This is a genomic window from Chenggangzhangella methanolivorans (genome assembly GCF_042648545.1).
Classification (GTDB): Bacteria; Pseudomonadota; Alphaproteobacteria; order Rhizobiales; family Methylopilaceae; genus Methylopila; species Methylopila methanolivorans.
This window is the reverse complement of the sequence record NZ_JBHRXS010000006.1, coordinates 1155665-1264638: the sequence shown is the minus strand read 5'-3', so window position 1 is coordinate 1264638 and position 108974 is coordinate 1155665. Positions and strand designations below refer to the sequence as shown.

The 108974-nt window shown below is 68.7% G+C and carries 108 protein-coding genes, 1 tRNA gene and 1 riboswitch (1 of these 110 cut by a window edge); of the genes, 66 read left to right on the top strand and 43 right to left on the bottom strand.

Annotated features, from left to right (window positions below; all coding sequences use genetic code 11):
• Positions 1 to 106: 106 nt before the first annotated feature.
• The 4 genes from urtD to urtA form a co-directional block, all read right to left on the bottom strand.
• Positions 107 to 865 carry an urea ABC transporter ATP-binding protein UrtD gene (gene urtD, locus ACFOWB_RS17515; RefSeq protein WP_261403418.1) on the bottom strand — a complete coding sequence of 253 codons (759 nt, stop codon included), beginning with the start codon at positions 863 to 865 and terminating at the stop codon, positions 107 to 109.
• A 4-nt stretch (positions 866 to 869) separates the two neighbouring features.
• Complete coding sequence (gene urtC / locus ACFOWB_RS17510) at positions 870 to 1961, bottom strand: urea ABC transporter permease subunit UrtC (protein WP_378148822.1); 1092 nt, start codon at positions 1959 to 1961, stop codon at positions 870 to 872.
• Positions 1962 to 2229: 268 nt separating this feature from the next.
• Positions 2230 to 3849, bottom strand: coding sequence for an urea ABC transporter permease subunit UrtB (gene urtB, locus ACFOWB_RS17505; protein ID WP_261403417.1), 1620 nt, complete (start codon positions 3847 to 3849; stop codon positions 2230 to 2232).
• Positions 3850 to 4173: 324 nt separating this feature from the next.
• The gene (urtA, locus tag ACFOWB_RS17500) at positions 4174 to 5460 is read right to left on the bottom strand and encodes an urea ABC transporter substrate-binding protein (protein ID WP_261403416.1); all 1287 of its coding nucleotides are present in this window, start codon (positions 5458 to 5460) and stop codon (positions 4174 to 4176) included.
• A 287-nt stretch (positions 5461 to 5747) separates the two neighbouring features.
• Positions 5748 to 5852, top strand: a riboswitch (guanidine-I (ykkC/yxkD leader).
• Positions 5853 to 5951: 99 nt separating this feature from the next.
• Here urtA and ACFOWB_RS17495 point away from each other — a divergent pair.
• From ACFOWB_RS17495 to ACFOWB_RS17470, 6 genes are all read left to right on the top strand, one after another.
• Positions 5952 to 7016: a putative urea ABC transporter substrate-binding protein gene (locus ACFOWB_RS17495; RefSeq protein WP_261403415.1), complete on the top strand. Its 1065-nt coding sequence runs from the start codon at positions 5952 to 5954 to the stop codon at positions 7014 to 7016.
• Between the two features lie 210 nt (positions 7017 to 7226).
• Positions 7227 to 8048, top strand: a complete 822-nt coding sequence (locus ACFOWB_RS17490) for an ABC transporter permease (protein ID WP_261403414.1) — start codon at positions 7227 to 7229, stop codon at positions 8046 to 8048.
• On the top strand, positions 8045 to 8821 hold the full coding sequence (locus ACFOWB_RS17485; protein ID WP_261403413.1) for an ABC transporter ATP-binding protein: 777 nt from the start codon (positions 8045 to 8047) through the stop codon (positions 8819 to 8821). Before ACFOWB_RS17490 ends, ACFOWB_RS17485 begins: the two co-directional genes overlap by 4 nt.
• A gap of 262 nt (positions 8822 to 9083) precedes the next feature.
• Positions 9084 to 10289, top strand: a complete 1206-nt coding sequence (locus ACFOWB_RS17480) for an agmatinase family protein (RefSeq protein WP_261403412.1) — start codon at positions 9084 to 9086, stop codon at positions 10287 to 10289.
• Between the two features lie 182 nt (positions 10290 to 10471).
• Positions 10472 to 10993 (top strand): hypothetical protein, encoded by a 522-nt coding sequence (locus tag ACFOWB_RS17475; RefSeq protein ID WP_261403411.1) that lies wholly within the window; start codon positions 10472 to 10474, stop codon positions 10991 to 10993.
• Between the two features lie 12 nt (positions 10994 to 11005).
• The gene (locus ACFOWB_RS17470) at positions 11006 to 11605 is read left to right on the top strand and encodes a HupE/UreJ family protein (RefSeq protein WP_261403410.1); all 600 of its coding nucleotides are present in this window, start codon (positions 11006 to 11008) and stop codon (positions 11603 to 11605) included.
• 34 nt (positions 11606 to 11639) lie between these two features.
• On the opposite strand, the gene ACFOWB_RS17465 is transcribed toward ACFOWB_RS17470, so the two are convergent.
• Entirely contained in the window at positions 11640 to 12083 is a 444-nt protein-coding gene (locus ACFOWB_RS17465) for a DUF3617 domain-containing protein (RefSeq protein ID WP_261403409.1), read from the bottom strand.
• Positions 12084 to 12250: 167 nt separating this feature from the next.
• Here ACFOWB_RS17465 and ada point away from each other — a divergent pair, with 167 nt between their 5' ends.
• Positions 12251 to 13354, top strand: coding sequence for a bifunctional DNA-binding transcriptional regulator/O6-methylguanine-DNA methyltransferase Ada (gene ada, locus ACFOWB_RS17460; RefSeq protein ID WP_378148555.1), 1104 nt, complete (start codon positions 12251 to 12253; stop codon positions 13352 to 13354).
• A 58-nt stretch (positions 13355 to 13412) separates the two neighbouring features.
• On the opposite strand, the gene ACFOWB_RS17455 is transcribed toward ada, so the two are convergent.
• On the bottom strand, positions 13413 to 14576 hold the full coding sequence (locus ACFOWB_RS17455; RefSeq protein WP_261403408.1) for a mandelate racemase/muconate lactonizing enzyme family protein: 1164 nt from the start codon (positions 14574 to 14576) through the stop codon (positions 13413 to 13415).
• A 247-nt stretch (positions 14577 to 14823) separates the two neighbouring features.
• Between ACFOWB_RS17455 and ACFOWB_RS17450 the strand changes: the two genes are divergently transcribed.
• From ACFOWB_RS17450 to ACFOWB_RS17430, 5 genes are all read left to right on the top strand, one after another.
• On the top strand, positions 14824 to 15702 hold the full coding sequence (locus tag ACFOWB_RS17450; protein ID WP_378148551.1) for a LysR family transcriptional regulator: 879 nt from the start codon (positions 14824 to 14826) through the stop codon (positions 15700 to 15702).
• A gap of 328 nt (positions 15703 to 16030) precedes the next feature.
• A complete protein-coding gene (locus ACFOWB_RS17445; protein WP_261403406.1) occupies positions 16031 to 17104 on the top strand; it encodes a tartrate dehydrogenase in 1074 nt (357 codons plus the stop codon).
• 194 nt (positions 17105 to 17298) lie between these two features.
• Positions 17299 to 18267, top strand: coding sequence for a tripartite tricarboxylate transporter substrate-binding protein (locus ACFOWB_RS17440; protein WP_261403405.1), 969 nt, complete (start codon positions 17299 to 17301; stop codon positions 18265 to 18267).
• A 195-nt stretch (positions 18268 to 18462) separates the two neighbouring features.
• Positions 18463 to 19542 carry a tartrate dehydrogenase gene (locus ACFOWB_RS17435; protein WP_378148548.1) on the top strand — a complete coding sequence of 360 codons (1080 nt, stop codon included), beginning with the start codon at positions 18463 to 18465 and terminating at the stop codon, positions 19540 to 19542.
• Positions 19539 to 20471: an alpha/beta fold hydrolase gene (locus tag ACFOWB_RS17430; RefSeq protein WP_378148546.1), complete on the top strand. Its 933-nt coding sequence runs from the start codon at positions 19539 to 19541 to the stop codon at positions 20469 to 20471. Before ACFOWB_RS17435 ends, ACFOWB_RS17430 begins: the two co-directional genes overlap by 4 nt.
• 47 nt (positions 20472 to 20518) lie before the next feature.
• On the opposite strand, the gene ACFOWB_RS17425 is transcribed toward ACFOWB_RS17430, so the two are convergent.
• Positions 20519 to 22096: a GMC family oxidoreductase gene (locus ACFOWB_RS17425; RefSeq protein ID WP_378148544.1), complete on the bottom strand. Its 1578-nt coding sequence runs from the start codon at positions 22094 to 22096 to the stop codon at positions 20519 to 20521.
• 110 nt (positions 22097 to 22206) lie between these two features.
• Between ACFOWB_RS17425 and ACFOWB_RS17420 the strand changes: the two genes are divergently transcribed.
• The 9 genes from ACFOWB_RS17420 (at position 22207) to ACFOWB_RS17380 (ending at position 32459) form a co-directional block, all read left to right on the top strand.
• On the top strand, positions 22207 to 22716 hold the full coding sequence (locus tag ACFOWB_RS17420) for a MarR family winged helix-turn-helix transcriptional regulator (RefSeq protein ID WP_261403404.1): 510 nt from the start codon (positions 22207 to 22209) through the stop codon (positions 22714 to 22716).
• A gap of 291 nt (positions 22717 to 23007) precedes the next feature.
• Positions 23008 to 24111 carry an ABC transporter ATP-binding protein gene (locus ACFOWB_RS17415; protein ID WP_378148542.1) on the top strand — a complete coding sequence of 368 codons (1104 nt, stop codon included), beginning with the start codon at positions 23008 to 23010 and terminating at the stop codon, positions 24109 to 24111.
• A complete protein-coding gene (locus tag ACFOWB_RS17410) occupies positions 24108 to 25208 on the top strand; it encodes an ABC transporter ATP-binding protein (RefSeq protein ID WP_378148539.1) in 1101 nt (366 codons plus the stop codon). The genes ACFOWB_RS17415 and ACFOWB_RS17410 overlap by 4 nt, the downstream gene beginning before the upstream one ends.
• 67 nt (positions 25209 to 25275) lie before the next feature.
• On the top strand, positions 25276 to 26676 hold the full coding sequence (locus ACFOWB_RS17405; protein WP_378148537.1) for an extracellular solute-binding protein: 1401 nt from the start codon (positions 25276 to 25278) through the stop codon (positions 26674 to 26676).
• 252 nt (positions 26677 to 26928) lie between these two features.
• Positions 26929 to 27852 (top strand): carbohydrate ABC transporter permease, encoded by a 924-nt coding sequence (locus ACFOWB_RS17400; RefSeq protein WP_378148535.1) that lies wholly within the window; start codon positions 26929 to 26931, stop codon positions 27850 to 27852.
• A gap of 1 nt (position 27853) precedes the next feature.
• The gene (locus ACFOWB_RS17395; RefSeq protein WP_378148533.1) at positions 27854 to 28669 is read left to right on the top strand and encodes a carbohydrate ABC transporter permease; all 816 of its coding nucleotides are present in this window, start codon (positions 27854 to 27856) and stop codon (positions 28667 to 28669) included.
• 267 nt (positions 28670 to 28936) lie between these two features.
• Positions 28937 to 29671 carry an alpha/beta fold hydrolase gene (locus tag ACFOWB_RS17390; protein WP_378148531.1) on the top strand — a complete coding sequence of 245 codons (735 nt, stop codon included), beginning with the start codon at positions 28937 to 28939 and terminating at the stop codon, positions 29669 to 29671.
• A 36-nt stretch (positions 29672 to 29707) separates the two neighbouring features.
• A complete protein-coding gene (locus ACFOWB_RS17385) occupies positions 29708 to 30871 on the top strand; it encodes an LLM class flavin-dependent oxidoreductase (protein ID WP_378148529.1) in 1164 nt (387 codons plus the stop codon).
• Between the two features lie 112 nt (positions 30872 to 30983).
• The gene (locus tag ACFOWB_RS17380) at positions 30984 to 32459 is read left to right on the top strand and encodes an aldehyde dehydrogenase family protein (protein WP_378148527.1); all 1476 of its coding nucleotides are present in this window, start codon (positions 30984 to 30986) and stop codon (positions 32457 to 32459) included.
• Positions 32460 to 32533: 74 nt separating this feature from the next.
• Here the strand turns inward: ACFOWB_RS17380 and ACFOWB_RS17375 are convergent, their stop codons facing one another.
• The 5 genes from ACFOWB_RS17375 to ACFOWB_RS17355 form a co-directional block, all read right to left on the bottom strand.
• Positions 32534 to 33340, bottom strand: a complete 807-nt coding sequence (locus tag ACFOWB_RS17375; protein WP_378148525.1) for an alpha/beta fold hydrolase — start codon at positions 33338 to 33340, stop codon at positions 32534 to 32536.
• 203 nt (positions 33341 to 33543) lie between these two features.
• Positions 33544 to 35856 (bottom strand): xanthine dehydrogenase family protein molybdopterin-binding subunit, encoded by a 2313-nt coding sequence (locus ACFOWB_RS17370; protein WP_378148523.1) that lies wholly within the window; start codon positions 35854 to 35856, stop codon positions 33544 to 33546.
• Complete coding sequence (locus ACFOWB_RS17365; RefSeq protein ID WP_378148521.1) at positions 35853 to 36839, bottom strand: FAD binding domain-containing protein; 987 nt, start codon at positions 36837 to 36839, stop codon at positions 35853 to 35855. The genes ACFOWB_RS17370 and ACFOWB_RS17365 overlap by 4 nt, the downstream gene beginning before the upstream one ends.
• Positions 36836 to 37339 carry a (2Fe-2S)-binding protein gene (locus ACFOWB_RS17360; protein ID WP_261403389.1) on the bottom strand — a complete coding sequence of 168 codons (504 nt, stop codon included), beginning with the start codon at positions 37337 to 37339 and terminating at the stop codon, positions 36836 to 36838. Before ACFOWB_RS17360 ends, ACFOWB_RS17365 begins: the two co-directional genes overlap by 4 nt.
• 72 nt (positions 37340 to 37411) lie before the next feature.
• The gene (locus ACFOWB_RS17355) at positions 37412 to 37843 is read right to left on the bottom strand and encodes a MarR family winged helix-turn-helix transcriptional regulator (RefSeq protein ID WP_261403388.1); all 432 of its coding nucleotides are present in this window, start codon (positions 37841 to 37843) and stop codon (positions 37412 to 37414) included.
• A gap of 359 nt (positions 37844 to 38202) precedes the next feature.
• Between ACFOWB_RS17355 and ACFOWB_RS17350 the strand changes: the two genes are divergently transcribed.
• A complete protein-coding gene (locus ACFOWB_RS17350) occupies positions 38203 to 38448 on the top strand; it encodes a DUF6894 family protein (protein WP_378148519.1) in 246 nt (81 codons plus the stop codon).
• Between the two features lie 399 nt (positions 38449 to 38847).
• Here ACFOWB_RS17350 and ACFOWB_RS17345 read toward each other — a convergent pair whose 3' ends face one another.
• From ACFOWB_RS17345 to ACFOWB_RS17330, 4 genes are all read right to left on the bottom strand, one after another.
• The gene (locus tag ACFOWB_RS17345) at positions 38848 to 38985 is read right to left on the bottom strand and encodes a hypothetical protein (RefSeq protein ID WP_261403386.1); all 138 of its coding nucleotides are present in this window, start codon (positions 38983 to 38985) and stop codon (positions 38848 to 38850) included.
• 154 nt (positions 38986 to 39139) lie between these two features.
• A complete protein-coding gene (locus ACFOWB_RS17340; protein WP_261403385.1) occupies positions 39140 to 39475 on the bottom strand; it encodes a hypothetical protein in 336 nt (111 codons plus the stop codon).
• Positions 39476 to 39621: 146 nt separating this feature from the next.
• Positions 39622 to 39713, bottom strand: a tRNA-Ser gene (locus tag ACFOWB_RS17335).
• A 104-nt stretch (positions 39714 to 39817) separates the two neighbouring features.
• Complete coding sequence (locus ACFOWB_RS17330) at positions 39818 to 40087, bottom strand: SEL1-like repeat protein (protein ID WP_378148516.1); 270 nt, start codon at positions 40085 to 40087, stop codon at positions 39818 to 39820.
• A 366-nt stretch (positions 40088 to 40453) separates the two neighbouring features.
• Between ACFOWB_RS17330 and ACFOWB_RS17325 the strand changes: the two genes are divergently transcribed.
• Positions 40454 to 40870, top strand: a complete 417-nt coding sequence (locus tag ACFOWB_RS17325) for a DUF2147 domain-containing protein (protein ID WP_378148514.1) — start codon at positions 40454 to 40456, stop codon at positions 40868 to 40870.
• Positions 40871 to 41067: 197 nt separating this feature from the next.
• A complete protein-coding gene (locus ACFOWB_RS17320) occupies positions 41068 to 41382 on the top strand; it encodes a hypothetical protein (RefSeq protein ID WP_378148512.1) in 315 nt (104 codons plus the stop codon).
• 86 nt (positions 41383 to 41468) lie between these two features.
• Here the strand turns inward: ACFOWB_RS17320 and ACFOWB_RS17315 are convergent, their stop codons facing one another.
• The 5 genes from ACFOWB_RS17315 to ACFOWB_RS17295 all read right to left on the bottom strand — a co-directional run bounded on the left by ACFOWB_RS17315 (position 41469) and on the right by ACFOWB_RS17295 (position 44585).
• Complete coding sequence (locus tag ACFOWB_RS17315) at positions 41469 to 41963, bottom strand: phage holin family protein (RefSeq protein ID WP_261403381.1); 495 nt, start codon at positions 41961 to 41963, stop codon at positions 41469 to 41471.
• On the bottom strand, positions 41963 to 42250 hold the full coding sequence (locus tag ACFOWB_RS17310) for a DUF883 family protein (RefSeq protein ID WP_261403380.1): 288 nt from the start codon (positions 42248 to 42250) through the stop codon (positions 41963 to 41965). Before ACFOWB_RS17310 ends, ACFOWB_RS17315 begins: the two co-directional genes overlap by 1 nt.
• A 117-nt stretch (positions 42251 to 42367) precedes the next feature.
• On the bottom strand, positions 42368 to 43081 hold the full coding sequence (locus tag ACFOWB_RS17305; RefSeq protein ID WP_261403379.1) for a glutathione S-transferase N-terminal domain-containing protein: 714 nt from the start codon (positions 43079 to 43081) through the stop codon (positions 42368 to 42370).
• A gap of 236 nt (positions 43082 to 43317) precedes the next feature.
• Entirely contained in the window at positions 43318 to 44034 is a 717-nt protein-coding gene (locus ACFOWB_RS17300) for an anti-sigma factor (protein WP_261403378.1), read from the bottom strand.
• Positions 44031 to 44585 carry a sigma-70 family RNA polymerase sigma factor gene (locus ACFOWB_RS17295; RefSeq protein WP_261403377.1) on the bottom strand — a complete coding sequence of 185 codons (555 nt, stop codon included), beginning with the start codon at positions 44583 to 44585 and terminating at the stop codon, positions 44031 to 44033. The genes ACFOWB_RS17300 and ACFOWB_RS17295 overlap by 4 nt, the downstream gene beginning before the upstream one ends.
• A gap of 208 nt (positions 44586 to 44793) precedes the next feature.
• Here ACFOWB_RS17295 and ACFOWB_RS17290 point away from each other — a divergent pair, with 208 nt between their 5' ends.
• The 8 genes from ACFOWB_RS17290 to ACFOWB_RS17255 all read left to right on the top strand — a co-directional run bounded on the left by ACFOWB_RS17290 (position 44794) and on the right by ACFOWB_RS17255 (position 53937).
• Positions 44794 to 45579, top strand: coding sequence for a DUF4394 domain-containing protein (locus tag ACFOWB_RS17290; protein ID WP_261403376.1), 786 nt, complete (start codon positions 44794 to 44796; stop codon positions 45577 to 45579).
• Between the two features lie 174 nt (positions 45580 to 45753).
• A complete protein-coding gene (locus tag ACFOWB_RS17285) occupies positions 45754 to 46671 on the top strand; it encodes a LysR family transcriptional regulator (protein WP_261403375.1) in 918 nt (305 codons plus the stop codon).
• A 113-nt stretch (positions 46672 to 46784) separates the two neighbouring features.
• Complete coding sequence (locus tag ACFOWB_RS17280) at positions 46785 to 47291, top strand: formate dehydrogenase subunit gamma (protein WP_261403374.1); 507 nt, start codon at positions 46785 to 46787, stop codon at positions 47289 to 47291.
• Positions 47288 to 48847, top strand: a complete 1560-nt coding sequence (locus ACFOWB_RS17275) for a formate dehydrogenase beta subunit (protein ID WP_378148508.1) — start codon at positions 47288 to 47290, stop codon at positions 48845 to 48847. The genes ACFOWB_RS17280 and ACFOWB_RS17275 overlap by 4 nt, the downstream gene beginning before the upstream one ends.
• Before the next feature lie 11 nt (positions 48848 to 48858).
• Complete coding sequence (gene fdhF / locus ACFOWB_RS17270) at positions 48859 to 51699, top strand: formate dehydrogenase subunit alpha (protein WP_378148506.1); 2841 nt, start codon at positions 48859 to 48861, stop codon at positions 51697 to 51699.
• 216 nt (positions 51700 to 51915) lie between these two features.
• Positions 51916 to 52755 carry a formate dehydrogenase accessory sulfurtransferase FdhD gene (gene fdhD, locus ACFOWB_RS17265; protein ID WP_378148504.1) on the top strand — a complete coding sequence of 280 codons (840 nt, stop codon included), beginning with the start codon at positions 51916 to 51918 and terminating at the stop codon, positions 52753 to 52755.
• A gap of 3 nt (positions 52756 to 52758) precedes the next feature.
• Positions 52759 to 53124 (top strand): formate dehydrogenase subunit delta, encoded by a 366-nt coding sequence (locus ACFOWB_RS17260; RefSeq protein WP_315855111.1) that lies wholly within the window; start codon positions 52759 to 52761, stop codon positions 53122 to 53124.
• Positions 53125 to 53205: 81 nt separating this feature from the next.
• Positions 53206 to 53937: a phosphatase PAP2 family protein gene (locus ACFOWB_RS17255; RefSeq protein WP_261403373.1), complete on the top strand. Its 732-nt coding sequence runs from the start codon at positions 53206 to 53208 to the stop codon at positions 53935 to 53937.
• 33 nt (positions 53938 to 53970) lie between these two features.
• Here ACFOWB_RS17255 and ACFOWB_RS17250 read toward each other — a convergent pair whose 3' ends face one another.
• Complete coding sequence (locus ACFOWB_RS17250; protein WP_261403372.1) at positions 53971 to 54432, bottom strand: acyl-CoA thioesterase; 462 nt, start codon at positions 54430 to 54432, stop codon at positions 53971 to 53973.
• 132 nt (positions 54433 to 54564) lie between these two features.
• Here ACFOWB_RS17250 and ACFOWB_RS17245 point away from each other — a divergent pair, with 132 nt between their 5' ends.
• The 3 genes from ACFOWB_RS17245 to ACFOWB_RS17235 all read left to right on the top strand — a co-directional run bounded on the left by ACFOWB_RS17245 (position 54565) and on the right by ACFOWB_RS17235 (position 57045).
• Complete coding sequence (locus tag ACFOWB_RS17245; protein ID WP_261403371.1) at positions 54565 to 55509, top strand: DMT family transporter; 945 nt, start codon at positions 54565 to 54567, stop codon at positions 55507 to 55509.
• Positions 55510 to 55540: 31 nt separating this feature from the next.
• Positions 55541 to 56353, top strand: coding sequence for a bifunctional hydroxymethylpyrimidine kinase/phosphomethylpyrimidine kinase (gene thiD, locus ACFOWB_RS17240; protein WP_261403370.1), 813 nt, complete (start codon positions 55541 to 55543; stop codon positions 56351 to 56353).
• 83 nt (positions 56354 to 56436) lie between these two features.
• Positions 56437 to 57045 (top strand): helix-turn-helix domain-containing protein, encoded by a 609-nt coding sequence (locus ACFOWB_RS17235; protein WP_261403369.1) that lies wholly within the window; start codon positions 56437 to 56439, stop codon positions 57043 to 57045.
• A gap of 25 nt (positions 57046 to 57070) precedes the next feature.
• Here ACFOWB_RS17235 and ACFOWB_RS17230 read toward each other — a convergent pair whose 3' ends face one another.
• A complete protein-coding gene (locus tag ACFOWB_RS17230; protein ID WP_378148499.1) occupies positions 57071 to 58150 on the bottom strand; it encodes an ATP-binding cassette domain-containing protein in 1080 nt (359 codons plus the stop codon).
• A gap of 436 nt (positions 58151 to 58586) precedes the next feature.
• On the opposite strand from ACFOWB_RS17230, the gene ACFOWB_RS17225 reads away from it, so the two are divergent.
• The 7 genes from ACFOWB_RS17225 (at position 58587) to ACFOWB_RS17195 (ending at position 67841) form a co-directional block, all read left to right on the top strand.
• Positions 58587 to 59738 carry an aminotransferase gene (locus tag ACFOWB_RS17225; protein WP_261403367.1) on the top strand — a complete coding sequence of 384 codons (1152 nt, stop codon included), beginning with the start codon at positions 58587 to 58589 and terminating at the stop codon, positions 59736 to 59738.
• Between the two features lie 72 nt (positions 59739 to 59810).
• Positions 59811 to 61532 (top strand): adenine deaminase, encoded by a 1722-nt coding sequence (gene ade / locus ACFOWB_RS17220; RefSeq protein ID WP_261403366.1) that lies wholly within the window; start codon positions 59811 to 59813, stop codon positions 61530 to 61532.
• Between the two features lie 123 nt (positions 61533 to 61655).
• Entirely contained in the window at positions 61656 to 63092 is a 1437-nt protein-coding gene (locus ACFOWB_RS17215) for a glycosyltransferase family 4 protein (RefSeq protein ID WP_378148496.1), read from the top strand.
• A 1-nt stretch (position 63093) separates the two neighbouring features.
• Entirely contained in the window at positions 63094 to 64182 is a 1089-nt protein-coding gene (locus ACFOWB_RS17210) for a hypothetical protein (RefSeq protein WP_378148494.1), read from the top strand.
• Entirely contained in the window at positions 64179 to 65495 is a 1317-nt protein-coding gene (locus ACFOWB_RS17205) for a DUF6716 putative glycosyltransferase (protein WP_378148492.1), read from the top strand. The genes ACFOWB_RS17210 and ACFOWB_RS17205 overlap by 4 nt, the downstream gene beginning before the upstream one ends.
• A gap of 185 nt (positions 65496 to 65680) precedes the next feature.
• The gene (locus tag ACFOWB_RS17200; protein ID WP_261403359.1) at positions 65681 to 66556 is read left to right on the top strand and encodes an N-acetylneuraminate synthase family protein; all 876 of its coding nucleotides are present in this window, start codon (positions 65681 to 65683) and stop codon (positions 66554 to 66556) included.
• Positions 66557 to 66680: 124 nt separating this feature from the next.
• The gene (locus ACFOWB_RS17195) at positions 66681 to 67841 is read left to right on the top strand and encodes a cytidylyltransferase domain-containing protein (protein WP_378148489.1); all 1161 of its coding nucleotides are present in this window, start codon (positions 66681 to 66683) and stop codon (positions 67839 to 67841) included.
• A 21-nt stretch (positions 67842 to 67862) separates the two neighbouring features.
• On the opposite strand, the gene ACFOWB_RS17190 is transcribed toward ACFOWB_RS17195, so the two are convergent.
• A complete protein-coding gene (locus ACFOWB_RS17190; protein ID WP_378148487.1) occupies positions 67863 to 69620 on the bottom strand; it encodes a DUF6716 putative glycosyltransferase in 1758 nt (585 codons plus the stop codon).
• A gap of 397 nt (positions 69621 to 70017) precedes the next feature.
• Here ACFOWB_RS17190 and dusA point away from each other — a divergent pair, with 397 nt between their 5' ends.
• Both dusA and ACFOWB_RS17180 read left to right on the top strand, forming a co-directional pair.
• Positions 70018 to 71043 (top strand): tRNA dihydrouridine(20/20a) synthase DusA, encoded by a 1026-nt coding sequence (gene dusA / locus ACFOWB_RS17185; protein ID WP_378148485.1) that lies wholly within the window; start codon positions 70018 to 70020, stop codon positions 71041 to 71043.
• 217 nt (positions 71044 to 71260) lie between these two features.
• The gene (locus tag ACFOWB_RS17180; RefSeq protein WP_261403355.1) at positions 71261 to 72100 is read left to right on the top strand and encodes a sulfite exporter TauE/SafE family protein; all 840 of its coding nucleotides are present in this window, start codon (positions 71261 to 71263) and stop codon (positions 72098 to 72100) included.
• 9 nt (positions 72101 to 72109) lie between these two features.
• Here ACFOWB_RS17180 and ACFOWB_RS17175 read toward each other — a convergent pair whose 3' ends face one another.
• Genes ACFOWB_RS17175 through ACFOWB_RS17165 form a run of 3 tightly spaced genes read right to left on the bottom strand, consistent with a single transcriptional unit; the run spans position 72110 to position 73463 of the window.
• The gene (locus tag ACFOWB_RS17175) at positions 72110 to 72406 is read right to left on the bottom strand and encodes a hypothetical protein (protein ID WP_261403354.1); all 297 of its coding nucleotides are present in this window, start codon (positions 72404 to 72406) and stop codon (positions 72110 to 72112) included.
• Positions 72403 to 72612: a DUF1289 domain-containing protein gene (locus ACFOWB_RS17170; protein ID WP_261403353.1), complete on the bottom strand. Its 210-nt coding sequence runs from the start codon at positions 72610 to 72612 to the stop codon at positions 72403 to 72405. Before ACFOWB_RS17170 ends, ACFOWB_RS17175 begins: the two co-directional genes overlap by 4 nt.
• A gap of 47 nt (positions 72613 to 72659) precedes the next feature.
• Positions 72660 to 73463, bottom strand: coding sequence for an adenosylcobinamide-GDP ribazoletransferase (locus ACFOWB_RS17165; protein ID WP_261403352.1), 804 nt, complete (start codon positions 73461 to 73463; stop codon positions 72660 to 72662).
• 163 nt (positions 73464 to 73626) lie between these two features.
• On the opposite strand from ACFOWB_RS17165, the gene cobT reads away from it, so the two are divergent.
• Both cobT and ACFOWB_RS17155 read left to right on the top strand, forming a co-directional pair.
• Positions 73627 to 74679: a nicotinate-nucleotide--dimethylbenzimidazole phosphoribosyltransferase gene (cobT, locus tag ACFOWB_RS17160; RefSeq protein ID WP_378148481.1), complete on the top strand. Its 1053-nt coding sequence runs from the start codon at positions 73627 to 73629 to the stop codon at positions 74677 to 74679.
• Positions 74680 to 74771: 92 nt separating this feature from the next.
• On the top strand, positions 74772 to 75581 hold the full coding sequence (locus ACFOWB_RS17155; RefSeq protein WP_378148479.1) for a hypothetical protein: 810 nt from the start codon (positions 74772 to 74774) through the stop codon (positions 75579 to 75581).
• Between the two features lie 13 nt (positions 75582 to 75594).
• On the opposite strand, the gene ACFOWB_RS17150 is transcribed toward ACFOWB_RS17155, so the two are convergent.
• Complete coding sequence (locus ACFOWB_RS17150) at positions 75595 to 76341, bottom strand: glycerophosphodiester phosphodiesterase family protein (protein WP_378148477.1); 747 nt, start codon at positions 76339 to 76341, stop codon at positions 75595 to 75597.
• Positions 76342 to 76532: 191 nt separating this feature from the next.
• Between ACFOWB_RS17150 and ACFOWB_RS17145 the strand changes: the two genes are divergently transcribed.
• The gene (locus tag ACFOWB_RS17145) at positions 76533 to 77378 is read left to right on the top strand and encodes a cell envelope integrity EipB family protein (protein WP_378148475.1); all 846 of its coding nucleotides are present in this window, start codon (positions 76533 to 76535) and stop codon (positions 77376 to 77378) included.
• A 729-nt stretch (positions 77379 to 78107) separates the two neighbouring features.
• Here the strand turns inward: ACFOWB_RS17145 and ACFOWB_RS17140 are convergent.
• Together ACFOWB_RS17140 and ACFOWB_RS17135 are read right to left on the bottom strand one after the other, a co-directional pair.
• Positions 78108 to 79394, bottom strand: a complete 1287-nt coding sequence (locus ACFOWB_RS17140) for a DNA polymerase IV (RefSeq protein WP_378148473.1) — start codon at positions 79392 to 79394, stop codon at positions 78108 to 78110.
• Positions 79391 to 79681 carry a DUF3572 domain-containing protein gene (locus tag ACFOWB_RS17135; RefSeq protein ID WP_261403348.1) on the bottom strand — a complete coding sequence of 97 codons (291 nt, stop codon included), beginning with the start codon at positions 79679 to 79681 and terminating at the stop codon, positions 79391 to 79393. The genes ACFOWB_RS17140 and ACFOWB_RS17135 overlap by 4 nt, the downstream gene beginning before the upstream one ends.
• A 149-nt stretch (positions 79682 to 79830) precedes the next feature.
• Here ACFOWB_RS17135 and ACFOWB_RS17130 point away from each other — a divergent pair, with 149 nt between their 5' ends.
• The 3 genes from ACFOWB_RS17130 to ACFOWB_RS17120 all read left to right on the top strand — a co-directional run bounded on the left by ACFOWB_RS17130 (position 79831) and on the right by ACFOWB_RS17120 (position 82960).
• Entirely contained in the window at positions 79831 to 80202 is a 372-nt protein-coding gene (locus ACFOWB_RS17130) for a response regulator (protein ID WP_261403347.1), read from the top strand.
• A 7-nt stretch (positions 80203 to 80209) separates the two neighbouring features.
• A complete protein-coding gene (locus tag ACFOWB_RS17125) occupies positions 80210 to 81577 on the top strand; it encodes a PleD family two-component system response regulator (RefSeq protein ID WP_378148471.1) in 1368 nt (455 codons plus the stop codon).
• A 108-nt stretch (positions 81578 to 81685) separates the two neighbouring features.
• Positions 81686 to 82960, top strand: coding sequence for a hypothetical protein (locus ACFOWB_RS17120; RefSeq protein ID WP_261403346.1), 1275 nt, complete (start codon positions 81686 to 81688; stop codon positions 82958 to 82960).
• 32 nt (positions 82961 to 82992) lie between these two features.
• Here the strand turns inward: ACFOWB_RS17120 and ACFOWB_RS17115 are convergent, their stop codons facing one another.
• From ACFOWB_RS17115 to ACFOWB_RS17100, 4 genes are all read right to left on the bottom strand, one after another.
• Complete coding sequence (locus tag ACFOWB_RS17115; protein WP_261403345.1) at positions 82993 to 83691, bottom strand: (5-formylfuran-3-yl)methyl phosphate synthase; 699 nt, start codon at positions 83689 to 83691, stop codon at positions 82993 to 82995.
• Positions 83688 to 84251, bottom strand: coding sequence for a DUF447 domain-containing protein (locus ACFOWB_RS17110; RefSeq protein ID WP_261403344.1), 564 nt, complete (start codon positions 84249 to 84251; stop codon positions 83688 to 83690). The genes ACFOWB_RS17115 and ACFOWB_RS17110 overlap by 4 nt, the downstream gene beginning before the upstream one ends.
• Before the next feature lie 126 nt (positions 84252 to 84377).
• Positions 84378 to 85805, bottom strand: a complete 1428-nt coding sequence (locus ACFOWB_RS17105; protein ID WP_261403343.1) for a DUF6513 domain-containing protein — start codon at positions 85803 to 85805, stop codon at positions 84378 to 84380.
• The gene (locus ACFOWB_RS17100; protein ID WP_261403342.1) at positions 85802 to 86386 is read right to left on the bottom strand and encodes an amino acid kinase family protein; all 585 of its coding nucleotides are present in this window, start codon (positions 86384 to 86386) and stop codon (positions 85802 to 85804) included. Before ACFOWB_RS17100 ends, ACFOWB_RS17105 begins: the two co-directional genes overlap by 4 nt.
• 231 nt (positions 86387 to 86617) lie before the next feature.
• Here ACFOWB_RS17100 and ACFOWB_RS17095 point away from each other — a divergent pair, with 231 nt between their 5' ends.
• The 5 genes from ACFOWB_RS17095 to ACFOWB_RS17075 all read left to right on the top strand — a co-directional run bounded on the left by ACFOWB_RS17095 (position 86618) and on the right by ACFOWB_RS17075 (position 91974).
• Positions 86618 to 87022, top strand: coding sequence for a c-type cytochrome (locus ACFOWB_RS17095; RefSeq protein WP_261403341.1), 405 nt, complete (start codon positions 86618 to 86620; stop codon positions 87020 to 87022).
• A gap of 52 nt (positions 87023 to 87074) precedes the next feature.
• Positions 87075 to 88043, top strand: coding sequence for a quinoprotein relay system zinc metallohydrolase 2 (locus ACFOWB_RS17090; protein ID WP_378148467.1), 969 nt, complete (start codon positions 87075 to 87077; stop codon positions 88041 to 88043).
• A 313-nt stretch (positions 88044 to 88356) separates the two neighbouring features.
• On the top strand, positions 88357 to 90165 hold the full coding sequence (gene xoxF5, locus ACFOWB_RS17085; protein ID WP_378148465.1) for a lanthanide-dependent methanol dehydrogenase XoxF5: 1809 nt from the start codon (positions 88357 to 88359) through the stop codon (positions 90163 to 90165).
• A gap of 325 nt (positions 90166 to 90490) precedes the next feature.
• Entirely contained in the window at positions 90491 to 91360 is an 870-nt protein-coding gene (locus ACFOWB_RS17080; RefSeq protein WP_261403339.1) for a substrate-binding domain-containing protein, read from the top strand.
• Positions 91357 to 91974, top strand: coding sequence for a PQQ-dependent catabolism-associated CXXCW motif protein (locus tag ACFOWB_RS17075; protein WP_378148462.1), 618 nt, complete (start codon positions 91357 to 91359; stop codon positions 91972 to 91974). The genes ACFOWB_RS17080 and ACFOWB_RS17075 overlap by 4 nt, the downstream gene beginning before the upstream one ends.
• Positions 91975 to 91980: 6 nt before the next feature.
• Here ACFOWB_RS17075 and ACFOWB_RS17070 read toward each other — a convergent pair whose 3' ends face one another.
• The 6 genes from ACFOWB_RS17070 to ACFOWB_RS17045 form a co-directional block, all read right to left on the bottom strand.
• A complete protein-coding gene (locus ACFOWB_RS17070; RefSeq protein ID WP_261403338.1) occupies positions 91981 to 92958 on the bottom strand; it encodes a tripartite tricarboxylate transporter substrate-binding protein in 978 nt (325 codons plus the stop codon).
• Complete coding sequence (locus ACFOWB_RS17065; RefSeq protein ID WP_378148460.1) at positions 92955 to 93827, bottom strand: hypothetical protein; 873 nt, start codon at positions 93825 to 93827, stop codon at positions 92955 to 92957. Before ACFOWB_RS17065 ends, ACFOWB_RS17070 begins: the two co-directional genes overlap by 4 nt.
• A gap of 96 nt (positions 93828 to 93923) precedes the next feature.
• On the bottom strand, positions 93924 to 94715 hold the full coding sequence (locus ACFOWB_RS17060; RefSeq protein ID WP_261405856.1) for an ABC transporter permease: 792 nt from the start codon (positions 94713 to 94715) through the stop codon (positions 93924 to 93926).
• 80 nt (positions 94716 to 94795) lie between these two features.
• The gene (locus tag ACFOWB_RS17055) at positions 94796 to 95581 is read right to left on the bottom strand and encodes an ABC transporter ATP-binding protein (RefSeq protein ID WP_378148457.1); all 786 of its coding nucleotides are present in this window, start codon (positions 95579 to 95581) and stop codon (positions 94796 to 94798) included.
• Positions 95582 to 95671: 90 nt separating this feature from the next.
• Positions 95672 to 96673, bottom strand: coding sequence for a YVTN family beta-propeller repeat protein (locus tag ACFOWB_RS17050; RefSeq protein ID WP_378148455.1), 1002 nt, complete (start codon positions 96671 to 96673; stop codon positions 95672 to 95674).
• Between the two features lie 65 nt (positions 96674 to 96738).
• Positions 96739 to 97998 carry an ABC transporter substrate-binding protein gene (locus ACFOWB_RS17045; protein WP_378148453.1) on the bottom strand — a complete coding sequence of 420 codons (1260 nt, stop codon included), beginning with the start codon at positions 97996 to 97998 and terminating at the stop codon, positions 96739 to 96741.
• A gap of 341 nt (positions 97999 to 98339) precedes the next feature.
• Between ACFOWB_RS17045 and ACFOWB_RS17040 the strand changes: the two genes are divergently transcribed.
• The 4 genes from ACFOWB_RS17040 to ACFOWB_RS17025 are packed head-to-tail and all read left to right on the top strand — an operon-like array spanning position 98340 to position 101347.
• Complete coding sequence (locus ACFOWB_RS17040; RefSeq protein ID WP_261403334.1) at positions 98340 to 98867, top strand: DUF3280 domain-containing protein; 528 nt, start codon at positions 98340 to 98342, stop codon at positions 98865 to 98867.
• The gene (locus tag ACFOWB_RS17035; protein WP_378148450.1) at positions 98864 to 99859 is read left to right on the top strand and encodes an ABC transporter substrate-binding protein; all 996 of its coding nucleotides are present in this window, start codon (positions 98864 to 98866) and stop codon (positions 99857 to 99859) included. Before ACFOWB_RS17040 ends, ACFOWB_RS17035 begins: the two co-directional genes overlap by 4 nt.
• 7 nt (positions 99860 to 99866) lie before the next feature.
• Positions 99867 to 100634, top strand: coding sequence for an ABC transporter permease (locus ACFOWB_RS17030; RefSeq protein WP_378148448.1), 768 nt, complete (start codon positions 99867 to 99869; stop codon positions 100632 to 100634).
• Positions 100631 to 101347 carry an ABC transporter ATP-binding protein gene (locus tag ACFOWB_RS17025; RefSeq protein ID WP_378148446.1) on the top strand — a complete coding sequence of 239 codons (717 nt, stop codon included), beginning with the start codon at positions 100631 to 100633 and terminating at the stop codon, positions 101345 to 101347. The genes ACFOWB_RS17030 and ACFOWB_RS17025 overlap by 4 nt, the downstream gene beginning before the upstream one ends.
• Before the next feature lie 385 nt (positions 101348 to 101732).
• Here ACFOWB_RS17025 and fae read toward each other — a convergent pair whose 3' ends face one another.
• Complete coding sequence (gene fae / locus ACFOWB_RS17020; RefSeq protein WP_378148444.1) at positions 101733 to 102245, bottom strand: formaldehyde-activating enzyme; 513 nt, start codon at positions 102243 to 102245, stop codon at positions 101733 to 101735.
• Between the two features lie 373 nt (positions 102246 to 102618).
• On the opposite strand from fae, the gene ACFOWB_RS17015 reads away from it, so the two are divergent.
• The 7 genes from ACFOWB_RS17015 to ACFOWB_RS16985 all read left to right on the top strand — a co-directional run bounded on the left by ACFOWB_RS17015 (position 102619) and on the right by ACFOWB_RS16985 (position 107452).
• Positions 102619 to 102834: a hypothetical protein gene (locus ACFOWB_RS17015; protein WP_261403332.1), complete on the top strand. Its 216-nt coding sequence runs from the start codon at positions 102619 to 102621 to the stop codon at positions 102832 to 102834.
• Positions 102835 to 103098: 264 nt separating this feature from the next.
• Positions 103099 to 103533, top strand: a complete 435-nt coding sequence (locus ACFOWB_RS17010) for a hypothetical protein (RefSeq protein WP_261403331.1) — start codon at positions 103099 to 103101, stop codon at positions 103531 to 103533.
• Positions 103530 to 103793 carry a histidine kinase gene (locus ACFOWB_RS17005; protein WP_261403330.1) on the top strand — a complete coding sequence of 88 codons (264 nt, stop codon included), beginning with the start codon at positions 103530 to 103532 and terminating at the stop codon, positions 103791 to 103793. The genes ACFOWB_RS17010 and ACFOWB_RS17005 overlap by 4 nt, the downstream gene beginning before the upstream one ends.
• A gap of 70 nt (positions 103794 to 103863) precedes the next feature.
• Positions 103864 to 105549, top strand: coding sequence for a sensor histidine kinase (locus ACFOWB_RS17000; RefSeq protein WP_378148441.1), 1686 nt, complete (start codon positions 103864 to 103866; stop codon positions 105547 to 105549).
• Positions 105546 to 106229 carry a response regulator transcription factor gene (locus ACFOWB_RS16995; protein ID WP_261403328.1) on the top strand — a complete coding sequence of 228 codons (684 nt, stop codon included), beginning with the start codon at positions 105546 to 105548 and terminating at the stop codon, positions 106227 to 106229. Before ACFOWB_RS17000 ends, ACFOWB_RS16995 begins: the two co-directional genes overlap by 4 nt.
• Positions 106230 to 106391: 162 nt before the next feature.
• Positions 106392 to 107105 (top strand): hypothetical protein, encoded by a 714-nt coding sequence (locus ACFOWB_RS16990; RefSeq protein ID WP_261403327.1) that lies wholly within the window; start codon positions 106392 to 106394, stop codon positions 107103 to 107105.
• 56 nt (positions 107106 to 107161) lie between these two features.
• The gene (locus ACFOWB_RS16985) at positions 107162 to 107452 is read left to right on the top strand and encodes a hypothetical protein (protein WP_261405854.1); all 291 of its coding nucleotides are present in this window, start codon (positions 107162 to 107164) and stop codon (positions 107450 to 107452) included.
• 130 nt (positions 107453 to 107582) lie between these two features.
• Here ACFOWB_RS16985 and ACFOWB_RS16980 read toward each other — a convergent pair whose 3' ends face one another.
• The gene (locus ACFOWB_RS16980) at positions 107583 to 108461 is read right to left on the bottom strand and encodes a quinoprotein dehydrogenase-associated SoxYZ-like carrier (protein WP_261403326.1); all 879 of its coding nucleotides are present in this window, start codon (positions 108459 to 108461) and stop codon (positions 107583 to 107585) included.
• A gap of 129 nt (positions 108462 to 108590) precedes the next feature.
• On the bottom strand, positions 108591 to 108974 hold the end of the coding sequence (locus ACFOWB_RS16975; protein WP_261403325.1) for an ATP-dependent DNA helicase. The gene runs 708 nt beyond the window's last position; only the last 384 of its 1092 coding nucleotides appear in the window; its start codon lies beyond the right edge, outside the window; it ends in the stop codon at positions 108591 to 108593.

Here is a 108974-nt window from a genome sequence, read left to right as displayed (position 1 = left end):
CTCAGCATGAGGACCGTTGAGCTTGATCGGAACCACCAACGAGCCTCATGCTGAGGAGGCGCGAAGCGCCGTCTCGAAGCACGCAGTTGATCTCCGCCGCGCATGTTCATCGCCCGAGATAGACCTCCACCACGCGCTCGTTCGACGACACCGCGTCGAGCGATCCCTCGGCCAGAACCGAGCCCTCGTGCAGGCACGTGACCTTCACGCCGAGGTCGCGGACGAACACCATGTCGTGCTCCACCACCACGACCGAGGCGGTCTTGGCGATCTCGCGCAGCAGGTCTGCGGTGTCGGCGGTCTCCTGATCCGTCATGCCGGCCGCGGGCTCGTCGACCAGGAGCAGCTTCGGCTCCTGCGCCAGCAGCATGCCGATCTCGAGCCACTGCTTCTGGCCGTGGGAGAGCTCGCCCGCCTTGCGGTCCCGCGATCCCGTCAGCCGCACGCGTTCCAGCAGCGCGTCGACGCGCTCCTTCTCTTGGGCCGTGCGCCTGGAGAACAGCACGGGGAAGGGCCGCCGGTCGGTCTTGAGCGCCAAAAGAATGTTGTCCTCGACCGTGTGCATCTCGAACACGGTCGGGGTCTGGAACTTCCGCCCGATGCCGAGCCCTGCGATAGAGGCCTCGTCGAGCCTGGTGAGGTCGTGGGTCGCCTCGAACACCGCGACGCCGGTGTTCGGCCGGGTCTTGCCGGTGATCACGTCCATCATGGTGGTCTTGCCGGCGCCGTTCGGGCCGATGATCGCGCGCATCTCGCAGTCGTCGATCGAGAGCGAGAGCTTGTTCAGCGCCTTGAACCCGTCGAACGTCACCGAGACGTTGTCGAGATAGAGCAGCGCGTTGGTGGTGAGGCCGCCGATCGCCATTGGCTTACTCCGCAGGCGCTGGTTTGGGCGGCGGGGCAGGGGCGGCCGCGGGCTCGGACGGCAGCTCGCTCTTGCGCTTGAGGCCGAGCAGATCGGTGACCGAGCCCACGATCCCCTTCGGGATCAGCAGCGTGGTGGCGACGAACAGGCCGCCGAGCGCGAACAGCCACATCGAGGGCAGCACGCCCGTGAACCAGGTCTTGCCGGCGTTCACGAGGAAAGCGCCGAGCGCCGCCCCTACCAGCGTGCCGCGGCCGCCGACCGCGACCCAGATCACCGCCTCGATCGAGTTCGCGGGCGCAAATTCCGACGGGTTGATGATGCCGACCTGCGGCACGTAGAGCGCGCCCGCGACGCCTGCGATCATCGCGGAGAGCGTGAAAACCAGGAGTTTGTACTGCTCGACCCGATAACCCATGAAGCGCGTGCGGCTCTCGGCGTCGCGCACCGCGACCACCACCTTGCCGAGCTTCGACGTCACCACCCAGCGGCAGATGAGGTAGGAGCCGGCGAGCGCGAGCGCGGTCAGCGCGAACAGCGTCGCGCGGGTCCCTTGAGCCTGTACGGGGAAGCCCAGAATGTCCTTGAAGTCGGTCAGGCCGTTGTTGCCGCCGAACCCCATGTCGTTGCGGAAGAAGGCGAGCATCAGCGCGAAGGTGAGCGCCTGCGTGATGATCGAGAGGTAGACGCCGGTGACCCGCGAGCGGAAGGCGAGCCAGCCGAAGCCGAAGGCGAGCAGGCCGGGCGCCGCCATCGCCATGAGGGCGGCGAACCAGAACTGGTCGAAGCCGAGCCAGAACCAGGGCAGCTCCTTGTAATTCAGGAACACCATGAAGTCCGGCAGCACGGGATTGCCGTAGACGCCCCGCGGGCCGATCTGGCGCATCAGGTGCATGCCCATCGCGTAGCCGCCGAGCGCGAAGAACGCGCCGTGGCCGAGCGACAGGATCCCGCAATAGCCCCACACCAGATCGAGCGCGAGCGCGAGCATCGCGAAGGCCAGATACTTGCCGAGCAGCGGCACGAGATAGTCGGAGACGTGGAGCGCCGAGTTCGGCGGCAGCAGGAGGTTGGAGGCCGGGATCAGGATCGCCATGGCGAGCACGACGCCAAGGAAGATCAGCCCGGCGCCGTCGAGGAAGCGGTAGCGGCTCACGGGCGGGCCCCCGACTCGGCGCGAACCTCTCCGAACCCCTCCCCCTTGTGGAGAGGGTATGGGTGGGGGTGGTTCAGAACTAAGCGGAAGGTTGCGCGTGGGGCGCTGTCGCCCGTGGCGCCGCCTTCGGAGCCGCCCCCACCCCTTACCCCTCCCCACAAGGGGGAGGGGGAACTGAGAGCGCGACGCTTGCTGACTGTTCGCGTCTTCATGCGTCCACGAACCTCCCCTTGAGCGCGAACAGGCCGCGGGGCTTCTTCTGGATGAACAGGATGATGGCGATCAGCAGTATGATTTTGCCGAGCACCGCGCCAGCGAAGGGCTCCAGCAGCTTGTTGGCGACGCCGATCGAGAGCGCGCCGACGAGCGTGCCCCAGAGGTTCCCGACGCCGCCGAACACCACCACGAGGAAGCTGTCGATGATGTAGCTTTGGCCGAGGTTCGGCGAGACGTTGTCGATCTGGCTGAGCGCGACGCCCGCGATCCCCGCCACGCCGGACCCGAGCCCGAACGTCATCGCGTCGACCCATGGGGTGCGGATGCCCATGGAGCCGGCCATCCGCCGGTTCTGCGTCACGGCGCGCACCTGAAGCCCAAGGCTGGTGCGCTTCAGGAGCAGCAGCAGCGCGAAGAACACCGAGAGCGCGAACAGCACGATGGCGACGCGGTTCCAGGTGAGCGACACGCCGAGCAGCGAGATCGAGCCCTGCAGCCAGTCCGGCGTCGAGACCTCGCGGTTGGTCGGGCCGAAGGCGGTGCGCACCGCCTGCTGCAGGATGAGGCTGACGCCCCATGTGGCGAGCAGCGTCTCGAGCGGCCGGCCGTAGAGGAAGCGGATCACCGTGCGCTCGATCAGCACGCCGACCGCGCCCGCCACCAAGAATGCGACCGGGATCGAGATCAGCAGCGAGACGCCGTTCATCGCCGGCACGTTGTCGCGGATGAAGCCTTGGGTGAGGAAGGTGGCGTAGGCCCCGATCATCACCATCTCGCCATGGGCCATGTTGATGACGCCCATCACGCCGAAGGTGATGGCGAGCCCGATGGCGGCGAGCAGCAGCACCGAGCCGAGCGAGATCCCGTAGGTCAGGTCCTGCACCGCGTTCGCGACCCCGAGCCAGCGCTGGATGGCCGCGACGCCCGATTTCGCGGCGTCCTGCACTGCCTGCGGAGAGTTGGCCGGCAGCGAATTGAGCGCGGCGAGCGCGTCCTGGTCGCCGACGTCCGCCACGATGTCGGCGGCGGCGACACGGTCGGCCTCGGGCGCGTCCGGCTTCACGAGGATGATGGCGGCGCGGGCCTGCGTCAGCGCTTCCTTCGCGGAAGGATCCTTCTCCTTGGCGAGCGCCGCCTCGATGGCGGGCAGGGCGCTTGCGTCGCGGCTCTTGAACACGGCGCGGGCCGAAGCCACGCGCTTTTCCGGTTCCGGCGCCTGTAGCGCGAAGGCTCCGCGGGCGGCTTCCACTGAGCGGCGCACGCGGTTGTTGAGGCGCACCGGCTTCAGCGGTTTTGCGCCGAGCTCCGCGGGCGCGGCCTCGCCGGTCCTGGCGAGCTTCAGCGCGCCGGCCGCGTCCTTCATCAGGATCGTCTTGCTCTCGGGGTCGAACAGCAGGCGACCGGCGCCGAGCGCCTCGAAGATCTCCGCGCCCGTCGGGGCCTGAGCGGCCACCAGGCCTTCGATCGCCTTGTCGGTCTCGTCGAACTTGTCGGCCGAAAAGCGCGCGAGGGCGTCGTCGACCGGATCGGCGAAGGCGGGCGCGACCGAGCTCAGGCACGCGAGCGCGAGAAGGGCGAAGGCGGGAAAGAACAGTCGAAACAATCTGGGCACTGGGTCACCTGAGCGCGAGGCCGACCGAGCCCTCCCCCTTGCGGGGAGGGTGAGCGTGGGGGTGGTTCAGGATGGAGTGGTTCGGTTCGGCGTAGAGCAGCGTCGCTCTTGTCGCCCTATCCGGAGCCACCCCCACCCCCGATCCCTCCCCAGCGCAAGTCGGACGCTTCCGACTTGCGCATCTCATTTGGCCAACTCCGCGAGCGGAGTTGGCTCGGGGAGGGGAGAGGCGCGCACGACGCGCGGAGTCAGTTCAAGATCAAGGCGCGGAGGGCGGCGGGGAGGAGGCGCCGCCCTCCGCGAGGGCTCATGCGGGGAGGCGCCTCAGGTGCCCTGGCCGCCGCACTTGCCGGTCTTGACGTTGAAGTTGCCGCACTTCTTGCCCACCCAGTCGGCCTCGAGGTCCTTCGAGCCGGGCAGGAAGTCCGACCAGGCGTCGCCCGGCACCAGGTCCGGCGTCTTCTCGACGACGTCGAACTGGCCGTCCTCGCGGATCTCGCCGATCAGCACGGGCTTGGTGATGTGGTGGTTGGGCAGCATCTTGGAGACGCCCCCGGTGAGATTCGCCTGCTCGGTCCCGGGCAGGGCGTCGATCACCTTGTCAGCGTCGACGGAGCCGGCCTTTTCAGCCGCCTTCACCCACATGTTGAAGCCGATGTAGTGGGCCTCCATCGGGTCGTTGGTCACGCGCTTCGGGTTCTTGGTGAAGGCCTGCCACTTGGCGATGAAGTCCTTGTTGGCAGGATCGTCGACGCTCTCGAAGTAGTTCCAGGCGGCGAGATGGCCGACCAGCGGCTTGGTGTCGATCCCTGCGAGCTCCTCCTCGCCGACCGAGAACGCCACCACGGGGATGTCGGTCGCCTTGACGCCCTGGTTGCCGAGCTCCTTGTAGAACGGCACGTTGGCGTCGCCGTTGATGGTCGAGACGACCGCCGTCTTCTTGCCCGCCGAGCCGAACTTCTTGATGTCGGAGACGATCGTCTGCCAGTCGGAATGACCGAACGGCGTGTAGTTGATCATGATGTCGTCGGCCGCCACGCCCTTGTCCTTGAGATAGGCCTCGAGGATCTTATTGGTCGTGCGCGGATACACGTAATCGGTGCCGGCCAGGACCCAGCGCTGGACGCTCTCTTCCTTCATCAGGTAGTCGACCGCCGGGATCGCCTGCTGGTTCGGCGCGGCGCCGGTGTAGAACACGTTGCGCTCGCTCTCCTCGCCCTCGTACTGGACGGGATAGAACAGGACCGAGTTCAGCTCCTTGAACACCGGCAGCACCGACTTGCGGGACACGCTCGTCCAGCAGCCGAACACCACCGAGACCTTCTGGTTCGAGATCAGCTCGCGGGCCTTCTCGGCGAATAGCGGCCAGTTGGAGGCCGGATCGACCACCACCGCCTCGAGCTTCTTGCCGAGCACGCCGCCTTTCTTGTTCTGCTCGTCGATGAGCATGAGCATGGCGTCCTTCAGCGTGGTTTCGCTGATCGCCATCGTGCCCGAGAGCGAATGCAGGATGCCGACCTTGATGGTGTCTTCCGCCCGCGCCGGCGCCCAGGACAGAGTCGCGCCCGCGATCGCGCCGGCGGCGAGCGCCGCGCTCAAAAACCTCTTCATCGCTCACTCCCGTGCCGTCTCTTGATCCGGGCTCCCCGGCCCGCTGAAGACACGCCACGCAAGTGCGGCGCCACCCCGAGCGCCTGTTCCGGTTGCAATCGAGGCGGGCTCGCGGCGAGGCGTCCGTTCGGCGCGCGCGCTGCCTATAAGGTGAGCAAACGGGACGTTTTGATTAATTAGTGAGCAATGTGATCGCTTGAAAGGCGGGGGCTGGACCCGCTGGCCTGCGCCATGGCGCGCCGCGGCGCCGTTCGGTGCGCTGGCACGACGTTTGCTGATCCGCCGTCGTGCAGAGCGTCTAGGGTTCCGGCCGCCATCCCCGGCGGCGCTGGTCCGAGAGACGCGCTTCCGGGAGAGCCGGAGGTACACGGCGGGGCAAAATCCCGGGAGGTCACTGCACGGGTTCGCCGCCGCGGACCGACCTCCAATTCGTGCGCGGCGAACTCCTGAGACGCCATCGGCCACAAGGCCGACTGACCGAGGAGTCATTGATGCGCCGCCGCCTGCTCGCAGCTCTTTCGCTCTCCGCCGTCGCGCTTGCGGCCGCGTTCACCGGGCCGGCGCACGCCGCGCCCAAGAAGAGTTTTGAGATCGCCTGGACGATCTATGTCGGGTTCATGCCCTGGCCCTATGCGGCCGAGAACGGCATCGTGAAAAAGTGGGCCGACAAATACGGCATCGACATCAAGGTCACGCAGCTCAACGACTACGTGGAGTCGATCAACCAGTTCACCGCCGGCAAGTTCGACGGCGTGACGCTGACCAACATGGACGCGCTGACCATTCCCGCCGCCGGCGGCGTCGACACCACCGCGCTCGTGATCGGCGACTTCTCGAACGGCAATGACGGCATCGTCTCGAAGAAGGCGAAGTCGATCGCCGACCTCAAGGGCTCGAGCATCAACCTCGTGGAGCTCTCGGTCTCCCACTACCTGCTCGCCCGCGCGCTCGACATGAACGGCATGTCCGAAAAGGACGTGAAGGTCGTCAACACCTCCGACGCCGACATCACCGGCGCGTTCAAGACGCCGGACGTCGAACACGTCGTCACCTGGAACCCGATGCTCGCCGACGTCACGGCCGAGCCCGGCGCGACCGAACTGTTCGACTCGTCCAAGATCCCGGGCGAAATCATCGACATGCTCGGCGTCAACACCGAAACGCTCAAGGACAATCCGGACTTCGGCAAGGCCCTGGTCGGCATCTGGTACGAGACCCTGAAGCTCATGGAAGGCGACGCCGGCAAGGAGGCGCGCGCGGCCATGGGCAAGCAGTCCGGCACCGACCTCGCCGGCTTCGACGCCCAGCTCGCCGACACCAACCTGTTCTCGAAGGCCGCCGACGCGGTCGCTTTCGCGGAGAGCCCCGCGATCACGAAGACCATGGACCTCGTCCGCAGCTTCTCGTTCGACCACGGCCTGCTCGGCGAGGGCGCGAAGTCCAAGGACGCGGTCGGCATGGCGTTTTCGGGCGGCAAGACGCTCGGCGACGAGAAGAACGTGAAGCTGCGCTTCGACCCGACCTTCATGAAGATGGCGGCCGAAGGGAAGCTGTGAGGGCTTGGACAAGCGTCATCCCGGACGGCCGCAAGGCCGATCCGGGATCGTCCTCCGCGTAAGGCGCGCGGGACCAAGGGTGTCATCCCGGCCGAAGCGGCGCAGCCGCGTAGAGCCGGGATCGTCTTCCGAGCTCGCGCCCTCTCCTGAAAACGATCCCGGATCGGCCTTGCGGCCGTCCGGGATGACGGGTGGCTTCAAGGTGGTTTCATGCGTCGTGCGATGAACATACGGCCGGCGGCCGGGCCGCGGCTGCTGCTCGCGATCCTGCCGTTCCTGCTGCTCGCCGCCGTCTACGTGATCGGCTCGGCCGAGCGGCGCGCCGAAAACCCGAACGACAAGCTGCTGCCGCCGGTCTCGGAGATGGCCGCGACCACCTCGCGGCTCGCCTTCGAGCCCGACCGGCGCACCGGCGAGATCACGATGCTCGCCGACACGCTCTCGAGCCTGCAGCGCCTGGCGCTGGGCTTGGGCTTCGCGACGGTGGTCGGCCTCGTGCTCGGGATCGCGCTCGGCATCCTGCCGGTGGCGAACGCCGGCGGCGGGGCGCTCGTCGCGGTGATCTCCATGATCCCGCCCATGGCGATCCTGCCCATCCTCTTCATCATCTTCGGGCTGGGGGAGCTCTCGAAGGTGATCCTCATCGTCATCGGGGTCGCGCCGCCGATCGTGCGCGACATCGCCATGACGGTTCAGGCGATCCCGACCGAGCAACTGGTGAAGGCGCAGACGCTCGGCGCCTCCACATGGACGACGGTCGTTCGCGTGGTGCTCCCGCAGATCACGCCTCGGCTGATCGAAGTCGTGCGCCTGCAGCTCGGCCCGGCGTTCCTGTTCCTGATCGCCGCCGAAGCCATCGCCTCGGATTCAGGGCTCGGCTACCGCATCTTCCTCGTGCGCCGCTATCTCGCGATGGACGTCATCCTGCCTTACGTCGCCTGGATCACGCTGATCGCCTTCACGCTCGACCTGCTGCTCGCAAAGCTCTCGCGAAAAGCCTTCCCATGGGCCTATGTGGGGGAACGCCGATGAGCACGATCACGGTCGAGAACGTCTGGGCCGAGTTCGGCGACCAGATCGTCATCGAGAACCTCGATTTCGAGGTGAAGTCCGGCGCGTTCCTGTCGGTCGTCGGCCCCTCGGGCTGCGGCAAGAGCACGTTCCTGCGCATGGTGCTCGGCCAGGACCGCCCAAGCCGCGGCCGCCTGCTGCTCGACGGCAAGCCGCTGCCCGACGAGCCCGACGCCGACCGCGGCGTCGTGTTCCAGCGTTACTCGGTGTTCCCGCACCTCACCGTGCTCGGCAACGTCGTGCTGGCCTATGAGCTCGGCCAGTCGCGGTTCCTCGGCAAGCTGTTCGGGGCGGCCAAGCGCCGGGCGAAGGAGCGCGCCGAGGAGCTGATCGTGGCCGTCGGGCTCGGGGCCCATCGCGACAAGCATCCGAGCGCGCTCTCGGGCGGCATGCAGCAACGGCTGGCAATCGCTCAAGCCTTGGCGAAAGATCCGAAGGTGCTATTGCTCGACGAGCCGTTCGGCGCGCTCGATCCCGGCACGAGGGCGCAGATGCACGCGCTCATCAAGCCGCTGTGGGAGCAGGCCGGCATGACGGTGATCATGGTGACGCACGACCTCAAGGAGGCGTTCAACCTCGGCACACGGGTGGTGGCCTTCGACAAGGTGCGCCACGACCCGCAGGCGCCGGGCCGCTACGGCGCGCGCGTCACCTACGATCTCGATCTCACGCGCGAGGGCGCGGTGCCGGTGCTGGGCTTTGCGAGGCCCATTCCGCTGATGGCCGCGCAGTGAGCATGCGGCTCGCGCCCCTCGTCCCGGACTTGATCCGGGACCCAGAACCGACAGCGTATCCGGAAACGCGCTTCGAGCGCCGCTCTCTCTTTGGGAGCCGCATCGGTTCTGGGTCCCGGATCAAGTCCGGGACAAGGGCGCGGCGTTTCCCGCGCATGGTCCCGGCGCCTGTTGGGACGACGCCTCATCACAAGTTCTACCCGCTGATGACGTTCCCGAATTGGCTCGGGAAGACGGCCAGCCTTACCCAAGGAGAAGCCGAATGATCCCGTCACGCGCCAGCCGCGGCCGCGCGGCAGGTCTTGCGCCCTCGCGCGAGCGTCTGCGTCGCCACCATCCCGATTTCTCGAAGATGGAGACCCAAGGCTGGAAGGCGCTCGACGCCGAGAGCCGCCTGCCCGAGACCATGTGGCGGAAAGAGCAGCAATGGGCGCTCGACATGGGCCTGCCCGGCGCCGACTCGATCACCGACAAGTCGATTCCGACCTTCGCGCGCGGCGAGCTTCCGCATTTCGCCGGCATCAACACCTTCATGAAGGCGCCTTACGTCGAGAACGTGCGCGACGTCGGCAAATACGACGCCGCGGTGCTCGGCATCCCGTTCGACTCCGGCACCACCTATCGCCCCGGCACCCGCTTCGGGCCGCAGGGCGTGCGGCGCATCTCGGCGCTCTACACGCCCTACAATTACGAGCTCGGCGTCGATCTCCGCGAGCAGATGACGCTCTGCGACGCCGGCGACGTGTTCACGATCCCCGCCAACCTCGAGAAGTCGTTCGACCAGATCACCCGCGGCGTCTCCCATGTCGCCTCGTCGGGCGCGCTGCCGATCATGATCGGCGGCGACCATTCGATCGGCTTCCCCTGCGTGCGCGGCATCGCCGAATGCACGTCGAAGCGCATCGGCATCATCCACTTCGACCGCCACATCGACATCCAGGAGAAGGATCTCGACGAGCGGATGCACACCACGCCGTGGTTCTGGGCGACCAATCTGCCGAACGTTTCGCCGAAAAACCTCGTGCAGCTCGGCATCGGCGGCTGGCAGGTGCCGCGCTACGGCGTCTCCGAGGCGCGTCGGCGCGACACCAACGTGCTGACGATCGAGGACATCGAGAAGTTCGGCCTGGAAAAGACCGCCGAGATCGCGCTGGAGCTCGCCTGGAAGGACGCCGACGCGGTCTACATCTCGTTCGACGTGGACTCGATCGACTGCGGCTTCGTGCCGGGCACCGGCTGGCCGGAGCCGGGCGGCTTCCTGCCGCGCGAGGCGCTCAAGATCCTCGGCCTCGTCACCGCGCCGGGCATCTGCGGCCTCGAGGTCGTGGAGGTCTCGCCGCCCTACGACACATCGGACATCACGGCGCTGTTCGGCACCCGCGTGATCGTCGAGGCGCTCGGCTCGATGGTGTCGAACGGCACTCTCGGCAAGCACAAGTCGATCATCGACAAGCCGGTGACGTTCTGATGCGCGCGCGGAGATCGACTGCGTGCTTCGAGACGCCCGGCTGCGCCGGGCTCCTCAGCATGAGGGACGTGGAGAATTGCGGAAGCACGCGTGACGGAGGTCTCGTCCCTCCTCATGCTGAGGAGGCGCGAAGCGCCGTCTCGAAGCACGCGCTTGCGCTCGTCCGAGGGAGGATCTGAGCCATGCACAACGGCCACGATCACCATCACGACCATAGCGGCGGCGGGCATAGCCACAGCCATTCGCACTCTCACGGCCACGGCCACAACCAGCCAGCCGCGAAATCCGTGCAGTGGCAGACGCCGCATCTGCCGCACGGACACGCTCATCCGGACGTGGATCCGCGCAAGACCGACCTCGACCTCGTCGAGGCGGCCTTCGTCGAGGCCTTCATGCACGCTTCCGACGTGACGAGCTTCCTGCGCGTCGCGGGCGTGCCGTTTGTGGGCGAGGACGGCTCGGGCAAGCGCCTTCACCTCCTGCGGGTCGAGACCGAGGACCTCGTCGACGTCGGCGCGGTCGCGCCGCTCCTCGGCGGCGCGGGCGTGCGCTACGATCCGCTGCCCGCCAAGATGACCTCCCGCCGCCGGCGCCTCGCCTTCCTGTTCCACGACGGGCAGGCGATCCAGCGGCTTGATCTCGCGTCCGCCAAGTCGCTCGCCGACCGCAGCGAAGCCTCCTTCTTTGAAACCTCGAAGAGCTGAAGGGATAGACCCATGAGCTTCCGCACTCTCCGCCCGCTCCTTGCGGCCTCCGCCCTTCTCGTCCCGACCGCCGCCTTCGCCCATCCCGGCCACGGCGAGGCCGTGGGCTTCATGGCGGGTCTCGGCCATCCGGTCGGCGGCCTCGACCATGTGCTCGCCATGGTGATGGTCGGCGTCTTCGCCTACCAGCTCGGCGGCCGCGCGCTCTGGCTCGTGCCCGCGACCTTCGTGGTCGTGATGGCTGCAGGCGGCGGCCTCGGCATGGCGGGCATCGAGGTGCCGTTCGTCGAGACCGGCATCGCGCTCTCGATCGTCGCGCTCGGCGCGGCGGTCGCGTTCGGCCTCAAGGCGCCGGTCGCCGTCGCGATGGCCGCAGTCGGCGTCTTCGCGACGTTCCACGGCTACGCGCACGGCGCCGAGGCGCCTGAGACCGGAGGCGGCGCGGCCTATGCGGCTGGCTTCATGCTCGCGACCGCCGCGCTCCATGCGGCCGGCGTCGGCTTCGGCGCGCTGATTGGCCGGATCGGCGAGGCGCAGGGGCCGCTCGTCACCCGCGCGGCGGGCGGCCTCGCGGCGCTTGCGGGCGTCGCGATCCTCGCGGGCGCGCTTTGAAACGTCCGGGGGCCGCGCGTTCGGCGCGCGGCCCTCAGTTCGTCGGAGCCGCGGCCTCGCAGTCGCCGACGCGCTTGCCGCGCTGGACCTCGGTCATCGTCATGTTCTTGCCGCCCATGGTCATGGCGATCGAGCCCTGGAACCGGTCGGCCATGATCGAATAGAGCGCGAGCCCGCGCGCCGCGCCGCCGCCGGGGCAGCGGATCTCGAACGAGACGTCCGCGCCTTCGCGCTTCAGTTTGTCGGCGGGGCAGGCGGCCAGCGGATTGTTGGCGCTCAGCACCGGAAAAGCCGAGCCGCCGCCGACGTCCTTCAGGCAGACCTTTCGGGTCTGGACGTCGTGGTTCTCGAGATGCGGCAGGTCGAGGCGGTATTCGACCTCGTAGAGACCGTCCGGCACGGCCGGGTTCTGCGCGAGGACCGGCGACGCAAGCGTCGCGGACAGCGCGAAAGCGAACCCTCGTCCTAAACTGCGCATCGCTGCTCCCTCCCGTTTCCTCTTCCGATCATCGCCCGAACGGCGCTCTCGGCGCTCCGATTCTTGCGCCGGAACTCTTTCGATTGCGCCGCAAGCCGCGGAGCGCGCGGCCGGGCGGCCGCGGTTATCTCAGCGCCATGACCTTCGATCCGGCAAGGAGAGACGCCATGTACGCCGAGAAGATGCATGCTGAGACAATGACCGCCGACCCCGCCTCCACGATCGATCCGGCCGAGAGCGACCCGCGCTGGCGCGCGGTCGTCGAGCGCGACGCGGCCCAGGACGGCCGCTTCGTCTATTCGGTGCGCACGACCGGCGTCTATTGCCGCCCATCCTGCGCCTCGCGGCGGGCCAAGCGCGAGAACGTCGCCTTCCACGCCACGACCGAAGCCGCCGAGGCCGCGGGTTTTCGCGCCTGCAAGCGCTGCCGGCCGAAGGAGGCAGGCGGGCGTCACGCCGACAAGATCGCGCGCGCCTGCCGGATGATCGAACAGGCGGACGAGCCGCCGACGCTCGACCGACTGGCGGAGGCCGCCGGCTTGAGCGCCTTTCACTTCCACCGCGCCTTCAAGGCGGCGACGGGGCTGACCCCGAAGGCCTATGCCGACGCTGTGCGGGCGGGCAGGGTGCGGGAGAACCTAGGGAAGGCGCAGGAGAACGTCACCTCGACCATCTACGCCTCCGGCTTCAACTCGAACGGCCGGTTTTACGAGAGCGCCGACCGGATGCTTGGCATGACGCCCGGCGCCTATCGCGACGGCGGCCGCGACGCAGAGATCCGCTTCGCGATCGCCGAGTGTTCGCTGGGCTCCATTCTCGTCGCGGCAAGCCAGCGGGGCGTCTGCGCCATCCTGCTCGGCGACGATCCGGATGCGCTCGCCCGCGCGCTGCAGGACCGGTTTCCGAAAGCGGAGCTGATCGGCGGCGAGCCCGCGTTCGAAGCGCTGGTCGCGCAGGTGATCGGCTTCGTGGAGGCGCCGGGCGTGGGGCTCGACCTGCCGCTCGACATTCGCGGCACCGCGTTCCAGCAGCGGGTCTGGACAGCTTTGCGCGACGTTCCGATGGGCGAGACGGTCAGCTACGCCGAGCTCGCGCGGCGCATGGGCGAACCTAAAGCGGCGCGCGCGGTCGGCATGGCCTGCGGCGCCAACATGATCGCGGTGGCGATCCCCTGCCACCGCGTGGTGCGGGCCGACGGCGGCCTCTCCGGCTATCGCTGGGGCGCGGAGCGCAAGCAGGCGCTGATCGACCGGGAGAAGGCGGCGAAGTGAGAGAGCCTCCGCCGTCATGCCGCCCGAAGAGCCGGCGTGACGGGGAGGATCGGCGGTCTCAGCTGGCGAGTTCGCGCATGACCTTGATGAGGTCGGACTTGCCCTCGAAGCCGATGCCCGGAAGCTCCGGCATCGTCACATAGCTGTTCTCGACCCGCACGGTGTCCGGGAAGCCGCCATAGGGCTGGAAGAGGTCGGGATAGCTCTCGTTGCCGCCGAGCCCGAGCCCGGCCGCGATGTTGAGCGACATCTGGTGGCCGCCATGCGGGATGCAGCGGCTCCACGACCACCCGGCCACTTTAAGCGCCTCGAGCGTGCGCTGGTATTCGCACAGGCCGTAGGAGAGCGCGCAGTCGAACTGCAGCCAGTCGCGGTCCGGCCGCATGCCGCCGTAGCGCAGCAGGTTGCGCGCGTCCTGATGGGAGAACAGGTTCTCGCCCGTCGCCATCGGGCCGGGATAGAACTCTGCGAGGGCTGCCTGCAGCTGGTAGTCGAGCGGGTCGCCGATCTCCTCGTACCAGAACAGCGGATACTCCCGCAGCGCCTTGGCGTACGCGATCCCGGTCTCGAGGTCGAAGCGGCCGTTGGCGTCGACGGCGAGCTGCGCGTCCGAGCCGATCTCGGCCAGCACCGCCTCGATGCGGCGACAGTCCTCAGGCAGAGACGCGCCGCCGATCTTCATCTTCACGACCTTGTAGCCGCGGTCGAGATAGCCGCGCATTTCGCCGCGAAGCTGCGTGTCGTCCTTGCCCGGGTAGTAGTAGCCGCCCGCGGCGTAGACGAAGACCTTGGGATTCGCCTGCAAGCCGTGACGTTCGGCGAGCAGCCGGAACAGCGGCTTGCCTGCGATCTTCGCCACCGCGTCCCAGATCGCCATGTCGAGCGTGCCGACCGCCACCGAGCGCTCGCCGTGGCCGCCCGGCTTCTCGTTGGTCATCATCGCGGCCCAGCACTTGTCCGGGTCGATGTTGTCGCCGGCCTCGTTCAGCAGCGACTTCGGATCGGCCCCGGTGAGGCGGTCGGCGAAGCGTTCGCGGATCAGGCCGCCCTGGCCGTAGCGGCCGTTCGAATTGAAGCCGTAGCCGACGACCGGCTCGCCGTCCCGCACCACGTCCGTGACCACGGCCACGAGGCTCGAGGTCATCTTCGAGAAGTCGATATAGGCGTTGCGGATGGGCGAGGAGATCGGCTTGGTGACCTCGCGGACGTCGACGATGCGCATGGCATGCTCCTTCGTGTTTCGACGTCGGGTTTGGCATGGGTCCGCGCTCGAACTCCAATGCTGATGCCTGAAGAATCGATGCCGGATGCGCATAGCGCCGGAGGCGTGCTACACCTCGGCCGTCATGCCCGGCGAAGCCGGGTATCCACGACTTGGGCGTCGAGCTCGGCCGATGCAAAAGGAAGTCGTGGATACCCGCGCGAAAGCGCGGGCATGACGGCGGTGGCGGCGGAGACGGTGTCGATCGATGGAACTCGTCTGGCTCGAAGACTTCCTCGCCCTCGCCGAAGCGCGAAATTTCTCGCGCGCCGCCGACGCCCGGAACGTCACGCAGCCCGCGTTCAGCCGCCGCATAAAGTCCTTCGAGAACTGGATCGGCGCCGACATGTTCGAGCGCGGGCCGCGCGGCGTGTCGCTGACGCCCGCGGGCGCGCACGTGCTCGCCCATGCGGGCGAGATCGTCCGGCGCATCCACGACGTGAAGCGCGAGGTGAAGGCCATTTCCGGCCGCGAGGCCCACGCCGTGCGCTTCTGCTGCACCCACGCTCTGTCCTTCACGTTCTTTCCGGGATGGGTGCGGACGGCCGCGCCTGGCCTCGGCTCGATCCGGCTGATCTCCGACAACATGGCGGCGTGCGAGCAGGTGATGCGGCGCGGCGACGCCGAGTTCCTGCTCTGCCACCACGATCCGGAACTGCCGGAACTGTTCGAGGCCAACCGCTTCCCGAGCGTGGTTGTGGGGCGAGACCGCATCCTTCCCGTGTCTTCGCCCGACGGGGAGGGCCGTCCGCGCTTTCCGTGGCCCGGCGAAAAGGGGCGGCGAGTGCGGTTGCTGTCCTACGCCGAACAGTCCGGCATCGGCCGGATCGTGGCGGCGCGCTTCAATTCCCGCGACGCCGAGATCGCCTTCACGAGCCACCTCGGCGCGACGCTGCTCTCCATGGCCTGCGCCGGCGAAGGCCTCGCCTGGCTGCCGCTCGCGCTCGCCGAAGAGCCGCTGAGGGACGGGCGCCTGACAGTTGCGGCGGATATGGATGTCTCGATCGAGGTCGAAATCCGTTTGTTTCGCGGGGCGGGGAGGCTCGGGCCCGCGGCGGAGGCCTTCTGGACGTCGCTGAAGGGCTGAGCGCCGCCTGTATTCAGAACCTCCCTCGATCCTCATGCTGAGGAGCCGGCCGCAGGTCGGCGTCTCGAAGCACGCAGTCGCGTTCCGAGGCGGGCGCTCCATGGGCGGACTGCGTCCTTCGAGACGCCCGCTGCGCGGGCTTCTCAGGATGAGGAGCGTCGAGGGCGCGAGACGGGGAGCTATGCCTCTTCCCATGCCGCTTCGGCATGACGCGACGCCATGTCGGCATTGGACCCTTCGGCCGCACCAGGCGGATTGTTCCCTCCGAAATCAACGGACGCGGGCCGCTTGTCATGAGCCGGCGCCAGACCTTCGGGAGACACGCCCCATGCGCGAATACGCCATCGCCAGCATTCCGGCCGACGGCATCGGCCCAGAAGTCATTGCCGCGGGCGAGACCGTGCTGAAGAGCCTTGAGAAGCGGCTCGGCGACGTGACGTTCAACTTCCAGACCTTCGACTGGGGCTCGGATCACTACAAGAAGCATGGCGTGATGATGCCGGCGGACGGTCTGACGACACTCAAAAAATTCGACGCGATCTATTTCGGCGCCGTCGGCGCGCCGGACGTGCCGGACCACATCACGCTGTGGGGCCTGCGGCTGCCGATCTGCCAGGGTTTTGACCAATACGCCAATGTCCGCCCGACCAAGATCCTGCCGGGCATCACCCCGCCGCTCAGGAATTGCGGCCCCGGCGACCTCGACTGGGTGATCATCCGCGAGAACTCCGAGGGCGAATACGCCGGCGCCGGCGGGCGGGTGCATCGCGGCCTGCCCGAAGAGGTCGGCACAGAGGTCGCGATCTTCACCCGCGTCGGCGTCACCCGCGTGATGCGCTACGCCTTCAAGCTCGCGCAGTCGCGTCCCCGCAAGCTGCTGACGGTGGTGACGAAATCCAACGCCCAGCGCCACGGCATGGTGATGTGGGACGAGATCGCGGCCGAGGTCGCGCAGGAGTTCCCGGACGTGACCTGGGACAAGATGCTGGTCGACGCCATGACGGTGCGGATGACGCTCAAACCCCAGTCGCTTGACACGATCGTGGCCACCAACCTCCACGCCGACGTGCTGTCCGACCTCGCCGGCGCGCTCGCGGGCTCGCTCGGCGTCGCGCCGACCGCAAACATCGACCCCGAGCGCCGCTTCCCCTCGATGTTCGAGCCGATCCACGGTTCTGCCTTCGACATCACGGGCAAGGGGATCGCCAACCCCGTCGCGAGCTTCTGGACCGCCGCGCAGATGCTCGACCACCTCGGCGAGACGGATGGCGCGGCGCGCCTGATGCGCGCGGTCGAGAAGGTGACGGGCGCAGGCATCCTGACGCCCGACGTCGGCGGCACGGCCAACACCAAGGAGGTCACCGACGCGGTGGTCGACGCGATCCACTCGTCGAACGTGTGAGGTCTGGCGCGGAAACAACGCCGTCATGCCCGCGTCTTCGCGGGTATCCACGACTTGGGGCAGGAGCTCCACGCCCTCAGAAAGTCGTGGATACCCGGCTCCGCCGGGCATGACGGGGAGACAAGACGGACGGGGACCACCCCGGTGAAAAACAAGAAAAGGCGGCTCGATCCGCCATCATGGGAGGAACTGACATGCGCATCATCGCCGCTCTCGCCGCGCTGTGCCTCATGGCCGGCGCAGCTCACGCCCAGGACGACTATCCGAGCCGCCCCGTCACCGTGATCGTGCCCTATGCGGCCGGCGGACCGACGGACGCCATCGCGCGAATGACCGCCGAGGGCATGGGCCGGGCGCTCGGAAAACAGTTTGTGGTCGAGAACGTCACCGGCGCGGGCGGCACGCTCGCCTCGACGCGCGTCGCGCGCTCGGATCCCGACGGCTACACGCTGATGGTCCACCACATCGGCATCTCGACCGCGCCGGCGCTCTATCGGAAGCTGTCGTTCGACACCAAGACCGCCTTCGCGCCGATCGGCCTCATCTCCGACGCGCCCTCGACGGTGATCACGCGCACCGACTTCCCGGCCAACACGCTCGAGGAGCTGGTGGCCAAGATCAAGGCCGACGGCGACAAGCTGACTTACGCCCATGCCGGTCTCGGGGCGTCGTCGCATCTCTGCGGGGTGCTGTTCCAGTCCGCCATCGGCGCGCAGATGACGACGGTGCCCTACAAGGGCAACGGCCCGATCATGACCGACCTCATGGGCAAGCAGATCGACATGACCTGCGACCAGGCGACGAACACCACCGGTCCGATCACCGAGGGCAAGGTGAAGGCCTTCGCGGTGACTGCGCCCAAGCGCCTGACGCAGCTTCCGAACGTGCCGACCACCGGGGAGGCGGGCCTCAAGGGGTTCGAAATGTCGACCTGGCACGGCATCTACGCGCCGGCCGGGACGCCGGACGCGATCATCCAGAAGCTCTCCGGCGCGCTGCAGACGACGCTCGCAGATCCGGCGCTGCAGGAGAAGTTCGCCAAGATCGCGACGACGGCCGCAACCAAGGATCAGGCGACGCCTGCCGCGCTTAAGGCGCGGCTGATCTCCGAGATCGATCGCTGGGGCCCGGTGATCAAGGCCGCGGGCCAGTTCGCGGACTGACGTCGTGACCTGATAGAAGCCAACAGCGTGCTTCGAGACGCCCGCCCCGACCGGGCGGGCTCCTCAGCATGAGGATCGTTTCGGTCTCGATCCTCCACGCTCCTCATGCTGAGGAGGCTGCGCGAGCAGCCGTCTCGAAGCACGCACTCCCTCTCGGCCGCCCGACGGCCACTGAACGAGCAGGATGTGAAGACAATGCCCGACACCAACCGCGTCTACACCATCGCCAACATTCCCGGGGACGGCATCGGCAAGGAGACGGTTCCGGAGGGCGTCCGGGTGCTCGAGGCGGCGGCCAAGAAATTCGGCTTCGAGATCCGCGGCTCCGACTACGACTACGCCTCGGCCGATTACTGGCTAAAGCACAAGCGGATGATGCCGGAGAACTGGAAGGAGGACATCGCGCCCAAGGACGCGATCTTCTTCGGCGCGGTCGGCTGGCCGGCGGTTCTGCCCGACCATGAATCGCTCTGGGGATCGCTGATCCAGTTCCGTCGCGAGTTCGACCAGTACGCCTCGGTGCGCCCCGCGCGGCTGATGCCTGGAGTGAAGTGTCCCCTTGCGGGCCGCAAGGTCGGCGACATCGATTTTTACGTCGTGCGCGAGAACACGGAAGGGGAGTATTCGGCGATCGGCGGGCGCATGTTCCCCGGCACCGAGCGCGAGGCGGTCATCCAGGAGACGGTCTTCACGCGCACCGGCGTCGACCGCATCATGAAATACGCCTTCGAGCTGGCCCGCACCCGGCCGCGCAAGAAGGTCACCTCGGCGACCAAGTCCAACGGCATCGCGATCACGATGCCCTATTGGGATGAGCGCTTCGAGGAGATGCGGGCGCAGTATCCCGACATCGAGACCGACAAGTACCACATCGACATCCTGACCGCCTTCTTCGTGCTGCGACCGGAAAAGTTCGACGTCGTGGTGGCCTCGAACCTGTTCGGCGACATCCTCTCCGACCTCGGCCCCGCCTGCACCGGCACGATCGGCATCGCGCCGTCGGGCAACATCAATCCGGAGCGCAAGCACCCCTCGCTGTTCGAGCCCGTGCACGGCTCGGCGCCCGACATCGCGGGTCAGGGGATCGCGAACCCGATCGGCCAGATCTGGTCGGCGGCCATGATGCTGGAGCATCTCGGCGAAGTCGAAGCCGGCAAGGCGATCGTCACGGCGATCGAGACCGTGCTGGCGGACGAGCGGCTGCGCACCCGCGACCTCGGCGGCAAGGCCGACACGGTCACCTGCGGCAAGGCGGTGGCGGACGCGCTGTCGTGAGCGAGCTCCGCGAGATCGGGCCGGATCCCTTCCTCGAAGGGTTCCGGCTGGTCGACGTCGAGCTCGGCGACGGCGTCACGATCCGCGCGGCGATGGCGGGCGAGGGTCCGCCGCTCGTGCTGCTGCACGGCCACCCCCAGACGCATATCACCTGGCGCAAGATCGCGCCCGAGCTCGCGCGGCGCTTCACGGTCGTCTGCCCGGACCTGCGCGGCTATGGCGACAGCGCCAAGCCCGAGGGCGGCGAGGGCCACGTCAACTATTCCAAGCGCGCCATGGCCGCGGATGTCGTGGCGACCATGCGGGCGCTGGGCCACGAGCGCTTCGCGATGGTCGGCCACGACCGGGGAGGGCGGGTCGGCCACCGGCTCGCGCTCGACCATCCGGAAAGCCTGACGAAGCTCTGCGTGATCGACATCGCGCCGACCGCGACGATGTACGCCCGCACCGACAAGGATTTCGCCAGCCGCTATTTCTGGTGGTTCTTCCTGATCCAGCCCGCGCCGCTGCCCGAGCGCATGATCCTGGCCGACGTCGAGTTCTTTCTGCGCGAGCACGTCGAGCGCCAGAACAAGATCCCTGGCGCGACCGAGGAGGCGGCGTTCCAGGAATATCTGCGCTGCTACCGCTCGCCCGAGGGCGTCCACGCGGTCTGCGAAGACTATCGCGCCGCCGCGACCATCGACCTCGAGCACGATGCGGCCGACGCGGAAAGCCGCGTCGCATGCCCGCTCCTTGCCCTGTGGGGCGCGCGCGGCGTGGTCGGCCGGACGTATGACGTCCTCGAAACCTGGCGCGAGAAGGCGGTCGACGTCACCGGCCGCCCGCTCGACTGCGGCCACACGCTGCAGGAGGAGCTGCCCAAAGAGACGCTTCGGGCTTTGCTCGACTTCCTGTCGTCCGAGGGCGCGTCCCCGCGATCGGCCTGAGCGGTCGCCGATCGTCCGGCCGCGACGGCCTTGGGCGCCGCCGCCGCTCACCAGCGCGGCGCGAAGCCAAGGTCTCCCGCGATCAGGTCGGACGCGCGTTCGCCGATCAGGACGCAGGGCGCGAGCGTGTTGCCGCCCGCGATCGCCGGCATGACGGACGCGTCGGCGACGCGCAGGTTCTCGACGCCATAGACCTTCAGGCTGCCGTCGACGACGGCCATCGGATCACGCCCCATCCTGGCGGTGCAGGACTGGTGGAAGTAGGTGCCGGCCGCGTTCCGCAGGAAGGTCAGCTGCTCCGCGTCGGCCAGCGGGCCGGGCATTAGCTCGCGCTTCACGAAAGGCCGCAGCGTTTCGGAATTGCCGATCTCCCGGCAGAGCTCCAGCGCGATCCTGAGCGCCGCGACGTCCGCCGCCTCGCTCAGGAAATTGGCGTCGATGCGGACCGGGTCTTCAGGGCGCGCGCCCGTGAGCGAGACGCGGCCGCGGCTCTTGGGACGGATCAGGCCGGGCGCCAGCGTGAAGGCCAGCGACGGATCGGTCGGCAGCCCATAGGCGGGGCCGGTCACCTCGGAGCCGAAGGCCGTCTCCTCCAGCATGGGCTGGAGGTCGGGCGAGGGCAGAGAGGCGTCGCTTTTGCAGAAGAAGGTGAACTCCGCCGAGTTGTTCCGCGGCGGCTCCGGGGTCCGGTATTCGAACACGCAGCCGCCGACGAGGATGTGGTCCTGAAAATTGCCGCCGACGCCGGGCAGGCGTTGCGCGACCTCGATCCCGTGGCGCTTCAGCTCCGCCTCGTCGCCGACGCCTGACAGCATCAGCGTCTTCGGCGTGTGGATCCCGCCAAGCGACAGCACGACCTCGCGACGGGCCTCCACGAGCCGGATTTCGCCGCCGGACTCGAATTCGACGCCTGTGGCGCGGCCGCCTTCGATCCGGACCCGGCGGACGGTCGCGCCGGTCAGGACGGTCAGGTTCGGCCTTTCCATCTGCGGGGCGAGATAGGCGCGCGCGGTCGAGACGCGCGTTCCGTCCGGCGCGACGTTGACGTTGGCGATCGCGCAGCAGCCGTCGCCGGCCATGGCCTCGGCGTTGTGGTCGTCGACGCGCGGGATCCCGAGCGCCGAGGTCGCCTCCAGCAGCGCGCCGACCACCGGGACAGGATCCTTCGGCAGCGTGATGGTCATGGGCCCGGACGCGCCCCGCATCGCGGAAGGCGGTCCGTCCCAGCTCTCGATCCGCCTGTAGAGCGCCACCGCGGAATCAAAGCCCCAGCCGGCGTCGCCGGTCTCGGCCTCCCACAGATCGAAGTCCGCCTTGTGGCCGCGCGCCCAGACGAGCCCGTTGACGCTCGATCCGCCGCCGAGCACGCGGCCCATCGGCAGCGGCGCGCGGCGGCCGTTCAGCCCGGCGCAAGGCTCGGAGGCGAAGCGCCAGTCGCGCTCGGAGCCGATGTTGCGCATCCAGATCCTCGGATCCGTCACCTCGACCACGTCGCCCGGGCCGCCGGCCTCGAGAAGCAGCACGCTGACCTCGCCAAGCGAGGCGAGCCGCCCTGCGATCACGCAGCCGGCCGCGCCGCCGCCGCAGACGACGACGTCATAGGACTCTTTGACAGGCAGGGTCATGCGCAGGCCACCGGAGGTTCGAGGCGGAAAAGATCGCGGGGCGCGACTTTTGCAGGGTTGATCACGCCGACCCGCCATGGCGAGGTCGCGTGGAGGAGCCGACCGAGCCGATGAGCGTGACAGAGCCGGAGATCGCCGAGCCGACCGAGGAGGCCGCCGAAGGCTGGCGCCTTCGGCCCCTGCAGGCGCGGCCGGGCTTCCTGATCCGCCGGCTGCACCAGATCCATGTCGCGCTGTTTCTCGAGGAATGCGCGTCCGAGGGACTGACGCCGGTGCAGTACAGCGTGCTGACGGCGCTCGACCAGATGGGCGCGGTCGAGCAGGCGGCGCTCTCGCGCGCCGTGGGGCTCGACCGCACCAACGTCGCCGAGGTGATCGTGCGGCTGGAGCGCCGCCGCTTCGTCCGCCGCAAGCTGTCGCCCGAGGATCGCCGGATGAAGCTCGCGATGCTGACGGACATCGGACGAGCGGCGCTGAAACGCGTCGAGCAGAGCGCCTCGCGGGCTCACGAGCGCACGCTCGCGGCCCTGCCGCCGGAACGGCGCGAACGGTTCCTCGAGGATCTGGCGGCGCTCGTCGAGAACAGCAATTCGATGAGCCGCTCGCCGGTCGTCGGCTGACGGCCGCGCCGCGCGCGAAGCGCCACAGCAGGCTCTCCAGTCAAAATCATCAGTACCATGACGATTGCCTTTCGATGAGGCGCCGGGCGTGAGCAGGCGTCACGATTCTGGTCATGGCCGCCCGACAGGTTCCCGCTAGACGTCGCCGCTAGCCGGCCGCGCCCGCTGTTTCCAGCGCTTGGCATGCAACTTGATTGCCAGAATTTGTCTAAGTCGGCTTCCGGATCGGTCCGGCGTCGCCCGCCAGGCGCACGTCCGCGACTGCTCCGACGACAAATAGGACGTACACTGATGACTGTGGTGCGGTTCGAGGCGGTGACGAAACGATACGCCGGCGTGGAGACGCCGGCGGTCGCCGATCTCAACCTCGTCTGCGGCGACGGCGAGATGCTGGCGCTGCTCGGGCCGTCCGGCTGCGGCAAGAGCTCGACCCTCAAGATGGCGGCCGGGCTCGAGGATCTCTCCGAGGGCGAAATCCGCTTCGACGACGAGCCGGTGTCGCGGCTCGAGCCCGGCGCGCGCAACATCGCGATGGTGTTCGAGGACTACAGCCTCTACCCCCGCATGAGCGTGCGCGAGAACATCGCGTTTCCGCTCTCCGCCCGCGGCGTCGATCGCGAGACCGCGAAGGCGCGCGTCGACGACGCGCTCGCGCTGCTCGGCCTGACCGGCATGGCCGACCGGCCCGTTGCGGGGCTTTCGGGCGGCGCGATGCAGCGCATCTCGATCGGCCGCGCGCTGGTGCGCGACCCGCGCCTCATCCTCTTCGACGAGCCGCTCTCCCATCTCGACGGCGACCAGCGCGTCCAGCTTCGCACCGAGATCAAGCGCCTGCAGAAGACGCGCGGCGTCACCTCGATCCTCGTCACCCACGACCAGACCGAGGCGACCGCGATGGCCGACCGCATCGCGGTGATGCGCCACGGCGTGCTGCAGCAGGTGGATACGCCCGAGGCGATGTATGAGCGGCCGGCCAACGTGTTCGTCGCGAACTTCATCGGCGAACCGCCGATGAACATGCTCGCCGGCCGGCCCGCCGACGACGGCGCCGTCTTTGTCGAGGCGTTCGGCCGCTCCTTCGCCGTGTCGCCGCTGAGGGCGGCGCTCGCGCAGGCGCGCGGCGACGACCTCATCGTCGGCATGCGGCCCGAGCACCTTGCGATCACGCGATGCGACGGCGTGAAAGCCGACGCGATCGTCAGCTACCGCGAATGCCGGGGCGACGCGGACTCGCTGGTTCTCGAGCCGAGGACCGGCGCGGACGTCGACATCCTCGTCGAGATCGCAGGTCCCTCGGACGTCCGGCCCGGCGACTTCGTCTGCGTGTCGATCGCGCCCGAAAAGGTCCACCTGTTCCATCGCGCCAGCGAACGCAACGTGGAGCGGCTCGCATGAGCGGCCTCGCGCTCTCGGGCGTCGCCGAGCGCTTCGGCGAGACGCTCGCGCTCGACGGCGTGAGCTTGTCCGTCGGCCCCGGCGAGGTGCTGGCGCTGACCGGTCCCTCGGGCGCCGGCAAGACCACGCTCTGTCGCGTCGTCGCGGGCCTCGAAAAGCCGGACGCCGGCTCCGTGCGGCTCGGCGGGCAGTCGATGGAGGGCGTCGCGCCGGGCAAGCGCGGCGTCGCGTTCCTGTTCGAGTCCTACGCGCTCTATCCGCATCTCACCGTCCGCCAGAACGCCCTGTCGCCCCTCCAGGCTCCCGGAAGCGCGGTTCCGCGCGACCGTCATGACGCGACGGTCAAGGAGGTGCTGACGCTGCTCGAGATCGCGCATCTCGGCGATCGGCTTCCCGTCGCGCTTTCCGGCGGCCAGAAGCAGCGCGCCGCGCTCGCCCGCGCGCTCGTGCAGGCGCCGCGCGCGCTCCTGCTCGACGAGCCGATCTCGCATCTCGACGCCAAGCTCCGTCACAAGCTGCGCGGCGCGATCCGCAAGCGCCTGATGACGCGCGACAGCCCGTCGATCTGGGCGACGCCGGACGGGCTCGAGGCGCTCTCGGTCGGCGACAAGGTGGCGGTGATCGACGGCGGCCGGATCGAGCAGGTGGGAACGCCCGAGGAGATCTGGCTGCGGCCCGCGAGCGTCACGGTCGCGCGGCTGATCGGCGATCCGCCCATGAGCGTGCTCGGCGGCGAACTCGTCGAGGAGGCCGGCGCGACGTCGTTCCGGCGCGCAGGGCTTCAGATCGCGCTGCCGAACGGCATGGCGGCGGCGGCGCGCGGCAAAACCGTCTGGCTCGGCCTTCGCGCGTCGGAGCTTGCGCTTGCGCCTGCGGGCGCGGCCGGCGCGGTCACGGGCGAGATCTACTCGCACGAGCCCTTCGGCAAGCACGAGATCGTCACCTTCAGCGCGAGCGACGGCGCGCAGATCAAGATCAAGACGCGCGACGCCGCGCAGGTCCGGATCGGCGAGGCCGCGGGCCTTTCCTGTCCGCCCGCCGCGATCGCGCTGTTCGACGGGGAAACCGGCAGGGCGATTTCGGCCTCGGCCGCGTGAGGAACTGAAACAGCCATTCGCCGACCGCAGCGGGGCTCGGCGGCCAACAGAACGGGGTGGTGCCACGATGACATTCGGGAAACTTGCGACCGCGGCCTCGGCCGCCGTGCTCGCCCTGGGGCTCGCCGGTCCGGCGGGCGCCGCGGACTTCTCCTATGCGGAAGCCGCCAAGCCCTACAAGGGCGTCTCGATCCGGGTGCTCGACGAGGTGACGCCGCTGCAGGAGGCGCTCGCCAAGCTCGTGCCGGAATTCGAGAAAGAGACCGGCATCAAGGTCGAGTACCAGCTGCTCGGCCACATGGAGGTGATCAACCGCGGCCAGGCCGACATGCTCTCGGGCCGCGGCCATTTCGACGCCGTCATGCTGCACGGCTTCCAGATGGGGCAGATGCTCGAGGCCGAGGCGCTGCTGCCGATCGACGACCTCGTCGCCGACAAGTCGATCTCCAACCCCAACCTCGACACCGCCGACTTCATCCAGAAGCCGTTCAAGTCGGTCGCCTTCCACGACGGCAAGCAGTACGGCCTGATCAACTGGAACTACAATCAGGTCTATTGGGCCCGCGCCGACCTGCTCGGCGACGACGGCGAGAAGACCGCGTTCAAGGCCAAGTACGGCTACGACCTCGCCCCGCCCAAGACGCTCGGGCAGCTGCGCGACATCGCCGAGTTCTTCACCCGCAAGAAGGGCGCGACGCTCGCCGGCAAGCCGCTCGACGGCGACTTCTACGGCATCGTGTTCGACGGCGTGAAGGGTCCGGCGTCGCTCTTCACCTTCGTCAACGACATCCTCAAGAACTATGGCGGCGACCTGATCGACGCCTCTGGCAAGCCGGCCTTCGACACGCCCGCGACGGTCGCTGCGCTCAAGACCTACGCCGAGCTCTGGAAGTTCGCGCCTCCCGGCACGGCCGAATACTCGCTGCTCGACGTGCCGACCGTCATGGGCAACGGCATCGCGGCGCAGGCGGTCGCCTTCTCCGACTTCGTGCTCGGCGTCGACAAGCCGGGGGCCTCTCCGCTCGCCGGCAAGTTCGTCTACGCGGGCATTCCGGTCAAAGAGGGCGCCGATCCGAAATTCGCCTCCGCCGAGGCCGAGCCCTCGATGATCGCGATCGCGGCCGGCAGCAAGAACCCGAAGCCGACCTTCCTGTTCATGCAGTGGCTGACCGACAAGAAGCAGCAGGCGACGCTGCTCGAAGCCGGCAAGGGCGGCGTGCCGATCCGCGAGAGCTCGTGGGCGGCGCCGGTCCTCAAGGACGCCGCGAACCCAAGCCTATTCACCGCCATGAAGGCGACGCTGGACGTCGCGGCGGCCAAGCCTCGCCTGCCGAAATACCTCGAAATGTCGGACGCGCTTTCGGGCATCGTCCAGCAGGTCGGCCTCGGCAAGCTGACGCCCGAACAGGGCGCGGCCGAAGGCCAGAAGGCGCTCGTCCGCATCTGCGGCGAGAAGTGCACGCTCTGACGTGACGACGGCGAGGCTCCGGGCGGTCCGCCGTCCGGAGCCTCTCTAGACCGCTGCATCGAAGGGACTGCGTCCTTCGGGACGTCGTGCTCCGGACGGCTCCTCAGCATGAGGGAGGTTTGGGACCTGGCGTCCGCCGCGCCCCTCACGCTCAGGAGCCCGCCCGTCGGCCGGGCGTCTCGAAGCACGCAGTCCGTGCGTCCGGAACTTCTTCTTGTTTAGGGCCCCGCAGCCCAACGGAAAAAACACCGCATGTCCGTCGCAACAGAAGCATCAGCCGCGCCCGCAGCGCGCCGGAAGCCCCGAGAGCAGGGCTTCTGGTACCCGTATCTGCTGATCGCCCCGACGATGATCACGCTGGTGGTCGTCTCGCTGATCCCCTTCGCCTACGCGATCTATCTGAGCTTCCACAAGGCGAAGTACGGCCGCGTCGGCGACTTCATCGGCTTCGACAACTACGTGAAGCTGCTGTCCGATCCGGCCTTCTGGAACTCGCTCAAGGTCGCGGGGCTTTTCGTCGGGATCGCGGTGCCGATCGAGTTCATGATCGGGCTTGGCGGCGCGCTGGTGCTGAGCGCGGGCGTGCGCGGCCGCTCGGCGCTGGTGCCGCTTCTCTTCATTCCCACCATGATGGCCCCGATCGTCGTCGGCCTGTTGTGGAAGATCATGCTGGCGGGCTCCTGGGGCCTCATCTCCTTCAACGTGTTCGAACGCTTCGGCATGCTCGGCGACCAGTCGGTCTTCGCCTCGCCGGACCTCGCGCTCTACGCGCTGATCTTCGTCGACATCTGGCAGTGGTCGCCCTTCATGATGCTGGCCTTCTTCGCCGGGCTTCAGGCGATGCCGGTCGGCCCCTACCGCGCGGCCGCGGTCGACGGCGCCTCGCCTTTGCGGGTCTTCTTCAAGATCACGCTGCCGATGATGACGCCTCTGCTCGTCGTGATCACGCTGCTTCGGCTGATCGACGCCTTCAAGGTGTTCGACACGGTCTTCATCCTGACGGGCGGGGGCCCGGGCGTCGTGACCCAGACGCCGAGCGTGCTCGCCTACAAGATGACCTTCGAGTTCTGGAACATCGGCGAGGCGTCGGCGCTCGCCGTGCTGGTCTGGGCGGCGTTCTTCATCTTCTGCAACGTCTTCTACCAGATCGCCAAGAAGAAGCTGGGGGCGTTCTGAGATGGCGAAGAAATCCAGCCTCATCTGGACGGCCGTCGCGGCGATCTACGCGCTCCTGATCCTGTTCCCCGTCCTGTGGATGGGCTCCATGATGGTCAAGCCCGCCGACGTCATGTTCGCGCGGCCGACCGAGTTCCTGTTCACGCCGACGCTCGCGAACTTCAACTACGTCGTCGCCGAAGGCTTCGCCTGGAACCTGCTGACGTCCTTCGTGCTGTGCTCGATCTCGACGGCGCTCGTGGTGCTGATCGGCACGCCCGCGGCCTACGCCTTCGCGCGCTTCGAGATGAGGGCCAAGGACGACCTGTTCCTGTTCATCCTCGCAACCCGGATGGGCCCGCCCGTCTGTCTCGTGATCCCGTTCTACCTGATCTTCGCCAAGGTCGGGCTTCTGGACACCTTCACGGGACTGACGATCGCCTATCTCACCTTCAACCTCTCGTTCTACGTCTGGGTGCTGCGAAGCTTCTGCCGCGACCTGCCGGTGGAGCTCGAGGAGGCCGCCGCTCTCGAAGGCTGGTCGCGGCTCCAGATCTTCTGGCGCGTGACGCTGCCGCTCCTGCGCAGCGGGATCGTGGCGACCTCGGTGCTCTGCTTCATCTTCGCGTGGAACGAGTTCCTGTTCGCCTTCATGCTCGGCGGCGACCGCATCCAGACGCTGCCCGTCGCGATCCCGAAGCTCATCACGGCGCAGGGCGTGCGCTGGGGCGAGGTCGCGGTGGTGGGCATCGTGGCGCTCATCCCCGTGCTCACCGTCGTGCTGCTGCTCCAGCGGCACATCGTGCGCGGCCTGACCCTCGGCGCGGTGAAGGGCTAAGGGCCTGCACTCATGATGGAGGTCGTCCCGATGAGGCCAAAACGCTCGAGGGCCAGGAGGCGCTTGCAGCGCGATGCCTGTGCATCGCGCAAATGCGACGACGCAGCCGTCGGTCGTTTTCGCCTCACCCCGGAGGGGCGCGGCCGTTTTGGCCGTCTGGTGCGTCGCCAGACCTTGCAAACCGGGCGGTTTGCTGCGGCCCGGCTCCTGCCATACGGCCAAAACGACACGCGTCGGGTCGGCCTCCATCATGAGTGCAGGCCCTAGATGGCGCGCTTCGTCCTCGTCCACGGCTCGTTCCACGGCCCCTGGTGCTGGGAGCGCTTCGCGCAGCTGCTCGAAGCCGTAGGCCATCAGGTGACGACCGTGGCGCTCCCCACGGCTCCCGAGGAAGCGGACCTCGCGGGCTACGCCGCCCATGTCGTCGAAGCGATCGACAGCCTCGCCGAACCCGTGATCCTCGTCGGCCATAGCATGGGCGGAATCGTTTCTGCGCAGGTGAGCGAGCTTCGCCCCGATCGGCTGCTCGCCGCCGTCTATGTCAACGGGCTGCTGTTGCGCGACGGCGAAAGCCTCGCGAGCTTTCTTGGCGACAACGCCCATCTCGACGTCGACGACCTCGTGCTGAAGAACATGCAGGTCTCCGAGGACGGTTCGACCGCGCGCTTTCCGGCCGCGAAAGCCCCGGAAGTCTTCTACGGGTCCTGCACAACTGAAGCCGCTGAATGGGCCTCCGCCCGCCTCGGCGAGCAGCGCACCAAGGTCTATGGCGACCCGCTGCGGCTGACCCCGGAGCGCTTCGGCCGCGTGCGGAGGTTCTACGTCCGGGGCCTGCGCGACATGGCGGTGTCGCTCGCCTACCAGGACGTGATGCTCGCGAACACGCCCTGCGAGGCGACCCTCGACATCGACGGCGACCACTCGCCTTTCCTGTCCGCGCCCGCCGAGCTCGCCGCCGCCCTGACGGCGGTCGCGGCGGCGACGGAAAAGCTGGCCGCCTGATCCTCCCGAGACCACTCATTCCTGGAAGGCGTTGAAATGAACAAGGTCCGATTCGGCATCTTCATGCCGCCGTGGAATTCGCCTCCCACCCAGAACGTGACGGTCTCGCTCCAGCGTAATCTCGAGACGATCCAGCTGATCGACCGGCTCGCCTATGACGAGGCCTGGGTCGGCGAGCACCATTCGGCCGGCAGCGAGATCGTCGCCGATCCGATGATCTTCCTCGCTTATGTGGCGGCGCAGACCCGGCACATCCGGCTCGGCACCGGCATCGTGCCGCTGCCCTACCAGAACCCGCTGCTGACCGCCGACCGGATGATCCTGTGCGACCATCTCATGCGCGGCCGCTTCATGGCGGGCTTCGGCCCCGGCGGCCTGCCGAGCGACGCGGCCATGTTCGGCCTCGATCCGCGCGAGCTGCGCCCGGCGCTCGACCACGACATCGGCGTGCTGATGAAGCTCCTGACGACGCGCGACCCGGTCACCGTCGAGACCAGCCGCTACAAGCTGGTCGAGGCGTTCTGCCAGGTCGCGCCCTTCACCGATCCGGTGATGGACGTCTGCGTCGCGGCGACCCGTTCCGAAGCCGGACCGCGCATCGCCGGGCGCCACGGCCTCGGCCTGCTGTCGACCGGCGTCGTCTCGCCGAAGGAAGGCATGCCCGCGCCGCCGCTCCACTGGGACGTCTACGAGGAAGAAGCGCTGAAGGCCGGCCACAAGCCCGACCGCTCGCGCTGGCGCCTCGTCGTCAACGTCCATGTGGCCGAGACGCGCGAACAGGCCATCAAGGACATGCGCTACGGCTTCGACGCCTTCTGCGATTACACGCAGCGGACCATCGCGATGCCTTCGATCGTGGCGATCGGCGACACGTTCGAGGAGCGCATCGCGGGGATGAACGAGACCGGCATCGGCGTCATCGGCACGCCCGACGACGCGGTCGACTTCCTGAAGCGGCTCGCCGCGCGCGCCGGCGACTTCGGATGCATCCTCATGCTCGCGCATGACTGGGCGAACTGGGAAGCGACGCAGCGCCATTACGAGCTGTTCGCGCGCCACGTGATCCCGCATTTCCAGCCGTCGCTGCCGCGTCTTCTGCAGGCCGAGGCCATCTCCCAGGCGCGCCACGCCGAGGATTTCAAGAAGCACGCCGCCGCGATCAACGCCTGGCTGCCGCCCGAGCAGGCGGTTGCAGGCTGACGATGACCAGGGCCTGCGCTCACAGCGCAGGCCCCGGCAGGGGGCGTGGCCCGCCCCCTGCATGTGACTGTTCAGGACGCCGCGCGATCCGCCGAGCGACAAGGAAGACGACATGAACCCCGCAGCTTTCGACGTCGTCGACGGCGTCCCCCACTACAAGCTCTTCATCGACGGGGAGTGGACGAACTCGTCGCGCAACATGCTGCATGACGACATCAACCCGGCGACCGGGAAGGTGTTCGTCCGCACCCAGCTTGCGGGCGCGGCGGAAGTCGACCGCGCGATCGCGGCCGCCGACACCGCCCAGAAGGCCTGGGCCGCCGCGATGGTGGCCGAGCGCGAGACGATCCTGCTGAAGACCGCCGACGTCATCGTGCGCCGCACGCCTGAGATCCGTGACCTCCTGATCGAGGAATGCGGTTCGGTGTTCTCCAAGGCCCTCTGGGAGATCGACTATGTGGTCGACGCCCTCCGCGTGGCCGCCGGCGACGCCCGCCATGTGATGGGCGAGACCATGCCCATGACCATGCCCGGTCAGATCTCGATGTCGGTGAGGAAGCCGCTCGGCGTCATCGCCGGCATTGCGCCGTTCAACTCGCCCTTCCTGCTCTCGATGAAGAAGATCGCCTACGCGCTCGCGGTCGGAAACGCCTTCATCCTGAAGCCGTCCGAGGAGACCCCTCTTTCGGGCGCGATCATCGCGGACCTGTTCGACGAGGCGGGGCTGCCGAAGGGCCTGCTCAACGTCGTGCCGGGCGTGCCTTCGGAGGTCGGCGACCAGCTGATCGCCGATCCGCGCGTCAAGATGATCACCTTCACGGGCTCGACCAAGACCGGGCGCCATCTCGCGGTCGAGGCCGCGAAGCACCTCAAGAAGTTCACGCTGGAGATGGGCGGGAAAAGCCCGCTGATCGTGCTCGCGGACGCCGATCTCGACTACGCGGTCGACGCCGCGGCCTTCGGCGTGTACCTGCACCAGGGACAGGTCTGCATGGCGAGCTCGAAGGTCATCGTCGAGGCTCCGCTGTTCGACGCCTTCGTCGAGAAGTTCAAAATCAAGACCGCGGGCGTCAAGGTCGGGGACCCGAAGGATCCCGAGACCGTCATCGGGCCGCTCATCCGCGCGCGCCAGTGCGGCTTCATCGAGGGCCAGCTCCAGGACGCGACCGCGAAGGGCGCCAAGGTGGTGGCGGGCGGGACCTATGAGGGCCACTTCTTCCAGCCGACCGTGCTGACCGGCGTCACGCCCGAGATGCGCATCTATCACGAGGAAAGCTTCGGACCCGTCGTCTCGCTCATCAAGGTCGAGGACGCCGAAGAGGCGCTCAAGGTGGCGAACGACACCGAATACGGGCTCTCGGCGGCGCTCATCACCAACGACATGCAGAAGGCGCTCGACCTTTCGCTGCGGCTCGAATCCGGCATGGTGCATGTCAACGACACCACCATCTCGGACGAGCCGCACGTGCCGTTCGGCGGCGTGAAGAATTCGGGCTTCGGCCGCGAGGGCGGGCGCTATTCGCTCGAAGAGCTCACCGAGGTGAAGTGGGTGACGCTGCAGATGGGCAAGCGCCAGTTCCCGTTCTAAAGCCCTCCGCCCCGCGCTCGCGCCGCTGACGCGGCCGTTTGCGCGGGGCGGGGAGCCTCCAGCCTCCGGCGCTGTCAGCGGGCGCCGGCGGCCTCGAGGATCAGGGCGTTGATCGCGTCCGGCTGCGAGATCATCGAGACGTGGCTCGCCTTCACCTCGATGGTCTTGGCGCCCATGCGCTTGGCCATGAAGCGCTCGAGGTCGGGATTGATGGTGTGGTCCTCGCTCGACACCGCATAGAAGGACGGCTTCGAGCGCCACGCGGCGTTGGCGGTCTTGCCCGCAAGCAGGGCCTTGTCGAACGGCTGCTGCACCGCGTAGAGCGCCTTCGCTTGGGCGGCCGGCAGGTCGCCCGCGAAATCGCGCAGGAATGCCTCTTCGGTCAGCCGGCCCTCGTCGCCGTCGAAGACGACGCCGGCGGAGGCGGGCGGCGTGGGATAGGTCTTGGCGAGCGCCGCATAGTCCTCGCCGGCGTCCGGCGCGCGGGCCGCCACATAGACGAGCGAGGCGACCTTCTCATGCGCGCCGGCGTCCGAGATGATCATGCCGCCGAACGAATGCCCGACGAGAACGGTCGGCCCGTCCTGACGGTCGAGCGCCTTGCGCACCGAGGCGACCGCCTCGGGCAGGCTCGTCAGCGGGTTCTGCACGGACGTGACGTTGAAGCCTTTCGCCTGCAGCGGCGGGATCACTTCGCTCCAGCAGGAGCCGTCGGCGAAGAGGCCGTGCACGAGCACGATGTTGCGGACCTGCGGGGTCTCGGCCGCCGCGCCCTTGACGCCGAGCGCCGCCAGAACTCCGAGCCCGGCCAGAGCTGTCGCCACGGTCCGGCGGCTCAGCGCCGGCGTCGGGATGTCATGATGTGCGTCGTCGATGGACATGCTCGTCTCCCTTCGATGTCAGGAGTGAGGAACGACAGGGCCTGAGAGACGCCTACGAAGCCCGGTGATGCTGGGGGTTCGTCGCGAGGGCCGCGTTCGTTACGCGCGCATGGCCGGCATGCTCCGGAGACAGGGCGGCAAGTCAGCGCCATCCGAGGCCGCGCCGACCGAACGGGCTCGGAGAGCCCGCCGGCCGACGCGCCTTACGCCAGCTTGTCGAGCGTGATCGGCAGATCGCGGATCCGCTTGCCGGTGGCGTTGAACACGGCGTTGGCGACCGCCGCGCCGACGCCCACGATGCCGATCTCGCCGATCCCTCGCGCCCCGAGCGGCGTGCGCGGGTCCGGGACGCCGGTCCACATCACGTCGATCTCCGGCACGTCGAGATGGACCGGCACGTGATAGTCGGCGAGCGAGGGGTTCATGATCCGCCCCGTGCGCTCGTCGAACAGCGTCTCCTCGGTGAGCGCGAGGCCAAGCCCCATGATCATGCCGCCTCGGAACTGGCTCGCGGCGGTCTTCGGGTTGAGGATCACGCCGCAGTCGAAGGAGCCGAGCATGCGGTCGACCCGCGTCTCGCCCGTCACCGCGCTCACGCGGACCTCGCAGAAGATCGCCGAGGTGCTGTGCATGGCGTATTTGAAGAGCTCGAGCGGCGCGCTGCCGGCGGCCGTCACCGTGATCTCGTCGCGGCCCGCGCGGGAGAGGATCGAGGCGTAGGTCTCGCGCCGCGCCGGTTCGCTGATCGACGCGACGCCTCCCTCGACGAGCCGGATCTCGCCCGCCCTCAACCCTGCGAGCGGGGTGTCGTTGCCTGCAAGCCGCAGCAGTTCGGACGCGAGCTTTTCGGCGGCCGCCGCCACCGAGCCGGCGATCGAGGCGGTCTGCGACGAGCCGCCCGCGAAGGGCGATGCGGGCAGGGCGCTGTCGCCGAGCTCGAAGGTCACGGCCTCGACGGGAAGGCCAAGCCGATCGGCGGCGTGCTGGGCCTGAACCGTGGCGGTGCCCATCCCCATCTCCTGCGCGGAGCAGGCGAGGGCGGCCGAGCCGTCGCGCTTGAGCGTCAGGCGGATCGTCGCGCCGGGCATCCTCGCGTAGGGGAAACTCCCCGTGGCGCAGCCCATGCCGACGAGCCATTCGCCTTCGCGCCGGGCGCCGGGCGTCGCTGTGCGCCGTTCCCAGCCGAAGCGCGCCGCGCCGTCCTCATAGGCCTGCCGCAGCGCGTGCTGCGAGAACGCCTGTCCGGTCGTCGGGTGCTTCTCGGGCAGGTTCTTGAGCCGTAGCTCGATCGGGTCGACGCCCATGGCGCAGGCGAGCTCGTCGATCGCGCTTTCGAGCGCGAAGCTGCCGATCGCCTCGCCGGGCGCGCGCATGAAGGTGTTGGGCACCACGTCGAGGTCGAGCATCCGCTGGACGATCTCGAAGCTCTTCGCCCGATAGAGCGCCCGCGCGCCGTTGGTGTAGGGCTCCGGGCAGACGCCATAGGTCGGCATCACCGAATGGCCGGTGTGAATGAGCGCCGTGAACGCGCCGTCCGCGTCCGCGCCGATCGCGACGCGCTGCTCCGACGGAGAGCGTCCGCCGACGATGCGGTAGACCCCCTCTCGGGTCAGCTGGAGACGGACCGGCCGGCCGGCGAGCCTGGCGGCCGCGATCGCGACGATCTGGTGGTCCCAGACGCCCTTGGCCCCGAAGCCGCCGCCGACGAAGGGCGAGAGCACGCGGACCTTGCCCTTCTTCAGCCCGAAGAGCTTGGCGAAGGCGCCGGCGCTCGCCGCGATCATCTGGCTGGCGTCGTGGATGATCAGCTCGTCGCCCCGCCAGGCGAGCGTGACGGCGTGGAGCTCGATCGGATTGTGGTTCTGCGGCGGCGTCCGGTAGACGGCGTCGACGCGGTGGGACGCGCGGTCAAGTTCGCGCCCGGCGTCGCCGATCTTCAGATGGTTCTTCTCGACCAGGATCGAGGCCGGCGTCCGGGCGTGGCGCTTGGCGTCCTCGAACGAGGTCCGGGCCTCTTCAACGGCGTAGTCGATCTCGATCAGCGAGGCGGCGTGGTCGGCCTGCTCCTGCGTCTCGGCCAGCACCGCCGCCACCACTTGGCCGTTGTAGCGGACGCGGTCGTCCTGCATCACCGGAAGATGGCTGTTGCCGACCGCGCCGAGGTCCGTGACGCTGATGGGCGGCAGCGGCGCGAGGCGCGGCATGGTGCGGTGGGTCATGACGAGCACGACGCCCGGCGCGGCTTCGGCCGCCGCCGTGTCGAGCCGCGCGATCCGCCCGCGCGTCGCCGTGCTGTGGACGAGCGCGGCGTAGGTCAGCCCCTCCATCGCGACTTCCGCGGCGAAGCGAGCCTTGCCTGCGACCTTCGAGGGCCCGTCGATGCGGGACGCCTGCCGGCCGACCGCCGCGTTGCGGCCGATGAGCGGATCGGGCGTGCCGCCGGGCAGCCAGCTTTCCGGCGTCCAGCCGATGGCGGTCCGCACCGAGCCGATGACGGCGTTCTGGATCCGGCTCATCGATCGTCTCCCGAGATCTCGGACAGGACCGCGGCGAGCGTGCGTCTCGCGAGTCCGACCTTAAACGCGTTGCCGGGGAGGGGCGCAGCGCCTGCGAGCTCGGCTTCGGCCGCGGCCGCGAAGGCTTCTGCGGTCGGCGCCTCGCCACGCAGCGCGGCCTCCGCCTTGAACGCCCGCCAGGGCCGCGGGGCGACGCCGCCGAGCGCGATGCGGACAGCCTCGATCCTGCCGTTCCGCAGCTCGACGCCGGCGGCGACCGAGACCAGCGCGAAGGCGTAGCTCGCCCGGTCGCGCACCTTGCGATAGGCGAAACGGGCTGCGACCGACGACGGCGGCAACTCGAGCGCGACGATCGTCTCGCCGGGCGTCAGCACGGTCTCGATGTCGGGCCTGTCGTCCGGCGCGCGGTAAAACTCGACGATCGGAACGGTGCGCTCACCCTCTGCTCCGAGGACCTTCACCTGCGCGTCGAGCGCCGCGAGCGCCACGCACATGTCGGACGGGTGGGTGGCGACGCAGGCCTCCGAGGCGCCGAGGATCGCGTGATAGCGCGTGAAGCCGCCCAGCGCGTCGCAGCCCGAGCCGGGCTCGCGCTTGTTGCACCGGCTGCCGGCCGCGTCTGCGAAATAGGCGCAGCGGGTGCGCTGCATCAGGTTGCCGCCCACCGTCGCCATGTTGCGGATCTGCGCCGAGGCCCCGGCCAGGATCGCCCGCGACAGCATCGGATAATGGGCGCGGATCAGCGGATGGGCCGCGACCGCGCTGTTGCGGGCGGCTGCGCCGATCGTCACGCCGCCCTCCGGCGTCTCGGCGATCTCGCGCGACAGGCCCGTCACGTCGACGAGACGCGTCGGGCGTTCGACGCCCTTTCGCATGAGGTCGACGAGGTTCGTCCCGCCTCCGAGCAGCATCGCGCCGCTCTGTCCGGCGAGGCGGAGGGCGTCGGCCGCCGAGGCCGCGCGGCTGTAGTCGAACGGGGTCATGCCGCGCGCCTCGCGGCGACGTCGAGGATCGCGTCCACGATGCCGTTGTGCGCGCCGCAGCGGCAGAGGTTGCCGCTCATCCGCTCGCGGACCTCGTCGCGGGTGAGCGCCGTTCGCCCGGCTGAAAGATCGGCCGTCACATAGCTCGGCGCGCCGGCCTCGATCTCGCGCAGCATCGCGTCGGCCGCGCAGATCTGGCCCGGCGTGCAGTAGCCGCACTGGAAGCCGTCATGGTCAATGAAGGCGGCCTGGAGCGGATGGACGCCGTTCTCGCCGAGACCCTCGATCGTCGTCACCGAGCGCCCGTCGGCCTGGACTGCGAGAGTGAGGCAGGACAGCACCCGCTCGCCGTCGAGCTGGACCGTGCAGGCCCCGCAGGCGCCCTGGTTGCAGCCCACCTTGGTCCCGGTCAGGCCCTCGCTTTCGCGGAGCAGGTCCAGCAGCGAGACCCGCGGATCCCGCGGCGCCTCCACCGGCCGGCCATTGATCTCGATCGCCATGCGGTTCCTCCGGCTGACGCGGCGACGCTCCATCGAGCGCCGAAGCCAAAGGTACTGCGAAATTCGTACAATTCAATCTTCGTGAAGAACGATTTTCGTGATCATCGCGATGAACGCGTCGCGTTCCTCCGGCGTCAGGCGCTCCAGCATCATCCGGCACATGTCCTCGTAGCTCTTGCGGATCGAGGCGGCGCGCGCCGCGCCGTCCTCCGACAGCCCGAGCGCGACGGCGCGGCGGTCTCCCTCGGTCCGGCTGCGCTCGAGCAGCCCGCGCTTGGCGAGCCGGTCGGTCGCCGAGGAGATCGTCGTGGCCGGCAGTCCGAAGAAGCGCGCGACGTCGGTCGGCCCGCAGTCGCGATGGCCGCCGACGTAAAGCAGGATCTGCGTGTCGACTTCGTTGAGCGGGGTCTCGGCGCCGGCGGCGGCCGACAGCTTGTATCGACGCGCGAACACGTCGAATGCGGAGCCGAGGGCTGCGAGCTGATCGTCTGTCGGCGCGGTCATGGCTTTCGCATAGCGCCCGCCTCGATCGACGGCCAGCGCCAAAAGTCGTCCCGGCCGATGGCTTTGCGTCGGTTCCGGCCCGAAGAATTCCGCGCTTTCAGGAGGTAGACGGCCCATCCGAAGCCTCGGACGCAATATGAGCCCGAGGGAGGAACGGATTTTCGCCGCCAGGTTTGTGCGTTTTTGCGCCGACGCCTCAGAAACCAACTCAGCTCTCAAGCGCGCCGCCTTGGTCGCGCTTATTTGTAACTGGAACAATCCAACTCAGCGTGCGCAGACGTAGACGGCCCACAATGGCCATGCCCAGAGCGTCGGCGCGTTGAGGACATAAGCCGCGCTCCCGCTCGAGCTGAGGGGGGATGCTCATGCCGCTTTACCGCTTCAGGATTCTGGACGGCGCCGAGATCTCAGATAACGGCGACCTCGAATTTCCCGATCTCGCATCCGCCAGAGTGGAGGCGATCCGATACGCCGGCGCATTGCTTCATGACGCCGGACGAATCAACAGTCTCGGCGACAGATGGCGGATGGACGTCACGGATCCGTCCGGCGTCACCCTGGTCAGCGTAAGCTTTGACGTCGTCGATGCGCCCGGGATCAGATAAGGCCGCTCGGCCTGCCGACGATGCGCCTGAGCGAACATAGATTGCGCTCAATCAAATCGAACGTCTCATATTGGGACGCCAGATCACAGAGGCTGTATACTACTTCCTTGCACAGTCTTTGGGCAGCTGTGCGCCGCTATGCAGTGCCGGGAGGTGGCTGTGCCAGAGCGTTGTATCGCGGTCGTCACGCGCCGCGTGCTTGTTTCCGACCCCAGACACGGCGAGGAGGTTTGGGCCCCTCGCAAATTTCAGTGCTCTCACAAAGCCGTCGAAGACGGGCTGTGCTCGCTACACCTCAAAAAGCTGAAAGCCTCGGCTTCGCGCTCCTGTTCGGTCTCTCCTCAGCCTCCGCCGGGTTGAGCGTCGCGAAGGCCGCCTTGCTCCGGAAAATGCTGCGCGTCAGCCCTGCGGCGTCACGCGCCGGAGCGCCTCGAGCAGGGCCTTGAGTTCGGCGCTGAGAGGTTCGATCGCCGGCGCCCCAGCGCGGATGATCGCGCCAATGTCCTGCATCACGTGAAGGTCGATTTCGGTACGCATAACGCTGCTCCGCCGCCAGACCCCGAACACTTTTCAACAATGTGGGGGACGGGGCTTACCGTTTCGATAACCGTCGGCCGCGGCGATGGAGCGCGCGCCCTGCCACTGCGAGGGCGGACGAAGCGCTCGGCGGCAGAATCGGGAAAGCGTGCCTTTACGGACCGGCGGGCGCGGGCGGGCCGGCGTTCGGCGCTGCGTTCTGGGGCTGCGCGCCGCCGCCCTCGGGCGCGGCCTGTTGGGAGGGGGCCTGTTTGACCCCCTGGTTTCCGCCGGCTTCTCTCGGGTCCGAGACCTGCGGCGCGACGGGCATGGCGTCCTTCGGCATCGGAGCCGTCTGCGCGCCGCCGGACTGTTGTCGGTCGGCGTCCCTGGGCGGGGTGTTGGCGTCGCCCTCGGGCGGCTGGACGGCGTCGAACGTGCGTTTATCGCCCTCCGCGGCCTGAGCGGGGACGGCGCAAACGACGAAGACGGCGAGAAGTGCGAGAGCCAAGCGCATGGCAAAGGACTTAGACCGGCTCGCCGACCCGGCAAGTGGCCTCTCGCCGGACGCCGCGGATCGCAAACGCGTCGGCGGGCGACCGCCTGACCCCGGGCTTCCGGGAACGCGTAGGAAAATCAATGCGTTGAAAAGGAAAATGGCGGAGACGGAGGGATTCGAACCCTCGAGACCCGTTTCCAGGTCTGCTCATTTAGCAAACGAGTGCCTTCAGCCTCTCGGCCACGTCTCCGGAGGTCGAGAGGGGTACACGCGAGGCCGCGGGCGGTCAACAAGCGGGCGCTGCGAAAGCGCTGAGCGTCCGCAGGTTTTCTGCGCCTTCCGCCCGAGGTGCCGTCAGTGCGCCGTCGCGAGGTGCTGGCGGGCGGCGCGCTGGGCGTCGGCGATCTCGTCCGAGGTCATCTCGAGCGAGAGCTCGCGGCGCATGCGGGCGGCGTCCGCGACGCCCTCGCGGGCCGCGAGGTTGAACCACTTGTGGGCCGTGACGCGGTCGACCGGGACGCTGCGCCCGATCGAGTACATGAGGCCGAGCTGGAGGTAGACCGCGCCGGAAGCGACCGCGCCCAGCGCGCCGCACTCAGCGGAAGACATGTCGAAACGAGCCATCTGCTTGATCCTGCCTGAATTCGTCTTGCGTCGGCTTTGTTCAGCGCCGGCGTTCTGAAGACGATAATCAGTCGAGCGCGCTACCATCCGCTTAAAAGTCGAGATAAATGCAAATTGAATCAAATGAAAATGCGATCTAAATTTAGGTCTCCGTTTACCGTCGGAATCCGAGAGCGCCAACGACTCCTGGATGAACGGCGCGACAGGGCGGCGTCGGCGCGTTGACCATCGGTCAACCACGTGCGGCGAAGGCGGGACGTCTTTCGGCGACTTTCCTGCGGGCCGGAGCGGGAGCATGATCCTCTTCGACGGCTCTTCGGGGCCGACAGCCGGCCGCAAGAGCCGGCGCATGAAGGGAGATCCGCCATGATCCGCGCAGCCGCGATCGCGCCAGCGCTCTGTCTCGCGCTCGGAGTCGGAACGGCGTCCGCCGATCCCGCCGGGGTCTATACGACGCCGAAGGCCAAGGTCCGGGTCTCCGATTGCGGGTCCGGCCTCTGCGCCACCGTCATCTCGCTGAAGGAGCCCAACGACGAGAAGGGCCAGCCCAAGGTCGACAGGAACAATCCGGACGCAGCCAAGCAGACCCGCCCGATCGTCGGCGTCTCGGTGCTGAGCGGCATGAAGCCGAGCGGCGACGGATGGCAGGGACAGATCTACAACCCGGAAGACGGCCGCACATACAAGGCTTACATGACGGAAGAGGGCGCGCAGCTCACCGTCAAAGGCTGCGCGCTCGGCGGCCTTGTGTGCAAGACGCAGGTCTGGAAGCGGAGCGACTGATTTCGCTTGGAGACGTCTTCGTTTGTTCCTGCGCAAGCGGAGAGTTCGTTCCGGCCTCACATTATATTTTTTCGCAGAACGTTCGGGAGCTTGCGCGGCGCCGCGGCGTTGTGTGTCCGAATGGCTTCAGTCGAGGCCAGCCCGCTTCGCCGTCCGGGGCTCAAGTCTTCACGGCGGGGCGTCAGGAAAGGACGACAATGCGCAAGATCATGACCATCGCTCTCTCGGGCGCGCTCGCGGCCGTCACCTTCGCGCCGCTCGCGAACGCCCAGTCGGGCTACGACACCAACACCAATCGCGGCGGCGCGACCTCGGGCAGCGGCGAAGCGCGGCCCGACGCGACCACCGGCACGACCGGCGGCGCGCCTGCGGCGTCCAGCATGAAGGCCGCGCCGACGCAGGGCAGCACGTCCGGCAGCGGCATGTCGCGGCCTGACGCCTCGTCCGCGAGCTCGAGCGGCGCGCCGGAGGCTTCGAGCCCGAAGAAGGCGACGGGCACGCAGAACCAGTAACGGTCAGAGGCCGTCAGACAAACGAAAGGCCCGCGCGGGAGACCGGCGGGCCTTTTTGTTTGGCGCTGAGCTTGTGGACCGATCGATCAGAGCCGGCGTCCGAGGACGACGCCGGCGATGGTCGCGATCAGCACCATGTTGAGCGCCCGCTTGCGCTTGGAGCCGGGCGGTGGCGGAGGCGCGTCGTCGACCGCCACGTCGTCGGCTGTCATTCTCATGGCCGCGGCGCGGCGGGGCCGCGCGGCGCGCGCCTCGCTAAACGCCGCGCCGGCCGCCCCCACTTCGGCGCGGACGCGGTCGAAGATCGGCGCCGGCCGTTTGGGCCTCGGGTTCCAGCTGCCGATCAGCGCGATCAGTCCGGCAACGACCAGCAGGCCCGCGCCCACCGCCGCCGCCGCGCCCGCGGCGCCGAGGCGAGGCTCGAGATAGATGATCCCCGCCGCCGTCAGCGCGCCGAGGCCGAGCAGGCCGATGAGCCCCGCGATCGCGAAGGCGACCGCGAGACGCTTCATGCGGCCGATGCGGCGGCCGATGTCGAAGGTCGCGAAACCCAGGCCCGCCTGCATCAGCAGGCGGAGCATCAGCGGCGGCTCCGGCCGAGCGCGCCGACCACGTAGCCGACGCCGAGCGCGATCAGCACCGAGGTCAGCGGGTTCTCGACGATGGTCTCGCTGAGGTCCTCGGCGGCGTTCGACACCGTCTCTTTCGCGGTGTCGACGCCCTCGCGGGCCGCGTTGCGGGCGGCGGCCGTGCTGTCGGCGAGCAGCGTCTGAAGCGTGTCGGTGAGCCGCGCGACGTCGTCCTTCAGCGTGGCGATGTCGGCGTCGAGCGTCGAGGGCGCGTCGTCGCCGGGGATCGTGTCGGCCATGAAAGTCTCCTGTGGTGGACCGCGCGGACCGCGCGAGGATTCGGCGAGGACGGGAAACCCCCGTCCTTCATGAGCCGGAACGCCCGCCGGATCGCGGACGTTCCGGGGCGAACGTCGTCAGGCGCGGCGGGCGCGCTGGCCGAACAGCACCGCCTGGGCGGCCTTGTCGCTGGCGAGATCGGCCTTCGGCTGATCCACCTCCACTTTCAGGCCGCGCGCGACCGCGGGCCGGGCGAGCATCGCGTCGAGCCAGCGCTTCACGTTCGGCATGTCCTCGATCGCCTGGCCCTGCTTGTCCCAGAGCTTGGCCCAGCCGACGCAGGCGATGTCGGCGATGGAATAGTCGCCGCAGATGTACTCGCGCCCCTCGAGCCGGTCGTTCAGAACGCCGTAGAGGCGGTTCGCCTCGTTCACGTAGCGGTCGATCGCGTAAGGGATCTTTTCGGGCGCGTAGTTCCGGAAATGATGCACCTGGCCGAGCATCGGCCCGAAGCCGCCCATCTGCCAGAACAGCCACTCGTCGACTTCCGTGCGGCCTCGCTCGTCGGCGGGATAGAGCTTGCCGGTCTTGCGGCCGAGATATTGCAGGATCGCGCCGGATTCGAAGATCGAGATGGGCTCGCCGCCCGGCCCGTCGGGATCGACGATCGCCGGCATCTTGTTGTTGGGCGAGATCTTCAGGAAGTCGGGCTGGAACTGGTCCCCCTTGCCGATGTTCACGGGAACGATCCGGTAGGGCAGGCCGAGCTCCTCGAGCGCGATCGTGATCTTCCAGCCGTTCGGTGTCGGCCAGTAATAGAGGTCGATGGGGTTTTGGGCGGCTTCCGCCATGACGCGACGCTCCTCGCTTCGTTGGCTCCGAAGCTAGACAGCGAAGGCGCGGAGACAAGGCGGTCGGCCAACACGCCGCAACGAATGACGCCGCAGTGGGTCTGGCGTGGACATCTCCGTCGTGCCCGCGCGGCAGCGCGGGCATCCACCACTTACTGGGATCGTAAAGCTCTACGTCGAAGTCGTGGATACCCGGCTTCGCCGGGCATGACGGCGAGGATCGAGCGCCTCTCCGATCACCTCGGCCGTTCCGCAAATCCCTTGAACAGGATCGGGCCGGTGGGCTTGCCGGTCGGCGAGCCGCCGGAGGGTTCCAGCGTGATCTCGTAGAGCTGCTGCGGCTTCGGCGCAGGCAGCGACACCGGCTGAAGACGCGCCGAGCCATCGTCTGCGAGGAGGCCGAGCGACACCGGGCCGGTTTCGCGGTCGGGCAGGGTCCAGACCTGCATGATGCGGTCGGACGGCACGCTGACGTCGGAGAGCGGCGCGACATAGGACGAGCCGTCGGCGAACACCTCGACGATCGCGCCGGGACGGTTGTCGGAGGTGAGCAGAACGGCGATGACCTGCGGCGTCCGCTGGGCCTCTCGATAGGCGGCGCCCGCGAGGATCGCTAGCGCGACGCTTGCGGCCGCGCCTGCGAGCGCCGCTCCGCGCAGAGCTGTGACGTCGCTCCAGAGGCGCGAGAACAGCGAGGGCTTCCGCTCGAGAGCCGCCGCCGGGGTGGGCGAGGGCGTCTCGATGCCCGCCTCGATGCGCGCCCACAGACCGTCGGACGGCGCTTGAGGAGAGGCGGCGTCGTCGAGCTCGATGAGCCGGCCGCGCCAGTCCGCGACGGCTGCGGCGAGAACCGGGTCGCGCGCCGCGCGCCGCTCGACGTCGAGAGCCGCGACCGGATCCATCAGGCCGAGCGCATATTCGCCAGCGAGGGCGCGGATCTCGTCCGGGCTCACGACATGCACTCCCGAAGCGAGAGCAGCGAGCGGCGGATCCAGGCCTTCACCGTGCCGAGCGGGGTCCCGAGCCGCCCGGCGATCTCGCCATGGGTCAGTCCCTGCACATAGGCGAGCAGCACCGCGCGGCGGCGCTGGGGCTCAAGTCGGCCGAGGCAGCGGCGCAGCGCGCTCGCCTCGGCGAGGCGCTCATAGGCGTCGTCGATTTCTCCGTCGCGCGCGGCGGCGGCTTCCAGCGCCTCGTCCTCGACCGGCACGTGGCGATCGTCGCGCAGTTGGTTGAGGGCGCGGTTGCGCACGATCGCGAAAATCCACGCGCGGCCGGCTCCAAGCGCCGGATCGAAGCTGCCGGCCTTGCGCCAGATCTGGACGAAGGCGTCCTGCAGCACCTCTTCGGCGAGGTCGCGGCGGCGCACGATCCGAAGCGCCACGGCCAGCAGCTTCGGGCTTTCGCGATCGTAGATGGCGCGCAGCGCGGACCGATCTCCCTGCGCGCAGGCGGCGAGCGCGGCGGCGTTCAGGTCTTCGGATGCGGACAGGGGAGGACTCATCGCTCTCACGCTATGGACGCATGCACGAACCGGTATCGACGTGCGGTCGTGGGCACCTTACCCGGCGAGCCGGCTTCCGGATGCACGAGCGCGCGAGCATCGCCGATCAACAAAATGGGATCAAACAGACTGCATCCATCCGCAGTCGCTCCCGTGTAGCGGCGTCAGCGTCGGGGAATCGGCGCGCCGTTCACACAAGGAGATCGTCATGACCTCATCGCTTCGCGCGCTCTTGCTCGCCGCCGCCACCCTGGGCTTCGCGGCCCCGGCCTCGGCCCAGATCATCGCGCTCGTCGGCGGCAAGTCCCTTGCGGTCGTCGATCCGGACAGCCTCAAGGTCGTCTCGAAGGCCGACATCACCGGCGCGTCCGACGTCGTCGGCATCGACGTGCGTCCCGCCGACGGCATGCTCTACGGCGTCACCGCCGGCGGCGACATCGTCACGATCGACGCCACGTCCGGAGCCGCCACCAAGAAGAGCACGCTGTCGGAGAAGATCCCCGCCGGCGCCAAGGTGACCGTGGACTTCAACCCGATGGCCGACCGCCTGCGCATCATGACCGACGGCGGCGTGAGCCTCCGCGTCAACGTCGACGACGGCAAGGCGACGGTCGACGGCTCCCACAAGTTCGCCGAGACCGACATGCACAAGGGCGAGAAGCCGAACGTGGTGGCGGGCGCCTACACCAACTCGGTCGTGGGCAAGAAGGCGGAGAAGACGGAGCTCTTCAACATCGACGCCACCATCCCGGCGCTCGTGAAGCAGGCTCCGCCGAACGACGGCGTGCTGAACGCGATCGGCAAGATCGGCGTGAAGATCTCTGGTCCGGCCGCCTTCGAGATCTCGTCCGGCGCCGACGGCAAGAACGCCGGCTGGCTGCTGACCGGCGGCGAGCTCTACTCCGTCGACCTCACCAGTGGCGCGACCAAGAAGGCCGGCGCGATCGAGGGCGCGGCCGAGGCGACCGACATCGCTTGGAAGCCCGCCTCGTAACGACTTCCGCCCGACGTCAACGACGACTTGCGGACGGCCCTGGCCAGGGCCGTCCGCCTCGCCATGCGGGCGCGATCCCCAACAAACTCCTGAAAGGGTTCCCCAAGTCGATTAAGCTAGGCTATTGAGCGGTGGCCAATTTTCTATGATGCGGCGCAAGCCGGCGGATGAATCATGCTCGACAAGCTCGATTTCCTTCTCGCGCTCGCCAAGGAGCGCCATTTCGGGCGGGCGGCCGAGGATTGCGGCGTCACCCAGCCGACCCTCTCCGCAGGCGTGAAGCAACTCGAGGACATGCTGGGCGTGCGGCTCGTCGAGCGCGGCTCGCGGTTTCACGGTTTTACGCCCGAGGGCGAGCGCACGCTCGAATGGGCGCGGCGCATCGTCGGCGACGCCCGCGCCATGCGCCAGGACATCGACGCGCTGAAGCGCGGCGTCGTCGGGCACTTGCGGATCGCCTGCATCCCGACCGCGCTGCCGCTGGTCGCGCAATTGACGACGCCGTTCCGCGCCCGCCATCCGGACGTCCGCTTCACGGTGCTGTCCTCGACCTCGCTCGGCATCGGCATCGCGCTCGACAATCTCGAGATCGACGCCGGCGTCACCTATCTCGACAACGAGCCTTTGGGCCGCGTCTCCGCGGTCCCGATCTGGCGCGAGGGCTATCGTCTGCTCACCTCGGCGGACGGCGAACTCGGCTTCCGCGAGACCGTGACTTGGCGCGACGTCGGCCGGGTGCCGCTCTGCCTTCTGACCCCCGACATGCAGAACCGCCGCATCGTCGAGGGCCTGCTGCGCGAGGCAGGGTCAGCGCCGTCGCCGACGCTCGAATCGAACTCGACCGTCGCTCTGTTCGCCCATGTGCGCACCGGCGCCTGGGCGAGCGTGCTGCCCCAGACATTCGCCGAGACGATGGGGTTGCCCGCCAACGTCCGATCGATTCCGATCGTCGAGCCGGAAGTGGTGCATACGGTCGGCCTCGTGGTGCCCCATCGGGATCCCATGACTCCGGCCACCAAGGCATTGGTTTCGGAAGCGAAATCGCTGGCCGCGCGGCTGGAGACACAGAGTTCGGCGTCCGGCGGCCATTGATAGAATTGTTCTATTGCGCCACGGCGATGCGCCATTGATTTGGAGATAAGGTCGGCTCACTCTCTGGGATAAGAAAAACTATAAGACTGCGATATCCCGGAGGAATGCTAGCCATGAGCACCGGCTACGCCGTAAGCGGCGGTGCAAGAGGGCGGTACGAGGCATGGACGCCCAACCGCGGCACTGAAATCATTTCCGACCATCTCGCGATGGAAGGCGCCACGCTGCCCATCCTGCACGCGATGCAGGAGGCCTTCGGCTACGTGCCGCAGGACGCCGTTCCGCTGATCGCCGACGCGCTGAACCTGTCGCGCGCGGAAGTCCATGGCACGATGACGTTCTACCACGACTTCCGGCACGAGCCGGCGGGCAAGCACGTCGTGAAGGTCTGCGTGGCGGAAGCCTGTCAGGCGGCGGGCGGCCACGTCACCTCCGAGAAGGTCTCGAAGGCGCTCGACTGCGCCTTTGGCGAGACCCGTCCCGACGGCCAGGTGACGCTCGAGCCGATCTACTGCCTCGGCCTTTGCTCCTGCGCGCCCTCCGCCATGGTCGACGGTCGGCTGATCGGCCGGCTCGACGACGAGGAGATCGAAGAGATCGCCGCGGAGTGCCGGGCATGAGCGCGTTCAAGCTTTACGTTCCCGGCGACGCCGCGGCGGTGGCTCTCGGCGCCGACCGCGTCGCGAAGGCGTTCGAAAAAGCCTTCGCCGAGAAGGGAATGGACGTCGAGATCGTCCGCAACGGTTCGCGCGGCATGCACTGGCTGGAGCCGTTGGTCGAAGCCGTGACGCCGCAGGGGCGCGTCGGCTATGGGCCGGTCAAGGCCAAGCACGTCGCCGGCCTCATCGACGCCGGCCTGTTCGAGGGCGGCGAGCATGAGCTGCGTCTCGGCGACGTCGAAAAGATCCCGTTCTTCGCGCGCCAGCAGCGCTTCACCTTCGCGCGCGTCGGTCTCGTCGACCCGGCTTCGCTCGAGGATTACGTGGCGCATGACGGCTACAAGGGCCTGAAGCGCGCCGTCGAGCTCGGCGGTCCGGCGACTGTCGAAGAAGTGTTCGAATCCGGGCTTCGCGGCCGCGGCGGCGCAGGCTTCCCGACCGGCATCAAGTGGCGCACCGTCGCCCAGTGCCCCCCGGGCCAGAAATACATCGTCTGCAACGCCGACGAGGGCGACAGCGGCACCTTCGCCGACCGGATGATCATGGAGGGCGACCCCTTCACGCTCATCGAGGGCATGACGATCGCGGGCCTCGCGGTCGGGGCGACCAAGGGTTACGTCTACTGCCGATCCGAATATCCTCACGCCATCAAGGCGATGAACGTCGCAATTAAGGCAGCGCGCAAGGCGGGTTATCTCGGGAAGCAGATCGCTGGCTCCGACTATGACTTCGACATGGAGGTCCGCGAGGGCGCGGGCGCCTATGTCTGCGGGGAAGAAACCTCGCTGCTCGAGAGCATCGAAGGCAAGCGCGGTCTCGTGCGCGCCAAGCCGCCGCTGCCGGCCCACAAGGGCCTGTTCGGCAAGCCGACCGTGATCAACAACGTGATCTCGCTCTGCTCGGTGCCCTTCATCCTCGCGAACGGCGCCAAGGCCTACGCCGACGTCGGCTTCGGCCGCTCGCGCGGCACCATGCCGATCCAGCTCGCCGGCAACGTGAAGTACGGCGGCCTCTATGAGATCGCCTTCGGGGTGACGCTGCGGGAGTTGGTCGAGGACGTCGCGGGCGGCACCTTCACGGGCAAGCCGATCCGCGCCTGCCAGGTCGGCGGCCCGCTCGGCGCCTATCTGCCCGAGCACCAGTTCGACACGCCGTTCGACTACGAGGCCTTCACCAAGATCGACGCGCTCATCGGGCACGGCGGCGTGGTGATTTTCGACGAGGACGTCGACATGGCCCGCATGGCGCGCTTCGCCATGGAGTTCTGCGCGGTCGAAAGCTGCGGGAAATGCACGCCCTGCCGAATTGGATCCACCCGCGGGGTGGAGACGTTGGACAAGGTGATCGCGAACAAGGATCGCGAACGGAATCTGCAGGTCGTCGAAGACCTCTGCCACACGATGAAGCTCGGCTCGCTGTGCGCTCTGGGCGGCTTCACTCCCTATCCCGTCCTGAGCGCCATCAAACACTTCCCCGAAGATTTCGGACGGGGCCACCTGTCCGTCGCGGCGGAGTGAGGAGAAAGCACATGGCTCTCATCCAGGAAATCGACTACGGCACGCCCGCTTCGAAAGCGGAGAAGCGCGTCACGCTGACCATCGACGGCCAGAAGGTCTCGGTGCCGGAAGGCACCTCGATCATGCGCGCCGCGATGGAGCTCAACAACGAGATCCCGAAGCTCTGCGCCACCGACTCGGTCGAGGCCTACGGCTCCTGCCGCCTGTGCCTCGTCGAGATCGAGGGCCGCAACGGCACGCCGGCCTCCTGCACCACGCCGGTCGCCGACGGCATCGTGGTCAAGACCCAGACCCCGCGGCTGAAGCAGCTGCGCAAGGGCGTCATGGAGCTCTACATCTCCGACCACCCGCTCGACTGCCTGACCTGCTCGGCCAACGGCGACTGCGAGCTGCAGGACATGGCGGGCGTCGTGGGCCTGCGCGAAGTTCGCTACGGCTACGAAGGCGACAACCACATCGTCTCCAAGAAGGACGAGTCGAACCCTTACTTCACCTATGATCCGGCCAAGTGCATCGTCTGCTCGCGCTGCGTCCGCGCCTGCGAAGAGGTGCAGGGCACCTTCGCGCTGACGATCTCGGGCCGCGGCTTCGAGAGCCGCGTGTCGCCGGGCATGGACGAACCGTTCCTGACCTCCGAATGCGTGTCCTGCGGCGCCTGCGTGCAGGCCTGCCCGACCGCGACGCTGATGGAGAAGTCCGTCACCGAGATCGGCACGCCCGAGCATTCGGTCGTCACCACCTGCGCCTATTGCGGCGTGGGCTGCACCTTCAAGGCCGAGATGCGCGGCGACGAGCTCGTGCGCATGGTGCCGTGGAAGGACGGCAAGGCGAACCACGGCCATTCCTGCGTGAAAGGCCGCTTCGCCTACGGATACGCCACCCACAAGGAGCGCATCCTCAAGCCGATGATCCGCTCCAACATCAGCGATCCGTGGCGTGAGGTCTCCTGGGAGGAGGCGATCGAGTATTCCGCCTCCGAGATGAAGCGCATTCAGGCGAAATACGGCCGCTCCTCGATCGGCGGCATCACCTCGTCGCGCTGCACCAACGAAGAGACCTACCTCGTCCAGAAGCTGGTCCGCGCCGGCTTCGGCACCAACAACGTCGACACCTGCGCTCGCGTCTGCCACTCGCCGACCGGCTATGGCCTGAAGACCGCGTTCGGCACCTCGGCCGGCACGCAGGACTTCGACTCGGTCGAGCAGTCCGACGTCATTCTCGTGATCGGCTGCAATCCGACCGACGGCCACCCGGTGTTCGGCAGCCGCATGAAGAAGCGTCTGCGCCAGGGCGCCAAGCTCATCGTGATCGATCCGCGCCGGATCGACCTCGTGAAGAGCCCGCACATCCGCGCCGACTATCACCTGCCGCTGAAGCCCGGCACCAACGTCGCGATGGTGACGGCCCTCGCGCACGTCATCGTCACTGAGGGCCTGATCGACGAGAAGTTCGTCCAGGAGCAGGGCGACCTCGAGACCTTCTACGCCTGGGCCGAGTTCGTGGCGCAGGACCGGAATTCTCCGGAAGCGACCGAGCTCGTCACCGGCGTGCCCGCGAACCTCGTGCGCGACGCCGCCCGGCTCTACGCCACCGGCGGCAACGCGGCGATCTATTACGGCCTCGGCGTCACCGAGCATTCCCAGGGCTCGACCACGGTTCTGGGCATCGCCAACCTCGCCATGGCGACCGGCAACATCGGCCGCGAAGGCGTGGGCGTGAACCCGCTGCGCGGGCAGAACAACGTGCAGGGTTCGTGCGACATGGGCTCGTTCCCGCACGAGTTCCCGGGTTATCGCCACGTCTCCGACGACGCCACCCGCGAGATGTTCGAGCAGCTCTGGGGCGTCCCGCTCGACAGCGAGCCCGGCCTGCGCATCCCGAACATGCTCGACGCGGCGATGGACGGCACCTTCAAGGGCCTCTACGTGCAGGGCGAGGACATCGCGCAGTCCGACCCTGACGCCAAGCACGTCATCGGCGGCCTCAAGGCGATGGAATGCGTCATCGTGCAGGACCTGTTCCTGAACGAGACCGCCAACTACGCCCATGTGTTCCTGCCGGGCTGCTCCTTCCTCGAGAAGGACGGCACCTTCACCAACGCCGAGCGCCGCATCCAGCTCGTCCGCAAGGTGATGGCGCCCAAGAACGGCTACGCCGACTGGGAGGTCACGCTCCTGCTCGCCAAGGCCATGGGCTACGAGATGACCTACGAGCATCCCTCGCAGATCATGGACGAGATCGCAGGCTCCACCCCGAGCTTCGCCGGCGTGTCCTTCGACCGGCTGGCGGAACTGGGTTCGATCCAGTGGCCCTGCAACGAGAAGGCGCCGGAAGGCACGCCCACGATGCACATCGGCGGCTTCGTGCGCGGCAAGGGCAACTTCGTCATCACCGAATATGTCGGCACCGACGAGAAAGTCGGCCCGCGCTTCCCGCTGCTGCTCACCACGGGCCGTATTCTCAGCCAGTACAATGTCGGCGCGCAGACCCGCCGCACCGAGAACTCGCGCTGGCACGAGGAGGATCGCCTCGAGATCCATCCCGTCGACGCCGAGGACCGCGGCGTGCGTGAAGGCGACTGGGTGACCCTGCGCAGCCGCGCGGGCGAGACCAGCCTGCGCGCGCTCATCACCGACCGCGTGGCTCCGGGCGTCGTCTACACGACGTTCCACCACCCGACGACGCAGGCCAACGTCATCACGACCGACTTCTCCGACTGGGCGACCAACTGCCCGGAGTACAAGGTCACGGCCGTGCAGGTGGCGCCGTCCAACGGTCCGTCGGCCTGGCAGCAGGAATACGAGGAGCACTCGCAGCTCTCGCGCCGCATCACGGCGCAGGCCGCGGAGTAAGCCTGACAAGCGTCATCCCGGACGGCGTGAGAGCGCCGTCCGGGATCGCATTCCTGAGAAGGCGTGAGAACTTCGCCTTGTCCCGGACTTGATCCGGGACCCAGAACTGAAACGATGCGGGATCGCGCGGCGCTTCAGTTGTGACGCGTCGCGGGTCTGGGTCCCGGATCAAGTCCGGGACGAGCGGTTTTGCTTCCTGCGCATTATCTTGGATCCATGACCGATCTCCCGTCCCCCGTCGCCCGTCTCACCCGCGCCGTCTGGCGCGCGGGGACGTTGCGCGACGCCTCCGAGCGGGCGACGCCCGAGGAGACGCCGGTCGCGATCGTCTATGACGGCTCCACGCAGGCCGTGATGATGGCGAGCCCGACCGACGTCGAGGATTTCGCCGTCGGCTTCAGCCTGACCGAAGGCATCGTCCGGAGCGTCGGCGAGATCGAAAGCCTCGAGATCGTGCCGCACGAGCTCGGCCTGGAGGCGCGGATGTGGCTCGCGAAGGACCCGGCGCGCCAACTCGGCGCGCGCCGCCGCGCCATCGCCGGGCCGACCGGTTGCGGGCTCTGCGGCGTCGACAGTCTCGCCGAGGCGGTGAAGCCCGCGCGGCTGGTTTCTGCCGACACGATCGTCACTTCCGCCGATGTCCACGAGGCGCTCGAAGCGCTGTCGCGGGCGCAGGCGCTTAATTTCGAGACCCGCGCGGTCCACGGCGCGGGCTTCTTCCGGCCGGGGCATGGGCTTCTTGCGGTCCGCGAGGACGTCGGCCGCCACAACGCGCTCGACAAGCTCGCGGGCCATCTCGCCCGAACCGGCGAAGACGCCTCGACGGGCTTCGTCGTGCTGACGAGCCGCGTCTCGGTTGAGATGATCCAGAAGGCCGCGGTCATCGGGACCGGCCTCGTGGTCGCCGTTTCCGCCCCGACCGCGCTCGGCGTGCGCCTCGCCGCCGAGGCCGGGATCACGCTCGCGGCCATCGCGCGCGGCGACGGCTTTGAAGTCTTCACCCATCCGCATCGCATCATCGAGGGCGCGCAAGACGCCCGCACGGGAGCCGCCTGAACCATGAGCCGGGAAGCAGAACTCGCACATGAAGGCGAAGAGCATCACAAGTCGACGCTCGACCGCCTGATCTACATGGGCAACCAGATCGGCTGGTTCTTCAACAGCCAGCCGGAGGGACTGCGCATCCCCGGCATTTTGGACCACATCCAGCATTTCTGGGATCCGCGCATGCGCGCCGAGATCTTCCGTCACATCGACGAGGGCGGCGGCGCTGGCCTCGACGCCAACGTGCTCGAGGCGCTGACCCAGCTGAAGCTCGCGGAAGCCGGCCAGATCAAGACGCGCGGCGAGGCCGGCAAGATCGACACCGGCCAGCAGCGCGCAGGCGAGGCGCCGCCGGAAGTCACGAAGCAGGGGCTCGGCTGAGTTCGGCCGGCGCTTAAGTCTCGTCCATCGCCAAGAGCCGCCTATCTTCCCGTGGCGAGATCCATTCCCCGGGGAGGGCGCGTGAGCGTCGATCACAAGCCGCTGTTCTCGATTTTGCGATGGACGCCGTCCTGGCGGCTGCCGGAATTCGCCCCGCTCGTCGGTTTCATGAGCTGCGCGGCGCTCGCCTTCTGCTTCGTGCGCATCGCCGACGAAATGGTCGAGGGCGAGACGCGCGCCTTCGACGAGCGCATCCTGCTCGCGCTGCGCGATCCCGCAGACCTGAAGCGCCCAATAGGCCCGGCCTGGCTCGAGACCGCCATGGTGGATCTCACGGGCCTCGGCGGCGTGCCGACGCTCACGCTCATCACCGCGCTCGTGGTGATCTACCTTCTGGTGGCGCGCCGCTTCGGCAACGCGGCGCTCGTCGCGCTGTCGATTTCGGGCGGCGCCATTCTCACCAGCGTGCTCAAGATCGGCTTCGCGCGCCCACGTCCGGAAGTCGTCGACCACCTGGTGGCCGTGCAGTCGCTGAGCTTTCCGAGCGGACACGCGATGGCGTCTGCTGTCGTCTATCTCACGCTCGGGGCCCTGCTTGCGCGCACCGAACGGCGGCGCGCTGTCCGCGGCTACATCTTTGCGGTCGCTGGCTTCCTGACGCTTCTGATCGGCGTCACGCGGGTGTTTCTGGGCGTCCATTACCCGACCGACGTGCTGGCCGGCTGGACGCTCGGCGCCGCATGGGCGCTGCTCTGCTGGCTGGTCGCCCGCTGGCTCAGGCCGCGCGACAACGAGACGGAACAGCCGGCCTAGGCGCAAGCTGAAGAGCGGCGTCTCAGCCTTCGACTACGCCTCGGTCGAGATGACGCCTGGGGCCGCCAGAATCGTTTCGAACGTCTCGCGCCAAGCTGCCGGCCATTCGCAAGGGCGACGGGTGTCGCGATCGACGCACGCGTGCACGAACCGCCCTTGCGCGCGCGGCGCGTCCTCGCCCTCGCCGAAGAGGCCGATGCGCCACGTGACCGACTTGGCCCCGATCTCGGCGACCGCGAGCCCGCTCTCGATCGTTTCGGGAAACGAGAAGCCGCGGAAATAGGCGCAATCGCTTGCGACGACGAAGAACATCGGATCGCGCTCGGCGTCGGCCATCACCCTGGCGGCGATCAGGAACGACGTGATGGTGGTGTCGAAGAACGAATAATAGAGCGCGTTGTTGACGTGCCCGTAGACGTCATTGTCGGCCCAGCGGGTCGTGATCCGATGAGCGAACCGATAGGCGCCGCGGGGCAGGGGGACTGGTCGCGACATCGAAACTCCGACGCTCGGATGGGTGCGGCGCGCTAACAGGGTCATAGCGGAATTCTGCTGGCATGTTAGACAGCGCACGCGCTGCGCGCCGCCCGGGCCGCGCCGGTTCCTGCGCTCTTCCCTACGCCTGTCATGACCCTCGGCATTCTCTTCAAGCTCGCATCCGCGTTCCTCTTCACCGTCATGGCCGCCCTGATCCGAAGCGTCGGGCTGGACGTGCCGCTCGGCGAGATCGTGTTCGCGCGCTCGTTCTTCGCGTTGATCCCGATCATGATCTGGCTCCGGTGGCGCGGCGTCGCCCGTCGCGCGCTCGTCACCGACCGCCATGTCGGCCACATGCTGCGCGGGATGATCGGCGTGTCGTCCATGTTCCTCATGTTCGCGGGCCTTGCGCGTCTGCCGCTGCCCGACGCGACCGCGCTCGGCTACGCCTCCCCGATTTTCGTGGTGATCTTCGCCGCGGTGCTTTTGCGCGAGAAGATCCATGCGATGCGCTGGACCGCGGTCGCGGTCGGGCTTTGCGGCGTCGTGGTGATGCTATGGCCGCAGCTCTCGACGGGGGCGCTCGCGAAGGTGCTCCACGACGGTCCGCAGGCCGACGAGACGGCGCTCGGCGTGGCTTTCGCGCTCGGCGCGACGGTTCTGACCGCCGCGGCCATGATCCAGATCCGCCGCCTGACCGAGTCGGAGGGAACCGGGACCATCGTGTTCTATTTCTCGGTGTGGTCCGCGGTCGCGGGTCTCGCCAGCGCGCCGATCCTCGGCTGGGAATGGCCCGACGTCGCCACCGGGCTGACGCTTGTCGCGATCGGCTGCGTCGGCGGGGTCGCGCAGATCCTGCTGACCGAGAGCTACCGCCGCGCCGACGCATCCCTGATCGCGCCGTTCGAATATTCCACGATCCTCTGGGCGCTCGCGATCGGTTACCTCGCCTTCGGCGACCTGCCGTCGGGCTGGACGGCGATCGGCGGAGCGATCGTCGTGGCGTCGGGCGTCGCGGTCGCGCTGCGCGAGCGTCAGCTCGGCATCAAGCGCGCGCGGGTGCGCAAGGCGACGCCGCCGCCGCCCGCCGCGTGACGTGGAGGCGAAGGCCCGCTATCTCAGGTCGATGACGCCGATCGCCCTCACCATCGCAGGCTCCGATTCCTCCGGCGGCGCCGGAATCCAGGCGGACCTCAAGACCTTCTCCGCGCTCGGCGTCTATGGCGCTTCGGCGATCGTCGCGCTCACCGCCCAGAACACGCTCGGCGTCACCGCGATCCACGATGCGCCGCCTGAGTTCATCGCCGCCGAGATTGACGCGGTGATGGACGATCTCGACGTCCGCGCCGTGAAGATCGGCATGGTGTCGCGCGTCGAGACCATCGAGGCGATCGCCGACGCGCTCATCCGCCACAAGGTCGAGCGCATCGTGCTCGATCCGGTGATGGTGGCGTCGTCCGGCGCGCGCCTGCTCGCCCCGGACGCGATCGCGGCGGTGCGCGACCGGCTGGTGCCGCTCGCGCTCGTGGTCACGCCCAACCTGCCTGAAGCCGCGGAGCTGCTGGGCGCCGAGATCGCGCGCGACGAGGTCGACATGGCCGAGCAGGCGAGGGCGCTGCGCCGGCTCGGCGCGCGGGCCGCGCTCGTTAAGGGCGGTCACGGCGAGGGAGCGGAAGCCGCCGACGTGCTCGTCGGCGAGGACGGCGCGGCGAGCCGCTTCGCCGCACCGAGAATCGCGACGCGCAACACCCATGGAACCGGCTGCACCCTGTCCTCGGCGATCGCCGCCGAGCTCGCCAAGGGACGCGGGCTCGTCGACGCGGTGTCGACCGCAAAAGCCTATGTGGCGGCTGCGATCGCCGCCGCCGACCGCCTCACGATCGGCCGAGGCCACGGGCCGGTGCACCACTTCCACGGATGGTGGGACGCGGACCTCTGAGCCGCCTTGTGCGCCAGGCCGCAGGCGGCTAGCGTCGTCCGTCCTGCCGGACGCTCGTTCGGCTCTTCAAACGAGATCCTGTGATGGCCTGGCGTCCCCGGAGCGAGCTCGAGACCGGCGCGCAGATTGTCTCCGGCCAGCTCGGCAAGACGGTTCAAAGGCTGCGCAAGGCCTACAACCTCTCGCTGTCGGAGCTCGCCGAACAGTCGGGCGTCGCCAAATCGATCATCAGCCAGATCGAGCGCAACGAGACCAATCCGACGCTCGCCACCATCTGGCGGCTGAGCCAGGCGCTCGACGTTTCGATCGAGCGCGTGCTCGCCTCGGCCGAAGACGAGCCTTTCGTCGAGAAGCTCGGCCGCGCCGAGACCCCGATGCTCGTTTCCGACGACGGCAAGGTCCGGCTCGCCATCATCGGCTGGATCCGCACCGTCGAATGGCTGCAGTGGTACGATTTGAAGGCCGAAGCCGGCGGCGCGCTCGAATCTGACGCGCACCAGCGCGGTTCGCTCGAGTGCCTGTCGGTGCTGTCGGGAGAGGCCGAAGTCGAGATCGCCGGCCATGTCGAGGCTGCGCGGGCGGGTGAGACCCTGCGCTACCGCTGCGACCGGCCGCACGTCATCCGCGCGGTCGGGCGCGAACCGCTTCACGCCACCATGGTGTGCATCATGAAGGCTGCGGTGATGGAGTGAGGGTCGGCGCGCGAAAGCCCGAACCTCATCCCATGAACCCCAGAACCTCGACGCCGACCCCGGCGTCCTCCAGCCGCTCGACCGAGGCCGTGAAGTACGGCTCGTCCGAGGGCGCCGCGATGATCAGCACGCCATAGGGCGCGCCGCCGGCGGCGCCGAGCGAGCCGGCAACGATGCCGAAGTCGAAGCCGAGATCGCGGGCGACAGAAGTCAGAACCGGCCGCGTCGCGGCTTCGCCCTCGAAGGCGAGGCGGATCAGCGCCCGGCCGTTGGGTCTCGGCGCTTCGATCAGGCGTCCGGCGATGAAGGGCGGAAGCGTCGCGCCGGTGGCGGCGGCCGCGAAGCGCCGGCTGACCGGATGCTCCGGCCGCGCGAAGACGCGGGCGGTCGGGCCCTCCTCGACGATCCGTCCGTCGTCGAGCACGATCACGCGCGGCGCGAGCGTGGTGACGGGTCCCATGTCGTGGGAGATCACGATGATCGAGATGCGCGTCTCCGCGTTCACCCGCGACAGCGTGGCGAGGAACGTCTCGACGATCGCCGGATCGAGCGCCGATGTCGCCTCGTCGAGGATCAGGAGCCGCGGCGAGCAGGCGAGGGCGCGGCCGAGAGCTGCGCGGCGCCGGCCGCCGTCGGACAGCTCTTCGGCGTCCCGGTCGGCGTCGTCGGAGAGATCGAGCAGGTCGATCAGCCGGTCGACGGCGGCGGCGGTCGGTTGTCCCGCCGCGCAGGACGCCTCGTGGCGCTCGCTCAGGATCTGTCGCACCGTCCGGTCGTCCGGGAGATCGGGATCTGCGCCGAGCACGGCGACGCCGCGGCGCACTCGCGCGCCGGCCGCCTCGTAATCCGCCCCGCCGAACGCCACGGTCCCGCCGCAGGGAGCCTCGAGGCCCGCCGCGAGTTGCGCCACGGTCGACTTGCCGGATCCCGACGGGCCGATGATGGCGAGGATCTCTCCCTCGGCGAGGTCGAAGCTCACGCCGTCGAGCGCGACGCGCGTCGCGCCGGCGCGGCTCTCATAGGTCTTACGGACGTCGGAAAAGCGAACGAGCGGCGCGACTTCGGCGGCCGCGGGAGCTGGGGACAGTCTCAGGGGAGCGTTCATGAGCGGCCTCCGGGAAATCAGGCCTGACGGCGAGGGGACGAGGACTACGAGACGCGGGCCGGCTTGCGCCGCGCCCAGAGGCGGGGCTTCAACAGCCGGTGCGTTTCGATACCATCGTCATTACGCTGCTCCTGGCGGCTGCGGCCGGACGACCGCTGATCGACATGTCCGGGGCGATCCAATCTCTGGTGGCGCCGGGGTCCGCGCGGGCGTGAAGCCAGCGTCTCGGCGCAAGGTGAGTCTCGTTCGGATTAGCGAACGTGTCAAGCCGCGAGACGCCCACCTTGCTGAATGGCGCTGTCCACTGAGAGTGATGAAACAGTCTAAAATGAAGCCAGATAACGAAAGGATCGCGCCGAAGCTCGCGTTTGCAACAATGCGTCTCGCCGCCGCGAAAACCGACCAAATCGTTCTTTAATTCGAACAGTTCGGGTTCATGATCCTCAATTCCGTCTATTCCGCGCTGCCCGTGACGGTGTTCGAGCGCATGTCGCAACTCGCGCGTGAATGCGGCGCGGTGAACCTCGGACAGGGCTTTCCCGACGATCCGGGCCCCGAAGACGTGCGCCGAAAAGCGGCCGAGGCCGTCGTCAGCGGATCGAATCAATATCCCCCGATGATGGGTCTTCCGGAGCTGCGCCGAGCGGTCGCTGCGCATTACGGGCGCTGGCAGGGCCTCGAGCTCGATCCGGACGCCGAGGTCATGGTGACGTCCGGCGCGACCGAGGCGATCGCCTGCGCTTTGTTCGGCCTCGTGGAGCCTGGCGACGAGGTGGTTCTGCTCCAGCCGCTCTACGACGCCTATCTGCCGCTGGTGTGTCGCGCCGGCGCGGTCCCCCGTTTCGTGAGCCTGGCTCCCCCCGACTGGCGGATCGACGAGGACGCGCTGCGCGCCGTCGTGGGGCCGAAGACCAAGGCGGTGCTGCTCAACAACCCGCTCAATCCCAGCGGCGCGGTCTATTCGCGCGAAGATCTGGAGACCGTGGCGCGGGCGATTCAGGATTCGAACGCGCTCGTGATCGCCGACGAGGTCTGGGAGCACGTGGTGTTCGACGGCCGCGCACATGTGTCGGCGATGGCCGTCGAGGGGCTCGCCGACCGGACCGTGAAGATCGGCTCGGCCGGAAAGATGTTCGGCATGACGGGCTGGAAGGTCGGTTTTCTCTGCGCGCGACCCGACATTCTGAAGGTGCTGGCCAAGGCTCACCAGTTCCTGACCTTCACGACGCCACCGAACCTTCAGAGCGCGGTCGCCTACGGACTTGGGAAGGAGCGGGCCTGGTTCGAAGGGATGCGAGCAGGGCTGCAGGCGAAGCGCGACCGTTTCGCGGCCGGCCTCGCCAGGGTCGGCCTCGCGCCGCTCGAAAGCGCCGGCACCTATTTCCTCAACGTCGACCTCTCCTCGATCGGCGTCGCCGACGACGTCGCGTTCTGCGAACGCCTGGTGCGCGAGGCGCGCGTCGCGTCGATCCCGGTGTCGGCCTTCTATGCGGAAAACGCCGTGAGGACGGTCGCGCGCTTCTGCTTCGCCAAGGACGACGCGACGCTCGACGAGGCAGTGGCGAGGATCGCGGCCTTTCGCCCTTGAAGCGGCGGGCGGCTTGAGACGGGGCCGTCTCCGCCCGATGATCCCTCCACCAGAGCGAGCCCGGAGACGACCATGACGCAGACGCCCGCAGGAGCCGAGGCCGTCATCGCCCGCCGGATCGAGCAGGGACGGGGGCTCGAACTCGCGGATCTCGTCATCAAGGGCGCGCGCGTCCTCGACATCGTGACCACGAAATTCTTCGAAGGCGACGTCGCGATCTGCGGCGACACCATCGTCGGGGTCTTCGAGGCCTATGAGGGCGTCGAGACGATCGACGGGCGCGGGCTGACGGTCGTGCCCGGCTTCATCGACGCCCATCTCCACATCGAATCCTCGCTGCTCGCCCCGCCCGAGTTCGAGCGCTGCGTGCTGCCCCACGGCGTCACGACCGCGATCTGGGATCCGCACGAGATCGTCAACGTCCTCGGGACGCACGGCATCGACTACGCGCTCGCCTGCGCCGAGACGGCGGTGATGGACATCCGCGTGAACCTGTCGTCCTGCGTTCCGGCCTCTCCGCTGGAGACGTCCGGCGCGCGGCTCGAGGTCGAGGATCTCGAGCCCTATCGTGGCCATCCGAAGGTCATCGGTCTCGCGGAGTTCATGAATTTCCCCGGCGTGCTGGCCCGTGATCCAGGGTGCCTGGCCAAGCTCGCCGCCTTCCAGTCCGGCCACATCGACGGCCACGCCCCGCTTGTCCGCGGAAAGGACCTCAACGGCTATCTCTCGGCGGGCATCCGCACCGACCACGAGGCCAACAACTACGAGGAGGCGTTCGAGAAGCTCCGCAAGGGCATGAGCGTGCTGATCCGCGAGAGCTCCATCGCCAAGGATCTCCATGCGCTCTGGCCGCTCATCACCCCCGAGACCTCGGCCTTTCTCGGTTTCTGCACCGACGACCGCAATCCGGTCGAAATCGCGGAAGAGGGCCACATCGACCACATGATCCGCTGGACCATCGCGCAGGGCGTCGACCCCGCGCATGTCTATCGCGTCGCGAGCTGGTCGGCCGCGAACGTGTTCGGCCTGCGCGATCGCGGCGTCGTCGCGCCGGGCAGGCGCGCCGACCTCGTGCTGTTGTCGGATTTCGAGACCTGCCGGATTAAGACGGTGATCGCGGGCGGCAAGATCGTCGGACCGCAGACCTTCGAGGGCCGCCAGGTTCCTCAGCCCGTCGGCCTCGAAAGCATGAAGGCGGAGCCGGTCGAGGCCGCTGACCTCGCGGTGAAGGGCGAGGCCGGCCCGCGCGCGGTGATCGGGGTCGTGCCGGGCAAGATCGTGACGGAGCGCCTGGAGATCGAGCTGCAGGCCTCCGGCGGCGGCGTCGCGCCCGATCTTTCACAGGACGCGCTCGGCGTGGCGGTCGTCGCGCGCCATGGCGTGAACCGCAACATCGGCCGCGGTTTCGTGAAGGGGTTCGGCCTTCGCGAGGGCGCGATCGCCTCGTCGGTCGGGCACGACAGCCACAACATCTGCGTCGTAGGGACGGACGCTTCCGAGATGGCCGCGGCGGCGAACCGGGTGATCGAACTCGGCGGCGGCTTCGTGGTGACGGCGGGCGGGGCCGTGAAGGCCGAGCTCGCCTTGCCGCTCGCCGGCCTCATGAGCCTCGAGCCGCACGAGGCGGTGCGCGAGAGTCTCCTCAAGCTGAGGGCCGCCGCGAAGGCGCTGGGCTGCCCTTTGGCCGAACCGTTCCTTCAGGTCGCGTTCCTTCCGCTCGCCGTGATCCCCCATCTCAAGATCACCGACTTTGGCATGGTGGACGTCGACCGGTTCGAGCTGGAGCCGGTCTGAGACATCCCCGCATAAGTTGAGTCAGACACTTGCGCCGGGCGTCGGCCGGCGTGCTAAAGGGGCGGTGCGGCGTTCGGTATCAGGGGCGAGGACGGCGGCCGCGGGGTTTCGGCAGGTCGGGCGATGAGCGCAGGCGAACTGGGACGGATCGTGGCCGGCGTCGGCCCGCGCCCCGTCGTCGTCCTGTCGGACCGCTACCCCCCGGACACAGCCGGCGGCGCCGAGCTGAGTCTTCACCTTCTGTTGCGCGAGGCCCCGCTCCGGGACCGCGTTCTCGTCGTGACCTTCGACAAGTCGCTCGCCCAGCCGACGCGGCGAAACCTCGACGGCGTCGAGGTCTTGGCGCTTCCGGCGAACGCGGCCTGGCCGCTCCATCGCCTGTCTCAGGACGAGGTCGAGCGGCTTAAGCGTCTGCCCTATGGGCTGAAGTGGCTGGCGTTTGCGCGGGAGACGCTCGTCGGCGCCTGCCGCGATCCGCGCACCCACGCGCCGGCCGTCGCCCTCCAACTCGCTGGTCCTCCGCCCGGAGGGGTGCGGATGGCGCACGCCACGGTGCCCGAGGGGCGCGCCCAGGCGGACATCCGCGAGATCCTCGATCGCCTTCAGCCGAGCCTCGTCCACGCCGACAACGCGCGCTCCATCATGATGGCGGCCGACGTGTTGAAGGACAGGCCCGAGCCGCTCGTCGCGCTGGTGCGCGACCATCGGTTCACGAGCTTCAAGTTCGACCAGACGCTCGCGCCGCTGGAGCCCGGACGCCTGAGCCTGAGGGGGCGGCTGGAAGCGATCTGCGCCCGCGCCGCGCTCGCCTACCGCCAGACCTGCCTTCGACGGGCGGGCGTCGTGATCGCGACGAGCGCCCATCTCGCCTCGACGCTGGAGGCGGTGGCGGAGCCCGAACGTCTGAGGCGCGTCCCGCTCGAGCCGGTCGAGCTCGAGGAGCCGTGGCCGACGCCGGACCATGACGCGTTCTCGATCCTTGTCGTGGGGTCGCTGACGAACAACAAGGGGCAGGCCCATCTGGTCGAGGCCTGGCCCGAGATTCTCAAGCGCGTTCCGAACGCTCGCATCGACATCGCCGGGCAGGGCGCGTCCCGGCGCGAACTCGAAGCGGCGATCCGGCGCCTGGGCGCTGAGGGACGGATCCGCCTGCATGGCCACGTCGCCCACGACGCCCTCATGGCGCTCTACCGGGATTGCGACGTGGTGGCGCTTCCGACGCTCTGGTCCGAGCCGTTCGGGCGCGTGCCGCTCGAGGCCGCCGCGGCGGGGCGCCCGGTGGTCGCCTACGCTTCCGGAGGACTGACGGAGACGATCGTCGACGGCGTCACCGGCCGGCTCGTCGCCCGCGGCGACCGCGCAGCTTTCGTGGCGGCGCTGGCGGGGCTTGCGGCGGACGGCGAGGCGCGGGCGCGGATGGGGGCGGCGGGCCGGGAGCGGGTGGTCGAAGCCTATGCGCCGGCGCGGCTCGCCCAGACGCTCGCGACGGTCTGGGACGAGATCCTCAACGCCGGAGAGCCGTCGGCGGGCCTGCGCCGCGCCTCGGCGGGCGGCCGTTAGCATGGCGGCGGATCAGGCGGCGGATCTCGTGGCGGCCTCCTCGCCGCTGCAATACATGAACGCGGTCGAATGGCGTGCGAGTCTAGGCGGCGGCCCCTGCGACCTCGTCCTGATCGGGGACCGGCATGGCGGCTGCGGGAAGATCGACGCGCTGATGCGCCGCCACGCCCCCTGGCGGACCGTCTATCGCCATGGCCGCCGGCCCCGTCCGGCCCGCATCGTCCCGCGCCTCGTCAAGGACCTGCTCGACGCCGGCCATCGCGCCGGGCTCGAACGGCTCGCGGCCCGGCTCGCCGAAACCCGCTACGCCCGGATCGCGATCGGGGACTACCGCAACGTCTCGCAACGCCTTCTGGCCGCCCGGCTTTCCGGGGCGGACCTGACCCTGCTCGACGATGGCTCCGTGACGCCGCAGGCGGCCGCCTTCCGGGCCGATCCGGCCTCGGCGCCCGAGCCCAAGCAGTTCGATCTCGCCTGGTTCCGCACCGGTCTCGCCCGCCGCCTGTTCGGCGACGCCGCGCTGCCGGAGCCCTCCCGGGTCACCTATTTCACCATCTACGAGAGCCTCGTGCGGGCAAGGATGGGGGCGGCGGACGAGGCGGCGGCGAACCGCTACGCCGTCTGGGGTCGAGCCGGCTCCGTTGCGCGGGGGAACGCCGCCTGGCTGATCGGCGCGGACCATGTCGAGGCCGGAATCTGCGCGGCGCAGGATTATCGCAGGCTCGCGCTCGCGGCGGTCGAACGGCTCCGCGCGGAAGGCCGCGATCCGATCGTCTATCGCCGCCATCGCGGCGAAGGCCTCGCCAAGGCCGCCGAGCTCGCCGAAGCCGCGGGCATGGCGCTCGACCCCTCGACGGCGCCGGCCGAGCTCGATTATGTCGAAGCGCTGGAACGGCCCGCGACGGTTCTGGTGTTCGCCTCCTCGGTCGCAGACACGCTCGCGGCGCTCGACCCTTCGCTCGACATCGCCCGGATCGCGCTCCCGCCGGGCTATCTTCGAAAGCGCGCCGACCACATCCGAGCGGTCGTCGCCGCCCACGACGCCTTCAACCCGAGGCTCCGCGTGATCCATCCGGACGCGACCGCATGACCGACGAGACCGGGACCCCCGATCCGGAGGCGAAAAAGCGGTTCGCGGGCAGGCGGGTGCTCGCGCTCGGCACCTTCGACAGCTTCGTCCGGACCGCCGGCGTCATCGCGCGCCTGTTCGAGGCCGAAGGCGCGAGCGTGCGCTTCGCCGCTTTGTCGGCTTCGGAGAAGACCGAGCAGCTTTCCGCCCGCCAGCTCCGCGCCGGCGGGGTGCACGAGACCGTTCCGGTGCTGACCGCCGAAGCCCTCGTCGCCTCGCGGCTGTTTCGAGACGCCCATGTGGTGATCGCGGTCATTGACGGGGGCAGGGCGCGCGAGCTGTTCCTGTCCTGCGCGGCGGCGGACCTGTCGCGCGAGGTCGCTCGGCCGATCGTCGTGGTGGCCTCGCCCGGCGTGGCGCTCACCGAGCTGCTGCAGGGCTTCATGAGTCGCGCGCCCGCGGACGTGCTGTGCTTCAACGCCGAGAACGAGCGCGCCGCCTTCGTCGCGGCGGCCGACGAGATCGGCGTCGATTCCTCGAACGCGATCGTCACGGGCCTGCTCGGGCTCGACCGCCGGCCGCGCCAGCCGAACTCGGACGGGCGCCCCTGCGTCGTCTTTTTCGAGCAGCCGGTCATTCCCGCCCGGCGCATGCAGCGCATGCACCTGCTCGCCGGCATGATCGATCTCGCGCGCCGGTCTCCCGGGACCGACGTGCTGATCAAGCTGCGCCACGCCCGCAACGAGACCGCGCACCACCCGACGCGGTTCCATCTCGACGACTTATCCCGAGAGCTGTTGGCGCGGGGAGGGCGGCCCGAGAACCTCGCCTTCACCCACGAGCCCGCGCCGAAGCTGCTCGACCGGGCGGCGCTCGCCGTCACGGTGTCGTCGACCGTCGCCGTGGAGGCGATGTCGCGCGGAATCCCGACCCGAATCGTTTCGGACTTCGGCGTTTCCGAAGCGCTCGGCACCTCGTATTTCGTGGGCTCGGGCTGCTTCGCGGCGCTCGCCGACCTCTCGCCGGACATGCCCGATTCGGCGCGGCCCGAATGGGTGGAGGGGCGTTCCGGCGCGGCCGCCGACCCTGAACCGCTGCTCGGCCAGTGCGACGTGCTGCTTCGCGCGCAGGACGCGCGCGGCTCGGCGCTTCCCTTGAGGCCGCTTGCGCCCGCCTACGGCTCGGCCGCCTGGCTCGGCTACGCGCTCGGCGTCGGCGGACCCGTGGCGGTCCATGCGCCGCATCTCATGGAGAAGCCGAGGCGGGGGCTCGGCTTCGTGTCGGCCGTCGCCGCGCGGCTCCGCAACGCACGGCGAGGGCCGCCGTCGCGGTGAGCGCGGAACAGCGCGGCGAGATGGTGCATTCCGTCTTGGGATCCTCTAGTTTATCGCGAACATGAACGAGTGGGTTCGGCGTCCGGCCGGGCTTGCTGAGGTCGTGGCGCAAGGCCCCGACCGCCAATCAGCGCAGGCCGCCGAACGCGCGGACCGCTACGACAAGACAGGCTTGGAGACCCCTCATGGTCAAGGTGATCGCGGAGATCGGCTGCAACCACATGGGCAAGATGGACATCGCGAAGGAGCTGATCTCCGTCGCGGCCCATGTCTGCAAGGCGGACTACGCCAAGTTCCAGAAGCGCAACAACAAGGAGCTGCTGCCGGCGGCGCAGTACAACGCCCCGCACCCGGTGCCGGCGAACTCCTACGGCGACACCTACGGCGCCCATCGCGAAGCGCTCGAGTTCACGGTCGACCAGCACGCCGAGCTCAAGGAGTTCTGCGAGGCGCAGGGCATCGGCTACACGACCTCGGTGTGGGACATGACCTCGGCCCGCGAGATCGCCGGGCTCAAGCCCGACAACATCAAGATCCCGTCGGCCACCAACCTCAACTGGGAGCTGCAGGGCTTCCTGGCGGAGAACTATGCGGGCGAGATCCATGTCTCGACCGGCATGACGACCCGCGACGAGATCGACGGCCTGATCAAGTTCTACGAGGAGCGCGGCCGCGCCAAGGATCTCGTGGTCTATTCCTGCACCTCCGGCTATCCGGTCGCCTTCGAGGACCTGTGCCTCAAGGAGATCGAGCGCCTCAAGGGCAAGTACGGCGAGCGCGTGAAGAAGATCGGCTTCTCGGGCCATCATCTCGGGATCGCGGCCGACGTCGCGGCGCTCGCGCTCGGCGCGGAGTGGGTGGAGCGGCACTTCACGCTCGACCGCACCTGGAAGGGCACCGACCACGCCGCCTCGCTCGAGCCGGACGGCATGCGCCGCCTGGTGCGCGACCTCCACAACGTCGAGAAGGCGCTGACCTTCAAGTCCAAGGACGTGCTCGACGTCGAAGAGGTCCAGCGCAAGAAGCTCAAGTGGCAGCCTGAACTTCGCGCCGTCGGCTGATCCGGCTTCTGAAGCCGGGACGTAAAAGCTTCTGAGGGCGGCTTGCCGCCGGGCCCAGCCCGTGCGACAGGCCGCCCTCATTCGTGTCTGTCTGCGGGGATTGAGATCGGTGCGGTGCGTTGCGGTGATTCCGGCCCGGGGCGGCTCCAAGGGCGTGCCCCGCAAGAATGTCCGTCCGCTGGGCGGCGCGCCGCTCATCGCCAGGACCGTCGCGGCGGCCCGCGCCGCGCGCCTTGTCGACGCCGTCTACGTCTCGACCGACGATCCTGAGATCGCGGCCGCCGCGCGCGCCGCTGGCGCGGAGGTCGTCGATCGCCCGGCCGAGATTTCGGGAGACCAGGCCTCGTCCGAAAGCGCGCTGCTCCACGCCCTCGACATGATCGAGGCCGAGGGCGACCCGGTCGACGTGCTCGTCTTCCTGCAATGCACCTCGCCCTTCACCACGGCGGCGGAGATCGACGCCTGCGCCGACGCGATCGGCAAGAACGGCGCGGCCTGCTCGTTTACGGCCTCGCCCAATCACGGCTTCCTGTGGGGCGTCGACGCCGACGGCTTCGCGGCGGGCGTCAACCACGACCACACGAAGCCCCGCAAGCGCCGGCAGGATCTGCCGCCGCAATATCTCGAGACCGGCGCGGTCTACGCGATGAACGCCGTGGCGTTCCGCGCCGCGGGCGTGCGCTTCTGCGGCCCGGCCGCGCTGGTCAGCGTCGACGCGGCCCCGGTCGAGATCGACACAGAGGACGACTTCGCGCTCGCCGAGGCGATGCTCGGCCTTTCCGCGCCGAAGCCCGCCTCCGCCGTGCCGTCGGGCTTCAAGGCGCTGGTGATGGACTTCGACGGCGTCTTCACCGACGACCGCGTGCTTGTGGACCAGGACGGCAAGGAGGCGGTGTTCGCCAGCCGCTCCGACGGCATGGGTCTCGGCCGTTTGCGCAAGTTCACCGAAATCCGGATGCTGATCCTGTCCAAGGAGCCGAATCCGGTCGTCTCCGCGCGCGGCCGCAAGCTCGCGATCGAGGTGCGGCAGGGCATCGACGACAAGCTGCCCGAACTCGACCGTTGGCTCGCCGAGCACGGGATCTCGCGCGCCGAGACCATGTATATGGGCAACGACGTCAACGACCTCGACTGCATGAAGGCTGTGGGCTTCGCGGTGGCGCCCGCCGACGCGCGGCCCGAAGCCAAGGCGGTGGCCCGGCACGTGACGCAGGCCGAGGGCGGCCGCGGCGCCCTGCGCGAGCTTTGCGAGGCGATCATCGAGGCGGAAGCCGCGGCGCGCTGACGGCGCGCCGGGCCGCCGGCTTCAGCGGACCGGGACGCCGAGCTTGGCGCGCACGCGCTTGTAGAACCAGTACATCCCGAGCTTCCGGGAGAACGAGGCGATCGGCCCCTCCTTGACGACGGCCGTGCGCGTGGCGGGACGCGTCTCCGGTGTCTTGCCGTCGCGCGGCGGGGCGGCCTTGGCGCCGCGATCGGGCCCCGCCGAGCCGAGCGCGTCGCTGATGAGCGACGCCAGCCTGAAGAGCGCGGCGCGGCGCTCCACCGCGGCGGTCGTCACGTCCTGAGCCGCCTCGTCCTGGGCCGCCTCATGCTCCTCGGCCGCCGGTTCGGCCTTGTCCTTGGGCAGCAGCGACGTCTCGATCCCGCTCCAGATCTCGCAGATGCGTCCCGCCTGCGCCGCGCTGCCCGACGCGACATGCGTCGCCGACTTGAAGGACACGAAGGCGGCCGGCATCGGCCGGTCCGGATCGAAGGTCTCGAGCCAGTCGATCAGGGCGTCGGGCGAATAGGGCGCGCCATAGCCCATGCGTCGCATCCAGCGTTCGTCGGGCGAGCGGATCGGGGCGTCGTCGAGCGACTTCAGGTCGCCGAGGCGCGCCAGGAGGCCGCTGGCGAAGAACACATGCGCGCCGTCCGCGTTGCGCAGGCCGAAGTCGGTCGCGACCATGCTCGGCACGCCATAGTCGAAGGCGTCGAACAGCGCCGTCGAGGACACCGTCGCGAACAGGTCCGCCCGGTCCAGGAGGTCGTCGAGCGGCTCGTAGGAGACGATGAGGTTGCGCGGCTTCTTGCGGAGCGCCTTGACGAGCTTGGAGATGTGGTTCGGCTGCTGGTGGAAGGTCTGCTCGTCGGGGCGCGTGCGCGCCTTGATGACGACCTGCCAGTCGGGGCTCGCGGAGGCGAGCCGCGCCAGGACCGACACGAGGTTCTGCCGTTCCCGCAGGCTGCGCGGGACGACGACCTGCTCGGCGAACACGAACAGCTTCTTCGGCGCGGCGGTCGGCGTCGAGGCTGCGTCTTCGACGGGAGCCGCGTCGTCGCTCGCCGCCTCTTCGACGGGGTCCTCCGCGACGGCGCCGGCGTCCGTGGGAGCGGCGTCCTCGGCGTCCTCCGGGCGGGGGTCGGCCGCCTCAGCCACGATGGCGGGCTCGTCGGCCTCCGCGGGGGCGGCTTCGGGCGACGGCTGCGCGGTTTCGGCGTCGACCGGCGCGCCGTCGTCCGAAGCCGCCGCGTCCGGCTCCGGCTTGGGCGCGGGGATCTTCAACGGCCGGGGCGGCGTGTCGGTCTTGCGCCGAAGGCCGACGATGACGGAAGGCTGCCGCGAATACTGCGTGGAGTGGAGGAAGTCGACGAAGGCGTCGCGGTCGCGCGGCCCGTTGAGGCCGATCACGTCATAGCCGAGGCGCCAGGCCAGCCCCTCCTCGAACTTCTCGAACACCAGCCCGTTGAAGTTGCAGAACAGCGCCGGCCGCGGCCGCTCCTTCACCCGCGACGACAGCTCGAGCAGGTGGCGGAACATCGCGAGCCGGCTGCCCGTCACGAACACGCCCACCGCGTCCTGGTCGAACACGACGTCCTCGGTCGGAAGCGCGCCGATCGAGCGTTCGATGATGGCGAAGTCGCGCGTCAGGCGCTCGAGCAGCTGCTGCGGGAGGGTGCGCACCGACTCGATCGCGAAGGTCACGCTCCAGCCGCGCGCCGCGAAGGCGAGCGCGAGCGGAAGCGCGCCGAACACCTGGCTGTCGATGTCGCAGGCGAGAAGTACGCGACGCGTGGTCATGCGTAAGCTGCGTCCCTGAAGGTTTTCGACCGAAGATTAAATAACGGAGCGCAGTCGTTCGAAACTTGTCCAAATCCAGATCTTAATTACACAAATTTGGTAGATATACCAAGGGTTGTGGAAATCGATCTGATTTGTCCAATTCGGATCAGAACTGGTGATGCCGGCAGGCGATGCTAGCGAGAAAGCGACGTGCAATTGCTGCTGCAAAAGAACCCGAATGCTTCCATCTTTGCTTGGATGCATCTCGTACCCGGACCTATACATCAGCCCCGATGGGCAGGCTACGGCTTTTCGATGCGGCGTAGGGCAGCCGTTAGCCGAGGTGAAACGGGGGCGGTTTCCGTTTCTCGGCCTCCCGCGTATAACCCGCCTCTTCACGCCGAGGCAGCCTCTCTTGACCAGTTTCGCTCCGCGCCGGTTCTCGGTCGCGCCCATGATGGATTGGACTGACCGGCGGTGCCGCTCCTTCCATCGCGCGTTGACCGCGCGGGCGCTGCTCTACACCGAAATGGTCACGACCGGCGCCGTGCGCTTCGGTCCGCGCGAGCGGCTGATCGGCTTCTCGGCGCATGAGAGCCCCGTGGCGGTCCAGCTCGGCGGCTCGGAGCCCGCGGAGCTCGCCGAGGCCGCCCGCATCTGCGAGGCGCAAGGGTATGACGAGATCAACCTCAATGTCGGCTGTCCGTCAGATCGGGTGCAGGACGGGCGGTTCGGCGCCTGCCTGATGGCCGAGCCCGCGCGCGTCGGCGACTGCGTCGCGGCGATGCGGGCCGCGGTCGCGATCCCGGTGACGGTGAAATGCCGCATCGGCATCGACGAGCAGGATCCGGAGCAGGCGCTCGACGCGCTCGCCGAAGCGGTCGTCGCGGCGGGCTGCGAAGAGCTGATCGTCCACGCCCGCAAGGCGTGGCTGAAGGGCCTGAGCCCCAAGGAGAACCGCGACGTTCCGCCGCTCGATTACGGCCGCGTGTTCCGCCTGAAGGCGCGGCTTCCGCATGTTCATGTCTCGATCAATGGCGGGATCGGCTCGATCGGGGAGGCGCGCGCGCTGCTCGAGCCGCGTGACGGCGTCGCGCTCGACGGGGTCATGCTCGGCCGCGCCGCCTATCAATCGCCGGAGCTGCTGCTCGAGGTGGATCCCCTGTTCTTCGGAGAGCCCGCGCCGCATCCCGACGCACGGTCGGCGGTCGAGAGCCTCTTTCCGGAAATCGAAGCCCATCTCGCCGCGGGCGGCCGGCTCTCGAACTACACGCGCCACATGCTCGGCCTGTTCCAGGGCCGGCCCGGCGCGCGCGCCTACCGGCGTTTCCTCAGCGAGCAGGCGCCGCGCGAGGGCGTGGGGCTCGACGTGCTCCGCCGCGCGCTTGATCTCGTGCGCGATCCGGTCTCTCTGAACCGTCTCGAGGCCCACGCGGCGTGACGCCGCGCTGGGGGCGATGAGTTTGATCCCGCTCGCCGCCGTCATGCCCGGCGAAGCCGGGCGTCCACGACTTTCCAGGCACGTCGAGCGATACGTCGAAGGCGTGGATGCCCGCGCGGAAACGCCGGCATGACGCAGCGGTCAAGCTCGAAGCCACCATGCTTTCGGGCCTCGGTCGCAAGGACAGGCCCCAAAGCTCCTTCGGAGTTCTCCCCACATGGAAGCGTTCGCGTCCCTGCCGGTCGGCGAACTCCTGTCGCTCGCCGCGGGGCTTCTGGCCGCCGGCGTCGTGACGGGCGTTCTGGCGGGCCTCTTCGGCGTCGGCGGCGGGGCGGTGATCGTGCCGGTGCTCGCCGAGCTTTTCGCCCATCTCCACATGGCCAAGGGCCTCGAGATGCAGCTCGCAGTCGGCACCTCGCTCGCCATCATCATTCCGACGTCGCTGCGCTCCTTCCAGGCCCATCGGGCCCGCGGCGCGGTCGACATGAGCGTGCTGAAGGCCTGGGCGCCTGGCGTCGTGCTGGGCTGTGTCGTCGGCGCGGCGGCCGCGTCGCTGTTCAGATCCGAATGGCTGAAGGCGGTGTTCGCGGTGTTCGCGCTGTCGATGTCGGCGCGCCTGATCTTCGCCAAGGCGAGCTGGACCATCGCCGACACCCTTCCGGGCCGGCTCGGCATGGCGGCCTACGGCCTCTTCATCGGCCTCGTCTCGGCGCTGATGGGGATCGGCGGCGGCACCTATGGCAGCCTGATCATGACGCTGCACAACCGCCCCATCCATCAGGCGATCGCGACCTCGGCGGGGCTCGGCGCCATCATCGCCGTGCCCGGGGCGCTCGCCTTCGTGGTCGCGGGCTGGCCCCACATGGCCGAGCTGCCGCCGCTGTCGCTCGGCTTCGTGTCGCTGATCGGCGTCGCGCTGATGGCGCCGGTGTCGACGCTCGTCGCGCCGATCGGCGTGCGGCTCGCCCACGGGCTCACCAAGCGCAAGCTGGAGGTCGGGTTCGGGCTCTTCCTCGCGGCCGTGGCCGCGCATTTCACGCTGTCGCTTTTGCTCTGAGCGCCGATCTCACGGCACGTTGACGCCGATCGAGATCAGGAAATCCTTACCGTAGACGTAGAGCATCGCGACCGCGACGATGATCAGCAGCCAGAGCGCCACCGCCTTCAGCGCCGCGTTGGCGTTGCCGGCGTAGCGGCGCAGCAGCCCGGGGCCGATCCAGACCGCAAGGCACATCATGGCGATGGCCGCGGCCCAGCGCTCGTTCGGGAACGTGCCGAAGCCGCCCGCAAGATCGGCGATGACAAAGGTGACGATCGCGGCGAGCACCACCGCGACGAGCATCTCGGGGATCGATCGGTTCATTCGGGGGCCTCGGCGCGGGACGTCGCGGCGAAGGTCTTTCGCCGGGCGGGAAGCAGTCGAAGCACCTGGTCGCGTTCCGCCGCTGAGTAGCGCATCCAGCTGCCGATCTCCGCCATGGTGCGGAAACAACCCTCGCACCAGCCCGTCGCTGGGTCGACGACGCAGATCTTGACGCAAGGGGATTTGATCGGGGCGGGCTGAGGCATGGCGGATGCTTGGCGGATGCCGCGCGGATGCGCAACCGAACATCGCGTCAGCCGGCGCCTGCGACGATCAGCAATCCGGCCAAGGCCGCGATCTCGCCGAGTTCCGAGCCCGCGCCGCAGACGTCGCCGGTGTAGCCGCCGATCTGCCGGCGGGCGAGGGCGGCAACGCCGGCCGCGGCTCCCAGGCCTAAGACAAGCGCGAGCAGCCCGCCGGCTCCGGCGAGCGCCAGCGCTGCGAGCGCCGCGACGGCAAGCCCGAGCGCGACCGCCCTGACGGAGGGCCGGGCCGCGCGGCCGAGGCCGTCGGCGCGCGCCGGATCGAGCAGCACGGCGGGCAGGAAGGCGAGAGGGCGCGCGATCACGGCCGCGGAGATCACGGCGCCGGCCGCGCCCCAGAGGTCGAGGCGCTCGGCGAGCCCGGCGACGAGCGCGACGCGCGCCATCAGCGCGAGCGCGAGCGCCGCGCCGCCGAAGCTGCCGAGCCGGCTGTCGCGCATGATGTCGAGCTTTCGCTCGCGCGTCGCCCCGCCGCCGAACCCGTCCGCGACATCCGCGAGGCCGTCGAGATGAAGCGCGCCGGAGACCAGCGCCGCGACCGCCGCGGCCGCGACCGCCGCGGGCGTCGCCGGCAGGCCCGCGGAGAGCGCGAGGGCGAGCGCGAGCGCCGAGCCTGCGCCCACGACCGCGCCGGCGAGCGGCGAGGCGGCCGCGATCCCGCCGATCGAGTCGCCGCCCGGAGGCCCGAAGCCGATCGGAACCGGAACGCGGGTGAAGAATCGGACGGCGTCCGCGGCGGCGTCGAGGGCCGCGGCAAGCTTTCCGGCGATGGGCGACGTCGGCTCGTCGGGCATGAAGCGCTCGCGGGTGTCTTGCGGCCGTTGCTAGCGCGGATCCGGGCCGCCGCCCACAGTCTTCGCCATCACGTGAGCGGGCGACGACGTCCCGCGGGCTTGGCCGCCACGAGACATTCGGCTATGCGCTGACGCTTCCGTTTCGAGACATGTCAATCGACGCATGGTTCTGCACAGTGAGCCGCATCCGCGGCGAGAGGCTTCCGGCCTGCCCTTCGACGACATCCGGGCGCTGATGGCGCGCCTGCCGCGCCTCGACGGCGAGGCGGCCGCGCGGGCGAAGGCGCGCGAGGCCGAACTCGTGAAGCCGGCCGGGGCTCTCGGGCGCCTCGAGGACATCGCCGAGTGGCTCTGCGCCTGGCAGGGCAAGACGCCGCCGACCGTCGCGCGGCCGCTGGTGGCGATCTTCGCCGGCGCCCATGGCGTCGCCGAGCGCGGCGTCTCGGCCTATCCGCCGGCCGTGACCCGCCAGATGCTCGACGCCTTCGCGGGCGGCGGCGCGGCCATCAACCAGATCTGCAAGAGCTTCGACATCGGGCTCAAGGTGTTCGATCTCGCGACCGAGCGCCCGACGCCCGACATCTGCGAGCAGCCGGCCATGAGCGAGGCCGAGTGCGCCGGCACGATGGCCTACGGCTTCGAGGCCATCCATGGCGGGATCGACCTTCTGGTCGTCGGCGAGATGGGCATCGGCAACACGACCGTGGCCTCGACGCTCGCCCATGCGCTGTTCGGCGGCAGGCCCGAGGACTGGGTCGGCCGCGGCACCGGCGCCAACGACGTCACGCTCGGGCGCAAGATCGACGCGGTCGCGACCGCGGTCAGGGTCCACGGACCCCATCTCGGCGATCCGCTCGAGGCGCTGCGCCGCGTCGGCGGCCGTGAATTCGCGGCGATCGCGGGCGCGATCCTCGCGGCGCGCATGGAGCGGGTGCCGGTCGTGATCGACGGCTTCGTGGCGACGGCCGCCGCCGCCGTCCTTCACGCGCTCGACGCGAGCGCGCTCGAACACTGCGTCGCCGGCCATCGCTCGGCCGAAGCCGCGCACGGCCGCCTGCTGGAGCGGCTCGAACTGCCGCCGATCCTCGATCTCGGCATGCGGCTCGGCGAAGGCTCGGGCGGGGCGTTGGCGGTCGCCGTCATCAAGGCCGCCTGCGCCTGCCACACCGGAATGGCGACCTTCGCCGAAGCCGCGGTCTCGAACCGCGGCGGCTGACGCGAATCGATCTTCTTGCGCTGCCCGCCTGGATTGCGGCAAGATCGTGGCGTTCCCGGCGCAGTCGCGCCGGCGGCCGTCGGGAGAGAGGCTTGGCGCTCGTCAGAGGCGTCCGCGCGATCGCCGCCGCCGGGCTCCTTTCGGCGCTGACCGCCGGGGAGGCCCGGAGCGGCGCGTTCACGCTCGAGCCCGGCGAAACCAAGCTCTTCGTGCTCGGCCTGCTGTCGGCGGGCGACGAGTATTTCGACCGCAAGGGCAAGCTCCGCGCGCGCGGAGACTACCGCAAATACGACCTCCAGCTGTTCGTCGAGCATGGCGCGCTCGACGGGCTCACCGTGTTCGGCTCGACCGGCCTCCAGAAGATCCGCGCGGAAGACGGCGCGACCTTCGACCGCAAGGGCCTCGGCCGGTCCGAGCTCGGCGCGCGGGCGCGGCTCTGGGCCGACGGACGGTGGATCGTCTCGGCGCAGGGCTCGGTCGTGGTCGCAGGCGCGCGCCGCGGCGACGGCATCGCGGCCATCGGCGAGACCGACGATCAGGCCGACATCCGCGGCCTCGTGGCGCGCAGCTTCGAGGTCTTCGGCAAGCCGGCCTTCGTCGACGTCGCGGCCGGCTACCGCTTCCGGGGCGGCGACCCGGCCGACGAGATCCGCGTCGACGCCAGTTTCGGGATCCGGCCGGGCAAGCGGCTGCTGCTCATCGCGCAGAGCTTCAACCAGATCGGCAATGGGCGATGGAAGGGGCCGTTGCCGCTTAAGCAGCGCATCCACAAGCTCCAGCTCGCGGCGCTGTTCGACCTCACCGAGAGCCTGCAGCTCATCGGCGCGGCGTTCTTCTCGCCGATGGGCCGGGATTCGCTCGACGAGAAGGGCGCCTCGCTCGGGATCGGGCTGAAGTTCTGAAGCGATTGGGCGCTCAGGCGCGGAACCCCTCGAACACGATCTGGTCGGCATGGAGCGCCGCGCGCGCCTGATCCTCGAGCGTTCGCACCGTCCAGGTCATGACGGGGCGCCCGAGCGAGCGCGCGAGCCGCACCGCGGGGCGTTCGAGGTCGGCCACGTTCCAGGACAGGAAGTCCGGCCGGGTCGCCGGCCAGTGCAGCAGGTTGCGGGCCGAAAAGCGCCGGCGCGGCGAGATCGCCGCCCAGTGCGGGTCGCCGTCCGCGAAGGCCTCTCCGATGATCCCGCGGGGCGCGTCCGGCGCGAGCCGCCGCAGCGCCGTCACGACGCGCGGATCGAAGGATTTCGCGGCGACGGGTCCGCCGCGGGCCGCGAGCCGCTCAGCGACCCGCCTCACGAGCCGCTCGTCCCCGCCGAAGGCCGATTTGATCTCGACCACCAGCGCGCCCCGGCCCGCGACGAGGTCGAGGCAGTCGTCGAGCGTGAAGATTCGATCGGCGGTCTCGCGGAACGCCACGCGGCGCAGGTCGGCGAGGGGGAGGGCGGCGACCGGACCGCTCGCCTCGGTCAGGCGGTCGAGCGTCTCGTCATGGAACACGACGGCCTCGCCGTCGGCGGAGAGCTGGACGTCGATCTCGCAGCCGTAGCCCGCCGCAATCGCCTCGCCGACGGCCGTCGGCGTGTTCTCGACGACGCCCGCCGTTCGGTCGTGCAGGCCGCGATGGGCGATCGGCCGCGCCATGAGCCAGTCGAGCCGCGCCATCTCAGCGGTCGACGACGGGCGAGGGCGGCGGGCGTTTCGGCGATGCGGGCATTTTCACCTCCGCGGAGCTTGGCCGCGTCATCCTGTGGCGGGGCGCGCGTCGCCCAGCAAGCGCCCCGAAAGCGACGAGATCATTGCCTTTGGTCGCAGACGGCGCACATTTGTGACGCGACGCAATCGAACGAGGCCTGATGCACGCGATCCTCCTCCGCTCCGCCGCCACCGCCGCGGTCCTGTTCGCCGGCCTCGCGGCGACGACGTCGGCCAGTTTGGCTGACGTCGCGCTGGCGCCGCACCGCGCCGTCTATGAGCTGAAGCTGCAGGAAAAGCGCGGTTCGGCCGGCGTCGACCGGGTGCGCGGGCGCATCGTCTACCAGTTCACCGGCGATTCCTGCGCGGGCTACGCGCTCAATTTCCGTCAGGTCACCGAGATCGGCAACGGCGAGGGCCAGACCAACGTCTCTGACCTGCGCTCCGAGACCTGGGAGGACGGCGCGGCGAAGTCGTTCAAGTTCCAGGCGAAGAATTATCTCAACGACGAACTCGACCGCGACACGGACGGGCGCGCCGACAGGGCGTCGGACGCGGTCAAGGTGCGGGTCTCCAAGCCCACGTCGGTCACGAAGGACTACGACGTCAAGACGCTGTTCCCCACCGAGCATCTTTTGAAGATCCTCGATGCGGCGCGCACCGAGAAGACGCTGCTTGAGGCCGCCGTCTATGACGGCTCGGAAGCGGGCGACAAGATCTACGACACGTTGAGCGTCGTGGGGAAAGCCGAGACCGCGCCGCCGGCCGAGATGGAGGCCGCGGCCAAGCGCCCCGAGCTCGAGAAGCAGCGTTTCTGGCCGGTGTCGATCAGCTATTTCGAGCGCGGCAAGAAGACCGACGGCGAGCAGACTCCGGACTACCAGATGAGCTTCGACCTCTATGAGAACGGGGTCAGCCGCTCGCTGAAGATCGACTATGGCGAGTTCGTCATCTCGGGCGACCTGGTCGAGCTCGACCTGATGACGCCGAGCGCCTGCAAGAAATGACAGGCGCCCGCGCCCGTCATCCCGGCCTTGAGCCGGGATCCAGAACCGCGGGCGTTGCGAGGTTTTCCTGAGAGCGTGGCGTTCCTGGATCCCGGCTCTTCGGCCGGGATGACGGAGGTGGTTCAGGCGCAGTCCCGGGATGACGGCGGCGTCTACTGTGCGGAGCCGGACTGCGTGCTTCGAGACGCCGTCCTGACGGACGGCTCCTCAGCATGAGGACCGTTTGCGCCCCTCAATCTTCGCGTCGTTAGGCTTTGCCCTCCCTCATGCTGAGGAGCCCGCCTCTTCGGCGGGCGTCTCGAAGCACGCAGTTCGCTGCGAAACGCGCTTTGCCGCCCCATACCTGGGCGGGTGATCTCGTCGAGCTCGACGTGATGACGCCGGGCGCCTGCAAGAAGTCACGGGCGCCCGCGCCCGTCATCCCGGCCTTGAGCCGGGATCCAGAACCGTGGGCGGCGCGAGGTTTTTCTGAGAACGTGGCGTTCCTGGATCCCGGCGCTCCGGCCGGGATGACGGTGGTGGTTCTGGCGCAGTCCCGGGATGGACCGGCGGCGTTTACTGTGCGCAGCCGGACTGCGTGCTTCGAGACGCCGTCCTGACGGACGGCTCCTCAGCATGAGGACCTTTTGCGCCCTCAATCTTCTTGTCCTTGGCTCCGCCTTCCTCATGCTGAGGGGCCCGCCCCTTCGGCGGGCGTCTCGAAGCGCGCAGTTCGCTGCGAAACGCGCCCTACCGCCCGTCCCGCGGCGGCCTCCGCGCGAAGGCGCGGTCGACCGAATCCTGGCCGAACTTCGCCCTGAGGCTCGCAACCGCGGTCTCGATCGCGTCGAGGCGGGCGTTGCGGCGCTCGAGGTCCGGCGGGTCGGCCTCAGACCCCGGCCCGAGATCCGACAGCGCGACGCCGATCAGGCGGAAGGCCGAACCGTCGGCTTCCTTCGCGAGCATCCGGCGCGCGGCCTCGAAGATGCGGGCGGCGAGCCGGGTCGGCGTCGAAAGCGCATGGGCGCGGGTCCGCGAGCGGAAATCCGTGGTCTTGAGCTTCAGCGTCACCACCGAGCCGGAGACGTCGCCGGCGCGCATGCGGTCCGCGACCTTCTCGCACAGCCGATAGAGCCGCGCCTCGAGGTCCTCGAGCGTGACGAGATCGACGTCGAAGGTGGTCTCGGCGCCCACGCTCTTGCGGGCGCGGTCGGGCTCCACGCGGCGCGAATCCTGCCCGAAGGCGAGGCGCGAGAGCCGCAGCCCCTGGTCGCCGTAGCGCCGTGCGAGGTCGCGGGGGTCGGCGCGCTGAAGGTCGCCGATCGTCGAGAGGCCGCCGCGGCGCAGCGTCTCGGCGAAGGCCGGCCCGACGCCCCACAGGAAATCGATCGGCTTCGGCGCGAGGAAGCCCGGCGCCTCCTCGACCGACAGCGTCGCGAAGCCGCAGGGCTTGTCGAGCTCGGAGGCGATTTTGGCCAGGAACTTGTTCGACGCCATGCCGACCGACACGGTGATACCGACATCGCGCTCCACCTCCTGGGCGAAGCGGGCGAGCGTCACGGCGGGCGGCGCGCCGTGCAGCTTCTCGGTGCCCGAGAGGTCGAGAAACGCCTCGTCGATCGAGAGCGGCTCCACCAGCGGGGTGAGCGCGAGCATCTTGGCGCGCACCGCCCGGCTCGCCTCGACGTATTTCTCGAAGCGCGGCTTCACCACGACCGCGTCCGGGCAGAGCTTCAGCGCCTTGAACATCGGCATGGCCGAGCGGACGCCGCGGATGCGCGCGACGTAGCAGGCGGTCGACACCACCCCGCGCTTGCCGCCGCCCACGATCACCGGCTTGTCGGCGAGCGAGGGGTCGTCGCGTTTCTCGATGGTGGCGAAGAAGGCGTCGCAGTCGACATGGGCGATGGTCATCGCCCGGAGCTGCGGGTGGCTGGCGATCCGCGGCCCTCCGCAACGCGCGCAGCGCCGCGCGGCGGGCGCGGCTTCGGTCAGGCAGTCCCGGCAGAAGGCGAGCTGGCCGCCCGGCGCGCTCACTCCCGGTCTGATCCGCCGAACGCCGCGCGCGCGCGTCCCACCGCTTCCGGCGGCAGGCCCTCCGCGTCCGCGAAATCCATCAGCAGCCGCTCGTCCGACAGCACGTGGTCGAGGACCGAAGGCAGGAAGCCCGAATCCTGCGCCGCGACGCGGATGGTGGCGGGGTCGAGCCCCGACAGCGCGAGGAACCGTCCGAGCCTTTCGGGGTCGCCGGCGAGATAGGCGAGGGCCCGCGCGGCGATTTCGTCGGCGACCGCAGGACGGTCTCTTTCGGGTCGGATCGGCATGCCCCTTTCTTAACACATCAGCGCTATCCTCTGACATTAAGAAGAGTTCGGCGCGGACGCGCGAAACGTCTATGATTTCGCGAGGAACCGCGCCGCCCGGACGGCGGCGGACCGCGCGTGTCGCCTGCGCGGAGGAGTGTTTGCGCCTGATGCCCAAGACCGTTCTGATCGTCGAGGACAACGAGCTCAACATGAAGCTCTTCCACGACCTGTTGGAAGCGCACGGCTATTCGACGATCGAAACGCGCAACGGCGTCGAGGCGCTCGAGCTCGCGCGCACCCACATGCCCGACCTGATCCTGATGGACATCCAGCTTCCGGAAGTCTCCGGCCTCGACGTCACCAAGTGGATCAAGGAAGACGAGCGCACCCGCGCGATTCCCGTCATCGCCGTCACCGCCTTCGCGATGAAGGGCGACGAGGAGCGCATCCGCCAGGGCGGGTGCGAGGCCTATCTTTCGAAGCCGATTTCGGTCTCGAAGTTCCTCGAGACCGTGCGTCACTATCTCGGCGAGGGGTGACCCGGCCATGACCGCTCGCATCCTCGTCGTCGACGACGTCGCCGCAAACGTGAAGCTGCTCGAGGACCGGCTGACGGCCGAGTATTTCGACGTCATGACCGCGGCCGACGGGCCGACCGCGCTCGAGCTCTGCTCGCGCTCGCAGTGCGACCTCGTGCTGCTCGACGTGATGATGCCGGGCATGGACGGGTTCGAGGTCTGCCGGCGGCTGAAGGCCGATCCGAAGACCCACCACATTCCCGTCGTCATCATCACCGCGCTCGACCACCGTTCCGACCGCATCCGCGGGCTCGAGGCCGGCGCCGACGACTTCCTGACCAAGCCGGTGGCCGACGTCGCGCTGTTCGCGCGCGTGCGGTCGCTCGCGCGGCTCAAGATGCTCGGCGACGAGCTGCGCCTGCGCGCCCAGACGACGCGCGAGATCGGCATGTCGGACGCTTTGCGCGAGGCGGTGTCGGACACCGGCGAGCAGGGCAAGGTGCTGCTCGTCGACGATCGCGAGAGCTCCTCGACGCGGATCTACGACGCGCTGTCGGCGACCCAGGGCGTCGAGATCGAGACCGAGCCCCACGAGGCGCTGTTCCGCGCGGCGGAGGGCGACTACGACGTCGTCGTGGTCAGCCTTTCGCTCGAGAACTTCGACGCGCTGCGGCTCTGCGCGCAGATTCGCTCGCTCGAACGCACCCGCGCGACGCCGGTGGTGCTGGTCGCCGATCCGGACCAGAACGCGCGCGTGCTGCGCGGCCTCGAGGTCGGCGTCAACGACTACCTGATGCGCCCGCTCGAGCCGAACGAACTCGTGGCGCGCATCCGCACCCAGGTCCGCCGCCGCCGCTACACCGAGCGTCTGCGCGCCAATCTCCAGACCTCGATGGCGCTCGCCATCACCGATGGCCTCACGGGCCTGCACAATCGCCGCTACATGGAGATGCATCTCCAGGCGCTGCTCGACCAGGCCGCGAGCCGCGATCGGCCGATCTCGATCCTCGTGGTCGACATCGACCACTTCAAGCAGGTCAACGACCGCCACGGCCACGACGCCGGCGACGACGTGCTGCGCGAGTTCTCCCGCCGCCTGAAGGCGAGCGTGCGCGGCATCGACCTCGCGGTCCGGCTCGGCGGCGAAGAGTTCGTGGTCGTGATGCCGGAGACCGACGCCGCGGTCGCGCGCATCGTCGCCGAGCGCATCCGCACCAAGACCGCGGGCAAGCCGTTCCCGATCCGCTCGGGCGCGCTTGAGATCACGGTCTCGGTCGGCGTCGCGAGCTTCTTCGGGGGCGAGGACGACGCCGCCGCGCTTCTGAAGCGCGCCGACGTCGCGCTCTACAAGGCCAAGACGGACGGCCGGAACCGGGTCGTGGCGGACGCCGCCTAAAGTCGGCTCCCAAGTCGGTGATTCTCCGGATGTCGGAGTCGTGGATCTTCGCCTAGCATCCCGCGAGGGCCCGCACTCGCCGAGGCCCATGCTGGAGCGGGGGCGTCCATGCCGAGCGTTGCGTCGATCCTTTCCGCCGCAGGGCTTGCGGCGGCGATTCTCGCTGTGGGCGCGACCGACGCCTTCGCCGTCAAACGCAAGAACGAGACGGTCGCGGGCCTGAAGGTCGTGACCTTCTCGTGGAACGACTCGGCCGGGCGCAAGCGCAGCGTCTCGCTGAAGCGGGAAGGCGAGGGCAATCCGGGCCATGGCGGCTATGCGGTTCGGATGACGTATCGCTACGACGACGCCGGCAAGCTGAAGACGCTGAAGGCGATCGCTCCGAAGACCCGCGACGGCGGCTTCGGCTATTTCGTCGCCCATGAGCGCTACCGGACCTTCGCCGACGGCGACCAGGCCCCGATCGCCGCCAAGATCTTCGGCGCCGACGATTCGCCGCTCGGACTGGGGTTTCCGGTCAAGCAGAAGACCGTTCTGGACGAGCCCGGCCGCAAGGCGGTCGAGTTCAAGCTCGCCTATCCGAAGTACGGAACCCGCAGTCCCGGCGGCATCGACCAGAACACCGGCGAGGACAAGCCGCGCATCGGCACGGACGCCGGCCTCTTCAAGCGCTACGACCTGCCGGTGACGATTCGCTGGACCTTCGAGGACGGAAAGGACCATCCGCGGATCGCCGTGAAGGTCGACCTCGGCAAGGTTCCGGGGCCGGACCGGCTGAGCTTCGACGTGCGCGGCCCTTACGGAAAACTCGACTTCGACGACGGCGAGGCCGCGATCGCGAAGGTGATGTGGGCCGATCGCTTCGCCTTCGAGACGACCGCCTCGCCGGTGACGCGAAACGCGACATGGACCTGGAACGCCCCGAACGCCGGGGCGCGCTTCACCGCCTTGATCGCCGGGTCGCGCGAAATGGGGATCGTCGAGCCGCGCCCCTTCGCGCAGTCGCTCACAAACGATGGCTATTCGGACGGTCGGGGCAAGACGTCGGCGACCTATTTCGGCGGGAACGGCTGCCCGTTTCAGGACCAGATCATCCCGTGCGACTACGAGTGGCCCTACCAGTCGGCCCAGTACGAGCTTCCTTACGACAATCGGAACGGGGCCACGACGTCGGAGAAGATCGCCTGGGGCTCGACGCCCTATTACGGGATGAGCCTGTCCTCGACCTATGACGGGACGCAATCCGTGGCTTTCGACGGTTTCCCGGCCGACCGCTCGATCGACTACGACGTCTGCGTGGTGCTGGGGCCGACGACCGCCGGCGGCCTCACGCGCGCGGTCGCGGCCGGCGGCGGCGACTATTCCTGCGCGTCGGGAGGCTAGGAGCCTGGGCTCATAATGCAGGCCCCAAACGCTCAGGCGGCCGGGCGGCGCGCGTCGAGCGCGCTGCGGATGCGGGCGACGGCCTGCGGCGACATGCGCCCGGTCCTGACGCCCGAGCACAGGGCGCCGCGGAAGCCGAGATAGTCGGGCCCGAGCGCGGTGAGGGGGCCCACGTCCTCCAGCTTCAGCGAGCCGGCGAGGCCCGTCATGAGGCCGAGCGCGCGGGCGCGGCGGACGAACTCGCCGGCCGCGCCGTCGTCGATTTGCTTGCGCAACCCGCCCGAGGTCTTGTCGGCCGTGTCGATCATCACGCCTGCGAAGCCGCAGCCCGCGAGCTCCGGGAGCAGATCGAAATCCGGCTCGGCGTCGGCGAGGAACACGGCGATCAGGCGCGTGCGTTCCGTGAGCGGCAGAAGCGCCTGAAAGCAGGCGAGGGGATCGCCGCCCGGAAACAGGCCGATCTTGACCATGGGCACGCCCTTCGAGGCGACGCGCTCGACGGCGGCCGCGACGTCCTCTGGGTCCATCGGCCTGTCGCCGATCGTGGCGCTCAGCATGGGCTTGGGCTCGCCCCACGACCACCAGAGCGACACGGCCTCCTGCAGCGCCTTGATCTCCCAGGCGCCGAGCGCGCCGCGCGCGGGATCCTTGAGGTCGACGATGTCGGCCCCGCCGGCGCGCGCGGCCTCCATCTCGTCGAGCGTGGCGACGCTCGCCAGGAAACCGGTCACGACGCCGCCCTCCGGCGATGAGCCTCGACCGCGTCGATGAGCCAGCTCCAGGCCTCGAGCTCGGCCTCGCCCGCGGTCTTGTCGATCGCAATCTGGAGATAGGCGAACTCCTGCTCGATCTTCTCGGCCGACAGCATATGAAGCCGGCTGACCAGCACCGCGCCTTCGAGCACGGCGGCGATGGCGCGGTTGAGCCCGCCGAAGGCGCGATGGTTGGCGCTGTGAACCACCGAGCAGATGAGCTTCGGCCGCTCGCCGTCCTCGACGCGCTCGACCCTGACCTCGTGATGGGAAAGCGCCGCGGCGAGCCGCACGCTGTCGACGGTCTCGGCCCTGACGGTCGGCCACTCGGGGCGGCGCTTGGTCACGCAGCCGGCGAAGATCCTGGCGTCGTCCGTGAAGTTCACGACGCCGCAACGGGTTGTGAGAAAGTTCTCAAGCGTCGTGGAAGGACGGAAGGGCTGCAGCAGCCAGCCGCCCTCGATCGGCGTCGCGCCCATGGGGGCGACGTGGGGGCGGCCGTCCGGCGACGCCGTCGTCACGATGGTCTCGCGGATCACGCCAGTTCGTCCTCATTCGGTCCGTTCAGCGCGGATGACACGGGGCGCGGCCCGCGACCCCGCTCTCGGCGGACGGCGGCGCGCCCGAGTCGCGCCGCGATGGTTAGCGCTTCAATAACGGCGGTCTCAAGCCGCTCCGTCGTCGCCGGCGTCGGCGCTCTTCCTGGCGAGCGTCGACCCGACCTTCTTGAACTCAAGCCGATGGGCCTCCTCCGCGCTCTCCGACGTCTCGCCGGCGACGCCGAAACGCAGGCCCTCGTCCTGCGCGTAGCGCTTGCCGAGCCGGTAGGCGATCTCGGCCCGCGCCGTCTCGACGCCGAGGTAGAAGGCGTGGGCGCCGTCGTCCTCGACATTGAGATGGGGATAGAGCTCGAACGGATCCACCGCCGTGCGGCAGCCGTCGCGATTGAACACGTGGACGCCGGCCTCCGACACCTCGATGCGGAAGTTGCGGTCGCGGATCTCCTTGGCCAGCGCCTCGACGTCGGCGGCCGAGGAGGCGACCGGCCGACGATCGCGCAGCGCCATCAGGCCGCCGCCATAGCCTTTCGGCAGGGCTCCGTCCTCGCGGGCGGCGAAAAACTCCCGCCGCGCCCGGTCGAATTCGCGCACCGCCGTGCGGCAGTGCGGGCTGACCTGGACCGCGAGCACCGCGGTGATGCGGAGCTCCGAGATCATGCCCATCAGGATCGCGTTGATCCCCGTGGTGTCGGCGTCGGTGAGCTCGGTGACGTTGCCGATGCCCATCAGCATCGGGGCGTCGGGCCGCTCGCGGCGAAACTCGGCGTAGCGCACGACCGACTCGGTGAAGCCGAAATGGATCGGGTCGAGAATCGGATCGGCGAAATAGGCCCGGCCGCGGGCCTCGAGCGCGTCCGCCACGCGGTAGAGCGAGGCCATGTCGCCCTGGGTCGCGGGCACGAGAATCGGCGTCGCCTCGCCCTCGTCGGCGATCCAGAGGTTCTTTTCGCTGAGGCTCAGCAGATAGTCGGCGCCCGCCCGGTTGGCGCGGGCGAGCTCGTCGTCGTTCGCCGAGTCGACGCTGACCGCGACGCCGCGCTCCTTCAGGGCGCGGATCGTCTCCTCGAGATGGGGAAACTCGGTGTCGGGCATGCAGCCGAGGTCGATGACGTCGGCGCCGTCCTTCGCCAGGGCCTGCGCCTTGGCCACGATCTCGTCGACCGAGAGCGTGGTGGCGTCGACGATCTCGGCGAAGATCCGGCAGTCATGGCGCGACAGGTCCGGCTCGACGCCGCCCCGGCCGAAGAACTGCGGGAGGTCGGCGAGCTCTTCGGGGCCGCGCTCGAACTTCACGCCGAACCGCTCGGCGAGCCGGGCGAGATCGCCGCGGAACCGCCCCGGCAGGATGGCGCGGCCGACCTCGTCGGGCAGCTTCAGGCGGCGGTCGAGAATGTCGGCCGTCATCAGCGCCGCGACCTTGACCCCGACATTGACGACGACCGGATCGAGAGCGTCGCTCTTCAGCTCCTCGGCCATCTTCTGGAGGCGGGCCTCGGCGAGCGAGCCGGTGATGAGCGCGACCTTCTCGCTCACGCGGCGCGCCGGATAGGGGCCGCGAGCGCGGCCTCGAAGGCGGCCGCGGTCGCCGGGCCGACGAGAGCGATCTCTCCCGAGAACTCCTCGGCGAGCGGCGCGAAGACGGGATCCACCGTCCCGGCCGCGGCCCAGGCCTCCAGTCCGCCCTCGGCTGCGGCCGCGGCCTTCAGCAGGATCAGCCGGTCGGCGCGGAGCTCGATCGCGAGCCAGAGCGCCAGGCTGTCCGACGTCACGTCCCAGGAAGCGGGCAGGGGCGCCTCGATCGCCATCGCGGAGGGCAGCCAGATCGCCGGCCGTCCCGCGGCCCGGGCCGCCGCGAAAGCAGGCTGATCGGAACAGGCGACGAAGTCCGGCCCGAGGTCGTTGAGCGCCCAGGCGGTCTGCTCCATGGCGAGGCACGCCATGGCGTGCGCCGCCCGGTCGCCATAGACGAGCCGCCGCTGCTCCGTCCGCACGCCGTCTGCGAACGGGCCGCCGCCGGGAACGAGCACGACGCCCGCGCGCGCCGCGGCCGACAGGATCCCCTCACGTTCGCGCGAGCCCAGCAGGCTGCCGCCGAACTTCACCACGGTGATCATTGACTGCGCGAGGCTCCCTGGCGCCTCGGGAGAGGCTGCGAAATGAGGCGCGGGACGCTACCAGCCGCAGCCCGGCTTTCCAACACGCCCGACCGCGCCGCATGGCCGCGCGCCGGGCGCCCGCAAGGCCTCGTGCTTTCGGACGGTTGTGGCCCGCTTTGACGTGATTCTAATTCCGGGTCGCCCTTCATCCGCCGCGCGCAATCGCGGCCTTCCCCCGGAGCGACGCTCGTGACCCATCGACTGATCCTGAGCGCCGTCGCGCTCGCCGCCATTGCGCTCGCGCCGGGCGCCGCCTCCGCCCAGGACGCCGCCGCCGGCGAGAAGGTTTTCAAGCGCTGCGCCGCCTGCCATGCGGTCGGGCCGTCGGCCGCCAACAAGGCGGGCCCGGAGCTCAACGGCCTCGTCGGCCGCAAGATCGCGGGCGTCGCTGACTATTCGAGCTACAGCGACGCGCTCAAGGCCTTCGGCGAGGGCAAGACGTGGGACGAGGCGACGCTCGACAAATGGTTCGAGAGCCCCAAGACGCTCGTGGACGGCACCAGCATGGCGTTCGCCGGCCTGAAGAAGGAGGACGACCGCAAGAACCTGATCGCCTATCTCGCCGGGTTCGACGAAAGCGGCGCGAGCAAGTAAGTCTCCTTACCAGTAGGTCGGCCGCCAAGAGCCGGCCCGACGGGAGACGACCATGCCTCAAGACCTTCTGACGCGCGCGCGGCCGGGAGCGGCGGCGGCCGTCGCCGCGCTGTGCGCAAGTCTCGTCGCCGGCGCGCCTGCAGAGGCCGCGCCGGCGGTCGAGCCGTTGCCGACCACCGAGATCGCCCCGGGCGTGTTCGTCTATCAGGCGCCGTTCCAGCTCTTGGCGCCCGGCAATCAGGGCGCGATCGCCAATGTCGGCTTCGTGGTCGGGCGGGAAGGAGTCGCGGTGATCGACACCGGCAACACGCCCGAGGCCGGCGCGCGGCTGCTCGCGGCCGTGAAGGCCCGCACCGACCTGCCGGTGCGCTACGTCGTGAACACCCACATGCATCCCGACCACGCGCTCGGCGACTCGGCCTTCAGGGCGACCGGCGCCAAGTTCGTGGCGCACGCCAAATTCGCGCGGGCGCTCACGGCGCGCGCCCAGTCCTATGTCGACGCGGCCAAGCGCCAGGCCGGCGACGCGCTCGCGCCGACGCTCGACGACATCGTGAAGCCGGACATCGAGGTCGCCGACAGGCTGACGCTCGATCTCGGCGGCCGCGCGCTCGAGTTCGAGGCGGAGCCGACCGCGCACACCGACAACGACCTCACCGTGCGCGACGTCCAGACCGACACCTGGTTTCTCGGCGATCTCCTGTTCATGACGCATCTTCCGAGCGTCGACGGCTCGTTCGAGGGATGGGTGAAGCTGATGGCCAGGCTTAGGGAGCGCAAAGCGGCGCGGGTGGTGCCGGGCCACGGTCCCGTGTCCGCCGGATGGCCGGCGGCGCTCGAGCCGCAGCAGCGATACTTCGACAGGCTCAGGACCGACGTCGAGGCGCTGCTCGACAAGGGGGTGGACCTGGCGACGGCGTCGCGGACCGCGGGACTGTCCGAACGGGAGGCCTGGGCGCTGTTCGACGAATTCAACGCCCGCAACGCAATAGCGGTTTATCGAGAACTGGAATGGAGATAACGCGACGCAATATAATAAGTGAGCAAGTGCAGCAAAATCATAATAACGCTCTTATATCTTAAAGTCCTGTTGCACCCCCAAACGAAGCGGTCTACGTTCCGCCCAGTCTTCCGCTGCTACGCAGGGGTCTCTAGGGATCAACGCGGTTCGTAGGATTGCCGATACGGGGTCGTCCAACGCGACGATGGGTTGCCGGCAAAGCCGTGACACGAGGCTGAAGGCGCAAGTCCAACAATAAACGAGATCCGTCTCTCAGAAGGGCAACGCTCACGAGAGACTGACTAAGGACTGCGTGAAAGAGGGAGAATAACGAATGCGCAAAGTCGCAATCGCGGCAGGCCTGATGGTCTCCGCCGCCGTGGTGCTGCCGGCCTTCGCCAACGACAGCGTTACGGAAATCACCAAGGACCCCAAGCAGTGGGGCATCCAGACCGGCGACTACGCCAACCAGCGCTACTCCAAGCTGGACGAGATCAACGCCTCCAACGTCAAGAAGCTTCAGGTCGCCTGGACCTTCTCGACCGGCGTTCTTCGCGGCCATGAAGGCGCGCCGCTCGTCATCGGCAACATGATGTACGTGCACACGCCGTTCCCGAACAACGTGTTCGCGCTGAACCTCGACGAAGGCGGCAAGATCGTCTGGAAATACGAGCCGAAGCAGGATCCGAGCGTCATCCCGGTGATGTGCTGCGACACCGTTAACCGCGGTCTCGCTTACGCCGACAACACGATCTTCCTGCACCAGGCCGACACGACGGTCGTGGCGCTCGACGCCAAGACCGGCCAGAAGAAGTGGTCGGTCGTCAACGGCGACCCGAAGAAGGGCGAGACCAACACTGCGACCGTTCTTCCGGTCAAGGACAAGGTCATCGTCGGCATCTCGGGCGCTGAATTCGGCGTGCGCAGCCACATCACCGCCTACAACATCGCCGACGGCAAGCTTGCTTGGCGCGGTTACTCGGTCGGCCCGGACGAAGAGATGCTCATCGACCCGGAGAAGACCACCGAACTCGGCAAGCCGGTCGGCAAGGACTCCTCGCTGAAGACCTGGCAGGGCGATCAGTGGAAGATCGGCGGCGGCTCCACTTGGGGCTGGTACTCCTACGATCCCAAGCTCAACCTGATGTACTACGGCACGGGCAACCCCTCGACCTGGAACCCCAAGCAGCGCCCGGGCGACAACAAGTGGTCGATGACCATCTTCGCCCGCGACGTCGACACGGGTAAGGCCAAGTGGGTCTACCAGATGACCCCGCATGACGAGTGGGACTTCGACGGCATCAACGAGATGATCCTCACGGAGCAGACCGTTGACGGCAAGAAGCAGCCGCTCCTCACGCACTTCGACCGTAACGGCTTCGGCTACACGCTGAACCGCGAGACGGGCGCCCTGCTCGTGGCCGAGAAGTACGATCCGGTCGTGAACTGGGCCACCAAGGTCGACATGGACAAGGACAGCAAGACCTACGGTCGTCCGCTGGTCGTGGCCAAGTACTCGACCGAGCAGAACGGCGAGGACGTGAACTCGCAGGGCATCTGCCCGGCGGCGCTCGGCACCAAGGACCAGCAGCCTGCGGCTTACTCGCCGGAGACCGAGCTGTTCTACGTGCCGACCAACCACGTCTGCATGGACTACGAGCCGTTCCGCGTCTCCTACACCGCCGGTCAGCCCTATGTCGGCGCGACCCTGTCGATGTACCCGGCCCCCAACAGCCATGGCGGCATGGGCAACTTCATCGCCTGGGACGGCAAGAAGGGTAAGATCGTCTGGTCGAACAAGGAGCAGTTCTCGGTGTGGTCGGGCGCTCTCGCGACCGCCGGCGGCATCGTGTTCTACGGCACGCTCGAAGGCTACCTGAAGGCCGTCGACGCCAAGTCGGGCAAGGAACTCTACAAGTTCAAGACCCCGTCGGGCATCATCGGCAACGTCATGACCTACGAGCACAAGGGCAAGCAGTACGTCGCGGTGCTCTCGGGCGTCGGTGGCTGGGCGGGCATCGGCCTTGCGGCCGGCCTGACCAACTCCACCGACGGCCTCGGCGCGGTCGGCGGCTATGCGGCCCTGTCGCAGTACACCGCTCTCGGCGGCCAGCTCACCGTCTTCACGCTGCCGACCAACTAAGTCGACAGCGACATAAGGGGCGCGGTTCTTCGGAACCGCGCCTCCGCCTTCAGCCCGGCTCTCCGATCTTCGGAAGCCGGGCTTTTTTCATGAGCCGCCGCGACGGCCCGACGCGTCCCCCGCCTCGATCTCCTCTCCACGATCGGCTCGGAATTGACGGCGGACGTCCTATATACTGACGCGATCGCAGAGCCGTTTGCGCGTCCTGTAACGACGCGCCGGCCCGGCCGCGGCGAGACGGCGCCAAAACACGCCGCGCCGCGACGTCTAATAAGAAAAGCCCGCCAAGCCGGCCGAACCGGCGCGGGCGACCGGAAGGGTGGACATGACCAAATCCCCGATCACCGACATGCCGAACGGCGCAGCCGCACGTCGCCTTGCAGGGTTCGCCGCCGCGCTGGCGCTTGCCGCAGGACTTGCGAGCCCGGCCGGGGCCCAGACCTCCGACCTCGTCAATCGCGCGACGCTGCGCGTCTGCGCGGACCCCGCCGACATGCCGCTCTCGAACGAAAAGGGCGAGGGTTACGAGAACAAGATCGCGGAGCTGCTCGCCAAGGATCTCGGCGTGCCGCTCGCCTACACCTGGTTCCCGCAGGCGACGGGCTTCTACCGGATGACGCTCGGCATCAAGCGCTGCGACGTGGTGCTCGGGGTGAGCCAGGGCGCCGACCCGTATCTCAACACCAACGCCTTCATGCGCACGACCTCGATCATCGTGACCAAGAAGGGCGGAGAGCTCGACGGCGTGGACCAGCTGTCCGATCCGAAGCTTCAGGGCAAGCGCGTGGGCGTTACGGCAGGCACGCCGGCCGCCAGCCACCTCATTCGCAACGGCCTCATGGCCCGGGCCAAGCCGTACAGCCTGACGGTCGACCGTCGATACGAATCGCCGGTCGAGCAGATGCTGAAGGACGTCGAGTCCGGCGACGTCGACGCCGCGATCATCTGGGGTCCGCTCGGCGGCTATTACGTCAAGCAGTCGTCGGCCCTTTCGTCCATTCCGCTCGTGAAGGAGAAGGGACAGCCGCCGATGATCTACCGGATGACCTTCGGCGTGCGGCCTGGCGAAGACAACTGGAAGCATAGGCTGAACGAGTTCATCTCCAAGCATCAGGCCGATATTGACAAGATCCTGTCGGACTACGGCGTTCCGCTGGTCGACGAGCAGGACAACGTCAAGCAGGCGGCGAAATGAACAGGCGGCGGTGGCGCGGCGCTCTCGCCGCCGCCGCGCTCGCGGCCGCCGGCGCGGCGGTCGCTCCCGCCGCGCCGCTTCAGGCCGCCGGGCCTGCCATGGAGGATCCGGTCGAGGGCGCGGCGCCGTCCGAGCCGTCGGGCTACCGGATGGACGACTACCGCACCCCGACGCCGCTGACGCTCAGCGGCGCGCGGTCGATCGACACCAAATCAGCGGAAGCGCTGTGGCGCGCGAAAAGCGCGGTGTTTCTCGACACGATGCCGCGTGACCGTCACCCGCCGAACCTGCCGCCCGGCACGGTGTGGCGCGACAAGCCGCGCGAAGACATTCCGGGCAGCGTCTGGCTGGCCAATGTCGGCTACGGCGCGCTCGTCCCAGAGACGGAGGCGTATTTTCGCGACGCGCTGACGGCCCTGTCCGGCGGCGACAAGGCGAAGCCCTTGCTGTTCTACTGTCGCGCCGCCTGCTGGATGTCCTGGAACGCGGCCAAGCGCGCCATGGAGTGGGGATACACAGACGTCATCTGGTATTCGGCGGGAACGGACGGCTGGGGCGAGGCGGGACTGCCGCTCGAGCGCGCGACGCCCTATGCGCTCTCGCCGACGCAGTGACGGGGCTTAGATGGCGCCGCCTTCCGTGAGCAGGCGCGTCACCTGCGCGGCCTCCTCGGCGATGAAGCGCTCGAACGCGTCTTCCTCGTCGTAGAGGTTCGCCCAGAAGCGCTGGTCGAGCATCTGCAGCCAGCCTGGATAGCGCGAGACCCTCAGCATCGCCTCGCCGAAACGGTCAATCAGCGCCGAGCTGACCGCTCCGCGGGAAACGAGGCCGCGCCAGTTCAACATGGCGAGGTCCACCCCCTGCTCGCGCAGCGTGGGAATGTCGATGTCCGGCGTCCGGTCGGGCGAGGCGAGCGCGAGCGCCCGCAGCGTTCCGCCGCGGATCTGGGACGCGAATTCGAGAAGCGCTCCCGTCGCGACCGGCGTCTCGCCCTTCAGCGCCCAGAAGGCGACGCGCGCCGCCGTGTCTGCAGCGCGGTAGGAGAGCCGCTTCGGATCCGCGCCGGCCGCCTTGGTGAGCCGAAGCGCCAGCTGGTGATCGGCGCTGCCGAGCGGGCGCCCCGCCCATCGCACGGCTGCGGGGTCGCGGGCGATCGCGGCCATCAGGTCATCGAGGGTGCGATAGGGCGAGTCCGCCCGGACCACGATCGGCTGACGTTCGCCGATCAGCCGCGCGACGGGCCGGAACTGCCGCAGCCGACCGGCCGCGCCCGCAATCGTGAGCGCCCCGACGGCCGAGAGGCTGAGCACCATCAGCGACGCGCGCGGACGCTTGCCGTCGAGAAACTCCGCCGCGGCGTCCGGCGTGCGGGGCACGTCGATCGCCATCGCGCGAGGCAGAAGCTGCGTCACGCCGAACCCTTCGGCGACCGCGCGTGCGAGCTGGTCGTCGCCGTCGCCCGGTTGTCCGGCCGCGATGATCTCGAGGCCGACAGTCTGGGCCGCCGCCGACCCGCCCGCCAGGCCCGCGATGGCCGCGGCGCCGAGGCCGGAAGCTACGACGCGCCTGTCGGGGCCCCAAGCAGTCTTGGTCGTCATTGAGCCGTCGTCAGATTCGCCTGGATCTCGCGTCCGAGGTCGAAGGCGCGCTGTTCAAGAATGACGGGGCTTTCGCACACATAGGTGAGCTGCTGCTGGCGCTCGTCATAGATGCGCGTGTCCCAGTCGAGCGTCTGCTGCTGCTGCAGGGCCTCGGGCGTGTTCTGCGAAGCCATGTCCTTCTGCGTGTCGGCGATCTTGATGCTCTCGGTCTTGATCTTCTCCGACAAGGATCTCTGCTTGCGCGAATAGCGCTCGATGCCGTTCACGATCTGCGAGCGCTGGGCGTTGATCTCTGTGAAGATCCCTGCGAACAGCATGGACAGCTTCTCGTCGCGCTTGTCGCCCGCGGCTTTGGCGAATTTGGCGATCATCGCCTTGGCGTCGTCCATCTTGGTGCGGCGGGCGACGAGATCGTCGACGATCTCGCTCACGTCGCCGTCGGCGCTCCAGCTTTCCAGCGCCTTTTCGAGCGGCGGGCCGCCCCACATCTGCCCGTAGGACATCTCCGCGACCTTGACCTGGACGCACGGCCAGTCCGGATCGATCGTATGGGCGGCGCGCTGTTGTCCCGGCTGCTGGGCGCGCGGCGTGTCGCGCGGCGGCAGCGGGGTTTTGGGCCCGGCGGCGTCCTGGCCGGGCTGAGGCGCGCGCGGCGTGTCGCGGGGGGGCAGGGCCGTCTTCGGCTTCGGGGCGTCGCTCGGGCTGTTGGGCCCCGCGGGCTGGGGCGCAAGCACGGGCGTGTCGGCGCTCAAGCCGCCTTGTCCGGCGCCGCCCTGCGCGAAGGCGGGGAATGCAAGGAGCGACGCCGCGAGCGCGGCGGCGCATGCCTGCGAGCGGGTCGGGCGGTTCGCCTTCGGCGTCGTCATTGGGCGGTCTCCCGGGTCATCGCGGCCTTCGCCTCGCGCCATATGAGCGAGGGGCCGTCTTGGAACGTTCTTATAGGCGGCGCAGGCGACGTCGTCTCATTTGGCGGCGTCGGGACCGCCGCGGCGGGCGGTGAGGCCCGTCGAGGGATCGTAGGCGAAGACGGCCGCGATCAGAAACACGAGCGAGCAGCCGACGACGACGGCGAGCGCGGTCCATTCGACCTGGCCGTAGAGCGCGAAGCGGATCAGCTCGACCGCGTGCGTGAAGGGATTGTAGCTGCAGATGGCGTAGAGCAGCTCGCTCGACTGCTGCACCCGCCACAGCGGATAGAGCGCCGACGAGGCGAAGAACATCGGGAAGATCACGAAGTTCATCACGCTCGCGAAATTCTCGAGCTGCTTGAACACCGAACTCATCGCAAGGCCCATCGCGCCGAGCATGAAGCCGGTGACGATGAGCGCCGGCAGCACGTAGAGGTAGCCCATCGGATCGTCGGGCCGCACCTCCCAGAACCAGGCCACCAGCAGGAAAGCGTAGACCTGGAGCAGCGAGACCGCGATGCCGGCCACGAGCTTGGAGACGAGCAGGAACCAGCGCGGATAGGGGCTCACCAGCAGAATGCGCATGGCGCCGACCTCGCGGTCGTAGACCATCGAGAGCGAGGACTGCAGCCCGTTGAAGAGCTGGATCATCGCCATCAGGCCGGGCGCGATGTAGACCTCATAGAGGATGTAGGTCTCGTAAGGCGGGATGATCGAGACGCCGAGCGTCGCGCGGAAGCCGGCCGCGAAGATGAAGAGCCAGACGAGCGGGCGAACGAGCGCCGACAGGAAGCGGCCGCGCTGGTGCAGGAAGCGCAGGCCCTCGCGCCAGACGATGCCCGACATCACGACCAGATAGCCGCCGAACGTCACCTCGCGGCCATGCGAAAGGGGGGCAGGCGCGCGGGGCAGGTCGGACACGGCGCTCATGCGGAAGCCTTTTGAGCCGGCGGGGCTTCGCCGACGATCGTCATGAAGGCCTGGCCGACGTCGTCGGTCTTGGCCCGCGCGCAGAGCTCCTGCGGCGAGCCCGTGCCCATGACCTTGCCCTGATGGAGCACGACGACGCGGTCGGCGGCCGCGATCTCGTCGGTGAGGTGAGTGGCCCAGAGGACGCCGATCCCGTCCTCGCGGATGAGCCGGCGCACTTCTTCGGTGAGGGTGCGGCGCGAGCCGATGTCGAGGCCGGTGGTCGGCTCGTCGAGCAGCAGGAAAGCGGGCCCATGCAGCAGCGCCCGGGCGATCTCGACGCGCCGCATCTGGCCGCCGGAGAGCGCGCGGACCTTGTCCTTCGCGCGATCCGACAGGCCGACGCGGGCGAGCGCGGCCTCGGCGCGCGTCCTCGCCTCCGAGCGGCCGATGCCGTGAAGCGCCGCGTGATAGAGCAGATTCTGGAAGACCGAGAGCTCCAGATCGAGCGTGCGCGCCTGGAACACGACGCCGAGCCGCGACAGCGCCTTGGCGGGCTCGCGGCGCACGTCCGCGCCGAGCACGCGGATCGAGCCGCTCGTGTTGTTGTAGAGCCGGGTGATCAGCGAGAACAGCGTGGTCTTGCCGGCTCCGTTCTGGCCGACGAGCGCGGTGAAGGCGCCGGCCGGCGCTTCGAGCGAGACGCCCGAAAGCGCCGTCTTCGAGCCGAAGGAATGCGTCACTCCCGCCACGCTGAGAGCGGGCGTCGAACCGGCGTCGTCTGCTTCTGGATCGGTGGCCAAAGAGGCTGTCCTAAGCGTTCATGCGCTGCGGCCCCCGGGAGAGGGGGCCGCTCACGAACTATCTAAAGCGTCGGGCGTCCACGTCGAGCGTCAGGGGATCGCGACGACGCCCCACGGGCCGCGGCCGACCGCGATCGACTTGACCACCTTGTCGTTGGCGACGTCGATGACCGAGATGTCGTTCGAGTTGCCGTTGGTCGTGTAGAGGAACTTCTCGTCCGGCGAGAAGCCGAGCTGCCAGACGCGCTGTCCGACCAGCAGGTATCTCTTGATCTCGGCGGTCTTCACGTCGACCACCGCGACGCGGTTGGCGGGCCCGAGCGCGATGAAGGCCGTCGAGCCGTCCTTGGTGATGCGCACGCCGACCGGCTGGATCGCCTCCGGCGTGACGCCGGGGATCTCGAAGTTCAGTTTCTTGGTTATCTGGTGGGTCGCGACGTCGATGATCGAGACCGTGCCGCCGACCTCGGCCGAGACCCAGACCTGCTTGCCGTCCGGCGTGAACTCCGCGACGCGCGGACGGGTGTCGACCAGCACGTTCTCGACGATCTGGCGCGTCTCGGTGTTGATGAAATGCGCCATGCTGGTGGTTTCGGAGGTGTTCACCAGGATCTTGCCGTCGGGGCTGATGCCCATGCCTTCCGGCTCGACGCCCACCGGGATCTCGCTCAGCACCTGGTTGGTCTTGGTGTCGACGATCGTGACGAGCGCGTCGTCCTCGTTGGCGATGTAAAGCGGATTGCCCGAAGGGTGGAGCACGAAGAGCTCGGGGTCGGGGCCCGAGGGCAGGGTCTTGATCAGCTTCAAGGTGTTGGGATCGTAGACCTCGACGCGGTTGTCGTCGCTCGCGCAGATGTAGATCAGCTTGTTGTCGGGGCTGACGGTCAGGCCGCGGGGGCGCCGCCCGGTCTTCACCGTCTCCAGCACCTTGAGCGTGTCGCTGTCCACCACCGTCATGGTGTGGTCGCGCTCGTTGGTGACGAAGATCTTGCCGGCGTTCGCGGGCCCCGCGAAGCCGACCAGCGTCGCGAGCGCGCCCGCGGCGACGAGCGCCGTCACGCTGGCGCGGGCGGGGAAGAGGCGAGTGGTCATCGGTTGCGTCTCCTGAGCGCGGCGCCGCCTTCTCGTTGAGGCGTCGGGGCGGGCGGCCTGCGGGGTCACTGCGAGGGGAACTTGCATTCGCTCTCGGGCTTGTCGAAGCCGAGCGTGTCGAGCGGGTTGGTCTGGTGGAGGAAGGCGGCGTTCGGCGAGGCCGCGACCATCGCGGCCGGCGAGGACAGCACGATCGGCTGGCGCAGCTGATGGTCCCAAGGTCGATAGGAGAAGGCGCCGCCTTTGAAGCCGGCGAGCTGGAAGTTCGGCCCGAAGATGAACTCGCGGAGCTTGCCGACGTCGTTCGAGCGGATGCGCGCCGAGGCTTCGCCGATGGTGCGCATCGCGAGCCACATCTGGAAGTCGAGCGGGCGCATGCCGCGCTTGGACTGGCGGGCGAAGCGGTTTTGGATCTGCTCGGCGCCCCAGCCGGTCACGGTGACGTTCCAGGTCGTGGGGGTCAGGCCCTGGGTGCCGGCGGTCGGGCGCGGATCCCAGCTGCGATAGCCGATGAGCGGGCCGAACTCGCCCAGTTCGTCGGCGAGCACAATGACGTCGTAGGACACCCCTTGCGTGAACACCGGGATGATGTCGTTGCCGGTCTCGCGCGCGTCCGGACCGAAATTCCAGGTGCGCTCCTCGACGATCTTGCCGCCGAACTTCTTCGCGGAGCGCTTCACGGCGTCGGCGTAGAGCCGGTCCTCCGCGCGGCGGCCGGTGAGCAGCAGCCAGCTGTTCCAGCGCTTCGACACGAGATACTGCGCGAGCGCGTCGGTCAGCATCGCGCGGCTCGGCGCGGTGTGGAGAATGTCGAAGCGGCAGTCCTTCGCCCGCAGCCTGTCGTCGGACGCGCCGGCGTTGAACAGGATGACGTCCTTGCCCTTCACGGCGTCGGCCATCTTGAGGAGCGCGTCCGGCGGAACCGCGACGATGATGAACTTGGCGCCCGAGTCGAGGATCCGCTGGAACGCCGGCATCGGGTCCTCGCCGTCCGGCACCAGCTCCTGTGCGGCGATCTTGAAGTCCTGCTTGAGGAAGCGCCCGGTCGTGTTGTTGTCCGTGATCCCGAGAGCCGCGCCGGCGATCCCGTCATCTTCCGGCGAGGTCGTCAGGATGTTGTTCCACCACGGCGGATCCGGCGGGAACTGGCGGAGCACGCCGAAGCTGAGCTCCATCGGGGCGGGGGCGTTCTTCGGAGCCGGACCCGGGGCGGCCGGCGGCGAGGCCTCCTGCGACGAAGCCGGGGAGGGGACGACGGACACGAGGCAGGCGGCGGCGAGCAAGCCGGCCGCGCAAGACGCGAAACTCGATCGACCACGCTTCACTTCGCGACGCTCCGCGCCAGCTTCGCCTGTCCCGGCATGCGAGATCCTCCGTCGGCTCTTTGCGGCCGTGGTCGCGAGACGACAGATCCTCGCAGACAGCCGCAACGTGGCGGCGCGGCGGGATCCGTCAAGCCCGCTCTTGGTCAACCGCATGGCGGCGGACGCCGCCGAATTCATAGCGCCGCTCAAGCGAAAGCAATGGATAAAAAAATAATAAGTTCTGACGATTGCTTGAAGGTCCTATGTCGGATTGCAAAATCTTCCTCGATATGCGTGGTGAGTACCGTCGCACGGCTCGCGCACGCCGATAAGAATAAGACTGCGACTTAGGGAGACGACTGATGCGCAACTGGCGAGAAGCTGCGTTGGCGACCGCCACCGTCGCGATGTTCTCGGGTGGTCACGCGGTGGCCGCGCCCGCGAAGGCGGCTGTGTTTCCGTTCGAATTCATCGACTCCAGCCAGGAAGGCGAGTCGAACGGCCCCCGGCAGGACGAGACCGACCGCGTGAAGCGGGTCGCCGAGCAGGTCGCGGAGTTCCTGCGCAAGGGTTCGATCGACGTGGTCGACGCGACGCCCGCGCAGGCGGGGCTCAAGGACGTGAAGTCGCTGAAGGACTGCATTCCCTGCGCGACGAAGGCCGCGGGCGCGGTCGGCGCGGATCTCGTGGTCGTCGGCCACATCCAGAAGGTCTCGAACCTCATTCTCAACATCAACGTCCAGATCGTCGACGTGAAGACCGGCAAGACGGTGCGCGGCGGCAGCGCGGACATCCGCGGCAACACGCAGGAGACGTGGGACCACGGGACCAAGTATCTGATGACCCGCAACATCCTGAAAGATCCGATGCCGGAGGCGGGCGCGCTATGAGCTGTCGCATCACCCGCCGGGACGCACTCGCGGGAGCCGCCGCGCTTGCGGCCGCCGCGGCGTTCGCTCCGACGGCCGCGCGCGCCGATCGCACGCTGAAGATCGCCTCGCTCAAGTTCGGCACGGTCAACTGGCTGCTCGACACCATCAAGGCCGAGGCCGAGGCGAAGGGCGCGCCTGCGCCGTTCGAGCGCATCGACCTCGCCTCCACCCAGGCGCTCACCGTCGCGCTGCAGGCTGGGCAGGCGGACCTCACCGTCAGCGACTGGCCGTGGGCCATGCGTCGCCGGATCGAGGGCGAGACGTTCCGCTTCGCGCCCTATTCCTCCGCGCTCGGCGCGCTGATGGTGACGAAGGACTCGCCGATCCAGAAGCTCGCGGACCTCAAGGGCAAGAAGATCGGCGTCGCTGGCGGCCCGATCGACAAGAGCTGGCTGCTGTTCCGCGCCTACGCCCACAAGGAGGTCGACGGCGACATCGCCACCATGGCGGAGCCGGTGTTCGGGGCCCCGCCGCTGCTTTCGGAGCAGCTGAGGCTCGGACGCATCGACGCGGCGCTGACGTTCTGGAACTTCGCCGCGCGCCTCGACGCCGAAGGATATCGCCGGCTCGTCGACGTCGCGGAGGTGATGCGCAAGCTCGGCCTCGAGCCGCCGCCGCCGCTCGTCGGCTTCGTGTGGCGCGAGCAACTGTTCGAAACAGCGGGGCCGGCGCTCGAGGGCTTCTTCGAGGCGGTCGCGGCCGCGAACGAAACGCTGAGAACCTCGGACGAGGCCTGGGCCCGGCTCAAGCCCAGCATGCAGGTGAAGTCCGACGCCGAGTTCCAGCGGCTGCGCGACTATTTCCGCGCCGGAATCCCGGGCCCCTGGGACGCCGCGCAAGCCGCGTCCTCCCAAAAGCTCTACGGCCTCTTGTCCGATCTCGGCGGCGCCGAGTTCGTCGGACCCAATCCGCGGTTCGACCCGGGCCTGTTCTGGTCGCCCAGGGTGTAAAGCGTCGATGGGAGCAGGGGCGTTGGGGGTTGCGTCGCGGCTTGGATGGTGGGCGGTTTCGCTCGCCGGTTTCCTGGCCGTTTGGTGGGCCGCGGCGTTGTTCTACGCAGATCCGAAGCTGCTTCCGACGCCCCCGCTGGTGGTCGACGCGCTGATCGCCGCGGCCAAGACCGGCGAGCTGTTCTCGAACCTCGGCATCACGCTCGCCCGCGTCGCCGCGAGCTTCCTGCTCGCCATGACCATCGGCTCGGCGCTCGGCATCTTCATGGGGCTGTCGAAGACCGCCGACCGGCTGCTCGGGCCGTGGGTGGTGCTGTTCCTGAACCTGCCGGCGCTCGTCATCATCATGCTCTGCTACGTCTGGTTCGGGCTGATCGAGGCGGCGGCGGTGGCGGCGGTCGCGATCAACAAGATCCCGAACGTCGCGGTGACGCTCCGCGAGGGCGCCGCGGCCCTTAGCCGCGACCTCGCCGAGATGGCCGCGATCTACCGTTTCAGCCGCTGGAAGACCCTTCGCCACGTCATTCTGCCGCAGCTTGCGCCTTACTTCGCCGCCGCCGCCCGGTCGGGCCTCGCGCTCGTCTGGAAGATCGTGCTCGTGGTGGAGCTGCTCGGGCGGCCGAACGGCGTCGGATTCGAACTCCAGACCGCCTTCCAACTCTGGGACGTGGCGACGATTCTCGCTTACGCGCTCGCCTTCGGCTTCATCGTCCAGGCGATCGAGCTCGGCATCATCCAGCCCTGGGAGCATGCGGCCAACAGGTGGCGGCGATGACCGGCGTCACGCTCGAGATCGCCGCCAAGACCTTTCCGGCGGCCCATGGCGCGCCCGAGCGGGCGCTCTATCGCGATTTCCGGCTCGACGTCGCCGACCGATCCTTCGTGGCGCTGCTGGGGCCGTCGGGGCTCGGCAAGACCACGCTGCTCAACATGCTCGCGGGCGTCGACCGCGATTTCCGCGGGCGCGTCGCGTTCACGGCCAAGGAGCCGCGGATCGGCTACGCGTTCCAGAGCCCGCGCCTGCTGCCATGGCGCACCGTCCTCGACAATGTGACGCTGCCGCTGCCCGCCGGCGCCGAGCAGCGCGAGCGCGCGAAGACGGTGCTCGCCGAGATGGGCCTTTCGGACGCCCACAACGTCTTTCCCGAGCGCCTGTCGCTCGGCATGCAGCGCCGCGTCGCGCTCGCCCGCGCCTTCGCGCTGGAGCCCGACCTGCTACTCATGGACGAGCCGTTCGTGTCGCTCGACGAGGCGACGGCCGAGCGGCTGCGCGATCTTCTCGCCGATTTGATCGCTCGCCGGCCGACGACCGTGCTCTTCGTGACCCATGACAGCCGCGAGGCGGTGCGGCTCGCCGACCGCGTGGTGGTGCTCGGCGGCCCCCCGGTGAGAATCGAGCGTGACGTGCGCGTGGAGCTGAGCGCCGAAAACCGTCGCCGCGCCGACGACGTCGACCGCTTCCGGGGCGAACTGCTGCAAGCTGGCTAAAGGCCGGTCGGAACCCGGGTATTGAGGAAAGGGCGCTCTGCCTCCCCGGGATAGGGGAGGGTGGGGCGTGGGGCGTTTCCCAACAGAGCCCAGCACCCAGACTGGCGATGACGCCGCTTCCGCGAAGCGCAGCGTCATCCGCCGAGCGCCATACTGAGGTCGACCCCGCCCTTACCCTCCTCTGTCCCAGGGGAGGGAGGCGGAAGACGCCGCGCCTCGACAATCATGGGCGGCGCGCCTTCGGCGCCCCACAAAGGTAAGGGCCCGAAGCTTGCGCTTCGGGCCCTCGCCGACAGTCTTACTTACCGAATAAGATGGCGGCCAACCGCTGGAGCAGCCCTGGAGGCTTCGCTGCAGGGGCGTTCTGTCCAGAGTGGTTTCCGCTCTACGCGTTCGCGGCGAAGGGGTGCTTGGCGGTCGCGGACTGAGCCACGACGTCCTTGGCCTTCGGCTCGCCGGCGATGGCGCGGGCGATGGCTTCCTTCGTCGCCTGGTAGTTGTATTCCTGGATCTTGGCGTCGTCGGCCGCTTCCCAGTGAATGAACACGCCGACCGAGATGAACAGGTCGTCGGCTTCGTCCTCGGGGATCACGCCTTCGGCGACCGAATCGACGACCGCCTTGGCGACGCCGTACTGGGCCGGGCCGAACATCTGGACGGCCTGGCGGGCGTCCTTGATGGTGACCTTGTTGAACAGGATCGTGTTCGGCTTGGCGAGCAGGTTCGGCGCCACGACCGCGAGAAGCGAGGTGAAGCCGTCCTTGTTGTTGGTCAGCGCGTTGACGAAGGCCGATTCAGCCGTCGACCCGCGCGGGCCGATGATGAGGTCGATGTGGGCGACTTCGTTGCCGTCGCCGACAAGCGATTCGCCGATGAGGGTCTTGGTGATCTTCGCCATAAAAGAAGCATCCTCCCAGGTTGGTCCGTGGTGTCGCCGCCAGCGCTGGGGGAGCGCCGCTCGGCCGATGCCCGTATCTATCGTCGCGTCAGCGTTCGGTTAGGGAGCCCGAACCGGTTGGCCGGATAGCGCTGTGCTTGGACATGCGGGCGCACACTAGTCGCGACCCGCTTCGCATCGCAAGCGCTTCTTAGGGCGCAAAACCGTCGCGGGCCAGAGCGAGTGCGTCTTTGCTGCAACGCGCTCCGGTTGTTGACGCGACGCACCATATTCCTGTTGCGACGCACCATCATGAGCGTATCCTCATCTTCGAGCCTCCAGCGATGGGGCGCGGAGGCCGATGGGCGCCGCGCGCGCCTGAAAGGAGCAGCTCATGAACCTCGTATTGCTCGTGTGCCTCGCCGCGTCTCCGGAAACCTGCCGCGAGGAGCGGCTGCTGGTCGGCTACGATCTCGCCGACGCGCGCAGCTGCATGATGGGGTCGGTTCCGATCATTGCCGAATGGGCCGACGCCCATCCCGAATGGCAGATCTCGCGCTGGAAGTGCGGGTCCGACGCCAATGCTCGATTGACGCGAAACTACAACTAACGTCAAAGATATCCCGCCGAGAATGCAATCATAAGAAAAGAATAAATTAGAAGATCATAGACGCGAAAGTTCCGAGTATCTATTCTTGCCGGAGTCGGACCGGAGCCGCGCAACGTCGCGCGGGGAACGTCGGCGGACCGGGATCGCACGTTCGACGCGCGGTCCCCGTCGGCGTCGGGGCCGACGAATTCCGGCGACGCGCTTCAGTCCGACGTCAGGCAAAGAGATCCGAAAGAGGTCTCGAACCACGGGAGACGCGTTGAGATGTTTCGATATTTCGTCAGGGCCGCGATGCTGGGCGCAGCCGCGCTGGTCGCGCTGCCAGCGGCCGCGGTCGACCTCGCCAAAGGCCGCCAGACGCTGCCCGACCTCGTCTTCGGCAACGATCAGGGCGACGACTACGCGGTCAGCCAGAAGGACTTCGAACTCGAGTCCGGTAAAGCCTACCAGCTCGACATCGTGTCGAAGGGAGGCAAGGAATACAAATTCTTCTCACCTGAATTCTTCCGGCACATCTGGATCAACCAGATCGTGATCAATCATCTTGAGATCCACGGTCCGGGGTCTCCGCATCATCTCGAATGGGACGACGCCGGCGCGATCCGGCTTGAGTTCGTGGTGATCCGTCCGGGCGAGTTCAAATGGTGGATCGACGGTCTCGAGTCGAAGGGCATGACCGGAAAGATCGTCGCGAAATGAGCGCCCGGACCCACAGCGCCCTGACGGGCCTCGCTTTGCTCGCCGCCCTCGCTCTTCCAGCGCCGGCCTTCGCCGACGACGCGGCCGACTGCGACGCCGGCATCGCCATGATCTCGTCCGAGGTCGCGAAAGAGCACCCCAAGGCTACCGCCGACGCGCTCAAGACCGCGCTGCGCGTCGCCAAGCGCGAGAAGGGCGAGAAGGAATACGACGAGTGCCTCGACGCCGTCGCCGACGCCAAGAAGGCGCTCGGACGATGACCTCCGCCGCCGCGCGCGACTGCCTTTCGGCGGCGTCCGCGGCGGCGCGCCGCGCGTCGGATGACGGCGCGTGAGCGCCTCGTCTCCGACGCCGGCCGTGACTGCGCGGCGACGGCTCGCGGCCGCGCGGTCATGGCTCCGGTCGCTGCGGGGCCGGCTGGCGGTGCTCGTGGCCTCCGTCGTCGTGACGACCGGCGCGGCGGCGGTGGTGTTGGCCTGGACGCTCTCGATCGCCAACCAGCACGTCGCGGCGCTCTCCTCCGCGCAGCGGCGGCTCGAGGATCTGTCGACCGCATCGAGCCGTGTCGGCGACTATGCGCTCGCCGCGCTCCAGACGACCGAATCCCACGAACTCCAGAGCGACCGCCTGTCGCTTCCGCGCAAGCGCATCCAGGAAGCCTTCGAGCGCTTCGGGCAGGACATCATCGAGGAGGTGAGGCGCCGCGGCGAGGAGGAGGCCTCCGCCATCGCCGCCTCTCGCGGACGGGCGCTGGCGCGGATGAAGAGCGATTTCGGCCTGCTCGACCGGCAGGTCATGCAGGCCATCCGCGAGGGGCGAGAACCGCGCGAGGGCGCGCAACAGGCCGCGGAGGAGAAGGTGCGCGCGTCGCTCGATCTGTTCGGCGGCGGCTTCGGACCGACGATCGCGCAGGCGATCGACAACGAACGCGTCGCCGCCCGCTCCGCCGACGCCGACATGGCGCGTCTGCGCTCGAAGCTCGCGCCGATGTCGACGCTCGCGCTCGGGATCGCGGCCCTGATCGCGTTCCTGCTCTATCGCTGGATCGTCAGCCCGCTGCTGTCTCGCATCTCGGAGGTGGCCGGCGCCGCGCGGGAGATCGCGCAGGGGCATACGGACGTGCGCCTCGCGGTGCGGGGACACGACGAGCTCGGCCTGCTCACCACGCGCTTCAACCGGATGGCGCTGCACCTGTCGCGGCGCGAGCGGCGGCTTCTGCTCGCCCAGTCGCGCCTGCAGGAGATCGTCGACGCCCGGACCGTCGAACTCAGGTCGGCGAACGAGCGGCTCTCCGACATCGACATCGCGCGCCGACGCTTCTTCACCGACGTCAGCCATGAACTCCGCACGCCGCTCACCGTCATCCTGGGAGAGGTGGACGTGACGCTGCGCGGTAAGCCCGCGAGCGAGGATCTCGCCCAGGCGCTCGTCACGATCCGCGCCCGTGCACGCCGCCTCCATCGCCGCGTCGAGGATCTCCTGCGCGTCGCCCGCTCCGAGAACGGCCAGCTCGATCTTGAATTCGAACCGGTCTCGCTCGTCGCCATCGTCGAGCAGGCGCGCGACGGAGTGAGCGCGGCGGCCAAGGCGCGGAGCGTCACGATCGTCGTCGAGCCGTCGACCGAGGATCCGGTCGTGGAGGCCGACGCCGAATGGCTGCGTCAGGTCGTCGAGGGGCTCGTGGCGAACGCCGTTCGGCACTCCTCCGGCGGGCACATCCGCCTTGCTGTCGGCTACGGTCCGGACGGCGCCGTCCTCAAGGTGTCGGACGACGGGGAGGGGATCCCCGAAGCCGACCTTCCGCACGTGTTCGAGCGCTTTTACCGCGGCGTTAGCGAGAAGGAGGGCTCGGGCTTCGGCATCGGGCTTGCGCTCGCGCGCTGGATCGTCGAACGCCACAACGGCGCGATCACGATCGACAGCCGCACCGCCGCGCCGGGGCGCAAGCCCGGCACGATCGTCACCATCACCTTGCCCTCGCTGACCCCGCGTCTCGCTATCGGAGCCGGCTCATGACCATTCTCATCGTTGAAGACGACGTCGACATCGGCTCCGTGCTGCGCCGGGGGTTCTCGGCCGAGTCCTACGAGGTCGAACTGGTGGGCGACGGCGAGCAGGCTCTGGCGGCGGCGACCGGCAAGCAGCTCTCCGCCATCATCCTCGACGTCATGCTTCCCGGACGGTCCGGCATCGAGGTCTGCAAGGCGCTGAGGGCGGCGGGCCAGACCGCGCCGATCATCATGCTGTCGGCGAAGTCGTCTGTGTCGGAGCGCACCGAAGGGCTGATGGCCGGCGCCGACGACTACATGGTCAAGCCCTTCGATTTCGAGGAGCTTCTGGCGCGCGTGCGGGTGCAGGAGCTCAAGCGCGAAAACAGCGGCGAGGACCAGCGCCACCTCATCGTGCCGCCGCTCGACCTCGACCTCGAGACCCGCAACGTCACGACCGACAAGGGCTCGGCTCGCCTCACCGAACGTGAGGTCGACCTGCTCGCCCTGCTGATGCGCCACGTCGGCGAGCCGCTCAGCCGGGCCGACATCTTCGCCGCCCTGTGGGCCGGCCACGGCGGCGCGTCGCTCAACGTCGTCGACGTCTATATCGGCTATCTGCGCCACAAGCTCGGCGAGGCGACGCCCGAAGGCGCGCGCCTGATCGTGACCGTTCGCGGCCGCGGTTTCATGTTCCAGTCGAGCTGACGCTGGCTTCGGCGAGGTCAGTCTAAAGGCGCGCGGCGAAGCGCCCCGCAGGCCAAAGCCTTGGCATGGCCTTATTGGGCGCTCCATAATGGCGGGACAGAACAACGGCTCGCGGCCGCGCATCTGCGCGCCTGAAGGGCCGGCCCGATCGAGGAAGACCTGATGATCTCCGTTTCTCTACGCCGCCTGAGCGCGGCGCCGCTCGCCGCCTGCGTCGCCCTGATGACGGCGTCCGCCGCGCTTGCGGCGGCCCCGATCTCGGTCGACCTCGTGTTCTACGCGCCCCATTTCCAGAAGCTCGAGAACGGCAGCACGATCTCCTACAGCTTCGTGCGCAAGTCCGAGGATCCGAAGGCGACCCCGTCTTTCGAGGACGAGGTGAAGGTCAATGTCGGCCCCCAGGGCGCCGAGGACTCGGTGCGCATCGACCTCTTCACCGGCGACCGCGGCCAGGTGCTGGGCAACATGTCGAAGACCGGAAACCCGGTGATCGTCGCGATCCTCGAGGAGGACGTGAAGGACATGCAGAAGACTCTCGGCGGAAGCCCGTTCTATTTCCGCACCAAGCTGCGCGAGGCGCTCGCCGCCCAGACGCCGGCCGAGCCCACCAAGATCGAGTTCGACGGCAAGACGATCGACGGCTGGAAGGTCTCCATAAAGCCGTTCCAGGACGACGCGAAGAACCGCGGCAAGCTGCGTGAATTCGCCGAACGCAGCTATGAGCTGACCTTCTCCGACGAGGTTCCCGGCGGCCTCTACGCCCTGAAGACCGTGACCCCGAAGCCGGACGGCGGCGTGCTGCTGACCGAGGAGCTTCGCGTGAAGCCCAAGGTCGTCAAGGCGGACGCGGCCGCGCCGTCGGGAGCGGCCAAGTGAGCCGGGTCGCTCGTCTTCTGGTCGCCGCCGCGCTCATCGTCGCCCCGGCGACGGCGATGGCCGACGTCTCGAACGATTATCCGACGGTCGAGAAGGCCGACTACATCTTCGGCTGCATGGCGTCCAACGGCCAGACCCGCGACTCGCTCGAGCGCTGCTCGTGCTCGATCGACACGATCGCGTCGATCCTTCCGTACTCCGAATACGAGGAGGCGGAGGTGATCCTGCGGATGAACAAGATCGCGGGCCAGTCATCGGAGCTGTTCCGCACCAGCGGCGACCTGCACGACAAGGTCGCCAACATGCGCCGCGCGCAGGCCGAGGCCGAGGTGAAGTGCTTCCCGTAAGGCGCTGACGCTCGCGTCCCGGCTGTCATCCGGGACAAATGGGAGCGGTCCAGACGGCCGACGTTTCAGGCGCGCATGAAAAGGGCCGGTCATTGGACCGGCCCTTCGCGTTTCTTGAGGCGTGCGCCGTTCAGCGCGGCTGGGCGCTCGCGGCGTCCTGCTGGAGATCGGCCGAGAACGCCTTGCCCTGCGTGTCCGTGCCGTTCATCGCGAGCTTGGCGCCGGGCTTCTTGTGATAGGTGAACTGGATCATTGGATCCTCGCTGAGCGAGATGCCGCCGTCCATCGTGAACACCATCTCGTCGCCCTGGCGGATCTCGAGGTGGTTCACGAACCAGGCCGGGATGTAGCTTCGGTCCACCACGTTCATCTGCAGGCCCGAATAGTTCGGGTGGCGGATCATCAGCTGGGCCCGGTCGAACTTGGTGGCGGCGGGCTCGCCTTCGGTCTGGGCCGCAAGGTTGCGGAAGCGGGTCTGGCCGATCCGCGCCATGGCCTCGTCCTGGTCCTTGAGCGCCGGCGCCGAGCAGCCGCCCGAGGCCTTCACGAACTTGCCGTTCATCGCGAGCTTGCCGTCGCTGGTCTCGACCACGGTGCGCACGGTTGAGTAGGCGTTCACGCGCAGACGGGTCGAAATCCAGAACTCCTTGCGGTTCTGGCCGAGCGTGAAGGTCGCGGCGACCGGGGAGGGGTTCTCGTCGACGATCAGCGTCACCTTGGAGATCGTGCGCTGGTCGCCCTCGGGCAGCGCGACCGCGACGTCGATCGGCACCACCGCGGCGTCCTCCGCGCGGTAGGGCGCGGTCATCTTGATGAAGTCGGCGTTGGCCGCGATCGCCTTGTCGCCGAAGGCGTCGGCCTTGAAGCTCTCGAACGTTTTGTCGGTGTTCTGGCTCTGCTGCTGCTGCTGCTCTGCCGGGCTCTGGGCGAGCGCGGGAGCCGCGGAGAGGCCGAGCGCCGCCGCGATCGCGAGCGCGCTCACGGATGCGGACCGAAGACGGAACGTCATGATCTTCTCTCCCATGGGTGGCGGCGCGCTCTTGTGACGGCGCGTCCGGCGTCCGCCTGCTTCGGCGGTTGTTCAATCCGAATTATATGACGCGCAGCGGTTTCCGCAATCTACCGATTGGTAGGTTGATCAGCGGACGACGGTGACGCGCTTCGCAGCCCGGGTGAGGCCGGTGTAGAGCCAGCGGTCGCGGTGTTCGCGGAACGCGTAGCTCTCGTCGAACAGCACCACGTCGTCCCATTGCGAGCCTTGCGCCTTGTGGACGGTGAGCGCATAGCCGTAGTCGAACTCGTCGGAGCGTCGGCGCTGCGCGAAGGGAACGGCCTCGACGTCGCCCTCGAAGAAGGCCTTCAGCACCGAGACGGAGACCGAGCGCTTCGCGCCGTCTTCGTCGGGCATGAGGTCGAGCTTCACGCGCGAGGCGTCTGAGCTTTTGAGGCGCTGGACGATCCAGGTGCCGCCGTTGAACAGGCCCTTGGTCTTGTCGTTGCGCAGGCACACGAGCTTGTCGCC

What these genes read in the sequence shown, in the direction of transcription:
- urtD (WP_261403418.1), bottom strand. Translation starts at nt 865, where the DNA reads ATGGCGATCGGCGGCCTCACCACCAACGCGCTGCTCTATCTCGACAAC.
- urtC (WP_378148822.1), bottom strand. Translation starts at nt 1,961, where the DNA reads ATGGCGATCCTGATCCCGGCCTCCAACCTCCTGCTGCCGCCGAACTCG.
- urtA (WP_261403416.1), bottom strand. Translation starts at nt 5,460, where the DNA reads ATGAAGAGGTTTTTGAGCGCGGCGCTCGCCGCCGGCGCGATCGCGGGC.
- ACFOWB_RS17495 (WP_261403415.1), top strand. Translation starts at nt 5,952, where the DNA reads ATGCGCCGCCGCCTGCTCGCAGCTCTTTCGCTCTCCGCCGTCGCGCTT.
- ACFOWB_RS17490 (WP_261403414.1), top strand. Translation starts at nt 7,227, where the DNA reads ATGCGTCGTGCGATGAACATACGGCCGGCGGCCGGGCCGCGGCTGCTG.
- ACFOWB_RS17485 (WP_261403413.1), top strand. Translation starts at nt 8,045, where the DNA reads ATGAGCACGATCACGGTCGAGAACGTCTGGGCCGAGTTCGGCGACCAG.
- ACFOWB_RS17480 (WP_261403412.1), top strand. Translation starts at nt 9,084, where the DNA reads ATGATCCCGTCACGCGCCAGCCGCGGCCGCGCGGCAGGTCTTGCGCCC.
- ACFOWB_RS17475 (WP_261403411.1), top strand. Translation starts at nt 10,472, where the DNA reads ATGCACAACGGCCACGATCACCATCACGACCATAGCGGCGGCGGGCAT.
- ACFOWB_RS17470 (WP_261403410.1), top strand. Translation starts at nt 11,006, where the DNA reads ATGAGCTTCCGCACTCTCCGCCCGCTCCTTGCGGCCTCCGCCCTTCTC.
- ACFOWB_RS17465 (WP_261403409.1), bottom strand. Translation starts at nt 12,083, where the DNA reads ATGCGCAGTTTAGGACGAGGGTTCGCTTTCGCGCTGTCCGCGACGCTT.
- ada (WP_378148555.1), top strand. Translation starts at nt 12,251, where the DNA reads ATGTACGCCGAGAAGATGCATGCTGAGACAATGACCGCCGACCCCGCC.
- ACFOWB_RS17455 (WP_261403408.1), bottom strand. Translation starts at nt 14,576, where the DNA reads ATGCGCATCGTCGACGTCCGCGAGGTCACCAAGCCGATCTCCTCGCCC.
- ACFOWB_RS17450 (WP_378148551.1), top strand. Translation starts at nt 14,824, where the DNA reads ATGGAACTCGTCTGGCTCGAAGACTTCCTCGCCCTCGCCGAAGCGCGA.
- ACFOWB_RS17445 (WP_261403406.1), top strand. Translation starts at nt 16,031, where the DNA reads ATGCGCGAATACGCCATCGCCAGCATTCCGGCCGACGGCATCGGCCCA.
- ACFOWB_RS17440 (WP_261403405.1), top strand. Translation starts at nt 17,299, where the DNA reads ATGCGCATCATCGCCGCTCTCGCCGCGCTGTGCCTCATGGCCGGCGCA.
- ACFOWB_RS17435 (WP_378148548.1), top strand. Translation starts at nt 18,463, where the DNA reads ATGCCCGACACCAACCGCGTCTACACCATCGCCAACATTCCCGGGGAC.
- ACFOWB_RS17425 (WP_378148544.1), bottom strand. Translation starts at nt 22,096, where the DNA reads ATGACCCTGCCTGTCAAAGAGTCCTATGACGTCGTCGTCTGCGGCGGC.
- ACFOWB_RS17420 (WP_261403404.1), top strand. Translation starts at nt 22,207, where the DNA reads ATGAGCGTGACAGAGCCGGAGATCGCCGAGCCGACCGAGGAGGCCGCC.
- ACFOWB_RS17415 (WP_378148542.1), top strand. Translation starts at nt 23,008, where the DNA reads ATGACTGTGGTGCGGTTCGAGGCGGTGACGAAACGATACGCCGGCGTG.
- ACFOWB_RS17410 (WP_378148539.1), top strand. Translation starts at nt 24,108, where the DNA reads ATGAGCGGCCTCGCGCTCTCGGGCGTCGCCGAGCGCTTCGGCGAGACG.
- ACFOWB_RS17405 (WP_378148537.1), top strand. Translation starts at nt 25,276, where the DNA reads ATGACATTCGGGAAACTTGCGACCGCGGCCTCGGCCGCCGTGCTCGCC.
- ACFOWB_RS17400 (WP_378148535.1), top strand. Translation starts at nt 26,929, where the DNA reads ATGTCCGTCGCAACAGAAGCATCAGCCGCGCCCGCAGCGCGCCGGAAG.
- ACFOWB_RS17395 (WP_378148533.1), top strand. Translation starts at nt 27,854, where the DNA reads ATGGCGAAGAAATCCAGCCTCATCTGGACGGCCGTCGCGGCGATCTAC.
- ACFOWB_RS17390 (WP_378148531.1), top strand. Translation starts at nt 28,937, where the DNA reads ATGGCGCGCTTCGTCCTCGTCCACGGCTCGTTCCACGGCCCCTGGTGC.
- ACFOWB_RS17385 (WP_378148529.1), top strand. Translation starts at nt 29,708, where the DNA reads ATGAACAAGGTCCGATTCGGCATCTTCATGCCGCCGTGGAATTCGCCT.
- ACFOWB_RS17380 (WP_378148527.1), top strand. Translation starts at nt 30,984, where the DNA reads ATGAACCCCGCAGCTTTCGACGTCGTCGACGGCGTCCCCCACTACAAG.
- ACFOWB_RS17375 (WP_378148525.1), bottom strand. Translation starts at nt 33,340, where the DNA reads ATGTCCATCGACGACGCACATCATGACATCCCGACGCCGGCGCTGAGC.
- ACFOWB_RS17370 (WP_378148523.1), bottom strand. Translation starts at nt 35,856, where the DNA reads ATGAGCCGGATCCAGAACGCCGTCATCGGCTCGGTGCGGACCGCCATC.
- ACFOWB_RS17365 (WP_378148521.1), bottom strand. Translation starts at nt 36,839, where the DNA reads ATGACCCCGTTCGACTACAGCCGCGCGGCCTCGGCGGCCGACGCCCTC.
- ACFOWB_RS17360 (WP_261403389.1), bottom strand. Translation starts at nt 37,339, where the DNA reads ATGGCGATCGAGATCAATGGCCGGCCGGTGGAGGCGCCGCGGGATCCG.
- ACFOWB_RS17355 (WP_261403388.1), bottom strand. Translation starts at nt 37,843, where the DNA reads ATGACCGCGCCGACAGACGATCAGCTCGCAGCCCTCGGCTCCGCATTC.
- ACFOWB_RS17350 (WP_378148519.1), top strand. Translation starts at nt 38,203, where the DNA reads ATGCTCATGCCGCTTTACCGCTTCAGGATTCTGGACGGCGCCGAGATC.
- ACFOWB_RS17345 (WP_261403386.1), bottom strand. Translation starts at nt 38,985, where the DNA reads ATGCGTACCGAAATCGACCTTCACGTGATGCAGGACATTGGCGCGATC.
- ACFOWB_RS17330 (WP_378148516.1), bottom strand. Translation starts at nt 40,087, where the DNA reads ATGGCTCGTTTCGACATGTCTTCCGCTGAGTGCGGCGCGCTGGGCGCG.
- ACFOWB_RS17325 (WP_378148514.1), top strand. Translation starts at nt 40,454, where the DNA reads ATGATCCGCGCAGCCGCGATCGCGCCAGCGCTCTGTCTCGCGCTCGGA.
- ACFOWB_RS17320 (WP_378148512.1), top strand. Translation starts at nt 41,068, where the DNA reads ATGCGCAAGATCATGACCATCGCTCTCTCGGGCGCGCTCGCGGCCGTC.
- ACFOWB_RS17315 (WP_261403381.1), bottom strand. Translation starts at nt 41,963, where the DNA reads ATGCTCCGCCTGCTGATGCAGGCGGGCCTGGGTTTCGCGACCTTCGAC.
- ACFOWB_RS17310 (WP_261403380.1), bottom strand. Translation starts at nt 42,250, where the DNA reads ATGGCCGACACGATCCCCGGCGACGACGCGCCCTCGACGCTCGACGCC.
- ACFOWB_RS17305 (WP_261403379.1), bottom strand. Translation starts at nt 43,081, where the DNA reads ATGGCGGAAGCCGCCCAAAACCCCATCGACCTCTATTACTGGCCGACA.
- ACFOWB_RS17295 (WP_261403377.1), bottom strand. Translation starts at nt 44,585, where the DNA reads ATGAGTCCTCCCCTGTCCGCATCCGAAGACCTGAACGCCGCCGCGCTC.
- ACFOWB_RS17290 (WP_261403376.1), top strand. Translation starts at nt 44,794, where the DNA reads ATGACCTCATCGCTTCGCGCGCTCTTGCTCGCCGCCGCCACCCTGGGC.
- ACFOWB_RS17285 (WP_261403375.1), top strand. Translation starts at nt 45,754, where the DNA reads ATGCTCGACAAGCTCGATTTCCTTCTCGCGCTCGCCAAGGAGCGCCAT.
- ACFOWB_RS17280 (WP_261403374.1), top strand. Translation starts at nt 46,785, where the DNA reads ATGAGCACCGGCTACGCCGTAAGCGGCGGTGCAAGAGGGCGGTACGAG.
- ACFOWB_RS17275 (WP_378148508.1), top strand. Translation starts at nt 47,288, where the DNA reads ATGAGCGCGTTCAAGCTTTACGTTCCCGGCGACGCCGCGGCGGTGGCT.
- fdhF (WP_378148506.1), top strand. Translation starts at nt 48,859, where the DNA reads ATGGCTCTCATCCAGGAAATCGACTACGGCACGCCCGCTTCGAAAGCG.
- fdhD (WP_378148504.1), top strand. Translation starts at nt 51,916, where the DNA reads ATGACCGATCTCCCGTCCCCCGTCGCCCGTCTCACCCGCGCCGTCTGG.
- ACFOWB_RS17260 (WP_315855111.1), top strand. Translation starts at nt 52,759, where the DNA reads ATGAGCCGGGAAGCAGAACTCGCACATGAAGGCGAAGAGCATCACAAG.
- ACFOWB_RS17250 (WP_261403372.1), bottom strand. Translation starts at nt 54,432, where the DNA reads ATGTCGCGACCAGTCCCCCTGCCCCGCGGCGCCTATCGGTTCGCTCAT.
- ACFOWB_RS17245 (WP_261403371.1), top strand. Translation starts at nt 54,565, where the DNA reads ATGACCCTCGGCATTCTCTTCAAGCTCGCATCCGCGTTCCTCTTCACC.
- thiD (WP_261403370.1), top strand. Translation starts at nt 55,541, where the DNA reads ATGACGCCGATCGCCCTCACCATCGCAGGCTCCGATTCCTCCGGCGGC.
- ACFOWB_RS17235 (WP_261403369.1), top strand. Translation starts at nt 56,437, where the DNA reads ATGGCCTGGCGTCCCCGGAGCGAGCTCGAGACCGGCGCGCAGATTGTC.
- ACFOWB_RS17230 (WP_378148499.1), bottom strand. Translation starts at nt 58,150, where the DNA reads ATGAACGCTCCCCTGAGACTGTCCCCAGCTCCCGCGGCCGCCGAAGTC.
- ACFOWB_RS17225 (WP_261403367.1), top strand. Translation starts at nt 58,587, where the DNA reads ATGATCCTCAATTCCGTCTATTCCGCGCTGCCCGTGACGGTGTTCGAG.
- ade (WP_261403366.1), top strand. Translation starts at nt 59,811, where the DNA reads ATGACGCAGACGCCCGCAGGAGCCGAGGCCGTCATCGCCCGCCGGATC.
- ACFOWB_RS17215 (WP_378148496.1), top strand. Translation starts at nt 61,656, where the DNA reads ATGAGCGCAGGCGAACTGGGACGGATCGTGGCCGGCGTCGGCCCGCGC.
- ACFOWB_RS17210 (WP_378148494.1), top strand. Translation starts at nt 63,094, where the DNA reads ATGGCGGCGGATCAGGCGGCGGATCTCGTGGCGGCCTCCTCGCCGCTG.
- ACFOWB_RS17205 (WP_378148492.1), top strand. Translation starts at nt 64,179, where the DNA reads ATGACCGACGAGACCGGGACCCCCGATCCGGAGGCGAAAAAGCGGTTC.
- ACFOWB_RS17200 (WP_261403359.1), top strand. Translation starts at nt 65,681, where the DNA reads ATGGTCAAGGTGATCGCGGAGATCGGCTGCAACCACATGGGCAAGATG.
- ACFOWB_RS17190 (WP_378148487.1), bottom strand. Translation starts at nt 69,620, where the DNA reads ATGACCACGCGTCGCGTACTTCTCGCCTGCGACATCGACAGCCAGGTG.
- ACFOWB_RS17180 (WP_261403355.1), top strand. Translation starts at nt 71,261, where the DNA reads ATGGAAGCGTTCGCGTCCCTGCCGGTCGGCGAACTCCTGTCGCTCGCC.
- ACFOWB_RS17175 (WP_261403354.1), bottom strand. Translation starts at nt 72,406, where the DNA reads ATGAACCGATCGATCCCCGAGATGCTCGTCGCGGTGGTGCTCGCCGCG.
- ACFOWB_RS17170 (WP_261403353.1), bottom strand. Translation starts at nt 72,612, where the DNA reads ATGCCTCAGCCCGCCCCGATCAAATCCCCTTGCGTCAAGATCTGCGTC.
- ACFOWB_RS17165 (WP_261403352.1), bottom strand. Translation starts at nt 73,463, where the DNA reads ATGCCCGACGAGCCGACGTCGCCCATCGCCGGAAAGCTTGCCGCGGCC.
- cobT (WP_378148481.1), top strand. Translation starts at nt 73,627, where the DNA reads ATGGTTCTGCACAGTGAGCCGCATCCGCGGCGAGAGGCTTCCGGCCTG.
- ACFOWB_RS17150 (WP_378148477.1), bottom strand. Translation starts at nt 76,341, where the DNA reads ATGGCGCGGCTCGACTGGCTCATGGCGCGGCCGATCGCCCATCGCGGC.
- ACFOWB_RS17145 (WP_378148475.1), top strand. Translation starts at nt 76,533, where the DNA reads ATGCACGCGATCCTCCTCCGCTCCGCCGCCACCGCCGCGGTCCTGTTC.
- ACFOWB_RS17135 (WP_261403348.1), bottom strand. Translation starts at nt 79,681, where the DNA reads ATGCCGATCCGACCCGAAAGAGACCGTCCTGCGGTCGCCGACGAAATC.
- ACFOWB_RS17130 (WP_261403347.1), top strand. Translation starts at nt 79,831, where the DNA reads ATGCCCAAGACCGTTCTGATCGTCGAGGACAACGAGCTCAACATGAAG.
- ACFOWB_RS17125 (WP_378148471.1), top strand. Translation starts at nt 80,210, where the DNA reads ATGACCGCTCGCATCCTCGTCGTCGACGACGTCGCCGCAAACGTGAAG.
- ACFOWB_RS17120 (WP_261403346.1), top strand. Translation starts at nt 81,686, where the DNA reads ATGCCGAGCGTTGCGTCGATCCTTTCCGCCGCAGGGCTTGCGGCGGCG.
- ACFOWB_RS17100 (WP_261403342.1), bottom strand. Translation starts at nt 86,386, where the DNA reads ATGATCACCGTGGTGAAGTTCGGCGGCAGCCTGCTGGGCTCGCGCGAA.
- ACFOWB_RS17090 (WP_378148467.1), top strand. Translation starts at nt 87,075, where the DNA reads ATGCCTCAAGACCTTCTGACGCGCGCGCGGCCGGGAGCGGCGGCGGCC.
- xoxF5 (WP_378148465.1), top strand. Translation starts at nt 88,357, where the DNA reads ATGCGCAAAGTCGCAATCGCGGCAGGCCTGATGGTCTCCGCCGCCGTG.
- ACFOWB_RS17080 (WP_261403339.1), top strand. Translation starts at nt 90,491, where the DNA reads ATGACCAAATCCCCGATCACCGACATGCCGAACGGCGCAGCCGCACGT.
- ACFOWB_RS17075 (WP_378148462.1), top strand. Translation starts at nt 91,357, where the DNA reads ATGAACAGGCGGCGGTGGCGCGGCGCTCTCGCCGCCGCCGCGCTCGCG.
- ACFOWB_RS17070 (WP_261403338.1), bottom strand. Translation starts at nt 92,958, where the DNA reads ATGACGACCAAGACTGCTTGGGGCCCCGACAGGCGCGTCGTAGCTTCC.
- ACFOWB_RS17065 (WP_378148460.1), bottom strand. Translation starts at nt 93,827, where the DNA reads ATGACGACGCCGAAGGCGAACCGCCCGACCCGCTCGCAGGCATGCGCC.
- ACFOWB_RS17060 (WP_261405856.1), bottom strand. Translation starts at nt 94,715, where the DNA reads ATGTCGGGCATCGTCTGGCGCGAGGGCCTGCGCTTCCTGCACCAGCGC.
- ACFOWB_RS17050 (WP_378148455.1), bottom strand. Translation starts at nt 96,673, where the DNA reads ATGACCACTCGCCTCTTCCCCGCCCGCGCCAGCGTGACGGCGCTCGTC.
- ACFOWB_RS17040 (WP_261403334.1), top strand. Translation starts at nt 98,340, where the DNA reads ATGCGCAACTGGCGAGAAGCTGCGTTGGCGACCGCCACCGTCGCGATG.
- ACFOWB_RS17035 (WP_378148450.1), top strand. Translation starts at nt 98,864, where the DNA reads ATGAGCTGTCGCATCACCCGCCGGGACGCACTCGCGGGAGCCGCCGCG.
- ACFOWB_RS17030 (WP_378148448.1), top strand. Translation starts at nt 99,867, where the DNA reads ATGGGAGCAGGGGCGTTGGGGGTTGCGTCGCGGCTTGGATGGTGGGCG.
- ACFOWB_RS17025 (WP_378148446.1), top strand. Translation starts at nt 100,631, where the DNA reads ATGACCGGCGTCACGCTCGAGATCGCCGCCAAGACCTTTCCGGCGGCC.
- fae (WP_378148444.1), bottom strand. Translation starts at nt 102,245, where the DNA reads ATGGCGAAGATCACCAAGACCCTCATCGGCGAATCGCTTGTCGGCGAC.
- ACFOWB_RS17015 (WP_261403332.1), top strand. Translation starts at nt 102,619, where the DNA reads ATGAACCTCGTATTGCTCGTGTGCCTCGCCGCGTCTCCGGAAACCTGC.
- ACFOWB_RS17010 (WP_261403331.1), top strand. Translation starts at nt 103,099, where the DNA reads ATGTTTCGATATTTCGTCAGGGCCGCGATGCTGGGCGCAGCCGCGCTG.
- ACFOWB_RS17005 (WP_261403330.1), top strand. Translation starts at nt 103,530, where the DNA reads ATGAGCGCCCGGACCCACAGCGCCCTGACGGGCCTCGCTTTGCTCGCC.
- ACFOWB_RS16995 (WP_261403328.1), top strand. Translation starts at nt 105,546, where the DNA reads ATGACCATTCTCATCGTTGAAGACGACGTCGACATCGGCTCCGTGCTG.
- ACFOWB_RS16990 (WP_261403327.1), top strand. Translation starts at nt 106,392, where the DNA reads ATGATCTCCGTTTCTCTACGCCGCCTGAGCGCGGCGCCGCTCGCCGCC.
- ACFOWB_RS16985 (WP_261405854.1), top strand. Translation starts at nt 107,162, where the DNA reads ATGGCCGACGTCTCGAACGATTATCCGACGGTCGAGAAGGCCGACTAC.
- ACFOWB_RS16980 (WP_261403326.1), bottom strand. Translation starts at nt 108,461, where the DNA reads ATGACGTTCCGTCTTCGGTCCGCATCCGTGAGCGCGCTCGCGATCGCG.